The organism is Micromonospora sp. CNZ286 (assembly GCF_014207755.1).
On record NZ_JACHIZ010000001.1, the window covers coordinates 2,463,677 to 2,577,441 of the forward strand.

Annotated in this window: 101 protein-coding genes and 1 pseudogene (2 of these 102 running past the window's edge); 36 read left to right on the forward strand and 66 right to left on the reverse strand. The window is 73.6% G+C overall.

Translation table 11 applies throughout. From position 1 onward, the window contains the following. From FHX31_RS11090 to FHX31_RS11100, 3 genes are all read right to left on the reverse strand, one after another. Window positions 1-1,604: the 5' portion of a BREX system ATP-binding domain-containing protein gene (locus FHX31_RS11090; protein ID WP_184975990.1), read on the reverse strand. Its footprint begins 448 nt before the window's first position; 1,604 of the gene's 2,052 nt are visible here — the first part of the coding sequence; it begins with the start codon at window positions 1,602-1,604; its stop codon lies beyond the left edge, outside the window. Beyond that, entirely contained in the window at window positions 1,601-3,793 is a 2,193-nt protein-coding gene (locus FHX31_RS11095; RefSeq protein WP_184975993.1) for a BTAD domain-containing putative transcriptional regulator, read from the reverse strand. The genes FHX31_RS11090 and FHX31_RS11095 overlap by 4 nt, the downstream gene beginning before the upstream one ends. Window positions 3,794-4,082: 289 nt before the next feature. After that, window positions 4,083-5,267 (reverse strand): cellulose binding domain-containing protein, encoded by a 1,185-nt coding sequence (locus tag FHX31_RS11100; RefSeq protein ID WP_184975996.1) that lies wholly within the window; start codon window positions 5,265-5,267, stop codon window positions 4,083-4,085. A 295-nt stretch (window positions 5,268-5,562) separates the two neighbouring features. Between FHX31_RS11100 and FHX31_RS11105 the strand changes: the two genes are divergently transcribed. From FHX31_RS11105 to FHX31_RS11130, 6 genes are all read left to right on the forward strand, one after another. Continuing rightward, window positions 5,563-5,907 carry a hypothetical protein gene (locus FHX31_RS11105; RefSeq protein ID WP_013286972.1) on the forward strand — a complete coding sequence of 115 codons (345 nt, stop codon included), beginning with the start codon at window positions 5,563-5,565 and terminating at the stop codon, window positions 5,905-5,907. 64 nt (window positions 5,908-5,971) lie between these two features. Next, window positions 5,972-6,691, forward strand: a complete 720-nt coding sequence (locus tag FHX31_RS11110) for a hypothetical protein (protein WP_184975999.1) — start codon at window positions 5,972-5,974, stop codon at window positions 6,689-6,691. A 321-nt stretch (window positions 6,692-7,012) separates the two neighbouring features. After that, on the forward strand, window positions 7,013-8,308 hold the full coding sequence (locus FHX31_RS11115) for an ABC transporter substrate-binding protein (RefSeq protein WP_184976002.1): 1,296 nt from the start codon (window positions 7,013-7,015) through the stop codon (window positions 8,306-8,308). 27 nt (window positions 8,309-8,335) lie between these two features. Continuing rightward, on the forward strand, window positions 8,336-9,253 hold the full coding sequence (locus FHX31_RS11120) for a carbohydrate ABC transporter permease (RefSeq protein ID WP_030268306.1): 918 nt from the start codon (window positions 8,336-8,338) through the stop codon (window positions 9,251-9,253). A 3-nt stretch (window positions 9,254-9,256) separates the two neighbouring features. Next, window positions 9,257-10,174 carry a carbohydrate ABC transporter permease gene (locus FHX31_RS11125; RefSeq protein WP_030268308.1) on the forward strand — a complete coding sequence of 306 codons (918 nt, stop codon included), beginning with the start codon at window positions 9,257-9,259 and terminating at the stop codon, window positions 10,172-10,174. After that, on the forward strand, window positions 10,171-12,093 hold the full coding sequence (locus tag FHX31_RS11130; protein WP_486481665.1) for a glycoside hydrolase family 127 protein: 1,923 nt from the start codon (window positions 10,171-10,173) through the stop codon (window positions 12,091-12,093). Before FHX31_RS11125 ends, FHX31_RS11130 begins: the two co-directional genes overlap by 4 nt. Before the next feature lies 1 nt (window position 12,094). Here the strand turns inward: FHX31_RS11130 and FHX31_RS11135 are convergent, their stop codons facing one another. The 3 genes from FHX31_RS11135 to FHX31_RS11145 form a co-directional block, all read right to left on the reverse strand. Next, window positions 12,095-13,135 carry a LacI family DNA-binding transcriptional regulator gene (locus FHX31_RS11135; protein WP_013286966.1) on the reverse strand — a complete coding sequence of 347 codons (1,041 nt, stop codon included), beginning with the start codon at window positions 13,133-13,135 and terminating at the stop codon, window positions 12,095-12,097. A gap of 16 nt (window positions 13,136-13,151) precedes the next feature. Next, window positions 13,152-14,675 (reverse strand): family 43 glycosylhydrolase, encoded by a 1,524-nt coding sequence (locus FHX31_RS11140; RefSeq protein ID WP_184976005.1) that lies wholly within the window; start codon window positions 14,673-14,675, stop codon window positions 13,152-13,154. 72 nt (window positions 14,676-14,747) lie between these two features. Beyond that, a complete protein-coding gene (locus FHX31_RS11145) occupies window positions 14,748-18,077 on the reverse strand; it encodes a discoidin domain-containing protein (protein WP_184976008.1) in 3,330 nt (1,109 codons plus the stop codon). Between the two features lie 504 nt (window positions 18,078-18,581). Here FHX31_RS11145 and FHX31_RS11150 point away from each other — a divergent pair. Continuing rightward, complete coding sequence (locus FHX31_RS11150) at window positions 18,582-19,682, forward strand: LacI family DNA-binding transcriptional regulator (RefSeq protein ID WP_184976011.1); 1,101 nt, start codon at window positions 18,582-18,584, stop codon at window positions 19,680-19,682. Here FHX31_RS11150 and FHX31_RS11155 read toward each other — a convergent pair. The 3 genes from FHX31_RS11155 to FHX31_RS11165 all read right to left on the reverse strand — a co-directional run bounded on the left by FHX31_RS11155 (window position 19,624) and on the right by FHX31_RS11165 (window position 24,177). Further along, entirely contained in the window at window positions 19,624-20,703 is a 1,080-nt protein-coding gene (locus FHX31_RS11155) for a cellulose-binding domain-containing protein (protein WP_013286962.1), read from the reverse strand. The genes FHX31_RS11150 and FHX31_RS11155 overlap by 59 nt on opposite strands. Window positions 20,704-20,715: 12 nt before the next feature. Next, window positions 20,716-21,966 carry a cellulose-binding domain-containing protein gene (locus tag FHX31_RS11160; protein ID WP_184976014.1) on the reverse strand — a complete coding sequence of 417 codons (1,251 nt, stop codon included), beginning with the start codon at window positions 21,964-21,966 and terminating at the stop codon, window positions 20,716-20,718. A 219-nt stretch (window positions 21,967-22,185) separates the two neighbouring features. Next, window positions 22,186-24,177 (reverse strand): acyl-CoA dehydrogenase family protein, encoded by a 1,992-nt coding sequence (locus FHX31_RS11165; RefSeq protein ID WP_184976016.1) that lies wholly within the window; start codon window positions 24,175-24,177, stop codon window positions 22,186-22,188. Between the two features lie 170 nt (window positions 24,178-24,347). Between FHX31_RS11165 and FHX31_RS11170 the strand changes: the two genes are divergently transcribed. From FHX31_RS11170 to FHX31_RS11180, 3 genes are read left to right on the forward strand one after another with little or no spacing between them, the layout of a single operon-like run. Continuing rightward, window positions 24,348-26,069 carry an ABC transporter transmembrane domain-containing protein gene (locus FHX31_RS11170; protein WP_013476359.1) on the forward strand — a complete coding sequence of 574 codons (1,722 nt, stop codon included), beginning with the start codon at window positions 24,348-24,350 and terminating at the stop codon, window positions 26,067-26,069. Continuing rightward, entirely contained in the window at window positions 26,066-27,856 is a 1,791-nt protein-coding gene (locus FHX31_RS11175) for an ABC transporter ATP-binding protein (RefSeq protein ID WP_184976019.1), read from the forward strand. The genes FHX31_RS11170 and FHX31_RS11175 overlap by 4 nt, the downstream gene beginning before the upstream one ends. A gap of 34 nt (window positions 27,857-27,890) precedes the next feature. Next, window positions 27,891-29,414: a class I SAM-dependent methyltransferase gene (locus tag FHX31_RS11180; protein ID WP_184976022.1), complete on the forward strand. Its 1,524-nt coding sequence runs from the start codon at window positions 27,891-27,893 to the stop codon at window positions 29,412-29,414. Between the two features lie 59 nt (window positions 29,415-29,473). Here FHX31_RS11180 and FHX31_RS11185 read toward each other — a convergent pair whose 3' ends face one another. From FHX31_RS11185 to FHX31_RS11210, 6 genes are read right to left on the reverse strand one after another with little or no spacing between them, the layout of a single operon-like run. Beyond that, the gene (locus FHX31_RS11185; protein WP_184976025.1) at window positions 29,474-30,175 is read right to left on the reverse strand and encodes a LysE family translocator; all 702 of its coding nucleotides are present in this window, start codon (window positions 30,173-30,175) and stop codon (window positions 29,474-29,476) included. Then, a complete protein-coding gene (locus FHX31_RS11190) occupies window positions 30,168-30,557 on the reverse strand; it encodes an avidin-fold protein (protein ID WP_184976028.1) in 390 nt (129 codons plus the stop codon). The genes FHX31_RS11185 and FHX31_RS11190 overlap by 8 nt, the downstream gene beginning before the upstream one ends. Continuing rightward, entirely contained in the window at window positions 30,548-31,807 is a 1,260-nt protein-coding gene (locus FHX31_RS11195) for a lysine N(6)-hydroxylase/L-ornithine N(5)-oxygenase family protein (RefSeq protein WP_184976031.1), read from the reverse strand. The genes FHX31_RS11190 and FHX31_RS11195 overlap by 10 nt, the downstream gene beginning before the upstream one ends. After that, a complete protein-coding gene (locus tag FHX31_RS11200; RefSeq protein WP_184976033.1) occupies window positions 31,807-32,847 on the reverse strand; it encodes an NAD(P)/FAD-dependent oxidoreductase in 1,041 nt (346 codons plus the stop codon). Before FHX31_RS11200 ends, FHX31_RS11195 begins: the two co-directional genes overlap by 1 nt. Then, window positions 32,840-34,207, reverse strand: a complete 1,368-nt coding sequence (locus FHX31_RS11205; protein WP_184976036.1) for a class I tRNA ligase family protein — start codon at window positions 34,205-34,207, stop codon at window positions 32,840-32,842. Before FHX31_RS11205 ends, FHX31_RS11200 begins: the two co-directional genes overlap by 8 nt. Continuing rightward, the gene (locus FHX31_RS11210) at window positions 34,200-34,580 is read right to left on the reverse strand and encodes a cupin domain-containing protein (RefSeq protein ID WP_013286951.1); all 381 of its coding nucleotides are present in this window, start codon (window positions 34,578-34,580) and stop codon (window positions 34,200-34,202) included. The genes FHX31_RS11205 and FHX31_RS11210 overlap by 8 nt, the downstream gene beginning before the upstream one ends. A gap of 315 nt (window positions 34,581-34,895) precedes the next feature. On the opposite strand from FHX31_RS11210, the gene FHX31_RS11215 reads away from it, so the two are divergent. Then, complete coding sequence (locus FHX31_RS11215; protein ID WP_221488056.1) at window positions 34,896-35,804, forward strand: helix-turn-helix domain-containing protein; 909 nt, start codon at window positions 34,896-34,898, stop codon at window positions 35,802-35,804. Window positions 35,805-35,827: 23 nt separating this feature from the next. Here FHX31_RS11215 and FHX31_RS11220 read toward each other — a convergent pair whose 3' ends face one another. Both FHX31_RS11220 and pdxR read right to left on the reverse strand, forming a co-directional pair. After that, on the reverse strand, window positions 35,828-36,502 hold the full coding sequence (locus FHX31_RS11220) for a pyridoxamine 5'-phosphate oxidase family protein (protein WP_123109450.1): 675 nt from the start codon (window positions 36,500-36,502) through the stop codon (window positions 35,828-35,830). 29 nt (window positions 36,503-36,531) lie between these two features. Beyond that, window positions 36,532-38,004 (reverse strand): MocR-like pyridoxine biosynthesis transcription factor PdxR, encoded by a 1,473-nt coding sequence (pdxR, locus tag FHX31_RS11225; RefSeq protein ID WP_184976039.1) that lies wholly within the window; start codon window positions 38,002-38,004, stop codon window positions 36,532-36,534. A gap of 46 nt (window positions 38,005-38,050) precedes the next feature. On the opposite strand from pdxR, the gene FHX31_RS11230 reads away from it, so the two are divergent. After that, window positions 38,051-39,358, forward strand: coding sequence for an FAD-binding oxidoreductase (locus FHX31_RS11230; RefSeq protein ID WP_184976042.1), 1,308 nt, complete (start codon window positions 38,051-38,053; stop codon window positions 39,356-39,358). Between the two features lie 61 nt (window positions 39,359-39,419). Here the strand turns inward: FHX31_RS11230 and FHX31_RS11235 are convergent, their stop codons facing one another. From FHX31_RS11235 to FHX31_RS11265, 7 genes are all read right to left on the reverse strand, one after another. Continuing rightward, window positions 39,420-39,782, reverse strand: coding sequence for an ArsR/SmtB family transcription factor (locus tag FHX31_RS11235; RefSeq protein WP_184976045.1), 363 nt, complete (start codon window positions 39,780-39,782; stop codon window positions 39,420-39,422). A gap of 60 nt (window positions 39,783-39,842) precedes the next feature. Next, window positions 39,843-40,250 carry an arsenate reductase ArsC gene (locus FHX31_RS11240; RefSeq protein ID WP_013286945.1) on the reverse strand — a complete coding sequence of 136 codons (408 nt, stop codon included), beginning with the start codon at window positions 40,248-40,250 and terminating at the stop codon, window positions 39,843-39,845. A gap of 58 nt (window positions 40,251-40,308) precedes the next feature. After that, window positions 40,309-41,394 carry an ACR3 family arsenite efflux transporter gene (arsB, locus tag FHX31_RS11245; protein WP_184976048.1) on the reverse strand — a complete coding sequence of 362 codons (1,086 nt, stop codon included), beginning with the start codon at window positions 41,392-41,394 and terminating at the stop codon, window positions 40,309-40,311. Window positions 41,395-41,464: 70 nt separating this feature from the next. Then, window positions 41,465-42,151 (reverse strand): arsenate reductase/protein-tyrosine-phosphatase family protein, encoded by a 687-nt coding sequence (locus FHX31_RS11250; RefSeq protein WP_184976052.1) that lies wholly within the window; start codon window positions 42,149-42,151, stop codon window positions 41,465-41,467. Window positions 42,152-42,244: 93 nt separating this feature from the next. Further along, entirely contained in the window at window positions 42,245-42,628 is a 384-nt protein-coding gene (locus FHX31_RS11255; protein ID WP_184976055.1) for an ArsR/SmtB family transcription factor, read from the reverse strand. A 165-nt stretch (window positions 42,629-42,793) separates the two neighbouring features. Beyond that, window positions 42,794-43,585 (reverse strand): DUF2470 domain-containing protein, encoded by a 792-nt coding sequence (locus FHX31_RS11260; protein WP_047893020.1) that lies wholly within the window; start codon window positions 43,583-43,585, stop codon window positions 42,794-42,796. A gap of 153 nt (window positions 43,586-43,738) precedes the next feature. After that, window positions 43,739-44,035: a DUF1540 domain-containing protein gene (locus FHX31_RS11265; protein WP_013286940.1), complete on the reverse strand. Its 297-nt coding sequence runs from the start codon at window positions 44,033-44,035 to the stop codon at window positions 43,739-43,741. 597 nt (window positions 44,036-44,632) lie between these two features. On the opposite strand from FHX31_RS11265, the gene FHX31_RS11270 reads away from it, so the two are divergent. Then, window positions 44,633-45,232, forward strand: coding sequence for a VanZ family protein (locus tag FHX31_RS11270; protein WP_013286939.1), 600 nt, complete (start codon window positions 44,633-44,635; stop codon window positions 45,230-45,232). Between the two features lie 74 nt (window positions 45,233-45,306). Here the strand turns inward: FHX31_RS11270 and FHX31_RS11275 are convergent, their stop codons facing one another. Next, a complete protein-coding gene (locus FHX31_RS11275) occupies window positions 45,307-48,027 on the reverse strand; it encodes a sugar-binding protein (RefSeq protein WP_013286938.1) in 2,721 nt (906 codons plus the stop codon). Window positions 48,028-48,617: 590 nt separating this feature from the next. Here FHX31_RS11275 and FHX31_RS11280 point away from each other — a divergent pair. From FHX31_RS11280 to FHX31_RS11310, 7 genes are all read left to right on the forward strand, one after another. Continuing rightward, on the forward strand, window positions 48,618-49,700 hold the full coding sequence (locus tag FHX31_RS11280; RefSeq protein WP_486481666.1) for an ROK family transcriptional regulator: 1,083 nt from the start codon (window positions 48,618-48,620) through the stop codon (window positions 49,698-49,700). A gap of 266 nt (window positions 49,701-49,966) precedes the next feature. Beyond that, the gene (locus FHX31_RS11285; protein WP_013286936.1) at window positions 49,967-51,019 is read left to right on the forward strand and encodes an extracellular solute-binding protein; all 1,053 of its coding nucleotides are present in this window, start codon (window positions 49,967-49,969) and stop codon (window positions 51,017-51,019) included. A gap of 61 nt (window positions 51,020-51,080) precedes the next feature. Next, entirely contained in the window at window positions 51,081-52,154 is a 1,074-nt protein-coding gene (locus FHX31_RS11290; RefSeq protein WP_091327016.1) for an ABC transporter ATP-binding protein, read from the forward strand. Continuing rightward, complete coding sequence (locus FHX31_RS11295; RefSeq protein ID WP_184976061.1) at window positions 52,151-53,899, forward strand: ABC transporter permease; 1,749 nt, start codon at window positions 52,151-52,153, stop codon at window positions 53,897-53,899. Before FHX31_RS11290 ends, FHX31_RS11295 begins: the two co-directional genes overlap by 4 nt. After that, the gene (locus FHX31_RS11300; protein ID WP_013476377.1) at window positions 53,887-54,708 is read left to right on the forward strand and encodes a creatininase family protein; all 822 of its coding nucleotides are present in this window, start codon (window positions 53,887-53,889) and stop codon (window positions 54,706-54,708) included. The genes FHX31_RS11295 and FHX31_RS11300 overlap by 13 nt, the downstream gene beginning before the upstream one ends. Window positions 54,709-54,749: 41 nt before the next feature. After that, window positions 54,750-56,204, forward strand: coding sequence for an argininosuccinate lyase (locus FHX31_RS11305; protein WP_030268353.1), 1,455 nt, complete (start codon window positions 54,750-54,752; stop codon window positions 56,202-56,204). A gap of 95 nt (window positions 56,205-56,299) precedes the next feature. Next, window positions 56,300-57,199: an ROK family protein gene (locus FHX31_RS11310; protein ID WP_091327022.1), complete on the forward strand. Its 900-nt coding sequence runs from the start codon at window positions 56,300-56,302 to the stop codon at window positions 57,197-57,199. Between the two features lie 70 nt (window positions 57,200-57,269). Here FHX31_RS11310 and FHX31_RS11315 read toward each other — a convergent pair whose 3' ends face one another. The 9 genes and pseudogenes from FHX31_RS11315 to FHX31_RS11350 all read right to left on the reverse strand — a co-directional run bounded on the left by FHX31_RS11315 (window position 57,270) and on the right by FHX31_RS11350 (window position 66,369). Beyond that, the gene (locus FHX31_RS11315) at window positions 57,270-58,019 is read right to left on the reverse strand and encodes an enoyl-CoA hydratase (RefSeq protein ID WP_123109440.1); all 750 of its coding nucleotides are present in this window, start codon (window positions 58,017-58,019) and stop codon (window positions 57,270-57,272) included. Further along, complete coding sequence (locus FHX31_RS11320; protein WP_091327025.1) at window positions 58,016-60,130, reverse strand: acyl-CoA dehydrogenase family protein; 2,115 nt, start codon at window positions 60,128-60,130, stop codon at window positions 58,016-58,018. Before FHX31_RS11320 ends, FHX31_RS11315 begins: the two co-directional genes overlap by 4 nt. Beyond that, the gene (locus tag FHX31_RS11325) at window positions 60,127-60,855 is read right to left on the reverse strand and encodes a co-chaperone HscB (protein WP_123109439.1); all 729 of its coding nucleotides are present in this window, start codon (window positions 60,853-60,855) and stop codon (window positions 60,127-60,129) included. The genes FHX31_RS11320 and FHX31_RS11325 overlap by 4 nt, the downstream gene beginning before the upstream one ends. After that, the gene (locus FHX31_RS11330) at window positions 60,852-61,646 is read right to left on the reverse strand and encodes a CoA transferase subunit A (protein WP_184976064.1); all 795 of its coding nucleotides are present in this window, start codon (window positions 61,644-61,646) and stop codon (window positions 60,852-60,854) included. The genes FHX31_RS11325 and FHX31_RS11330 overlap by 4 nt, the downstream gene beginning before the upstream one ends. Further along, window positions 61,643-62,473, reverse strand: a complete 831-nt coding sequence (locus FHX31_RS11335; protein ID WP_184976066.1) for an SDR family oxidoreductase — start codon at window positions 62,471-62,473, stop codon at window positions 61,643-61,645. Before FHX31_RS11335 ends, FHX31_RS11330 begins: the two co-directional genes overlap by 4 nt. After that, window positions 62,470-63,147 (reverse strand): 3-hydroxyacyl-CoA dehydrogenase family protein, encoded by a 678-nt coding sequence (locus FHX31_RS32660; protein ID WP_392390785.1) that lies wholly within the window; start codon window positions 63,145-63,147, stop codon window positions 62,470-62,472. The genes FHX31_RS11335 and FHX31_RS32660 overlap by 4 nt, the downstream gene beginning before the upstream one ends. Next, window positions 63,145-63,842, reverse strand: a pseudogene (locus tag FHX31_RS32665) (3-hydroxyacyl-CoA dehydrogenase family protein); the annotation flags it as partial. The pseudogene FHX31_RS32665 and the gene FHX31_RS32660, both read right to left, overlap by 3 nt. 26 nt (window positions 63,843-63,868) lie before the next feature. Further along, a complete protein-coding gene (locus FHX31_RS11345) occupies window positions 63,869-65,035 on the reverse strand; it encodes a thiolase family protein (protein ID WP_091327041.1) in 1,167 nt (388 codons plus the stop codon). Next, entirely contained in the window at window positions 65,035-66,369 is a 1,335-nt protein-coding gene (locus FHX31_RS11350; RefSeq protein ID WP_184976069.1) for a phenylacetate--CoA ligase family protein, read from the reverse strand. Before FHX31_RS11350 ends, FHX31_RS11345 begins: the two co-directional genes overlap by 1 nt. Window positions 66,370-66,417: 48 nt before the next feature. Here FHX31_RS11350 and FHX31_RS11355 point away from each other — a divergent pair, with 48 nt between their 5' ends. From FHX31_RS11355 to FHX31_RS11370, 4 genes are read left to right on the forward strand one after another with little or no spacing between them, the layout of a single operon-like run. Then, on the forward strand, window positions 66,418-67,149 hold the full coding sequence (locus tag FHX31_RS11355) for a beta/alpha barrel domain-containing protein (protein ID WP_240638066.1): 732 nt from the start codon (window positions 66,418-66,420) through the stop codon (window positions 67,147-67,149). Further along, window positions 67,146-68,300, forward strand: a complete 1,155-nt coding sequence (locus tag FHX31_RS11360) for a CaiB/BaiF CoA transferase family protein (protein ID WP_184976071.1) — start codon at window positions 67,146-67,148, stop codon at window positions 68,298-68,300. The genes FHX31_RS11355 and FHX31_RS11360 overlap by 4 nt, the downstream gene beginning before the upstream one ends. Then, window positions 68,297-69,046 carry an SDR family NAD(P)-dependent oxidoreductase gene (locus FHX31_RS11365; protein WP_013286905.1) on the forward strand — a complete coding sequence of 250 codons (750 nt, stop codon included), beginning with the start codon at window positions 68,297-68,299 and terminating at the stop codon, window positions 69,044-69,046. Before FHX31_RS11360 ends, FHX31_RS11365 begins: the two co-directional genes overlap by 4 nt. Before the next feature lie 29 nt (window positions 69,047-69,075). Then, complete coding sequence (locus tag FHX31_RS11370) at window positions 69,076-69,711, forward strand: GntR family transcriptional regulator (RefSeq protein ID WP_013286904.1); 636 nt, start codon at window positions 69,076-69,078, stop codon at window positions 69,709-69,711. Between the two features lie 58 nt (window positions 69,712-69,769). On the opposite strand, the gene FHX31_RS11375 is transcribed toward FHX31_RS11370, so the two are convergent. The 25 genes from FHX31_RS11375 to FHX31_RS11495 form a co-directional block, all read right to left on the reverse strand. Then, entirely contained in the window at window positions 69,770-70,630 is an 861-nt protein-coding gene (locus FHX31_RS11375; protein ID WP_184976074.1) for an HpcH/HpaI aldolase/citrate lyase family protein, read from the reverse strand. A gap of 12 nt (window positions 70,631-70,642) precedes the next feature. After that, complete coding sequence (locus FHX31_RS11380; RefSeq protein WP_013286902.1) at window positions 70,643-72,106, reverse strand: dihydroorotase; 1,464 nt, start codon at window positions 72,104-72,106, stop codon at window positions 70,643-70,645. A 22-nt stretch (window positions 72,107-72,128) separates the two neighbouring features. Then, complete coding sequence (locus FHX31_RS11385; RefSeq protein WP_013476392.1) at window positions 72,129-73,535, reverse strand: MmgE/PrpD family protein; 1,407 nt, start codon at window positions 73,533-73,535, stop codon at window positions 72,129-72,131. Then, a complete protein-coding gene (locus FHX31_RS11390; RefSeq protein WP_013286900.1) occupies window positions 73,528-74,367 on the reverse strand; it encodes a cyclase family protein in 840 nt (279 codons plus the stop codon). Before FHX31_RS11390 ends, FHX31_RS11385 begins: the two co-directional genes overlap by 8 nt. A gap of 31 nt (window positions 74,368-74,398) precedes the next feature. Beyond that, window positions 74,399-75,598, reverse strand: coding sequence for a CaiB/BaiF CoA transferase family protein (locus FHX31_RS11395; protein ID WP_013286899.1), 1,200 nt, complete (start codon window positions 75,596-75,598; stop codon window positions 74,399-74,401). Further along, window positions 75,591-76,448 carry an IclR family transcriptional regulator gene (locus FHX31_RS11400; protein WP_013286898.1) on the reverse strand — a complete coding sequence of 286 codons (858 nt, stop codon included), beginning with the start codon at window positions 76,446-76,448 and terminating at the stop codon, window positions 75,591-75,593. Before FHX31_RS11400 ends, FHX31_RS11395 begins: the two co-directional genes overlap by 8 nt. Before the next feature lie 45 nt (window positions 76,449-76,493). Then, the gene (locus FHX31_RS11405) at window positions 76,494-77,483 is read right to left on the reverse strand and encodes an EamA family transporter (protein ID WP_047892866.1); all 990 of its coding nucleotides are present in this window, start codon (window positions 77,481-77,483) and stop codon (window positions 76,494-76,496) included. Continuing rightward, window positions 77,470-77,934 (reverse strand): Ohr family peroxiredoxin, encoded by a 465-nt coding sequence (locus tag FHX31_RS11410; RefSeq protein WP_013286896.1) that lies wholly within the window; start codon window positions 77,932-77,934, stop codon window positions 77,470-77,472. The genes FHX31_RS11405 and FHX31_RS11410 overlap by 14 nt, the downstream gene beginning before the upstream one ends. Further along, window positions 77,931-78,758, reverse strand: a complete 828-nt coding sequence (locus tag FHX31_RS11415) for an alpha/beta fold hydrolase (protein WP_013476396.1) — start codon at window positions 78,756-78,758, stop codon at window positions 77,931-77,933. The genes FHX31_RS11410 and FHX31_RS11415 overlap by 4 nt, the downstream gene beginning before the upstream one ends. After that, window positions 78,755-80,119, reverse strand: coding sequence for a M20/M25/M40 family metallo-hydrolase (locus FHX31_RS11420; RefSeq protein ID WP_013476397.1), 1,365 nt, complete (start codon window positions 80,117-80,119; stop codon window positions 78,755-78,757). The genes FHX31_RS11415 and FHX31_RS11420 overlap by 4 nt, the downstream gene beginning before the upstream one ends. Window positions 80,120-80,154: 35 nt before the next feature. Beyond that, entirely contained in the window at window positions 80,155-80,901 is a 747-nt protein-coding gene (locus FHX31_RS11425) for an SDR family NAD(P)-dependent oxidoreductase (RefSeq protein ID WP_013286893.1), read from the reverse strand. A 100-nt stretch (window positions 80,902-81,001) separates the two neighbouring features. Further along, entirely contained in the window at window positions 81,002-81,862 is an 861-nt protein-coding gene (locus tag FHX31_RS11430) for an ABC transporter permease (protein ID WP_030268404.1), read from the reverse strand. A gap of 12 nt (window positions 81,863-81,874) precedes the next feature. Then, complete coding sequence (locus FHX31_RS11435) at window positions 81,875-82,705, reverse strand: ABC transporter ATP-binding protein (RefSeq protein WP_013286891.1); 831 nt, start codon at window positions 82,703-82,705, stop codon at window positions 81,875-81,877. Window positions 82,706-82,730: 25 nt separating this feature from the next. Then, complete coding sequence (locus tag FHX31_RS11440; RefSeq protein ID WP_013286890.1) at window positions 82,731-83,843, reverse strand: ABC transporter substrate-binding protein; 1,113 nt, start codon at window positions 83,841-83,843, stop codon at window positions 82,731-82,733. Window positions 83,844-83,942: 99 nt separating this feature from the next. Continuing rightward, window positions 83,943-84,329, reverse strand: coding sequence for a nuclear transport factor 2 family protein (locus tag FHX31_RS11445; RefSeq protein ID WP_013286889.1), 387 nt, complete (start codon window positions 84,327-84,329; stop codon window positions 83,943-83,945). Continuing rightward, window positions 84,329-84,640 carry a hypothetical protein gene (locus FHX31_RS11450; protein ID WP_013286888.1) on the reverse strand — a complete coding sequence of 104 codons (312 nt, stop codon included), beginning with the start codon at window positions 84,638-84,640 and terminating at the stop codon, window positions 84,329-84,331. Before FHX31_RS11450 ends, FHX31_RS11445 begins: the two co-directional genes overlap by 1 nt. Continuing rightward, a complete protein-coding gene (locus FHX31_RS11455; protein ID WP_013476399.1) occupies window positions 84,640-85,716 on the reverse strand; it encodes a class I SAM-dependent methyltransferase in 1,077 nt (358 codons plus the stop codon). Before FHX31_RS11455 ends, FHX31_RS11450 begins: the two co-directional genes overlap by 1 nt. Before the next feature lie 64 nt (window positions 85,717-85,780). Next, window positions 85,781-87,808, reverse strand: coding sequence for an oxidoreductase (locus FHX31_RS11460; protein WP_013476400.1), 2,028 nt, complete (start codon window positions 87,806-87,808; stop codon window positions 85,781-85,783). A 478-nt stretch (window positions 87,809-88,286) separates the two neighbouring features. After that, entirely contained in the window at window positions 88,287-88,871 is a 585-nt protein-coding gene (locus FHX31_RS11465; protein WP_013286885.1) for a TetR/AcrR family transcriptional regulator, read from the reverse strand. Between the two features lie 62 nt (window positions 88,872-88,933). Continuing rightward, window positions 88,934-89,659: an ABC transporter ATP-binding protein gene (locus FHX31_RS11470; protein WP_013476401.1), complete on the reverse strand. Its 726-nt coding sequence runs from the start codon at window positions 89,657-89,659 to the stop codon at window positions 88,934-88,936. Continuing rightward, a complete protein-coding gene (locus FHX31_RS11475; protein WP_013476402.1) occupies window positions 89,656-90,786 on the reverse strand; it encodes an ABC transporter permease in 1,131 nt (376 codons plus the stop codon). The genes FHX31_RS11470 and FHX31_RS11475 overlap by 4 nt, the downstream gene beginning before the upstream one ends. 144 nt (window positions 90,787-90,930) lie before the next feature. Next, window positions 90,931-91,356, reverse strand: a complete 426-nt coding sequence (locus FHX31_RS11480) for a DUF6069 family protein (RefSeq protein ID WP_184976077.1) — start codon at window positions 91,354-91,356, stop codon at window positions 90,931-90,933. After that, complete coding sequence (locus FHX31_RS11485) at window positions 91,349-91,816, reverse strand: SRPBCC family protein (RefSeq protein ID WP_013476404.1); 468 nt, start codon at window positions 91,814-91,816, stop codon at window positions 91,349-91,351. The genes FHX31_RS11480 and FHX31_RS11485 overlap by 8 nt, the downstream gene beginning before the upstream one ends. Then, window positions 91,770-92,150, reverse strand: a complete 381-nt coding sequence (locus FHX31_RS11490) for an ArsR/SmtB family transcription factor (protein ID WP_174361719.1) — start codon at window positions 92,148-92,150, stop codon at window positions 91,770-91,772. The genes FHX31_RS11485 and FHX31_RS11490 overlap by 47 nt, the downstream gene beginning before the upstream one ends. A gap of 145 nt (window positions 92,151-92,295) precedes the next feature. Further along, complete coding sequence (locus FHX31_RS11495) at window positions 92,296-93,663, reverse strand: extracellular catalytic domain type 1 short-chain-length polyhydroxyalkanoate depolymerase (RefSeq protein ID WP_176739668.1); 1,368 nt, start codon at window positions 93,661-93,663, stop codon at window positions 92,296-92,298. Between the two features lie 237 nt (window positions 93,664-93,900). Between FHX31_RS11495 and FHX31_RS11500 the strand changes: the two genes are divergently transcribed. From FHX31_RS11500 to FHX31_RS11515, 4 genes are all read left to right on the forward strand, one after another. Then, window positions 93,901-94,863, forward strand: coding sequence for a PaaX family transcriptional regulator (locus FHX31_RS11500; RefSeq protein ID WP_123109421.1), 963 nt, complete (start codon window positions 93,901-93,903; stop codon window positions 94,861-94,863). Then, a complete protein-coding gene (locus tag FHX31_RS11505) occupies window positions 94,854-96,107 on the forward strand; it encodes a cytochrome P450 (RefSeq protein ID WP_123109420.1) in 1,254 nt (417 codons plus the stop codon). Before FHX31_RS11500 ends, FHX31_RS11505 begins: the two co-directional genes overlap by 10 nt. Window positions 96,108-96,203: 96 nt before the next feature. Beyond that, window positions 96,204-96,464 (forward strand): acyl carrier protein, encoded by a 261-nt coding sequence (locus tag FHX31_RS11510; RefSeq protein ID WP_013286876.1) that lies wholly within the window; start codon window positions 96,204-96,206, stop codon window positions 96,462-96,464. Window positions 96,465-96,529: 65 nt separating this feature from the next. Beyond that, window positions 96,530-97,768: a beta-ketoacyl-[acyl-carrier-protein] synthase family protein gene (locus FHX31_RS11515; protein ID WP_184976080.1), complete on the forward strand. Its 1,239-nt coding sequence runs from the start codon at window positions 96,530-96,532 to the stop codon at window positions 97,766-97,768. A 30-nt stretch (window positions 97,769-97,798) separates the two neighbouring features. Here the strand turns inward: FHX31_RS11515 and FHX31_RS11520 are convergent, their stop codons facing one another. From FHX31_RS11520 to FHX31_RS11530, 3 genes are all read right to left on the reverse strand, one after another. Further along, window positions 97,799-99,112, reverse strand: coding sequence for a glycosyltransferase family 2 protein (locus tag FHX31_RS11520; RefSeq protein ID WP_013476409.1), 1,314 nt, complete (start codon window positions 99,110-99,112; stop codon window positions 97,799-97,801). Window positions 99,113-99,124: 12 nt separating this feature from the next. Further along, window positions 99,125-99,406, reverse strand: a complete 282-nt coding sequence (locus tag FHX31_RS11525; RefSeq protein WP_013286873.1) for a phosphopantetheine-binding protein — start codon at window positions 99,404-99,406, stop codon at window positions 99,125-99,127. An 86-nt stretch (window positions 99,407-99,492) separates the two neighbouring features. Next, entirely contained in the window at window positions 99,493-100,173 is a 681-nt protein-coding gene (locus tag FHX31_RS11530; protein WP_013476410.1) for a 4'-phosphopantetheinyl transferase family protein, read from the reverse strand. Between the two features lie 65 nt (window positions 100,174-100,238). On the opposite strand from FHX31_RS11530, the gene FHX31_RS11535 reads away from it, so the two are divergent. After that, a complete protein-coding gene (locus tag FHX31_RS11535; protein WP_013476411.1) occupies window positions 100,239-101,648 on the forward strand; it encodes a condensation domain-containing protein in 1,410 nt (469 codons plus the stop codon). A gap of 4 nt (window positions 101,649-101,652) precedes the next feature. On the opposite strand, the gene FHX31_RS11540 is transcribed toward FHX31_RS11535, so the two are convergent. Together FHX31_RS11540 and FHX31_RS11545 are read right to left on the reverse strand one after the other, a co-directional pair. Further along, window positions 101,653-102,855 carry a cytochrome P450 gene (locus FHX31_RS11540; protein ID WP_013286870.1) on the reverse strand — a complete coding sequence of 401 codons (1,203 nt, stop codon included), beginning with the start codon at window positions 102,853-102,855 and terminating at the stop codon, window positions 101,653-101,655. Between the two features lie 10 nt (window positions 102,856-102,865). After that, entirely contained in the window at window positions 102,866-104,029 is a 1,164-nt protein-coding gene (locus tag FHX31_RS11545; RefSeq protein ID WP_013476412.1) for a nucleotide disphospho-sugar-binding domain-containing protein, read from the reverse strand. Between the two features lie 157 nt (window positions 104,030-104,186). On the opposite strand from FHX31_RS11545, the gene FHX31_RS11550 reads away from it, so the two are divergent. Then, on the forward strand, window positions 104,187-105,398 hold the full coding sequence (locus tag FHX31_RS11550; protein WP_013286868.1) for a cytochrome P450: 1,212 nt from the start codon (window positions 104,187-104,189) through the stop codon (window positions 105,396-105,398). Window positions 105,399-105,405: 7 nt separating this feature from the next. Here FHX31_RS11550 and FHX31_RS11555 read toward each other — a convergent pair whose 3' ends face one another. Continuing rightward, window positions 105,406-106,269: a TauD/TfdA dioxygenase family protein gene (locus FHX31_RS11555; RefSeq protein WP_013476413.1), complete on the reverse strand. Its 864-nt coding sequence runs from the start codon at window positions 106,267-106,269 to the stop codon at window positions 105,406-105,408. Window positions 106,270-106,430: 161 nt separating this feature from the next. On the opposite strand from FHX31_RS11555, the gene FHX31_RS11560 reads away from it, so the two are divergent. The 6 genes from FHX31_RS11560 (at window position 106,431) to FHX31_RS11585 (ending at window position 113,752) form a co-directional block, all read left to right on the forward strand. After that, window positions 106,431-107,456: a methyltransferase gene (locus FHX31_RS11560; RefSeq protein ID WP_013476414.1), complete on the forward strand. Its 1,026-nt coding sequence runs from the start codon at window positions 106,431-106,433 to the stop codon at window positions 107,454-107,456. 252 nt (window positions 107,457-107,708) lie between these two features. Then, a complete protein-coding gene (locus FHX31_RS11565) occupies window positions 107,709-108,728 on the forward strand; it encodes a polyprenyl synthetase family protein (RefSeq protein ID WP_184976083.1) in 1,020 nt (339 codons plus the stop codon). Further along, complete coding sequence (locus FHX31_RS11570; RefSeq protein ID WP_123109412.1) at window positions 108,725-109,759, forward strand: UbiA family prenyltransferase; 1,035 nt, start codon at window positions 108,725-108,727, stop codon at window positions 109,757-109,759. Before FHX31_RS11565 ends, FHX31_RS11570 begins: the two co-directional genes overlap by 4 nt. Then, entirely contained in the window at window positions 109,756-111,456 is a 1,701-nt protein-coding gene (locus FHX31_RS11575) for a prenyltransferase/squalene oxidase repeat-containing protein (RefSeq protein WP_184976086.1), read from the forward strand. The genes FHX31_RS11570 and FHX31_RS11575 overlap by 4 nt, the downstream gene beginning before the upstream one ends. Beyond that, entirely contained in the window at window positions 111,453-112,727 is a 1,275-nt protein-coding gene (locus FHX31_RS11580) for an FAD-dependent oxidoreductase (RefSeq protein ID WP_184976089.1), read from the forward strand. The genes FHX31_RS11575 and FHX31_RS11580 overlap by 4 nt, the downstream gene beginning before the upstream one ends. Next, window positions 112,727-113,752, forward strand: coding sequence for an aminotransferase class I/II-fold pyridoxal phosphate-dependent enzyme (locus FHX31_RS11585; RefSeq protein WP_486481667.1), 1,026 nt, complete (start codon window positions 112,727-112,729; stop codon window positions 113,750-113,752). Before FHX31_RS11580 ends, FHX31_RS11585 begins: the two co-directional genes overlap by 1 nt. On the opposite strand, the gene FHX31_RS11590 is transcribed toward FHX31_RS11585, so the two are convergent. Then, window positions 113,657-113,765: the final stretch of a 2-hydroxy-acid oxidase gene (locus FHX31_RS11590; RefSeq protein ID WP_402883848.1), read on the reverse strand. 860 nt of this gene lie beyond the right edge of the window; the window shows 109 of its 969 coding nt (coding positions 861-969); the start codon falls outside the window, past its right edge; the stop codon is at window positions 113,657-113,659. The two genes, FHX31_RS11585 and FHX31_RS11590, sit on opposite strands and share 96 nt — an antisense overlap.

Here is a 113,765-nt window from a genome sequence, read left to right on the forward strand (position 1 = left end):
GCGTAGCGCAGCGCCTCCCGGGCGCCGGGGGAGAGGTGGTCGAGGCTGGCCCGCACGGTGTCCAGAAGCGAGCGCGGCATGTCGTCGGCCCGCGCGTCGACCTCGGCGAGCCCGTCGACCACCCGTACGCCGTCCTCCGCCACGAGGCCGGTGACCAGTTCCCGGGCATACAGCGGGTTGCCGGCGGCCAGCGGCGCCAGCGACCGCAGCGTGGCGCCGGGCGGCACGCCGACGGTCCGGCTGAAGATCTGCTCGATGTCCGACGGGGGCAGGGGAGTGAGCCGGATCAGGTGCCCGGCGCGGGTGCTCACGCCGCGCCGCAGCCGGGCCAGGTCGCGGCGGCCGGGCTCGGGCCGGGCGGTCGCGACGAGCAGCAGCGGCAGCCACCGGGTCAGCGCGGCCAGCCGCTCCCAGGCGAGCAGGCTCACCTCGTCGGCCCACTGGAGATGGTCGACGGCCAGGACCAGCGGGCCCTCGGCGGTCAGCCGGCGGACGTGGTCGAGCACCCGGTCGACAGCCGCCGCCGGGTCGTCGTGCGGCGCGTCCTCCAGGCGCAGCGCCCGGCGCATCACGTGCAGAGGGATGCGGCTGCTGAGTTCCTCGGCGCTGCCGCGCGCGACCCGGTGGCCCCGCGCACGCGCCTCGTGCAGCGCCGCGTCGAGCAGCGCGGACTTGCCGATGCCCGGCTCACCCTCGATCCACACGATCGCGCTGCGGCCCTCGCCCACCGCGTCCAGCAGGTCGCGCAGCAGCGCCAGCTCGGCGTCGCGTCCGACCAGCCGGCCCCGCCGCGGTACGGGCGGCGCGGCCACCGCTGCCGGCACCTCCGCTACCGGCGTCACCGGTACGGCCGGAGGGGCCGCCGCCGGCTCGGCGAGGATCCGGCTCTGCAACTCGCGCAGCGCCGGGCCGGGCTCGACCCCGAGTTCGTCCACCAGCACCCGGCGCGCCGCGTGGAAGACGTCGAGCGCCTCGGTGCCCCGGCCGGCCCGGTGCAGCGCACACATCAGCAGCTCGTGGAACGGCTCGTGCAGCGGGTGGTCGCGGACCAGTGCGGTCAGGTCGGCGATGAGCGCGTCGTCGCCGCCGCCCGTCAGGACCAGCCGGGCCCGCCGCTCGGCCGCGGCGATCCGCATCTCGGTCAGGCGGTGCCGGTCGAGGTCGGCGAAGAGTCCGGTGACGTTCGCGTACGGCTCGCCCTGCCACAGCGCGAGCGCCTCGTCGAGCAGCGCGACGGCCGGTGCGGGCCGCCCGGCCGCGGCCGGTGCCACTGCGGCCTCGCACAGCGCCTCGAACCGGTCGGCGTCCAGCGCGCCCGGGTCGAGGCGCAACGTGTACCCGGCGCGGCCGGAGCGCAGCATCCCCCCGGCCGGGCCCAGGCTGCGCCGCAGGCCGGAGACGTAGGTGTAGATGTTGCCCGCCGCGGCGCTCGGCGCCGAGTCGCCCCACAGCGCCCGGATCAGCTCGGCGCGGGTGACCGGGCGGTTGGCGTTCGCGGCCAGCATCGCGAACAGGGCCCGCCGCCGGGCCGGTCCGAGGTCGATCTCGACCTCGCCGTTCCAGGCGCGTACCGGCCCCAGAACGGTGACGCGCAGTCTCCTCACCGGTGCCCGACGACCGCCGGTCCGACGCTCGGGGACGGCCCGCCCGGGCCGGCGATCCGGCTCATCTCGGCGCGCGTCGCGGCGTCCCCGGTGTGCGCCGACACCCAGCTCGCCTCGGCGCCCGCGGGCAGCCCGCAGCGGTGCAGCACCCGGGCCAGTTCCGCGGTGAGCAGCTCGCGGGACGGCGCGGAGAGGCCGGGCGAGGCAACGGCGTGCCGCAGCACCGCGATCGCGGGCGCGGGGGCGACGGCGCCCAGTTGCGCGGCGTGCGTGGTCAGCCAGTCCTGCACCCAGGCGTCGACCGGCACCGGGCCGGCCAGCAACTGGCCCGCGACCCGGCCGAGGTCGCCACCTGCTTCGGCGAGCCGCTGGGCGAACTGCCTGTGCATCAGCACCCGCAGCGCAGTCGGGATCGCGCCGCGCAGGACCCGGCGCAGGACCGGATGCCGGAACCGCAGGCGACGCCCGTCCTCGACGAGGACCCCGGCGGCCAGCGCCTCCTCCACCGCGGGCACGAGTTCCGGCGCCGACTTGCCGGTGACCGCGGCCAGGTCGGCGACCAGGTAGTTGTTGCCGAGGAACGCGATCGCCCGCAGCAACTGGCGGGTGTCGTCGGCGAGCGGTTGCAGGTGCCGGGAGACCGCGTCGGTCAGCTCGGGTCCGGGCGTGTCGGCGGTCCGGCCGTCGCGGTCGGCGAGGACGAGATGACGAAGGTAGTACGGGTTCCCGGCGGCCGCCGCGACGAACGAGCGGGTGGTGCCGGGGTCCGGGCCGGGCGGACGAAACCAGTCGCGTACGAGCGCGGTCGCGGTGTCGTCGTCGAGCGGACCGAGTTCGACGAGCGTGGTGCCGTCGCGGGGCAGCACCCGGCGCAGGAGCCGCACCTCGTATCCGGCCGGAACCGGGCGGGCGGCCGAGACGAGCAGCAGCGGCAGCCGCGTGGTGAGCTTGTGCAGCGCGTGCCAGACCAGCAGCGACATGTCGTCGGCCCACTGGAGGTCGTCCAGGACCAGCAGCAGCGGCCGTTCGGCGCACCGCGCCACCACGAACCGCTGCACCGTGTCGATCACGGTCATGGTCGGCGGTTCCCCGGCCGTGCAGGCGTGCAGCGAGGCGGGCAGGCCGTCCGCGTCGTTGCCCAGGGAGAGGCACTCCAGCACGATGCTCAACGGCATCCGGTACGCCAGCTCGTCGCCGACGGCCCAGCCGACCTGGACGCCGAGCGGGGCCGCGCCGCTCAGCCCCTCGGCCAGCAGCGCCGACTTCCCGATGCCCGCCTCGCCGCTGATCCAGACGCTGCCGCCGCGTCCGCCGGCCAGGCCGGTGACCGCCGACCGCAGCCGGGCCAGCGCGGCGGAGCGGCCCCGGAAGCCGGGGTGCCGCCGCGGGGCCGGGCCGGGGCCGCGTGCCGGGGTCGCGGTGCCGGCCGACAGTTGTTCGTGGATCTGCCGGACGGCGGCGGCGGGTTCGGTGCCCGACTCCTCGACCAGCCGGTCCCGTAGCGTGGCGTAGAGCGCGAGCGCCTCGGCGGTACGCCCCTGCGCGGCGAGCGCGCGCATCGCCACCGCGTACAGGCTCTCCCTGGCCGGGTGGCGGCCGACGAGCGCGAGCAGGCGGTCGACGACCTCGGCGCCGCGTCCGAGGCCCAGCATCAGCTCGGCCTGCCGTTCCACAGTGGTCAGGTACAGCTCGCCCAGCCGGATCCGGTGGCCGGCGGCCCGTGGTCCCGGTACGCCGACGAGCGCCTCGTCGCCCTGCCACTGCGCGAGCGCGGCGTCCAGGGCGGCCAGTTCCCCCGCCGTGTCCCCGGTGGCGCGGGGCGCGCGGCTGCGTTCGCGGAGCCGCTCGAAGCGGTGCACGTCGACGGCGTCGGCGTCGAGGTGCAGCCGGTAGCTGCCGCCCTCGGAGGTGAGCACCCGGCTGGAGGACCACCTGTCACGGTCCGGTTCGAGCATCCGGCGCAGGGCGGATACGTACGTGTAGAGGTTGCCGGTCGCACTCGCCGGCGGGTGGTCACCCCAGACGGCGGTGATCAGCTCGTCCCGGGACAGGCCCCGCTCCGGGGTGAGCGCCAGCGCGCTGAAGACGGCCCGGCGCTGAGCCGAGCGCAGTGGCAGTTCCCGCCCGGCGTACGTGATCCGGAGATTGCCCAGCAAGCGGATGTCGAAGCCACTGCACTGTGCCGTCATGCCGTCCTCGTGGTGACCGGATACCTGCCTCGGTGACAACCGTTCGGCGGAACCCTAGCCCAACCATCTACCATGTCAACTTCGTGTGGATGGCGGAAAGGCTTACGGCGCAGGGCTCTCCGGTGCACGTCGCGTTCATCTCCGGCTGCCGCCGGTAGCGCTAGCAGGCGGTCTTCCCGAGGGTGGGCCCGAACCGTCCACGACGGACCGGCGGGCGGCCGGGCGTCCGGCGAGACGATACTCACCTCGGGCGGGGCCGGGGTCCGGCGCCGGCCCTGCCCAGGGTGGTTCAGCTACCGGCGCAGGTGGCGGTGGCGCCGCCGCCGGTCCCGGTGCCCTGGAATCCGAAGGTGGTGCTCTGGCCCGCGCTCAGCCGTCCGTTGTAGCTCTGGTTGGCCACGGTGACGGTGCCGCTGGTGCCGCTGGGCACGCCGTTCCACAACGAGCTGATCGCGGCGCCGCCCGGCAGGGTGAGTGTCACGCGCCAGCCGGTCAGCGCGGTGCTCCCGGCGGTCACGGTCACGTTGGCGACGAAGCCACCGTTCCACTGGTCCTGGACGGCGTAGACGGCGGTGCAGGAGGCCCCACCCGGCGGCGGAGTGGTGGGCGGCGGCGTGGTGGGCGGCGGGCCGTCCAGCGTCAGGTTCTTCTGCTGGACGCTCCACTGGCTGCGGCACAGACCGCAGTCCGGGCCGACGAAGTTCGCGCCGGCGCCGACGTCGCCCTTCAGGCGCCACTTGAGGTAGAGCACCGCGACCCGGCCGAACTCGCCGCCGTTGGGCTGGTCGTACGTGCCGCCGTGCCCGACGTTCAGGTTGCCCATGAAGGCGGGCAGCCCGGCCGGCAGCTTGCCCCAGTCGTCCATCGCGTTCGGGTACGCGATGTCGCTCGGCCCGCCGACGAAGTACGCGATCGGCTTGGTCAGTCGCCGCAGCTGGTAGTCGTCGGCGTCGTTGAGCAGGCCGCTGCTGAAGATGCCGGTGGTGGTGACGCGCGGGTCGTTCGAGACCGCGTACGCCTCCAGGCCACCGCAGGAGAACCCGGCCACGGCGATCTTCGTGGTGTCGATCCGGTTGTAGTACCTGCTGCCCGGCCGGGAGTTCTCCGCCACGACCCAGTCGATGGACTGGGTGAGCATCTGGGAGTTCGTGGAGCCGGAGCCGTTCGGTGCGCCGTTGGCGATGGCGAGGAAGCCGTGGGAGGCGATCTCGCGCAGGAAGTTGCCCTGCGACAGGCCGTTGGCCGAGCAGCCGCCGTTGCCCCAGACCAGGACGGGAAGGCGCTCGGACGGGAGCGTCTGGGGCCGGAAGATGGTGTGGTTGGGCAGGCTCGACGAGGTCTCGTAGTCGGCGGGGTAGGGCCCCGAGCCGCCGATCGCGGCACCCGCGGGTGTCGCGCCGAGCGCCACGACCACGGAGGCGAGCGGGACGAGGGCGGCCGCCAGCCCCGCGTAGATCTTCGATCGTCTTCTCATGCGCCCTCCAGGGGACACGTCGTGACGGCGCTCCCTGGATGGTGGTGGTGGCGGTGGGGCGGCCACGTCGGTGTGGCGCCGCCGCGACGCGTCCCCGCGGAGGGACCGGCGGGAGCTTTTGCAGTTACTATCACCGCCGTAACAAAATGTGTCAATACACGTTGGTCGATGCCTGACACCGATTTGGTTGACAACTCAACCTTCCTGCGGCACCGTTGGCATCGATGCGCATCGCTCCTGACGGGGTGGGAAACCGCCGCCCCCTCTTGGCCGCCCACCGTCCCTGGAGGACAGAATGCGCACGTCCACGATGCGAATCGCCGCCGGTCTCGCCGCCGCGGCCCTGACCGTCCCGCTGTTCGCCGCGCCTGCCGCCGCCGAGCCGGCCACGATCCCGAACCCCGACACGGGCCTGGTCTTCTACTCCAGCGATCCGCTCGCCGTGGTCGCCCGGCAGGCCGCGCCGGACGACCTGTGCCGCCCGTTCCCGGCTGACGCCGACTGGCTGCTCGGCTGGAGCGGCGGCTTCCAGAACGTCATCGGCTACCAGTCCGCCGACTGCAGCGGGCACGGGTACGGGCTCGGCCTGTTCCGGGGCTGGACGACGCGCGGCACCTTCGGCTCGTACAAGACGCTCTGACCGACCCCCGCGACGCCGGTCCGCGGTACGCCGAGCGCGGCGTGCCGCGGACCCCTCGCGCCACATGTCTTGCGCGCACATCGCCGACGCGCTGGACAGCGGACGCGACACCGCCGAGATCCTCGCCGGTCTCGGCGCACCGAGCGCGGTGGCGGGCCAGGCGCGGGAGGAACTGGGCCTGCCGGTCCGGGACGGCGCGGAGCGGGCCGCCCGGACGCTGTCAGTGGTCGCGGTGGCCGCCGGTGTGCTGATCGCCGTGTGCGTGAGCTTCCTGCTGCCGTCCGCGGTGCCGGTGGACCCGCTCGGCGCGGACTCCGGCGAACAGGGCGTCGTCCGGCGGTTCGGCCCCGGCATCGCGTTGCTCACGCTGCTGCCGGCGCTCCTCGTGGCCGCGCCGCTCGTGCTGCGGGGCCGGGCCCGCGGCGCGGCACGGTTCGCCGGCGCGGCGGCGCTTGCGCTGTTCGCCTGCGCGTCCGGCGAGATCGGCCTGTACTACGTCCCGCTCGCGCTGGTGGCCGGGGTGGCGGCGCTCGTGCCGTGGGCGATGCGGCCAGGCGCCGGTGGACGGTGGTGGCGCTACCTGACCGGCGGCTTCGTGGCGATGCCCGGCGTGCTCGTGACCGTTGCGACCGTCGGTGGCTCGGTCGGCATCGGCTGGGCGGGTGCGGCGCTGTGGATCGCCGGACCCCTCGTGGTCGGCGCGCTGTGCGCGTACGGGATCCGGGCGGGGTACGCGGTGACCGCCCTGGCCGGCGTACGCCGCGTCGCTCGCCGCCCACGGTGACCCGCCGCAACGCCCGGCCCGTCGCCGCGACCCGCGCCGGCCCCCCGGAGCCTGACCGGGGCCGTGATCGTCGGCGGCGCCGGGCGCGGGTGAGCTGACCCGGTGGCCGGCCGGGGGTGCCGGTGCGGCGAGGCGCTCCACGCCGCCCTCCGGATCGAGGTATTGACACTTGCCTAAGTGGACGCCGAGAATTCTCCGAAAAGGTTTTCGGAGAATTCTCGGCCCACCTCGCCGGGCTGAGCCCGAGGGCCGGCATCGGCAACCGCTTACCGCTTCAGCCGTGGAGCCGGCTCCGGCTCCCTCAGAGAACGGGAGGCCGACATGACGATCACACCGAGCCGACGCGGACGGCGGTGGCTGGCCGGGCTCACGGCGGCCGTGCTGGTTCTCGGCGCGGCGGCCTGCGGCGACGACGGCGGCGACGACGGGGCACTGGCCCAGGCCGGCCCGAACGGGCTCGACGACGGCAGCAAGCTGACGCTGTGGACCCGGGCGCCGCTCGAGAAGCAGGCGAAGCTGCTGGTCGAGGCGTACAACGCCAGCCACCGGAACAAGGTCGCGCTGACCGTCGTCCCCAACGACGACTACGTCGCGAAGGTGGGCGCGGCGGCCGGCTCCGGCAGCCTGCCGGACCTGTTCGCCGCGGACATCGTGTACGTGCCGAACTGGGTGAGCCAGGGACTGTTCCAGGACCTCGGCGCCAACATCGACGGCCTCGACTTCAAGGACTCGGTCAACAAGGGCCACCTCGCCGCCGGTACGCGTGACGGCCGGAAGCACGTGCTGCCGTTCGTGCTCGACCTGTCGATGCTGTTCTGGAACAAGAAGCTGTTCCGGGAGGCCGGGCTCGACCCGGACCGGGCGCCGGCGACCCTCGCCGAGTACGCCACGGCCGCCAAGGCCGTCCAGGCCATCGGGAGGGACGGTGTCTACGGCACCGCCACCGGCCTCAACTGCGGCGGCTGCCTGGCCTTCACCTGGTTCCCGTCGATCTGGGCGGCGGGCGGCGAGGTGCTCGGCCCGGACGGCACCACCTCCGAACTCGCCGGAGACACCGCGGAGAAGGTCTACCGCACCTGGGCGGACCTGTGGCGCTCCGGCGCGGTCCTGCCGTCCTCGGCGGGGGAGACCGGTCCGACCTGGACCGCGGCCTTCACCGAGGGCAAGGTGGGCCTGATGTTCTATCCGGCGACGCTGCTCTCCTCGACGCCGTTCGACGTCGGGGTGGCCGGCATCCCCGGCCCCGACGGCGGTGCGTCGACATTCGTCGGAGGCGACGGCATCGGCGTGTCGAAGGACTCCCGGAAGTCCGGGCAGGCCTGGAACTTCCTCAACTGGTTGATGTCGGAGCAGGCCCAGGTGGAGGTGCTGGCGAAGAACAAGGACGTGGTGTCGCGCTCCGACCTGGCGGACAACAGGTACGCCGCGCGTGATCCCCGCCTGGTCACCGTCAACGAGGTGGCCGGCAAGGGCGACACCCCGGTCGCCCTGAACTTCCAGCAGGCCTTCAACGCCCCGGGCAGCCCCTGGCTCGCCCTGGTCCGCGGCCAGGTCGTCCAGGGCGGCGGCGACATCCAGAAGCAGAACGACCAGATCACCGCCGTCCTGAAGCAGTAGGCCGCGGCGGGGGAGCGAGGAGCTGCCATGGAGGTCACCGCACCACCGGATCCGCGCCGCGCGACGACCCGCCGCCGCTTCCGTTCCGGACGCCGGCAGGCGCTGCTCGGCTGGCTGTTCGCCGCACCCACAGCGGCCTTCGTCGCAGCGCTGTTCGCCGTTCCCCTGCTGCTGGTGCTCAAGATGGCAGCGTCGAGGTGGCCGCTGCTGGCCGGCGACCAGGGACTGAACGCGCCCGACAACGTCACCCGGGCGGTGAGCCACCGCTTCTTCAGCGACTCGGTCGTCTTCACCGTCAAGTACACGGTGCTCGCGACGGTGCTGCTGATCGCGCTCGGGCTGGGACTGGCACTGCTCGTACAGGAGTCGAGCCGGTGGAACAACCTGCTGCGCGCGTCGTTCCTCGTCCCCGGCGCCCTCGGGCTGGCCTCGGCGTCCCTGCTGTTCTACGTGATCTACTCGCCGTACGCCAGCCCGTTCGCGCCGGTGATGCGCCGGCTGGACGTCACGTTCCTCGGCTCACCGAACGCGGCGCTCCTGTCGACCGTCTTCCTCGTCGTCTGGCGCTACGCCGGCTTCTACATGGTGCTCATGCTCGTCGGCCTCCAGAGCATCCCGGCGGACGTCTTCGAGGCCGCGCGCGCGGACGGCGCGAGCCGCTGGCAGACGTTCCGGCGGGTGACCCTGCCGCTGCTGCGCCCGACGCTGGCGCTGACGACGGTGCTCTGCGTGACCGGTTCCCTCCTCGCGTTCGAACAGTTCTACATCCTCACGAAGGGCGGCCCGGACAACAGCACCGTCACCGTCGTGCAGCTGATCTACATGATCGCGTTCCAGGGCCAGAACGACCTCGGCGTCGCCGCCGCGCTGTCGGTCGTCGTCCTGGTGGCCCTGGTCCTGCTCAACGCGCTGCAACTGCGCGCCTTCCGGCCCGAGGAGCGCTGAACCATGGCCGTCGACTCCCGTTCCGCCCGGACCCCTGTGGACGGAACGCCCCGGCGTCCTGCCCCGGCGCCGGCCGCCGCGCGCAAGCCGGACGGTCTCACCGTCGCCGGCGTGGCGCTGCGCACGCCGTACTGGGTGTTCACCGGAGGGATGGCGCTGATCTTCCTCTTTCCGCTGGTCTGGACGGCTGTCGCGTCGGTGTCCCCGCAAGCCGGGACCGGCCAGACGCAGGGCTGGGGGTTCGGCAACTACGCGACCCTGGCCGGATATCAGGCGGGCGTGGGGCGCTATCTCGCCAACTCGGCGCTGGTGTCGCTCCTGACGGTCGTGCTCACCCTGTCCGTCTCCCTCCTGGGCGGCTACGCGTTCGCACGGTTCCGCTTCCCCGGGCGCAACGCGCTGTTCCTGCTCACCCTCGCCATCCTGATGGTGCCGTACGCGACCCTGCTAATCCCGCTCTACGTCCTGCTCAACCGGGTCGGGTTGCAGAACTCGCTCGTCGGCGTCGCCCTGGTGCTCACCATGTTCCAGCTCCCGTTCTCCACGTTCCTGATGCGGATCTCCTTCGAGGCGGTGCCGCGTGAACTCGACGAGGCGGCGATGGTCGACGGGTGCTCGTCGTTCGGCGCGCTGCGCCGGGTGCTCATCCCGGCCGTCAAGCCCGGCCTGATCACCGTCGGACTGTTCGCGTTCCTCGCCTCGTGGAACGACTTCATGGCGCCGCTGATCCTCATCAACGACTCCGAGCGGATGACCCTGCCGCTCGCGGTGGCCAACCTTCGCGGCCAGACCCAGGGCGTCGTCGACTACGGCGCGACCGAAGCGGGTGTCGTCGTGCTCGCCCTGCCGTGCGTCGTGCTGTTCCTGCTGCTCCAACGACACTACGTGCGCGGCTTCATGTCCGGCGCGGTGAAGGGATGACCATGGCTCGTAGCGTGCCCGCCGCCGCACCCGTCCTGCCGACGCGCGGCCGGTTCCGGCCGCTCGGGCTCGGTGAGGTACGCATCACCGGCGGATTCTGGGCGGACCGGCAGTCCGTCAACGCGGACGCGAGCCTGGGGCACATCGGGCACTGGCTGGAGCGGGAGGGCTGGATCCGCAACTTCGACCTGGTCGCCTCCGGCGGGCCGGCCGGCGGGCGCCGGGGGCGCGAGTTCTCCGACTCGGAGGTCTACAAGTACCTCGAGGCGATGGCGTGGGAGATCGGGCGCAGCGGCGACCCGCGGCTGGAGTCGGTCTTCGGCCGCGTCGTCAGCCGGGTGGCGCGGGCGCAGGACGGCGACGGCTACCTCAACACGCGGTTCGGGCACCGGGGGCAACCACCGCGCTGGTCCGACCTCGGGCACGGGCACGAGCTCTACTGCGCCGGCCACCTGCTCCAGGCGGCCGTCGCCCGGGCCCGGACCCGTCCGCACGCCGACGACGGACTGGTGGCGGTCGCCCGGTGGGTCGCCGACAACATCTGCGACACGTTCGGGCCGGACGGGCTCGACGGGCTGTGCGGGCACCCGGAGATCGAGACCGCGCTCGTCGAGTTCGCCCGCACGACCGGCGACGACCGCTACCTGGCTCAGGCGGCGCTCTTCCTCGACCGGCGCGGCCACGGCCGGCTGGGGGACGTGGAGTGGGGACGCGAGTACTTCCAGGACGAGACGCCGGTACGCGAGGCGACGGTGCTACGGGGACACGCGGTCCGCGCGAACTACCTGGCCTGCGGGGCGGTCGACGTCGCCGTCGAGCGGGACGACCCGGGGCTGATGAAGGCGGTACGCCACCAGTGGCGTACCGCTGTGGCCCGGCGGACCTACCTCACCGGCGGGCAGGGTTCCCGGCACCAGGACGAGGCGTTCGGCGCCGACTGGGTGCTGCCGCCCGACCGCGCCTACTCCGAGACGTGCGCGGCGGTGGGCTCGGTGATGCTGGCGTGGCGGCTGCTGCTCGCCTCCGGCGACCCCGGCTGTGCCGATCTCATCGAGCGGACCCTGTTCAACGTGGTCGCGGCGTCCCCGGCGGCCGACGGCCGGGCGTTCTTCTACACCAACACGCTGCACCGCCGGGAACTCGGCACCCGTCCCGACGACGACCGGCCGAGCATCCGCGCCGAGGCGGCCCAGCGGGCGCCCTGGTTCGAGGTGTCGTGCTGCCCGACGAACGTCGCGCGCACCCTGGCCGGCCTCGGCGCGTACGTGGCGACCACCGACGACGAGGGCCTCCAGATCCACCAGTACGTGCCGGCGACCGTCGCCCACCGCACCCCGGACGGGGGCGAGCGGCACCTGACGGTCACCACGGGCTATCCGGACGACGGCATCATCCGGGTACGGATCGACAGCGACGACGAGCGGCCCTGGACCCTGTCGTTGCGGGTGCCGGACTGGGCGGGGCGGGGTGCGACGCTGACCGTCGGCGGCCGGACCCGCACCGCGCATCCGGGCTACGTCACCGAGCGCCGGACGTGGCGGAGCGGGGACGAGGTCGTGCTGAGCCTGCCGGTGCAGCCCCGGTTCACGTACCCGGACCCCCGCATCGACGCGGTCCGTGGATGCGTGGCGGTGGAACGCGGGCCGCTGGTGCTCGCGGTCGAGTCGGTGGACGTGCCGCCGGGCGCGGACCTGCAAGGGCTGCACGTCGACACGACCCGGCCGCCCCGGAGCGCCGGCCACCGGGTGTCGGTGCGCTGCCGGCGGCTCGACTGGCCCGACCACGACTGGCCCTACGGTGGTACGGCCGCACCGCCGGCCGAGGCGGTGACGGAACCGGTCGAGGTCCCGCTCGTGGCGTACCACTCCTGGGCCAACCGGGGGCCGTCCACCATGCGGGTCTGGCTGCCGGCCGGCTGACTCAGCGCGCCGCCGGGGGCGCCGCCGTGCTGTCCCGCACGACGAGTTCGGGCGTCAGGAGCACGCGTCCGGGCGCCGATCGGTCCCCGCCCGCGTCGAGCTGGGCCAGCAGCAGGTCCAGGCTGCGCCGGCCGAGTTCGGCGAAGTCCTGCCGCACGGTGGTCAGCGGGGGCAGGAAGTAGCCCGCGTCGGGCATGTCGTCGAAGCCCACCACGCTGACCTCGTCCGGCACCCGCCGGCCCGCCTCGTGCAGAGCGCGGAGCACCCCCAGGGCGATCTGGTCGCTGGCGCAGAAGACCGCCGTCACCGACGGATCCCGGGCCAGTCGCCGGCCCTGCGTGTAGCCGGCCCGGGCGGTCCAGGCACCCGGCACGGCGTACGGCGACGGCCGGCCGGTGGCGTGCAGGCCGGCTCGCCACCCGTCGGTCCGCTCGGTCGCCTCCGGCCAGTCGGCCGGGCCGGCCACGTGATGCACCGTGGCATGTCCGAGGTCGAGCAGGTGCCGGGTGGCCAGCCGGGCGCCCGCGGCGTTGTCGATCTGGACGTTCGGCACCGCCTCGTCGTGCCCGCCGCCCACGCCGACGACCGCCAGGCCGTCGGACACCTGGGCCAGCGCGGCGGCCACCACCGGCTTCGGGGCGATCGCGATGATGCCCTCGACCGACTGCGCGCGCAGCCAGTCCACCGCGTCCAGCACCGACCGGCGGTCCAGGTCGCGCAGTCCCGCCACGCTCAGGAAGTAGCCGGCGGACCGGGCCGCGCCCTCGATCGCGTACAGCATGGAGGTCGGGCCGTACAGGGCGCTCTCGTACGCGATGATGCCGAGCGTCCCGGAGCGGCGGGTGACCAGCGCGCGGGCCGCCGGGTTGCGGCGGTAGTCCAGCGCCCGCACCGCCGCCAGCACCCGGCGGCGGGTGTCGTCCCGGACGTGCGGGTGCGCGTTGAGCACCCGGGAGACCGTCTGGTTCGACACCCCCGCCAGCCGCGCGACGTCGCGCATGATCGAGTGCCTCGGCACGGGTGTGTCCTCCGGCGTCCTCATCGACTCGGGCGAGGTGTCAGCCGGCCGGCTCGCCGGAGGGGGCGGGGAGCCGCACCCCGGTGGCTACCGGAGTGCCGAAGTTCGGTGTGCCGTCGGCGTTCCAGGTGAACTTCTGCGCCCGGGTGCTGCGGTTCATGTCGCAGCCGCCGGATGCCGAGCTGTTCGCGTGGTAGACGATCCAGTCCTCGGTGCCGTCCGGCGACGTGAAGAAGCCGTTGTGGCCGGGGCCGAAGACGCGGTTGGCGTCGCTGCGCTGGAAGACCGGCTGCGGGGACTTGACCCACGACGACGAGTTGAGCGGATCGCCGCCGTTCCAGGTCAGCATCCCGAGCTTGTAGTCCGGTGTGCTGCAGTGGCTGGCCGAGAAGATGATGAACGTCCGGCCGTTGCGTTGCAGGACCTCGGCGCCCTCGTTCACGGCGCCCCCGGACGTCTCCCAGCCGTAGGTGGGGGTGGACAGCAGGCGCCGCGTGCCGGCGGCGGTCCACGGGTTGCTCAGCTCGCGGATGAAGTTGGGCTGTGCGCCGTTGTAGTACGTGCCCAGCAGGTACAGCTTGCCGTTGAGCTGCATGATGCTGGGGTCCAGCTCCCAGGTGTTGTCGGCGGTGGGATCCAGCAGGTCGGCCTTGAACGTGTACGGCCCCATCGGGTCGGTGCCGGCGCTCTCCAGCACGTGGATGCGCTGGCTGCCCAGGTCGAACGGCTGGCGGCCGGCGACGTAGTACAGGTACCAGCGCCTGCCGTTCGGGCCGTCGAGCAGGTGGAACTCGGGGGCCCACATGGTGCCCGCGCCGTTGGGGCGGGTGAGGGTGAACAGCACGGTGTCGGCCGCGCCGGCCAGCCCGTCCAGCGTCCGGGACCGCCGCATCGTGACGGTGTTGTTCCAGGTCGTGGTCGCCAGGTAGTAGTAGCCGTCGTGGTACTTCAACCACGGGTCGGGTCCGTTCACCTTGATCGGGTTGGCGTACGTGTTGGGGCCGGGGTTCGGCCCGCCGCCCGGGTAGCCGGTGAGCCGCCACGTCCGGCTGGCGGCGCTGGTGCAGGGCAACTGGACCAGAGCGGTGCCGGCCGCGCCGCCGTCGTTGACCGGAGCGACGCACTTCCCGCTGGAGACGGCGGTCAGGTTCACGGTGCCGGCGGCGCCGTTGGCCACCAGGCGGAACTGCTGGTTGGTGCCGCCGTGGCAGGTGTACTGGATGACGGCGGCGTTGTCGGCGGTGGACGCGCCGTAGATGTCGAGACAGCTGCCGGGGGTGAGTGTGGTGATCGTGTAGCGGTCGGTCGTGCCGGCCACCGGCGTGACGGTGAAGGTCTGCCGGGCGCCCGCGCCGCAGCCGGCCTGGACGAGCTGCAGCGCGTTCGTGGCGGCGCCGCCGGGCACCTCGACACAGTTTCCGTTCGCCTGGTTGACGACTGTGGTGCCGAAGGCGCTGACGGCCTGGGCGGGGCTGCCGGGGAGCAGGGGCAGGAGCGCGGCCAGCAGCAGGATCGCGACGGCGGCCCCACCGGTGCGCCGGCGGGGGTGCCGGGACGGGTCCATGGGGAGGTCCTTTCGGTGTGGTGACGGGGCGGACGCGCGGCGGTGGGTGGCGGGGCCTACCACCGCCGCGGCTCAGCTGACCTGGATGCGGTCGAGGTCCGGCGCCCAGCCCGCGGTGTTGCCGAAGGTGAGGGTGTTCGTGCCCGCGTTGAGCGGGAGCGTGACGCTGACCGTGCCGACGGTGTCCCAGCCGCCGGTGCCCGGGGTGGCGACAGTGACCGGGGCGCCTCCGTTGACGCTGATCTGTGTCGACCTGGCCTCGGCCGAGGCGTAGGAGACGGTGACGGTGCGCGGTCCGGCGGCGTTCGCCGTGACGTTCGTGAACCGCAGCGTGTTCGCGGTGCCGTTGCCGACGTAGCCGACGAGCGCGCCGCCGGAGGCGCCGGCCGAGGAGCGCACCGCGGCCTGCCCGGTCAGGGTGTTGCCGCTCGCCTCCGCCTCGTACGAGGTGGAGGCCGGTGGCGTGGACCCGCCGCGGTGGTAGGCCTGCACCTCGGTCAGGCCGGACCGCGCGCCGCCGGCGTGCGTCAGCACCACCCGGATCCGCTGGGCGGCCACCGCGGCGAAGCGGACGTTGTTGTAGTTGCCCTGGGGTGCCGCCGGCGTGCCGACCTGTGCGCCGACGTTCACCCAGGCGCTGCCGTCGTGGTACTGGACCTGGTACGACGCCGGCGGCCGGTAGGTGGCGCCGGCCGGGCGGCTGTCCTTGACGTACAGGCGCAGCTCGTCGACGGTCTTCGGCGAACCGAAGTCGATCTCGTACCAGTCCTGGGCGGCGGACCCGCCGGCGCCCCAGAACGGCTCGTTCGTCGGGTAGCCGTCGATCGCGGCGCCGGCGCTGGTGCCGCTCGCGGTGGTCGAGGCCGTTACTCTCGCGCCGTCGGCGAGGTCGGGCAGGTTCGCGCTCAGATCCACCCCCGCCTTGGCGAGCAGGTCCACCGTGCCGGCGTCACTGTGGACCACCTGGTTGGGGGCCCGCATGCCGGGCACCGGCGTGCTGAAGGTGACACCGGCGGTGGCGCCGGGGAAGCTGACCGATCCGCTGGACGGGTCGAAGACCAGCGGCACGAGCTTGTCGACGGTGACGGCCCGGTTCCCGTTGACGTAGATCGAGTACCCCTCGGGGACGCCCGGGTACCGGGTCACACCGTCGCCCGGGTCGTCCCAGACGATCGTCAGGTCGCTGTTGCGGTAGCGGATGTTGTTGACTGTGAAGTTCGGCCAGCCGATGGCGATCGGCGACAACTCGACCCGGTTGTCGTTGCGCGGCCGCAGACCGGCCACGTCCTCGACGACCGTCCAGTTGCTGCTGCCGAGGATGTTGTGGTGGATCCAGGAGCGGTAGTCGATGCGCTTGCCGCCCGGGTTCCAGTCGGCCCAGAACTCGTTGGCGTCGGGCCAGCGGGTGTCGCCGTTGACGTACTGGGCCCAGACGTTCCAGTAGAGCAGCTTCTTGTAGTCCTCCGGGCCGACCCACTGGTTGGGGTAGGTGCGCAGGACCGAGGAGAGCAGCCGGAACTGCACTGTGGAGTTGATGGTGGAGAAGTTGTTGCTGCCGGGCGAGCCGGCGGCCGCCGCGGCGGCCTTGTCCCGCTGGTTGGCGGTGTAGAACGGGAAGATCGGGTACTCCGCCGGGTCGGCGAGGAGGCGCAGCGCCTGCTTGTACTGATCGGTGGCGGGCATCAGGCCGACCGCGTACGGGTAGTAGTTGTTGATCTCCTTCCACGGCACGTGGGCGTTCGTCGCCACATGCCGGTGTTCCAGCAGGTTGTCGGCCGGGTTCCAGAGCACCGTGACGATCGCGTTGCGGATCCGGGCGGCCAGGGCCCGCATCTCGGCGGCCTTGGCCGAGTTGCCGACCGCCTCGTACGCCTGCGCGGCGGCCAGCGCGCCGCTGTACTGGTACGCGCCCTCGGCCCGGTCCAGGTTGCCGGGGCGCCAGTGGAACGAGACGGCGTCGGCGTCGTTGCCGGTCAGCGCGCCCCAGTCGTACTCGATGATGCCGTTGCCGTCGCGGTCGTAGTGGGCGAGCTGGCCCTTGACGTCGCCTTCGGCGTAGCGGGCGAGGCTCGCCGCGATGCCGGGCTGGCCGCCGTGGAGCTGGTAGCTGCGCCAGGCCGCCTCGGCGATGTACTGGGTGTAGCTGTTGGACCAGTTCTCCGGGTCGCCGGGGTTGTCCAGGAAGCGTCCGCCCTTGGACACCTGACCGACCGAGAGCCAGTCGCCGTAGGCGTACTTCGGGTCGCGCAGGTACTTCAGGTCGTCGATGTGCATCGGCTGGGTCAACGCGATGGCGTTGTTGTAGCCCAGCGCGCCCTCCACCGACGTCGGGAACTGGAAGGTCTGCCCGGGGATGTCGGCGTCGAGGTGGTTGAAGCGCATCAGCCACCAGCGGTAGTAGATGTTCTTCTTGATCGCCGGTTCCGGCACGTCGATGTAGGGGACGTTCTCGGCCCACCACCTGTGGTAGGCACGGACGTGGGTGGCGAACGCGGCGTCCGGGGTGGCGTCGCGGTAGCTCAGGTAGTCGGTCGACGACTGCGGGATCTCCCGGGCGGTGAACCCCATGACCACCTTGGTCTGCAGCGTGGCGCCGGCGGCGACGGTGACCGTCCGGGTCAGCGCGCCGCCGGAGGCGGTGAAGCCGTCACCGGCCAGCCTGGTGGCGAGCGTGGTGAGGCCGTTCTTCACCCCGGTCGACCCGGTCAGCTCGTTGCCGCTGCCGGACGACGCGTACGGCGAGGTGGCCCGCAGGGTGAGTGTGACAGGTGCGCCGCCGCTGTTCCTGATCGACAGGTTGGTGACCGCGACGTTGTTGTCGGTGATGAACTTGGTGACTGTGGCCTGCACCGAGCCCCCGGCGTACACGCTCCTCCAGTGGCTGGGCGCCTGCCAGCGCTGGCTGCTCTGCTCGGTGAACGTCCCCGGGCCCAGCGCGATCGAGTACGCGGCGGCGTCGCTGATGCTCTCCCAGTACGCCACCCGGCCGCCGAAGCCGATCACCGCCGGATTGTGCTGTTTCATGAACAGGGCCCGCCCGCGGGTCATCAGGATCCCGCCGTCGGCGTCGGACGGATCGCCGCCGCCGGAGCGCGACAGCAGCCGGTCGATCCAGAAGTCGGTGCCCGCCTTCTCCGCGTCGTAGATCGACTGCATCATGTTGCCGGTGGTGTACCCGACCGGCGGCTGCGGGACCGCCGGGCCGCCGAAGGTGGGATAGCCGATGGTCTGAGCGGCCTGTGCGGGGCTCGCGGCCACCGGGGTGAGCGCGCCGACGACCACCAGGGCGAGCGCCGCTCCGGTGACCCGCCGGAACCGGCGGACGGCCGGGGGTGGCGACGTGCGCACCTCCGGCCCGGCCCGATCGAGGTGTGGACTTCCGGGAGGATCCCATGTGTTCATGGGTGCTCACCGAGACCTTTCGTTGTCGGGATGAGAACTGCACCGCGACAGGCCGGACCGCCGGTACCGCGGCGGGGCGGCGGTCGGGGTGACACCTCGTACCGGTTTCGGGCGGCCGTCGTGACCCGCGTGCGCGGCGGGTGGAACGGCCCCCGGTCGTCGACGCCCGGTCGTCGGCGACTGCCTCGCCCGGCCGGCCGGCTGCCCCGCCGACCTGAGCCGAAAACCTTTTCAGCAACATACCACCGCATCGGAGGCTGTCAATCCTCTGCGCAGCCCGGGGGCCGTTCGGTGTGCGGCAGACGGGGTGCCGGCCGTGCGCCGATCGTCCGAAAAGCTTTCGGGCGAGAGGTGTCGGCGGGCGGGCCGGCGGTACGCGCCGGTGGTGGCCGGCACAGGCGCGGTGCTCGAAATCCTTTTCAGAAATCGGCCGCGGGGTCGGGTATAGTCGGTACGCCTCGGTGGCTGCCTCGGTGATCCAGCCCCGGCCCGAAGGGGATCTCGGTGCGTAGACGACGTTCGCAGTCGGTGACTCTGATGGATGTGGCGAAGCTGGCCGGCGTGTCGGTGGCCACCGCGTCCAAGGCGCTCAACGCCCGTGAGGAGGTGGCACCGGCCACCCGCCGGCGGGTGCAGCAGGCCGCCGAGCAGCTCTCCTTCCAGCCGAACGGGCTGGCCCGGGGGCTGATCTCCGGACGCTCCCACACCATCGGGCTGCTGACCGAGACGCTCGGCGAGCGGTTCGCCTTCCCCGTCCTCAGGGGAGTGGAGAACGCCCTGGGCAACGAGCGGATGTGCGTGCTGCTGTGCGACGCCCGCGGCGACGTCATCCGCCGCCAGCACCACATCCGGACGCTGCTGTCACGTCAGGTCGACGGTTTCGTCATCCTCGGCGACTCCAACGACATCCGGCCGTCGCTGAGCCGCGACCTGCCCGTCCCGGCGGTCTACGTCTACGGCGAGTCGGACGACCCGGACGACCTGTCCGTCCTCGCCGACGACGAGGGCGGCGGGCGGCTCGCGGCCGAGCACCTGGTGTCGCTGGGCCGCCGCCGCATCGCCCACATCACCGGCCCGCAGACCTACCGGGCCGCCCGCGACCGGGTGGTCGGCCTGGAGGCGGTGCTGCGCGAGGCGGGTCTGCCGCTGGTCGGCGGCGGTCCCCGCTACGGCGACTGGTCGCAGCGCTGGGGCCGGCAGGCGGCGGCCATGGTGATCAACGCCTCGCCGGACACGGACGCCGTCTTCTGCGGCAACGACCAGATCGCCACCGGGGTGGTCGAGGCGCTGCGCGACCTCGGCCGCCGTACGCCGCAGGACGTGGCGGTGGTCGGGTACGACAACTGGGAGGTCTTCGCCACCGACTGCCGTCCACCGCTGACCACAGTGGACCTGAACCTGGAACAACTCGGCGCCACGGCGGTCAAGTACCTGTTCGCGGCGCTGGACGGGAACCCGTCGCGCGGCGTCATCCGGCACCCCGGCCGCCTGGTGGTCCGGGACTCCACCGGCCCGCCCCCGCACGGGGACGGGCCGGCGGAGGGCGTCAGGACAGGAAGGCGCCGTACGGGCCGGCGAGGATCTGGTTCTTCTGTGCCTGGCTGAAGTGCGTGTTCGGATAGTCGTAGAACGAGGCCGACATCGGGGTGCCGTCCGTCGACGTCGAGTCCGGCAACCCGAGCGCGTGGCCGAGTTCGTGCACCATGCCGCCGTACCAGCGGTTCATCGGGCCGTTCACGCCCGCCGCGCCGTCGGCGTCGTGCTGGCAGAGGATCACCCAGCCGCCACCGCCGCCACCCCCGGCGCCCGGACCCTCGGCGCTGATCTCACCCACGTTGATCCAGCGGTTGTCCGGTGCGCGCAGGCTCAGCTTGCGCATCAGCTCCTGCTGCATGTTGAACACCGACCACCAGTACCGGTCGGAGCCGTTCGGGGTGTTCTCGTACCAGGACTTGACGTGGTCGCCGTCGACCACCTCCACCACCGGGTTGTTCAGTGTGAACGTCCGGCCCAGCTCCTGCCGGTAGTACCGCTGGGCCTCGCGCATCACGGCGGCGATGCCGTCCGGCCACCGCTGGTCGTACGCGACGTCGGAGGGCTTGAGCCAGTAGACGCGCACGGTGCCCGGCGGCGGTGTGCCGCCGGGCGGCGGCGCGGTCCCGGTCGGTGCCGGCGTGGCGGTCGGGGCCGGCGGTACCGACGTCGGCGGCGTACCGCCGGTGCAGGCGACGCCGTTGAGGGTGAACGCGCTCGGGGCCGGGTTGGCGGAGCCGTTCCAGGACCCGTTGAAGCCGAACGACGCGGACGCCCCGGTGCCGAGGCCGCCGTTGTAGCTGACGTTCGTCGCGGTGACAGCGGCGCCGCTCTGCGCCACCGTCGCGTTCCATGCCTGGGTGACTGTCTGCCCGGCCGTGAACGACCAGCGCAGCGTCCAGCCGCTGATCGGGTCGCCCAGGTTGGTGACCTGCACGTTCGCGCCGAAGCCGCCCGGCCACTGGGAGCTGACCGCGTACGCGATCCGGCAGCCCGCGGCGGCCGCGTGGCCGGCGCCGCCGGTCGCCACGACGGCGCCGGCCAGGATCACGGCGAGCGTCGCCGCCGCGAGACGGAACGGGTTTGCACGCATCGGGCACCCCCGTCAGTAGCCGTAGCGGCTCTTGAGGTGCCGCCACCAGTCGCGCAGCATCCAGGCGTCGAAATCGGTGATCGAGGCGGCGCTGCCGGCCTTCATGACGAAGCCCTGACCCGGCAGCGGGTCCCAGTCGTAGAAGTCGTCGAGGCCGTAGGTGTGCCCGATCTCGTGCAGCAGGATGTGGATGTTGTCGCTGCCGAGGTTGGACATGAAGTACTCCCGGCCGATCCGTTGCCCCCAGTCGCCGCCCGCGCCGCCGCCGAACCCGTCGGTCAGCCAGAGCGAGTGGTCGTAGTGGCGGCCGGCGCCACCCGGGCAGTTCGGGTACTGGCCGTTCTGGTTGAAGAACCGGCCGCACGGCTCGCTGCACTGCGGCGCGTTCTCCCGGATGTCGTTGACGTAGATGTCGACCGAGTTGTCGGACCACTGCAACTGGTTGCGGTCCCGCACCGCCCAGCCGACCACCTTCACCGGTACGTCGGTGTAGGGGAAGCCGTTGTGGCCGGCCAGGACGTTCATCCACTTCTTGTACTGGCGGGCCAGCGCGGCCTGGATCTGGTCACGTTGCGCCGCCGTCACGGTGGCCGACGAGTCCCACCGGACGCAGTAGTTGATGTAGCCCCGGTTCGCGAACAACTGGTCCCAGCCGTAGTTGCGGAAGCCGTACAGGTTGCCGTTGTTGTAGGTCTGCTCCACGTGCTGCCAGACCTGGTTGAGCGGTCCGGCCAGGTTCGACGGCGGGTTCCAGCCGGAGCCGGGGGGCGGCGTGGTGGGGCCGGAGGTGGGGGTGGGCGCCGGTGTGGTCGGCGCGGGCGTCGTGGGAGCGGGTGTGGTCGGCGCCCCGGTGCAGGCCGTTCCGTTCAGGGTGAACGACGTGGGCGCCGGGTTGGTGCCGGCGAACGCGCCGTTGAAGCCGAACGAGGCCGCGGCGCCGGTGCCCAGGGAGCCGTTGTAGGAGGCGTTCGTCGCGGTGACCCGGGTGCCGCTCTGGCTGACGCTCGCGTTCCACGCCTGCGTCACCGTCTGTCCGGCCGCGTACGACCAGGCCAGCGTCCAGCCGGTGACCGGGTCGCCGAGGTTGGTGATCGTCACGTCGGCGCCGAATCCGCCCGGCCACTGGCTGGTCACCCGGTAGTCGACCCGGCATCCGGGCGCCGCCGCCTGCGCCCCGGTGACCACGAGCGCCGCGCCGGCCACAGTGGTCAGGGTGGCGGCCAGGACGACCGCCAGCCGCGCGCCACCTCTCGCTGATGTCACGGACCTCTCCTCTCCTCTCGGTCGGGGCGGCGGCCCGGGAACAGCCGTCGCGCCGTCCTAGGTGAAATCGATTAGCATCTATTGCTTTCTCGACCACCATGGAGCCCGAAAAGGTTTTCGTCAAGGACCGGCCCACGTGGCAGGCGGACAGCGCGCAACCGCCGGACGGCCCCGGCAGGGGCACATCCGGCGGTACGGCGGATCAGCGCCGCGGGGCGGTCAGGCCGGCGCGGACCGCGGGTCGGTGGCGGCGTCGTGGGCGGCCATCGTCTCCTGCCGTGCGGGCTCCTCCCGCAGGATCGCGGCGTGCAGCCACGCGTCCGGGATGGCGAAACCGTCCACCAGCGTGCGCATGTACGGGCGCAGCTCCTTGAGCAGCCCGTTCACCACGCCGGTGATCGCCTTGGACCGGGCCGGGGTGAGCCGGCCGTGCTCCAGCAGCCAGCCCTTGTTCGCCTCGATGACGCTCAGCGCGTACAGGTCGCAGACCCGGGACAGCAGCTCCTTGACCGCCGGGTCGGCTGTCGCGTCGATACCGGCGACGAACGCCTCCAGGGTCACCCGGTCGACGTGCGCGGCGGCGACGGCGAGGACGTGGTCCTGCACGTCGTTGAAGATGTCGAACGGACGGTCCTTCTTGGTGGAGGCGCCACCGCGCAGGCGGCGGACCGCGCTGTCGAGCAGGTGCTCCTCGCGGTCCTCGAACACCTTGAGCTGCCAGCCCCGGTCGGTGACGGCGACCTCGTCGTCCCGGCCCGGCACGGCGCCGACCAGCCGCGCGATGAGCGCCCGCGCGGCGGTGCGTTCCAGCACCATCTCGCGTACCTGCTCGGCGACGAACGAGGCGCGCCCCCAGCCGTCCAACGAGCCGAACTCGTCCCGGTAGCCGGTCAGCAGCCCCTTGGCGACCAGCTGGAGCAGGACCGTGTTGTCGCCCTCGAACGTGGTGAACACGTCGGTGTCGGCCTTGAGGCTGGGCAGCCGGTTCTCGGACAGGTAGCCGGCGCCGCCGCACGCCTCCCGGCACGCCTGGATGGTGCGTGTGGCGTGCCAGGTCTGCGCCGCCTTGAGCCCGGCGGCACGGGACTCCAGCTCCCGCTGCCGGTGCTCGTCGACCGGCCCGTCGCCGCCCTGGATCTCGTCGAGCGCGGCGACCAGCTCGGTCTGGGCGAAGTGCAGTGCGTACGTGGTGGCCAGCGCGGGCAGCAGCTTGCGCTGGTGGGCCAGGTAGTCGTTGAGCAGCACCTCGCGGTCACCCTCGGCGTCACTGAACTGACGGCGGATGTCGCCGTAGCGCACCGCGATCGCCAGCGCCGCCTTGGTGGCCGCCGACGCGGCGCCGCCCACGCTGACCCGGCCCCGCACCAGCGTGCCGAGCATGGTGAAGAACCGGCGGGAGTCGTTCTCGATCGCGCTGGAGTACGTCCCGTCCTCGGCCACCTGCGCGTACCGGTCCAGCAGCATGTCCCGCGGCACCCGTACGTGGTCGAAGCTGAGCCGCCCGTTGTCGACGCCGAGCAGACCGGCCTTGGGCCCGGCGTCGCCGATGGTCACGCCGGGCATCGGGTTGCCGTGCTCGTCGCGGATCGGCACCAGCCACGCGTGCACCCCGTGCCGGCGCCCACCGCTGATCAGCTGGGCGAAGACCACAGCCATCCGCCCGTCCCGGGCCGCGTTGCCGATGTAGTCCTTGCGTGCCGCCTCGTGCGGCGTGTGCAGGTCGAAGGTCTGCGTCTGCGGGTCGTACACACAGGTGGTGCGCAGCTGCTGCACGTCCGAGCCGTGGCCGGTCTCGGTCATCGCGAAGCAGCCGAAGATCCGGCCCTCGACGATGTCCCGCAGGTAGGCGTCGTGGTGCCGCTTCGTGCCGAGCGCCGCGACCGCGCCGCCGAACAGGCCCCACTGCACGCCGGCCTTCACCATGAGTGACAGGTCGACCTGCGCCAGCATCTCGGTGGCGACGATCGAGGCGCCCACGTCGGACCGGCCGCCGTACTCGGCCGGGAAGCCCGCGGCGATGCCCAGCTCGACCGGGAGTTCGCCGAGCAGCCGCGTGATCCGCTCGCGCGCCTGGTCGCCGGACTCGCCGTAGACCGGGAGGAAGCGTTCGTCGAGGTGTTTGCGGTGGGCCTGGCGAACCTCGGCCCACGGTCCGTCGAGCGTCTCCTGAAGGCGGGCGATGTCGATTCGGCCGGACGCGTGATCGAGCATGGTCGCTCCTCGGGGCAGCGGACATATGGGTGCACTCTCGGCCTGATCAACATTACCGGCGGTCACCGTGCCCCGCTGGCGGAGGCCGTGGTGAGCCGTGCCACCCGCCTCGGCCACCCCGGAGGCTGAGGTTAGGCTGGCCTCACTTCGAGCACTGGAGGCAACCCCTCGTGTCCCCGCATCCCGCCGGCGGCGCCGTCACGGCCCGGTACGTGCTGCGTCAGGCGTTGCGCCGCCAGCGACGGCCGGTGCTGATCGGCGTCACGCTGCTCGGCCTGCACCAGGTCGCCGAGGCGCTCGTGCCGGTGGCGATCGGCGTCATCATCGACCGCGCCGTGGTGACCGGCGACCCGTGGGCGCTCGCGTACTCGGTCGCCGGCCTCGCGGCCCTGTTCGCCGTGCTCGCGTTCGCCTACCGCAACGGCGCCCGCCAGGCGTTCGCGGCGGTGGAGCGGGAGGCGCACCTGCTGCGGGTGGAGATCGCCGAGCGCGCGCTCGACCCGCGCGGACACCGTTCCGGCCTGCGCGACGGCGAACTGCTCTCGGTCGCCGCCTCCGACGCCGAACTCTCCGCGCTCGTGGTGCGGGTCGCCGGATTCGGTGTCGCCGCGGTGACCGCGCTGACCGTCGCGGCGACCGCGCTGCTGGTCATCGACATCCCCCTCGGGCTCGGCGTGCTCGTCGGCGTACCGGTGCTGGTCCTCGTGCTGCAACGGATGGCGCCGCTGCTGTCCCGGCGCAGCACCTCCCAGCAGGAGGCCCTCGCGGAGACCACGGCGCTCGCCGTGGACCTCGTCTCCGGCCTGCGCGTGCTGCGCGGCATCGGCGCCCAGCACCACGCCGCCGGCCGGTACGCCGCCGCCAGCCGCAACGCGCTCGCGGTGACGCTGCGCGCCGCCAACACCAAGGGACTGCATCTCGGGCTCACCACCGCCGCCAACGGCCTGTTCCTCGCGGCGGTCGCCGGAGTGGCCGGCTGGCTCGCCCTGCGCGGCCGGCTCACCATCGGCGAGCTGGTCACAGTGGTCGGACTCGCGCAGTTCGTGGCCGAGCCGGTGCAGACCATGGGCTGGTGCGTGCAACTGTTCGCGATGGCCCGCGCCTCCGCCGCCCGGGTGGCGCGCGTGCTCGGCGCCGAGCCGCTGACCCGGCCCGGCGACGCGTCGGCGCCGGCCCACCCGGACGGGCCGCGGCTGGCCCTCGACGACGTCGGGCACGCCGGACTGGACGGGGTGAACCTGCGCGTCGGCCCCGGCGAGGTGGTGGGCGTGCTCGCGTACGACCCGGCCGACGCCGAAGCGCTGGTGGCGCTGCTGTCCGGGCGGGTGTCGCCGGACGCGTGCCGGGGCACCGTGCGTGTCGACGGCGTGCCCGCCGACGACCTGCACGTCGACGCGCTGCGCGGCACCGTGCTCGTCGAGCCGCACGACGTGACGCTCTTCGAGGGCACGGTGGCGGCCAACCTCGCCGCCGGCGCCCCGGCCGACCAGGCGCGGCTGCACGCCGCCGTCCGGGCGGCCGCGGCCCAGGACGTCGTGGACGCACACCCCGGCGGCCTCGACCACCGGCTCGTCGAGCGGGGCGCGAACCTCTCCGGCGGCCAGCGCCAGCGGCTCGGGCTGGCCCGGGCGCTGCACGCCGACCCGCCCGTGCTGGTGCTGCACGATCCCACCACCGCTGTCGACGCCGCCACCGAGGCGCAGCTCGCCGACGGACTGGCCGAAACGCGCCGGGTGGGGCCCCGGGGCACCCTGCTGATCACCAGCAGCCCGGCCCTGCTGCGGATCACCGACCGGGTGGTGGTGATCGCCGACGGCCGGGTGGCCGCCGAGGGACCGCACGAGCACCTGCTGGCCTCCGACGCCCGCTACCGCGAGGAGACACTGCGGTGACCGCTGACCCGCGTACCCCCGGCCGGACGTTGCTGCCTGTCGCGTCCGCCCGGCAGACCTGGACGACGCTCGGCGCCCAGTTCCGCGCCCGGCCCGGCCTCAGCGCCGCCGCGGCGACCGTGCTCGTCGTCGCCGCCGCGGGTGGCCTGGTCGCGCCCTGGGTGCTCGGCCGCCTGGTCGACGACGTCATCGCCGACGCCCCGGTCTCCCGGATCGCCGGCCGGGTGGCGGTGATCGCCGGCGCCGCCGTGTTCACCGGCCTGCTCACGGCGCTCGGCGCCGCGCTCGCGTCCCGGCTCGGCGAGACGGTGCTGGCCCGGCTGCGCGAGCGCGTCCTCGACCGCGCGTTGCACCTGCCGTCCGCGACGCTGGAGCGGGCCGGCACCGGCGACCTGCTGGCCCGCGTCGGCGACGACGTGGCGGTGGTGACGAACGTGATCGCGGTGAGCGGCCCGGCGTTCGTCGGCGCGCTGCTGTCGGTGGTGCTCACCGTGTTCGGGCTGGTCGCGCTGGACTGGCGGCTCGGCCTCGCCGGGCTGCTAGCAGCGCCCGCGTACGCGCTGGCGCTGCGCTGGTACCTGCGGCGCTCCGCGCCCTACTACGCCCGCGAGCGGGTCGCCACCGGCGAGCGGACGCAGGCGATGGCCGGCGCGCTGCGCGGCGCGGCGACGGTGCGCGCGTACCGGACCGAGGACGCGCACGTGGCGGCCATCGCCGAGCGGTCCGGCGTGGCGCGCGACCTGTCGCTGGAGATCTTCAACCTGCACACCCGCTTCGGGCTGCGGATCAACAGGTCGGAGTTCCTCGGCCTGGCCGCTGTGCTCGTGGCCGGGTTCTTCCTGGTCCGCGACGACCTGGTAACCGTCGGCGCGGCGACCACCGCCGCGCTCTACTTCCACCGCCTGTTCAACCCGATCGGCCTGCTGCTGCTGGAGTCCGACTCGGTGCTGCAGGCCGGCGCGAGCCTCGCCCGGCTGGTCGGCGTGGCAGACCTGCCCGACACCGCACCGCCCGCCACAACCGCCCCGACCACAGCGCCGGGCCACCCGCGCGGCCCGGCCGCGCTGGACGTCACGGTGCGCCGGCACCACTACGACGACGGGCCGCTGGTGCTCGCCGACGTCGAACTGCGCCTGGCACCGGGGGAGCGGGTCGCGCTGGTCGGCGCCAGCGGCGCCGGCAAGAGCACGCTCGCCGGCATCGCCGCCGGGATCATCGCGCCCACCGACGGATCGGTACGCCTCGACGGCGCGCCGCTGACCGGGACGGGCGAGGCCACGTCCCGGCGCGACGTGGCACTGGTCAGCCAGGAGGTGCACGTCTTCGCCGGGCCGCTCGCCGAGGACCTGCGCCTGGCCGCACCGGACGCGACCGACGCCGAGCTGCTCGACGCGCTGGAACGGGTCGGCGCCACCACCTGGCTGCGTGCCCTGCCCGACGGGCTGGCGACGCCGGTGGGCGAGGGCGGCCACCGGCTCACCGCCGCGCAGGCCCAGCAGGTGGCCCTGGCCCGGCTGGTGCTCACCGCGCCGGCCGTCGCCGTGCTGGACGAGGCGACAGCCGAGGCCGGCAGCGCCGGAGCCCGCGACCTGGACCGGGCGGCCCTCGCGGCCACGCAGGGGCGGACCACGCTGATCGTGGCGCACCGGCTCAGCCAGGCGGTGAGCGCGGACCGAATCGTCGTGCTCGACCACGGCCGGGTCGTGGAGCAGGGCACGCACGAGGAGCTGCTGGCCGCCGACGGCCGGTACGGCCATCTCTGGCGTTCCTGGCGCGTCCCGGTATGATCACCGACCGCTGTACCGCCCAGGCGAGGTGACCATGACCGACCTGCCGACCCGCTTCGTGCTGTTCCCGGGGCGGCACCACCTGCTGACCCGGTTCCAGGCCGACTACCTGCGCCGGCTCGCCGGCGACGAGGCCACAGTGGTCTGGGCGGTGACGTCGGCCAACCACGAGAACACCAGGCGCAACCCCGTCGCGTACCACAGGCGGGAGGCCGCGATCGAGCGGTTCAGCGTGCTCAGCGGGCTGCGCTCGCTGGCCGTGCCGATCTTCGACACCGCGTACACCGACGCGTTCGCCGAGGTCACGCTCAAGAGCATCGCGGTGGCCACCGGGCTCGAACTCACGCCCGCCGACACGGTGGTGGCCTGCTCCACCCCGGAGGTCGCCAAGCTGTACGAGCGCCTCGGCTTCGCGATCGCGCTGGTCGAGGCCGATCCGGACCTGCCCGGGACGCCGGAACGGCCGTGGGACGTGCTGCTGCGCCTGGCCGCCGGTGACGAGAGCTGGCGGACGCTCACCCACCCGGCGACGATCGACGTGTTCGAGCGCTACCGCCTGGTCGAGGCGATCCGGTCGGTGGTGAACGACCCGCTCGTCGGCGACGAGGGCGGCCTCACCGTGACCCGCGACTACCGCACCTACGTGGAGGCGTTCGCCTCGGCCGCCCAACGCAAGTGGGACTCGGTGCGCCGGCACGTGCAGCCCGGACGCATCGTGGACATCGGCTGCGGCGCGGGCGCCGTCCTGGAACTGGCCGACCGGGAGGCCGCGCTGCGCGAGAGCGACCTGATCGGTGTGGAGGTGGCCCGCCACCTCTACCAGGAGTGCCTGCACAAGAAGGCGCAGGGCGTGTTCCGCAACGCCAACGTGTACTTCTTCCACCGCAACGTCCTCGGCGGCGCGGTGTTCAAGGACCGCTCGGTCGACACCACGCTCACCTTCGCGCTGACCCACGAGATCTGGTCGTACGGGCGGCAGCGGGAGTCGCTGCTCCAGTTCGCCCGCCGCATCCACGACCACACGGTGCCCGGCGGTGTCTGGATCAACAGCGACGTGTGCGGGCCGGACGAGCCGGACCGGCCGGTGATCCTGCGGCTGACCACCGACGACGGGGACAACCCGGCCTCGCCGCGCCGGGATCTCGCCGGCCTGACCTCGGCCGAGGTCCGGCGGTACGTCTCCGGACTGTCGACGCGGGCCCGGCTGGACCAGTTCGCGGTGGACTTCGCGTTCGGCTTCGCGTACGAGCCGCTGGCCGACGGCGCGGTACGTCTCGGCCTGGGCGCGGCGATGGACTACCTGACCCGCAAGGACTACACCGACAACTGGCTGTCGGAGACCAGGGAGCAGTTCTGCGGCCTGAGCTTCGCCGACTGGACGGCGCTGCTCACCGAGGCGGGCTTCGAGATCGGCCCCGCCTCGGCGCCGGTCCGCAACGACTGGGTGATCGACAACCGGATCGCACCCGTCGCGTCCCTGACCGACCTGGACGGCCGGCCGCTGGACTGGCCGACCACCCACGTCCTCACCGTCGCCCACCGCCCGCGCAACGCCTGACACCACGAGCGCCCGCCGGACCGGCTGGACGGCCGGGCCGGCGGGCGCCGTGCTGCGGTTCAGTGGCTCAGCGCGATCCGTACCGCCAGGACGATCAGGATCAGCCCGGTCAGCCGTTCGATCACCAGCAGCACCGACGGCCGGGTCAGCCAGGGCTGCAACCGGTCGATGAGCAGGATGTAGCAGGCCCACCAGAGCACGGCGAGGCCGATGAACGTGGCGGCCAGCACCGCCGTACGGGCCGCCGCGCCGTCGCCGGGCTTGACGAACTGCGGCACGAACGAGACGTAGAAGACGACCACCTTGACGTTCAGCAGCTGGCTGGTGACGCCCATGACGAACGAGCGCCGGGCCACGTGCGGCTCGTCGGCGGCCACCGTCTCCGGCGCGGCGACCGGGCCGGTGTCCGCGTCCGGCCCGGGGCCGCCCGCGCCCACTGTGACCGGCTGCGCGGCCGGGGCCGCCGCCCGTCGTGGCCGGGTGGCCCAGAGGATGGTGCCGCCCAGGTAGACCAGGTACAGCGCGCCGGCGACCCGCAGCACCGTGTAGAGCGCCGGTGAGGACACCAGCAGGGCGGACAGGCCGGCGGTGGCGAGCGAGGCGTGCACCAGGGCGGCGGCGAACAGCCCGGCCAGCACCACGAACCCGGCCCGCCGCCCGTACCGCACGGTCTGCCGGGTGACCAGGGCGAAGTCGACGCCCGGCACGATGATGATGAGCAGGCTCGCCGCGACGAAGCTGACGATCTGGATGTCAGACACGCTGCTCCTCCCTCGCCTCGATGCGGGCCGGGGCGGCCTCCTCGATGACGGAGACGCCGCTGTCGCGGCGCGGCCCGTGCCGGCGCCACCGCTCGCGCAGCCGGATCCGGCCGTCCGGCAGCCGCTCGGGCCGCGACTCGCACTCGCCGACCACGATGCTGCCGTCGGTGAGCACCTCCACGTACGCGAAACGCACCACGCCCTGCGCGTCGCAGGTGCCGGCGAGCCGGCCGTGCCGTACCGGGCCGCCGGAGATCTCCGCCCAGACCAGATCGCCGCGCTGGTGGTAGTGCCCCCGCAACGGGTCGGCGTCACCGGCGTGGTCGACGGAGACGAAGATCCGGTCGTCGTAGTCGAACGACGTCATCGCGCTCACGCCCATCGGGTGCTCAGGTAGTCGTCGCGGAACCGGCAGACCGTGCGGCCGGCGATCGAGTTGAGGATCATCGCGCTGCGGATCGGCAGGATGCTCAGGTTGGAGTCGACGAGCCCCTGGACGTACCGCCCCCGGTTCAGCACGAAGATCTTGTGGTCGTCGGCGTGCTTCCACCGGATCGAGTAGTCCGACTCGATGACCGGCTCACCGCGCTCGTCCAGATCGATCAGCGCGGTCAGCTCCGGGTCGAAGGGCAGCGGCGCCTGCCGGCGTCCCGCCGCGACGACGAGGTTCACCGCCCGGTGCCGTTCCTCGCCGCTGCCGGCCGTCAGGCACTCCAGCTCGACCTCCCCGTCGAGCTGCCGGGCGCCGGTCACGGTACGGCTCGGCATGATCGTCACCGGGAACCGGCCGGTGCGCAGCCGCTCCTCGTAGTTGTGCTGGTAGACGCCGCGCAACGTGCCCGGGGAGATGCCGTCGCTGGTCAGGATCTGGCCGGAGACGAGCCGTTCCCGCACGTCCCGGGACAGGGTGAGGAACGACTCCTGGTAGGCGGGCCGGTACAGGTCGTTCGCCGACGGGGAGTCCTCCAGCGGGGCGAACCACGACCGCCGCCCGATCCACCTGATGTCGCGGCACCCGCGGGCGAGCAGCGCCGCGACGCACTCGGCGCTGGTCTGTCCGCTGCCGATCACGATCCACGGCAGGTCCGGCTCGTCCGGCACCGTGGCGAGGCGCTGGTGCAGCTCGTCGGCGACGAACAGGTGCCGGGGGTCGAGGGCGTCCAGGAACTCCGGTACGAAGGGGACGGTCCCGCTGCCGAGCACCAGGTGCCGGGAGCGGGCGACCTCCGCACCGCCGCTGCGGCTGACCAGCGCGCCGTCGAACTCGACCCGGTCGACGCGGGTGCCGTACGTGATGCGCGGCAGCCGGCCCGCCGCCCACACCAGGTACTGCTGGTACTCGATCCGGGGGATGGTGTCGAACCCGGCGCCCAGCAGGGCGTACACCCGGCCGGTGGTGACCAGGTAGTTGAGGAACGACAGCGGGTGGGTCGGGTCGTAGAGCGAGACCAGGTCCTTGACCCAGCCGGTCTGCATGCGGACGCCGCTGTGCAGCATCCCGTCGTGCCAGCCCGGCCGGTCGCGGGCCTCGAACAGCGCGATGTCGTGCGGCGCGAGGGTGTCGTACATCGCCGCGAGGCTCAGGTTCGCCGGCCCGGCGCCGATTCCCACTGTGTGAAAGGTCTGCGTCATCAGTCTGCCTCTGTCTGGCCGTGGGGGACAGGGATCGCGGTTCGGGTGTTCAGCAGGGCGGTGGCGGCGAGCCGGCTGGCGGCCAGGACGGTCTTGGCGGCGCCGCCGCTGCCGCCGGTGAAGGTGTGCACCGCGCCGGCCACGTGGCGCAGGGCCAGCCCGGCGGGTTCGCTGTAGCAGTCGGTGGCGCTCACCGGCGGCCCGGCCGGTCGCGGGTCCAGGCCGGGCAGCCGCCGCGCGGCCACGGTCAGGACCCGTGCCGCCAGTGCGGCGTCCGGCTCGGGGGACGGCGGGTCGACGTCCCACCTGTCGCTGGGCAGCCCGAGCAGCATCCGCCCCGGACCGGCCGGCCGGCCGTAGAGGCCGCTGGTCTCGTCCACGAAGCACGGCAGCTCGGCGCGGCCGGTGACGTGGTGGGCGTACTGGATGTGCTTGGTGCGCAGCGAGGTCGGCAGCCCGGCGGCGCCCAGCAGGCGCGGGGTCCAGGCCCCGGCGGCCACGACGACGAGGTCGCCGGTGAGCCGGCGGCCGTCGCGCAGCTCGACCACGCGGTCGTCGAGGCGGGCCACCGGTGTGGTCTCGGTCCGGCCGAGGCCACGCAGGACGGTCCGGCGCAGCCGGTCCGGGTCCAGGTAGCCGGCCCGGTCCTCCCAGATCCCCACCGTGCCGTCCGGGAGCCCGGCGAAGCCGAACCGGTCGGCGTCGGCCCGGGTCAGCACCTCGGCGCCGTCCACGCCGGCCGCCGCCCGGGCGTCGAGCAGGTAGAGCGAGCCGGTCCGCCGCCACCCGGCCGCTGTCGCGAGGGACGGATCGGCCAGCAGTTCGGCGAGGCTCGCGGCGGCGAGGGACCGGGCGGCCGGATCGGGCTCGAAGGCCCGCATCAGTCCGCCGGACGCGGCCGTCGCGTCGGCGGGCCGCCCGGCCGCGCCGCCGCCGTGCGGGCCGATCAGGACCGCGTCGGCGCCCGCGTCCCGCAGCCGCCGGGCGAGCAGGACGCCGCTGATGCCCGCGCCGACGACGAGCACGCGCGGCTCACCCATCCGAACCCGCCGGTTCCGCGCCGCCGACGACGCCGAGCAGGCGGGCCGCCCGCTCCGGCGCACCGGGGTACGCGGCCAGCGCCGCCCGGACCGCGGTGGCGGGGTCGAAGTGCTCCGGCCGCAGCGCCTGCTCGCCGCGCGTCAGTTCGGTGTCGGCCAGGACGCCGTCCAGGCCGGCGGTGGTGCCGGCCAGGGTCGCGGCGTACCGGGCGGCGAACGCCTCGTACGCCTCCGGGCGGAAGTCCGACTCGTAGCTGTCCGGCCGGTCCCAGCTCAGGAACGCCCGGACCACAGCCGGGTCCTCGGTGGCCAGGAACTCGTGCGCCCAGATCGCGTGCTCGCGGCTGGTGGAGAACTTCGCGCCGGTGAGCCGGTAGAACTCGTTCACGACCAGCCCGGTCGGCCGGTCGGGCAGCCCGGCGGCCAGGTGCAGGGCCGGGATGAGCAGCGCGTAGTAGAAGGCGTTGTCGACCCCGAGGAAGATCCACTGCTCGTCCACGTCCCGCCACGCGTCCAGGTACCCGGCCAGCGTGTCCGCGTCCGGCCGCAGGTGGCGGGCGGGCAGCACCAGGTTGGCCAGGGCCATCTCCGCCCAGACGTCGATGCGCAGGCCGTCGTCCCACTCGATGCCCCAGTCCGTCGGGTACGCCAGCGGCACCTCCGGCAGCCCGCCGTCCAGGTACGACGCGACGAGGCGCCGTAACCGGGGCGGCAGCACCGCACGGGACCAGAACTCGGCGAGCCGCTCCCGGTGCTCGTCGAGCCGCAGCACCGGGACCGTGCGGGTGACCGGCTCGGGTGCGGCGTCGCAGCAGGTCGACCGCGCGCCGGCCAGGTTCGCGGCGGTGCAGAACCCGCCGCAGCCCTCGCAGGTGCCGCCGTTCGCGCCGGCGCCGCAGGCCGGGCAGCGCCCGGCGACCCGGACGTGGTGCAGGGTCCGCCCGCAGGCCGCGCACGCGCGCAGCGACACCGGGGCGACCTCCACCACCTTCGCCTCCACCAGTTCGGTGAGCAGGCGTGCGACCACCCGGCGGTAGCCCTCGTCGGCCAGCGGGTCGGCCATGACGTCGTACCGGATGCGGGCGGCGCGCAGCGCGGCGTGGATCGACGACCCGTACCGGGCGGCGGTGTCCGCCGGGGTCTCGCCCAGCGCCTCCGCCCGGGCGGGCACGTAGTTCTGGTGCGCGTCCAGCCCGCACTGGGTCACCACCCGCCGGCCGGCGGCACGCAGCGCGCGGGCCGCGACGTCCCCGGCGACGTACGGGCCGCTGAGGTGTCCGAGGTGCAGCGGCCCGTTCGGCGTCGGTGGCGGCGTCACCACCAGCACCACGCCGGGGGAGGTGGCCGCCCCGTCAGTCACGGCCGGCTCCGTCGTCCGCGCCGGCCTGCGCCGCGTCGTCGGGCCGGGGCATCCAGTAGATGCTGAGGATGGTGAGCGGCTGCTCCGGCGAGGGGTTGTGGATGACGTGGCTCTGCTCGGGTTCGAGCAGGATCACGCCACCGGTCGGCACCTCGACCTTCTCGCCGCCCGCCTCGTAGATGGCCGTGCCGCGGGTCACCACGGCGAACTCGACCTCGGGGTGGACGTCCTCGCTGCTGCTGCCACCGGGCGGGATCACGCACCACATGGCGTCGAACGGCAACGGGCCGAGATCGCGGTACTGCGTCCAGCGGCCGATCCGGATGCCGTACTCGTCGGTGAGTTCGGCGGTGTCGCTGACGTACCTTCGCATGTTCGTCCTCCTGGTCGGCGCGCTGCCCGCCGGGCCCGCGCCGGACGGGTCTGAGGTTTGCGGAGAGTGACCGGAAGTGCTGCTTCTGCGACGCTGCACCGATGCCGGGAAGGGCCCGTCTCGTCGACCGTCGATTCGACTCCGGTCGATAGCGTCGGACCCACTGTGGACTTAACCTCGTCTGGCCAACAGGAGCTTCACCGGCAGATCACCGGCAATGTCGCTGCTGACTGCCCGCTCAGCGGCCTCGGCTTCGGTGGTCCACCGGCATGAATCCACCAGAACCGGTACGGAGACGACGCTGTGATCGGCTACATGGATACGTTGGGTCATGAAATCGCTACCGCCCGGCGACTGGCCAACCTGACACAGGAGGAGTTGGCCGCCCGCACCGGACTGAGCGTCCGGAGCATCCGCAACCTGGAGTCGTCGCGGGTGACCCGTCCGCGGCCCGCGACCGTCCGGCTGCTCCGTGAGGTCCTCGGCCTGCCCGCCCACCCGGCGTCCGCGGCCCGGATCCGCCCCATGCAACTACCGCTGGAGATTCCCGGCTTCACCGGCCGTTCCGCACAACTGCGGCAACTCGACCGGCTGCTCGACGGGGGACCGCGGCGGATGTCGAGCGTCGTCGTGTGCGTCCTGTCCGGCCGGTCCGGCATCGGCAAGACGGCGCTGGCGCTGCGCTGGGCGCACCGGTCGGCCGCCCGGTTCGCCGACGGGGTGCTGCACGTCCAGCTCGGCGGCAGCGACCCGGGAAGGGCGGCGGTGGCGCCGGCCGAGGCGCTCGGCGGTCTGATCGAGGCGCTCGACGTACCCGGCGGCGTGCCGTGCGGGCCGGCGGCGCGCACCGGGCTCTACCGCAGCGCGCTCGCCGGACGCCGGATGCTCATCGTGCTCGACGACGCCCGCGACGCCGACCAGGTACGGCCGCTGCTGCCCGGCGTACCCGGCTGCATGGTGGTCGTGACCAGCCGGGACCGCCTCACCGGCCTGGTCGTCGGCGAGGCCGCGTGCCCGGTCGTGGTCGACGAGCTGGCCGCCGGCGAGGCGTGGGACCTGCTGGCCGCCCGCCTCGGCGAGCGTCGCCTCACCGCCGAGCGCGCGGCGGTGCGGGAGATCATCGCGCACTGCGCCGGCGTACCCCGGGCGCTGGCTGTGGTGGCCGCCCGCGCGGCCGTCCAGCCCCGGCTGCCGCTGGCGGAGGTGGCCCGCCAGCTCCGGTAGACGGACCGGGGCCGCCCGGCCGGTCAGCCCTGGTCGGCGCGGGTGCCGTCGCGCGCGGCGACGTGCGCCGGCACCGGCGTCGCCGGCGGCAGCGCCGGGTCGGTCACCGGCTGCTGCCAGCGCGCGACCAGCGGAAGCTCGCCGGCCCAGAGCCCGAGGGCGGCGTCCGGGCCGTCGCTGTCGTCCGGCGGCCCGCTGCGCGTCTTGACCGACGCCTCGGCCAGCGGAAGCGCCAGCAGCGCGGTGGCCGCCAGCTCCCGCCGGTTCGGGCGGCGGGCGTGGTCCCACTGGCCGGGGGCCACGTGCTCGGTCAGCAGCCGCAGGCCGTACACCTTCTCCTCGGCGTCGGTCACCCACCGGGGCCGGCCGTAGACCATCGCGCTGCGGTAGTTGATCCCGTGCTCGAACACCGAGCGCGCCAGGACCAGCCCGTCGACCACTGTGACCGTGACGCAGACCTCGGCGTCGGTGGTGAGGCTCCGGCTGGCCACCGAGCCGTGCAGGTAGAGATGCCGGTCGTCGAAGCCGTAGACGGTCGGCACCACCATCGGGCCGCCGTCGACCAGCACGCCCAGATGGCAGACGAAGGCGGCCCGGAGCACGTCGAACAGGGCGGCGCGGTCGCGGTGCCCCTTCTCCTTCATCCGGCGCAGCGTCGTACGCGGCGTCGCGGACAACCGCCCGTCGGTATCGGTCATGGCTGATTCTCCTGTCGGCCCCGCCGTTTCTACCGGGTCGGGCCGCGGTCCTCAAGGGCCGGCCCGCCGGACCGGTGTGGGAGCGGGTCCGGGGGAAGGATCCGGCACAGCGCCTCCAGCGCGGCGGCGTACGCGTGCTCGGGCGGCGTGGCGTAGCCGACCACGAGGCCGTCGAGGGCGGGCATGGTGGCGTCCGGGTGGCGGAAACCGGCCAGCCCGTCGAGCGCGATCGACTGAGCGGCGGCGGCCTCGACCACCTGGTGCTCGGTGCCCGCGGGCAGGCGCAGCACGGCGTGCAGCCCGGCGGCGACGCCGGTCGGCGTGACGTGCGGGGCGTGGGCGGCGAGCGCGGCGACGAGACGGTCGCGGCGGGCGCGGTACCGCTGCCGCATCCGGCGCACGTGCCGGTCGTACCGGCCGGAGTCGAGGAAGTCGGCGAGGGTGAGCTGGTCCGTCACGCCCGCCCACGCCTCCCGCTCACCCTTGGCGTCCAGCACCGGGCCGACGAGCCGTTCGGGCAGCACCATCCAGCCCAGACGCAGCGCGGGGGAGAGGCTCTTGCTCACCGAGCCCAGGTAGACCACGCGCTCCGGGGCCAGGCCCTGCACCGCGCCGACCGGATCCCGGTCGTACCGGAACTCGCCGTCGTAGTCGTCCTCCAGCACCAGTCCGTCCCGGCCCTCCGCCCACCCCAGCGCGGCGAGGCGCCGCCGGGGATGCAGCGGCCCGCCGGTGGGGAACTGGTGCGCGGGCGTGAGCAGCGCCGCCCGTACCCCGGCGAGGTCGGTCAGCTCCCCGGTGCGGGCGCCGTCCGCGTCGAGCGTGAGCGGGACGGTGCGGACGCCTGCCGCCGCCAGGACCGCGCGGTGGAACGCGAGGCCGTAGGACTCCACCGCCAGCGGTCCGCGCAGAACCCGGCCACCGAAGAGCAGGCGCAGCGCGTGCGCGACACCGGAACACACCACGATCCGGTCCGGGGTGGTGCGGACACCCCGCGCCCGCGCCAGGTACCCGGCCAGTGCCCGGCGCAGCTCCGGGCGGCCCCGCGGGTCGCCCGGCCCGAACGCCTCGTTCGGCGCGGCGGTCAGGGCGCGGCGCGTGGACGCCAGCCACGCGGCGCGCGGGAAGGAGGCGGCATCCGGCTGCCCCTGCCGCAGGTGGTGCACGGCCGGGGCCGGACGCGCGGGCGGCTGCCTCGGGACGCGGGCGACCCGGGCGGGCTCGGTGCGCGGCGCCACCCGCGTCCCGGAGCCCTGCCGGGCGACCAGCCATCCCTCGGCCACCAGCTCGGCGTACGCGGCGGCGACGGTGTTGCGGGCCAGGCCGAGGTCGGCGGCGAGGGACCGGTACGGCGGCAGGAGGGTGCCGGCGGCCAGTCTCCCGTCCCGGACGGCGTCGCGCAGCGCGCGGATGAGCGCGGACCGGCGGCCGCCGGCGCCGGACAGTTCCAGATGCAGGTCGCTGCCGAGCCGTCGCGCCGGATTGGCCCACGAATCCGTCATGCGAATGCACCCTAGTCCGGGTCTTTTCCGACCCTAGTGTGGGCTCATGGACACGATCACGAACGCCCCGCACCCGCTGCGCTCCACCGTCCGGGGCCGGGTCCTGCTGCCGGGGGACGAAGGGTTCGAGGTGGCCGGCCGGGCCTGGAACCTGGCCGTCGCGCAGTCACCGGCGGCGGTGGTCGAGGCCGCCGACGCGGACGACGTCGCCGCGCTCGTCCGGTACGCCCGCCCGGCCGGACTGAGCATCGCCGTGCAGCCCAACGGGCACGGTGCCACCGGCCGCGCCGACGGCGCGATCCTGCTGCGGACCGGACGCCTGGACACCGTGGAGATCGACCCGGCCGCCCGCCGGGCCCGGGTCGGCGCGGGTGTGCCGTCCGGCCGGCTCCAGGCCGCCGCCGCGCCGTACGGGCTCACCGGGCTGCCCGGCAGCTCCCCCGTGGTCAGCGTGACCGGGGTGGCGCTCGGTGGCAGGCTGAGCTGGTTCGGCCGCGCGTACGGCTGGGTGTCCGACGCGGTCACCGCGTTCGACGTCGTGGACGCCGAGGCGCGGCACCGGCGCGTCACCGCCGAGACCGACCCCGACCTGTTCTGGGCGCTGCGCGGCGGCGGCGGAGACTTCGCGATCGTCACCGCGCTCGAACTCGCGCTGCACCCCGCGCCGGAGCTGTACGGCGGACGCATGATGTGGGCGGCGGCGCACGCGCCGGACGTGCTGCGGGCGTTCCGGCGGATCACCGCCACCGCGCCCGAGGAGCTGACCGTCTGGATGGACCTGCTGCACCTCCCCGGCGCCGACCCGATGGTGGCCCTCGACGTCACCTATCTCGGCGACGGGACCGGGGCGCGGGACCTGCTCGCACCGCTGGATCGGTTGCCCGCGCCGATCTCCGACAGCAGGCGGATCATGCCGGTCACCGAGCTCGGCGGCATCACGGCTGAACCCACCGCCCCCAGCCCCGGCATCTCCCGCGCCGAACTGCTGACCCGCCTCGACGACGACGCGGCCGGGGCGCTGCTGGCCGACCCGATCGCCCCGCTGCTCAGCGTCCAGCTCCGGCACCTGGGCGGCGCCCTCGCCCGGTACTCCGACAGCCCGCACGGCCCGCTCACCGAGCCGTACGCGCTCTACCTGTTCGGCGTCGCCACCGACCCGGCGGCGGTCACGGCGCGGCAGCGGGCCCTGGCCGCCGCCCTGCCGGTCAGCGGGCGCAAGCCGGTGACCTTCCTCAACCCGGACGAGACGGTGGCCGACGCGTTCACCCCCGCCGTCCTGACCCGGCTCCGGGCGGTCAAGCGCCGCCACGACCCGGACGGCCTCGTCCGGTCCAACTTCCCGGTGGCCGGCTGACGCCCCGGGGCGCGACCCGGTCAGGCCGGCGGGTGCGCGCGGCAGCCCGGCAGTCCCCTGCTCAGCGGACCCTCTTCGTCGGCCGTTTACGAGGCGGGGTCAACGACTCGGCGATCGCCGAGATCGCGGACGGCACCAGGCGGTAGTACGCCCACACACCCCGCTTCTCCCGCTCGAGCAGGCCGGCCTCGGTGAGGATCCGGAGGTGATGGCTGACGGTCGGCTGGGAGAGACCGAGCGGCGCGGTGAGGTCGCTGACTGACGCCTCGCCCTCCGGAGCGGACTGGATCAGGCTGAGCAGGCGCAGCCGGGCCGGGTCGGCGAACGCCTTCAGGACTCCCGCGAGCCGCTCGGCATCGGCACGCTTGATCGGCTCGCCGACAAGTGGCGAGATGGCAGGGGTGGCAGTTTTCGCAGTTCCCACGCTTGCATCGTTGCACCAATGGCGGCCACCTGCCCGGGCAACCAGGACCGGATCATCCGGTCAGGCGGTGGGGTGCAGTTCGGCGAGCAGTCGTTCCACCCGGGTGCGGATCTCGTCCCGGATGGGGCGTACCGCGTCGAGGCCCTTGCCTGCGGGGTCTTCGAGCTTCCAGTCCTCGTACCGCTTGCCGGGGAAGACGGGGCAGGCGTCACCGCAGCCCATGGTGACGATGACGTCCGAGGACTCCGCCGTCTCGTACCGGAGGAGCCTGGGGGTCTGGTCGGTGATGTCGATGCCGACCTCGGCCATGGCCTGTACGGCGGCGGGGTTGACGGTCTCGGCGGGTGCGCTGCCGGCGGAGCGGACCTCGACGGTGTCGCCGGCGAGGTGGCGCAGCCAGCCGGCGGCCATCTGGGAACGGCCGGCGTTGTGCACGCAGACGAACAGGACGCTGGGCTTGTCGCTCATCGGGTCTCCATGATTCCGGTGGTCGCCGCGCGGCGTGCCGCGGCGCAGTCGAGGCATCTCATGGCCGGGCTCCCGGCGTGGGGAACAGGCGGGCGCGGGCCCACAGCGACACGTAGACCAGGCCGACGAGGACCGGGACCTCGATCAACGGGCCGACGACGCCGGCCAGGGCCTGGCCGGAGGCGATCCCGAAGGTGCCGATCGCGACCGCGATGGCCAGTTCGAAGTTGTTGCCCGCCGCGGTGAACGCCAGGGTGGTGGTGCGTTCGTAGTTCAGGCCGATGGCCCGGCCGAGCAGGTAGGAGCCGGCCCACATGAGGGCGAAGTAGGCCAGCAGCGGCAGAGCGATGCGGGCCACGTCGACCGGCCGGCCGGTGATGGCCTCGCCCTGCAGGGCGAACAGCACGACGATGGTGAACAGCAGTCCGTACAGGGCGACGGGTCCGACCCTGGGCAGGAACCGCTGCTCGTACCAGTCGCGACCCTTGGCGCGTTCGCCGACGCGGCGGGAGAGGTAGCCGGCGAGCAGTGGGATGCCGAGGAAGACGAGCACGTTGCCGGCGATGTCCCAGCCGGAGACCTCCAGCGCGGCGCCGTCCAGGCCCAGCCAGCCCGGCAGCACCGACAGGTAGAACCGGCCGAGCAGGCCGAAGGCGAGGACCTGGAACACCGAGTTGACGGCGACGAGGACCGCCGCCGCCTCCCGGTCGCCGCAGGCCAGGTCGTTCCAGATGATCACCATCGCGATGCAGCGGGCCAGGCCGACGATGATCAGACCGGTGCGGTACTCCGGCTGGTCGGCCAGGAAGACCCAGGCCAGGGCGAACATGACGGCGGGACCGACGATCCAGTTGAGGACCAGCGACGAGACCAGGAGACGCCGGTCACCGGTGACGGTGTCGAGGCGGTCGTAGCGGACCTTGGCCTGTACCGGATACATCATGATCAGCAGGCCGAGAGCGATGGGCAGGGAGATGCCACCGACCTCGACGGCGTCGAGAGCGTCGTCCAGGCCGGGAACGATCCGGCCGAGCAGCAGACCGGCGACCATGGCCAGGCCGATCCAGACCGGCAGGAACCGGTCGAGGCGCGACAGGCGTGCGACCACCGGTGGGGCGTGGTCGGCTCTGGTGGCGGTGCTCATGGGCACTCCCGTGGGTTGTCGGTGCCGACGCGTACCCCGATCTCCTGGTGGATGCGGGCGCTGGTGCCGGTCATCGGGTGTCTCCCGACGTGGCGGCGGGGGCGAGGCGGTCGACGCGGTCGGCGAGGTCGGCGTACGCCGCCTCGAACGCCTCGTCGGTGTCGACGCGGACCGGGTCCGGCACGGACCAGTGCAGGCGGGGGCGGATCGGCCCGGTCAGCTCCTCGTGGGCGTTGTCGCAGACGGCGACGATCAGGTCGTCGTCTCGGACGACGTCGTCGACGTGTGCGGTGCCGGTCGGGTCGAGGTCGAGGGCGTGGCGGTGGGCCACTGCGACCGCGCGGGGATGGACCCGCGGCGCCGGTCTGGTGCCGGCGGACGCGGCGTCGCCGTCGGTGCGTCGCTTCCACAGCGCCGCGGCCAGCTGCGAGCGGGCGGAGTTGTGGGTGCATACGAAGACGACCCGATGCACATCCGCCAGCGGTGGCGGCGCGAGAGCGGAGAGGGCGGCCGGCTGGAGTCGCAGGTAGGTGCGCCGCCGATCGCCCTCCGACCGGCCCCGGACGACGAGGCCCGCGTCGGTGAGGACCTTGACGTGGTGGGCGACCAGGTTCGTCGGCATGTCGAGGGCGTGGGCGATCTCCCCGGGGGAGGCGTCGCCCAGGGTGAGCGCGTCCACGATGGCCAGGCGGGCCGGATCGCCCAGCGCGGCGTGGATCCGCGCGCGCCCGGCCAGAGAAGTAAGCTCAGTTTCCATTGACTCAATTTTTGCTGAGTAACCTCGGAGCCGTCAAGCCGGCATCGGCCGGATCGCTGGGCGGAAGCACAGGGCGCCGTGCGGTACGGCGGCCTACCGCTGCGCCGCGGCGGTCGGCTCGATCGACAGCAGGCCGGCGAGCCGGCGCAGGATCTGCGGCCGCGCGCGGTAGTAGACCCAGGTGCCCCGCCGCTCGGCGTCCACCAGGCCCGCCTCGCGCAACGTCTTGAGATGGTGGGAGATCGTCGGCCCGGTCAGGTCGAACGCCGGCGTCAGATCGCACACGCACACCTCGCCGCCTTCGGCGGAGGCGATCATCGACATCAGCTGCAGCCGTACCGGATCGCCGAGGGCCTTGAACGCGGGCGCGAGCACCGCGGCCGTCTCGGCGGGAACCCGGCGCTGCGCCAGCGGGGGGCAGCACGGCGCGTCGGCGCTGAGGTCGACGAGTGGGACCGGTGCCTGCTGCTTCGACATGTCCCTAGGTTGACATCTGTCTAATCAGCGTGCAAGTCACCGATCAGGCAGATGCCAGGCCAGGGTGTCCGGAGGAAGTGAGGCTCGCCGGACGCGCATCCCTCCACCGGGCGGGCCCCGTCGTCGCCGCCGCTGTCGTCCGGCTTCCATGATCGGCGCGGCAGGCTAGGCGAGCAGCGTGCGCAGCGCCTCGGCCAGGCCGGAACCGGCGGTGACCGGGCGGGCGAAGGACAACCGGGTGTCGGCGTGACCGTCCGGCCGCTCCGCCCGCAGCACGATGCCCTCGGCGTCGAGCGCGACCGGGACGACGCGCGCCGAACCGGCTGTGACTGTGGGGTCGACGAGCGTGCCGAGCCGGTCGAGGACGTCGCGGTGGCAGCGCGTCAGGTGCGCGAGGTGGGCGGCCTCGTCGACGGCGATCGGATCCGGCCGGGCCGCGCGGTACGCGCCGAGGTCCACCGCGACGGGATCGGCGGCCCGGTCGAGGACGACCTCGTCCGGCTCGACGGCCCACAGCGCCACCGGGGGCAGGTCGAGCAGCGACATCACGGTGGCCGGGTCGCAGGCGTCGAGGACGGCCGGGTCGAACCGGCGGGCCGTGCCGAGGATCCGCAGCCGGGACCGCACCCGGGAGCGCACGGCGACCGGGGCGAGGTGGGTCACGTCGAGGCGTACCGCGCCGCTGTGGCCGCGCGCGGCGACCAGCATGCCGCCGGTGCGGCTCATCGCGTCGACCGCCAGGACGATCGTGCCGTCGGGGAGGACGGCGTGGGCGGAGAGGAGGTCGGCGGTGGTGTCGCCGAGCGTGAGCCGCAGCGAGGAGGCAGCGGTCAGCACGCACCGGGCGGCGACGGCGTCGCGGGGCGTGGAGGAGGTGCCCGTACCGCCCGCCGACGACCCTGCGACCGGGACGACGCCGGCCGGCGGGGCCGGACGCCCGGCGGGGTGCAACGCCATGTCTGTCTCCTCGGCCGGGAAGGGGTGAAGTCGGCCCAGGTCAGACGGTAGTAGGTAAGGCTTACCTCTGCAATGGCGGGTCGGGTGCCGCACATGCCGTACGGGTCACGACGGTGACCGTCGTGACCCGTACGAGCGTGGTGTCCGGTTTCGTCAGGCGGGCTGGTAGGTGAGGCAGTCGCTGACAGTGGCGCCCGGACCGACGGTGATCGACTCGGCGGTGCAGGCCAGGTTGGTGTTGAACACGCACTCGGCCCGCGCGCACGCGCCCACCGCGCCGGTGACCTCCGCGATCCCGCCGCTGAGCGACGACTCGACGAACGTCGCGCAGGAGGCCGCGTCGGCGGACGCCGCCACGGTGATCGCGGGAGCGTGGCAGCCGTTGTCGTTGAAGCTGCACGCGGTGGCGGCGCATTCACGTACCGGCGGAGACTGCAACAGGGTCTTCATGGTGCCTCCAAGTCATGCGGGCCGGCGGAAGCGAACGGCCGGCCTCGTGGTGCTCGAATGCCATCTGGTATTTGCCGTGCGGCCGGTCCTCAAACCCGTCGGCCGTCAGTGAGGATCATGCTCACCTTAACAACGGAATGCGGGGTTGGCGGCCGGAAGGAGCCGTTTCCACGCCGAATACCGAACGACGAAGATAAGGCTAACCTTGGTTAGGCGAGTCTTTCTTCACCCACCGGTACGGCGAATGCCGGCGTGCAATTTCCGCCCGTCCGACCAGGGTTCATCTGCGGGAACGCCACTGTCGCCCCGGACGGAGGCTGCGCCTCGGTGGTGGAATGGGCGAGCGCGGAACGCCGGTGAGGACGGAACGGCCGCGCCCTTCGGGTCGCGCCGAAATATCGGCTAAGAAATCAGCGGATCGGCGGGGATTCGGGACCGGCCGGGCGGCGGAATGCGAATCCGGTGGCAGGAAGCGCGGGCTCCGCATACGCGATGTCCGGGCCGGGGTCACCTGTCGGCGCGGGCGTGGCACCCTGAGCGGACCGCACGGGCCCGGTGCGGGCGCGGCGGATCCGGGGCGGGACGGGTGGAGGCGGCGTGATCGAGGGATGGCACGGCTGGTTCGGCACGATCAACGGGGTCGTGCTCCTCACCGTGGCCGCGTTGCCGGCGGCTGCGCTCGCGGTGTGGGTCCTGGCCCGACGGCGCGGCGGGGCGGGGCCGGCGTGGCGGAGGTCGCTGGCCGAGGTGGGCATCGTCTACGGGACCGTGCCGTGGGTCTGGATGATCATGCTGCCGGGGGACGGGGCCGGCGTGGTTCCCGGCCGGGTGAGCCTGGTGCCGCTTCGGGACCTGCTCACCGTCCTCGCGAGCGGGCCGCTGACGGTGACGGTCCAGATCGTCGGCAACCTGCTGGTGTTCGCGGCGCTCGGGTTCCTCGGCCCGCTGCGGTTCGCGGCGCTGGCGTCGGTGCCGCGGATCCTGGCGCTCGCGGCCGGCTGCTCGGTCCTGGTCGAGGTCGCGCAGTACGTCCTGCGGCTGGACCGCGTCTCCTCCGTGGACGACGTCCTGCTCAACACCGCCGGCGCCGGGCTGGCCGCGCTGGCGTCGCGCCGCTGGTGGCGCCGGCCGGCTGAGGTGTCACCCGCCACCACCGGTCCCGGCACCGGCCCGCTGAGCGGGGCACGACCCGGGTGACGCGGACGGCACGATGGGCCGGGCCTGCCGGCCCGGCCCATCGTGTGCGTCAAGTCGACGCGATCAACGTCCGCTCAGCAGATCTTCTTCGCCAGAGCGGTGGTGGCGCCGCCGTGCTCGTACGAGACGAGCAGCGACGTGCCGGCCGGGAGCGACCCGCTCAGCGGCAGGACGAGCGTGCCGTCCTTGCGCAGAGCGGCGGTGGTCTCCGCCACGACCCGGGTGCCGTCCCAGAGGAAGGCGCGGGCGGTGCCCGCCTTCTTCACCTGGAGCTGGACGGACACCTTGCTCGCGGTGCGAGTGACCTTCTTGATCTTCACGGTGCCGTCCGGCAGCTTGGCGTAACCGCCCGGCGCCACCCCGTCCGAGACGGACTGCAGGAGGGTCTGCGGCGAGTCCACGCTCTGCGCCGCGGTGTCCGGCATGATCGGAGCCTTCGGCGCCGACGGCTTCGCCGCCAGGGCCGGCAGCGTCGCGTTGCCCCAGCGCCACGGGTCGGCCCGTACGCCGCTCCAGGTCGACCAGCCGACCCGGGTCTGCGCGGACAGGTCCTGCGTGTCCGAGTCGTTGACCAGGATGTTCAGGCCCATGCGGTTCGGGTCGACGGCGTCCGGCAGCACGCTGAACGGGATCTTGACCTCGATCCGGTAACCCGTGTAGGGGCTGCTGGTCACCACGGAGGCGATCTCCACGCCAGGCGCGGTCTCCGGGCCGCCCTGGTGGTTGTCCCGCTCCCGGGCGAAGCACGGCGGGTTCCCGTTGGCCGGGTCCTTCGTGGCCGGGAAGAGCGCCATGTTGAACACCGTGGAGGTGTTCGCCGAGTTGCCGCGCGGGTCGATGCCGAACTCGATGTTGTCGTTACGCCGCGGACGCTTGCAGTCCTCCGGCGGCAGGACGGTGCCGAGCACGTCGTCGGTGATGGTGAAGACGGCGTACAGGGCGTCGTCGGTGTGGGTCAGCTGGGCGGTGCCGGAGATGTCCGACGCCGGGGCGGCGGTGCCCTCCCAGCGGGTGGAGATGTCGATGACCTCGCCGGTGTACTCGTTGTCGTGGGCGTGTCCGTCGACGGTCGGCGCGCTGGCGGCCTTCGGGATCGTGGTGACCGGGACCAGGTTGAACGCACCGGGCTCGTTCGCGCTGCCGCCGGTGTAGCTGGTCTCGATCTGCACCCGGTAGGCGCCGTTGTCCGGCGCCCGGTTGGCCGTCGGCAGCGACGTGTCGGTGTTGGTGACTGTGAACGTCACCGAGGTGCTGGCGCCCGGCCGGAGCCCGCTGTACGGCACCTGCTGCTCGGCCACCGAGAAACCGGCGGGGACGTTCAGCTTGACCGCGCCGGACTCGACCCGGGTGCCGTGGTTGGTCAGGTTGACCTTGACGCTGCGGGTGCCGCCGCTGGGGATGTTCAGCAGGGACTCGATGAGCGCGTCGAGCTGCTGGGTCTTGTTCCGCACGGTCCACGCGCGGAAGTCGGCGATCTCCTCCAGCGGCTCCAGGGTGCCGCGCACCGGCGCGGTGCCCTGAACCCGGGCGCTGCTGGTGCCGCTGCCGTCCTTCTTGCTGGTCAGCGTGGCGTCGATCTTGAAGCGGGTGCCCACCTCGACCTGCGCGGGCGGGGTGACCGTGAAGGTCTTCACGACCTCCTTGCGCGGGGTCAGCGTGCCCACGTTGCCGTTGCCGGTGACCGTCCAGCCGGCCGGCACGTTCAGGGTGACCTTGGCCCCCGGGACGGCCTTCTCGGCGTACAGGACGGTGTCCACCTTGATGGGCTGGCCCGCGACGGCCTCCCAGGTGCGCGGACGCACGTGGACCTCGGTGCCCAGCGGCAGGCCGCCCTGGGCGCGCAGGGTGGCGCCCTGGAGCGCACCGGTGCCGGCGCCCACGTTCGGGTCCGGGTACGGGGTGCGGGTGTCGATCAGCGTCAGCCGGTTGCAGCCGATGGCGTCGGGGTCGGTCGTCGGGAAGGAGCTGTTGCCCCAGCCCTGCGACACGTACTCCCGGCGGGCCCAGGTCTGGACCGTGTTCCACCGGTTGCCGTCGTGGCGCGCCGACTCGTAGCCCTGCCAGGTGCCGAAGACGACGTTGCTGGCCTCGGCCGGCGTGAAGGTGGTCTCGCAGGCGGGGCCGTTGGTGCCGGTGGTGCCGCTGCCGCCGGTCTGGAAGATGCGGGAGGCCCGCCAGGGCTGGAGGCCCTCCTTCTTGATCTGCTCCGGGAACGCCTTCGGGTCGGCAGCCGCGTAGAAGGCCTCCACGGCCAGCATGGCCGCCTTCTGGTGGTTGCCGTGGTTGCCCTGCGTGGCCGAGGGGTTCATCGTGAGGATGACCTCGGGCTTGGTGGTCCGCAGGACCCGCACGATCCGGGACAGCGTCTCCTGGTGGCCCCAGACCTCCTCGGTCAGGGGAGCGCTGGCGGTGTACCAGAAGTCCAGCGCGTCCAGGTTGTAGATGTGCTCGACGCCGGCCCAGCCGACGGCCTTGCGCTCCTCGGCCTCCCGCAGGATGCCGAGCTCCGGGCCCTCCTCGAGACCGGTGGCGTTGCCGCCGCCCTCGCCGCGGGTGGTGGTGATGACGCCGGCCTTCATGCCGTGATACTCGTTCCAGTATCCGAGCATGCCGAGCTGGCCGGCCTCGTCGTCCGGGTGGGCGCCGATGAACATGATGTCCAGGTCGACCGGCTTGTCGGACTTCTTGGCCTGGGGCTTCGGTGATGCTTGCTGGGGGTTGGCCTGGGCCGGAGTGGCCAGGCCCAACGACAGCAGACCGCACATGGCGATCGCCGCGCTGGTGCGCCATCTCATGGGCATACCTCTTCGTCTCGAAGCGAGAGTGCTGCGGCTGGGGACGGTCGGCCCGGCACGGGCCGGCTGACACGGTGGCTCGTGCCGGGCCGTGTTGCAGACAGCTGTCCACAGAGGACCGTGAGGTCCTCGGGGGTCGTGGTGCTCGACAACGGGATGGTGGTGCTCGCGCACCGTCACGGCGTGAGCGGTACGCACGGTGGCGACGTCGGTCCACCGGAAGGCCTTCGGGCCGTAACCTAGGGATCTTGCGAAGGCGTCGTCAATAGCTCCGGACGACTTTCTTCCTTATCCGAATAAACGATCGCCCCTGCTCAGGGCGATCACCCGGGGGCCGGCCGTGACGTGCGGGCAGTCTTTGTCCAGGTTTGGCACCCCAATGTGGACCACAGGGCTCGGTTTTGCGCGACATGTCGGGCTGGCCCTGGCGCGACCGGCTTGTCGGCCGAAGAATTTTCCCTGGTCGGCGGACCGAGATCATCTCGTTACTTGACGCCAGAATTTTTTCTCACTAGGAAGAAAGTGTGTCTGACAAAGCCCCGACCAGTCCGGTCAGCCGTGAGCGGTCCCGTGAGATCAAGCGTCTCTCGGTGATCTTGGCCGCCCGGCAGGCCCGGCGGCTGTCCCGCGTGGACCTGGCCGAGATGACCGGCCTCTCGGCGGCGACTGTGACCGCGCTCGTGCGGGAACTCGTCGCCGAGGGTTACCTCATCGAACGCGGTCCCGGCGCGCCCACCACCGGCCGGCCCCGGGAGATGCTCGAGTTCAACCCCCGCGCCGAGCTCGTCGCGGCGGTGTCGCTGGAGCCGCCCCGGATCAGCTGCGAGATCGCCGACAGTGAGGGCGCGGTCATCGCGCACCGCGTCGCACGGCTCGGCGCGAACGTGGTGGAGACCGTCTGCGAGTTCGTCCTCGACCTGGTCGGCGACAACCTGCCCTCGCTCCGCGGCGTCGCCATCGCGGTGCCCGGCGTGTCCAGCAACGGCGCGGTACGCCTCGCGCCGTCGGTCGGACTGGTCGAGGCGTGGCCGATCGGCGAATCCGTGCAACGGCGGCTCGGCGTACCCGTGGTCGTCGACAACGACGTCAACCTCATGGCCGCCGGTGAGTGCGTGGCCGGCGCCGGCGCGGACGTGGCGAACCTGCTGCTGATCCACGTGGCCGACGGCATCGGCGCCGGCCTCGTGCTCGACGGCAAGGTCCGCCGCGGCGCCAGCGGAGCCGCCGGCGAGGTCGGCTTCCTGCCGCTGGGCGGCGCGGCCGAGCGCCGCTACAGCGGCGTCGGCGAGTTCGAAGCCCGGTGGTCGGTCAACGCCATCGCGGAGCGGGTCGTCGCGCTCAACCCGGGCCGCCGGCCCGAGTCACCGGTACGGGAGCTGAGCGGGCTCGCCGCGACCTCGGCGCCCGCCCGCGAGTACCTCGACGAGGTCCTCGGCGCCTGGGCCGGGCTCATCCTCTCCTGCGCCTGCGTCGTCGATCCGGGGCTGGTGCTGCTCAGCGGCGCCGCGGCGGAACTCGACGACGCGGCCCTCGACCAGCTGCAGACCCTCGTCTCCGCCCGGACGCCGGCTCCCACCGAGGTACGCCGGGCCACCCTCGGCGACCAGGCCGTGCTGCACGGAGCCATCAGCTACGCGCTCTCGGCCGCGGTGCCCCGACCCTCGCTCCCCTGACCACCACCTGACCCCGGCCCCCGACGACCCCGACGCCCCCGACCCCGACACCCACCCCACCGTCACCGTCACCGTCACCGTCGCGGCGACCGCGTCCGTATCCCGGACGACCGGTCGCGGCGCGATGCGGCGCGCCCCGGTCCGGGCGCGATCCGCGGACCTTCGACCCCGTCCCGGGGAACCGGCGAACCCGCCGGCGCCCCGGGACGGGATCGCACACCGTCTTTCCCCGCTCCCGATAGTTCCCCCGCAAAATGGAGGTACCAATGAAACGTCGTTTGGCCCTGGCCGTCGCGTTCAGCGCGCTGCTGGCCGTCAGCGCGTGCGGCAGCAGCGACGACGACAAGGACACCGGCTCCTCCGGCTCCGCGTCGGCCGAGAAGGTCGTCATCTACAGTGCCCGCGACAAGTCGGTCACCGACTACGTCGTCGAGCAGTTCACGACCAAGAACCCCGAGTACAAGGGCAAGGTCGAGGTGCTCAACATGGGCGCCCAGGAGGTGCTGGAGCGGGTCCGCGCCGAGAAGGCCAACCCGCAGGCGTCGGTCTGGTGGGGCGGCACCCAGCAGGGCCTCGCCGCCGGCGCGTCCGAGGGCCTGCTGGAGTCCTGGCAGCCGTCGTTCGCCTCGAAGATCGACGCGCGGTACAAGGACGCCGAGGGCCGCTGGTTCGGCGAGATCCTGCTGCCCGAGGTCATCATGTACAACAACAAGGCGCTGACCCCGGAGACCGCGCCGAAGGACTGGGACGACCTGGTCGACCCGAAGTGGAAAGACAAGATCATCATCCGGGACGTGGCCGCCTCCGGCACCATGCGCTCGATCTACGCCTCGATGATCCAGCGCTTCACGGCCGACGGGTCCAACCCGCAGCCCGGCTACGACTGGCTGCGCAAGCTCGACGCCAACACCGTCGAGTACGCGGCCAACCCCAGCGACCTCTACCTGAAGATGTCGCGTGAGCAGGGCGTGGTGAGCGCCTGGAACCTCCAGGACATCCTGCTCCAAGCCAACGAGAAGATGCCGTTCGGCTACGTCATGCCGGCCTCCGGCGCGCCGGTGCTCGTCGACGGCGTGGCCGCGGTCAAGGGCGGCAACAGCGAGGGCGCGAAGAAGTTCCTCGAGTTCCTGTTCGACGACTCGCTGCGGGCCAGCCTGGCCAAGGACTACTTCCAGATCCCCGCTGTCGACATCGCCGAGAAGCCCGAGTGGCTGACCAAGCTCGACCTCAAGCCGATGAACGTCGACTGGAACGTGATCGGCAAGAACGAGACCGCCTGGATCACCCACTGGAACGCCCAGATCAAGGGCAAGGGCTAAGACGCTCGGAACCGGGCCGTGCTCCGGCACGGCCCGGCTTCGTCCTGGAAGGACCCACGAAATGATCGATGTCCGACTGACGGCGGTCAGTAAGCGCTTCGCCAAGTCGAGCGACTCCGCGGCGGTCGATGACGTCACCGTCACCATCGGAGCCGGCGAGTTCTTCACGCTGCTCGGGCCGAGCGGCTGCGGCAAGACGACGACGCTGCGCATGGTGGCCGGCTTCTACTTCCCGACGTCCGGTCACATCCACTTCGGCGACGACGACGTCACCCACTGGACGCCGAACAAGCGGGACACCGGCATGGTGTTCCAGAACTACGCGCTGTTCCCGCACATGACGGTGGCGCAGAACGTCGCGTACGGGCTCAAGGTCCGCCGGGTCTCCCGCGCCGAGCAGGCCCGCCGGGTCACCGAGGCGCTCGAACAGGTGCACCTCGCCGGCTACGGCGACCGGCGCATCGACGCGCTCTCCGGCGGCCAGCAGCAGCGCGTCGCGCTGGCGCGGGCACTGGTGATCCGTCCCCGCACCATGCTGCTCGACGAACCGCTGTCGAACCTCGACGCGAAGCTGCGCGAGGAGACGCGTGCCGAGATCCGGCGCATCCAGCGGGAGAGCGGCACCACCTCGATCTACGTCACGCACGACCAGGCCGAGGCGATGGCGATGTCGGACCGGATCGCCGTCATGGAGTCCGGCCGGGTCCAGCAGGTCGGCACCCCGCACGAGGTCTACTACCAGCCCGCGAACGCGTTCGTGGCCCGGTTCATCGGACGCAGCAACGTGCTGAGCCTGCCGGTGACCGGCGCGGCGGAGCAGCGCGTCCAGGTACGCCTGCCCGGCGGCGCCACGATCGAGGTAGGCGCTCCCGCCGGACACGGGCTCACCGAGGGCGACACCGCACTGGTCTCCGCCCGCCCCGAGCACATCGCGCTCGGCGGCGACGACGACACCGCGGCCATGCGCGGCCGGGTCAGCCACGTCGAGTTCACCGGCATGGCCACCCACGTCACAGTCGACGTCGACGGTGACGAGGTGATGGCCGCACTGGTCGACGCGCCCGCCGGCATCCAGCTCGGCGACGTCGTGGGCCTGCGGCTCGCACCCGAGCGGCTCTGGGTGGTCAAGCCGTGACCGCTGCGACCCCGACCGCCCCCGGCTGGGCGGCGGCCCTCGGCCGGCGCCTGGCCGGCGGGGCGAACTCCCGATGGTTCCCCTATCTGCTGGTGCTGCCGCTGGTCCTGGTGCTGTGGGGCTTCGTCGTCCAGCCGATGTTCGCCACCTTCCGGGAGAGCGTCAGCGCCAACGGCACCGACAACTACCTCCAGTTCCTCTCCTCCTCCGGGGTGGCCCGCGAGTCGCTGTTCACCTCGCTGTTCATCTCGGCCGCGAGCGTGCTGCTCTGCGGCGTCGTCGGCGTGGCGATGGCGTTCCTGCTCAAGCGGTTCCACTTCCGCGGCCGGCGGCTCATCGAGGCGTTCATCCTGGTGCCGGCGGCCCTGCCGCCGCTGATCGGCGCCGTGTCCTTCCAGCTGCTCTACAGCAACATCGGCATCGTGCCGCGCGGCCTTCAGGCGCTGCTCGGCACCGAGAAGCCGGTCCTGGCCTTCGACGGGATCGCCGGTGTGCTGGTGGTGCACACGTTCACCATGTACCCGTTCTTCTTCCTGGCCGCCTCCGCGGCGCTGGCCGGGATGGACCCGTCGGTCGAGGAGGCGGCGTACAACCTCGGCGCGGGCCGGGTACGCGTGTGGCGCACCGTCCTGCTGCCGATGCTCACCCCGGCGCTGATCTCGGCGTCGCTGCTGGTCTTCATGACGTCGCTGGCGTCCTACACCGCGCCACTGCTGTTCAACGTCAGTCAGACCATGACGATGCAGATCTACATCAACCGCACCAACGGCGACCTGCCGATGGCCTCGGCGTACGCATCCGTGCTCGGCATCGTCTCGATCATCTTCCTGCTGGGCATGCGCTGGTACGAGGGGCGGCGCAACTACCAGTCGCAGTCCAAGGGCGTCTCGGCGGTCCGGCGGGAGATCACCAACCCGGTCGGCCGCTGGCTCGCGCCGCTCGCCTCGGTGCTGGCCACGCTGGTCCTGCTCGCCCCGGTCGGCGCGATCGCGCTCGTCGCGTTCTCCGAGGACCGGTCCTGGACCACCGAGGTGCTGCCGCCGACGTACACGTTCGAGAACTTCGTCAGCATCTTCACCGACCCCAAGGCGTTCCAGCCGATCCTCAACTCGGTGCAGATGAGCCTCATCGCGGTCGTGGGCTGTGTGGTGATCGGCGTGCTGATCGCGTACGCGGTGCGGCGGCTGAAGTTCGTCGGGCGCGGCCTGCTCGACGTGGCCGTGATGATCGCCTGGGCACTGCCCGGCACGGTCGTGGCGATCAACCTGATCTCGGCGTTCAGCACCGGCAACGCGTTCAGCTTCGGGCAGGTGCTGGTCGGCACGTTCTGGATCCTGCCGCTGGCCTACTTCGTGCGGTTCCTGCCGATCGTGTTCCGGTCCAGCTCCGCGACGCTGGCCCTGATCGACCCGTCGCTGGAGGACGCCGCGCGTAACCTGGGCGCCTCCTGGCTGCGCGCGTTCTACACGATCACCGTGCGGCTGATGCTGCCCGGTGTGCTGGCCGGCGCGCTGCTGGCGTTCGTGCACGGCGTCGGCGAGTTCGTCGCCTCGGTGCTCATCTACACCTCGTCGACGGTCCCGATCTCGGTCGCCATCAACAACCGCATGTACAGCTTCGAGCTGGGCACCGCGGCCGCCTACGGCATGCTCCAGGTGCTGCTCATCTTCGTGGTGATGTGGTTCTCCGGACGGCTGGAGAGCAGCCGCACCGCGACCCGGAGGGCCGAGCAGTGGACGAACTGATCGAGCGGTGGCGGACCGGGGGAGGGCTGCTTCCGGTCACCCGGGTACCCGGGCACGCGTTCGCCGCCGTGACCGAGGCGGCCGACCTGGCGGTGCTGCCGGTCGGCGCGGTCGAGTGGCACGGTCCGCACCTGCCGATCGGTACCGACCTGATCCTGGCCGAGGGCTTCGCCGGGGAACTGGCCACCGGGTCCGCCCGGGCGGTGCTGTTCCCGGCCACGCCGTACGCCGCCTGCCCGGGCCAGACCCGGCCGTGGCCGGGCACTGTGGCGCTGCGGCCGGAGATCGCCGTCGGCTACCTCGCCGACGTGCTCGCCGGCATCGTCGAGGCGGGCTTCACCCGGGTGCTCGTGGTCAACGGGCACGACGCCAACATGTCCACCGTCCGCGCGGCGATGGAGTGGGTGTCCGGGCGGCACCGGGCCAGCATGATGCTGGTGAACTGGTTCCAGCTGGTCGGCCCGGACGAGACCACCGAGATGTTCGGTGAGCTGCCGGCCCGGGGGCACGGCGGCGCGTACGAGAGTTCCGCCGTGCTCGGCTTCGACCCGGCCGCGGTACGCCTGGACGCGGCGCCGGACCTGCCGCCCAAGCCGAAGCTGCCCACCCCGTACCCGTACGTGCTGGTGGAGTCGCGCCCCGACCCCTGGCAGGGCTGGTCGGGCCACGTCTCGCTGGCAGGCGAGGAGGCCGGCGGCCGGATCCGCGCCACCGCCGGCACCCGCCTGCGCGAGCTGGTCGGGGCGTGGCTCGCCGCGCCGCTGCCGGGACCGCCCGGCGCCGACCGGCCGGACCAGCCGGCCGGATGACAGTTACGCCCCAGGACCACGCACCACCTCGGGAGGCCTCCATGAGCCCGTCACTGACCGTCTACCAACAGCACCACCTCCGCGTCGTGTTCGACCACCACGTCGCCCACCTCTACCCGGCGATGGTCACGGCCAGCAAGGCCCACGTCGTCATGCTCGCCGAGCAGGGGCTGATCTCCGACGACGCCGCCGCGACGATGCTGCGCGGCCTGGTCGCCCTCGCCGCGGACCGGCCGGAGGAACTGGAGTACGACGGCAGCGTCGAGGACGTCTACTACACGCTGGAGAAGCGCCTCGCCGCCGCGGCCGGCATCGAGGTGTCGCAGCTGAGCGTGCAGCTCGCGCGCAGCCGCAACGACCTCGACGCCGGCGTCTTCCGGATGGTGCTGCGCGACCAGCTGCTCCAGGTGCTCGACGCGCTGCTGGCGACCGGCCGTACCGTGCTGGACCGCGCGGACCGGCACGCCGACGTGGTGATCACTGGCTACACGCACCGCCGCCCGGCCCAGCCGACCAGCATCGGGCACGTCTTCGCCGGCTACGCCGAGGCGCTCGCCGGCGAGGCCGCCGCGTACGCCGGCCTGCTGGACGAGATGAACCGCTCGCCGCTGGGCTCCTGCGCCTTCGCCGGCACCGACCTGGACATCTCGCCCCGCCGCCTGGCCGACCTGCTCGGCTTCGACCAGCTCATCGTCAACTCGTACGAGGCGGTGGCCGGCGCCGACCACCTGGTCCGGGTCGCCACGCTCAACGCGCAGGCGCTCGCCACCGGCGCCCGGCTGGCCCGCACCCTGATGGACTGGCTGAGCTGGGGCTGGGTGGTCACGCCCGGCGAGTTCACCCAGGGCAGCAGCATCATGCCGCAGAAGCGCAACCCGGTGGTGCTGGAACACCTCGTCTCGATGGCCGGCGCCGCCGCTGCCGACGCGGCGAGCGTGCTCAACAACGTCGGCGCCGCCTGGTGGGAGGACTCGAACAACGCCACCACCGACGTGCAGTCCCGGCTCTGGGACGGCGACGACCGGGCGTACCGGTTCTTCTCGCTGCTCGGTGGCCTGATCGAGAAGCTGGACCCGCAGCGCCCGCCGTCCGGCGAGGAGATCGTCGCCTCCGGCGCCACCACCACCGCGGCAGCCGACGCGCTGGCCCGCCACGGCGTGCCGTTCCGCGGCGCCCACTCGCTGCTCGGCCGGCTGGTCCGCGGCGGCGCCCCGGCGACCTGGACCGAGGATCTGGTCCGGTCCACCGCCGCCGACCTCGGTCTGGCGCTCGACGACGCCGCGGTACGGGACCTGCTGGCCGCCGCGGTCCGCCCGGAACTCGTGCTGCGCCGCGCCCAGGCCGACGGTCCCGGCGAGGCGGCCGTCCGGGACCAGGTCGGACGACTGTCTACAATGCTCGACGCGGTGCAGGAGCGGGCGCAGGCGTTGCGCGAGCGGCTGACCCGTGCCGACGCGGCTCTCGCCGAGGCGGTCGCGGCGAGGGTAGGCCTGTGACGGGGCGGCAGCCGCAGCTGGCCGTGGTCGCGGACGTCGTGTCGCGGCGACCACGTGATCTGGACCGACGGCCCGAAGGGCGATCTGACATCACCATGGAACGACCGGCAAATCCGCGCCTGCTCGGCATCGACTTCGGCGGCACCAAGATGGCGATCGGCGTGGGCGACACCGACGGCAGGCTGCTCGTCTCCGAGCGCCTGCCCACGATCGCCGAGCGGGGCGCGCAGCAGGCCCTCACCCGGGCGCTGGACCGGGCGTGCGAACTCGCCGAGCAGACCGGCGGCACGATCGTCGCGGCCGGCATCGCCTCGCCCGGCGTCGTCCACGACGACGGCATCGAACTGGCGCCGAACGTCCCCGGCTGGGAACAGTTGCGGCTGGCCGAGGCGGTCCGCGCCCACCTGAACCTCGCGCACGTGCGGGTGACGAACGACCTGAAGGCGGCGGCCTACGCCGAGCTGCGGCTCGGTGCGCTGCGCGACGCCGATCCGGGGCTCGTTGTCGGGCTCGGGACCGGGGTGGCCGCCGCGGTGACGGTCAACGGCGAGGTGCTGCCGGGCCGCCACGGCGCGGCCGGCGAGATCGCCTACGGACTGACCGACCTCAGCTGGCCGCCCCGCCTGGAACCGATGCTGGAGGCGACGTTCTCCGGCCGGGCCCTGGACGAGCTGGCGCAGCGCCTCGGCGTGGACGGCCGGGCCGCCGGCCTGTGCGCGGCGGCGGAGCAGCCCGGCCAGGTACGGGAGCAGCTCCGCCTGCGCGTCGACGAACTGGCCCGCCAGCTGGTCACGTGCTGCCTGCTGCTCGACCCGCAGCGGATCGTGCTGGTCGGCAGCGTCGCCGGCAACGACCTGGTGCGGGAGCTGCTGACCGAGCGGCTCACCCACACGCTGCCGTACCCGCCGGAGATCGTGCTGTCGGACTTCGCGCAGGACGCCGCGCTGCTCGGCGCGCTCGTCATGGCCACCGAGGCACAGCCCGCCGTGGTCTGACCGGAGCGGCGGCGTGACGCCGCCGGGCGGGGCGCACAGCGGCGCCCCGCCCGGTCCCGCGGCGGACGGGTCACCTGCGGAACGCGGCCACCGCCTCCTGGATCGCCGGCCCGGTCGCCGAGGACGCCTGGGCCCACGACTCGAACTCCAGCGCGGCGGCGAAACCGGCCGTCTCCGCGGTGCGTACCGATGTCTTGATGTCCCGGGCCAGCGCCGGGTCCAGCGCCGCCCACCGTTCGGCCCGATCGTGCGCGGCCGCCAGCGGGTCGTCGGCGAGCGTCGCGGCGAGCCCGACGCGTACCGCCTCGGGGCCGTCCACGCTCCCGCCGTCGAGCAGCAGTTGCAGGGCGCGTTCCGGGCCGAGCGCGCGGGTGAGGAACCAGGTGCAGCCCCCGCCGGGGTGCAGGCCGAGCTTCGTGAACGAGGCGATCAGCTTCGCCTTCGGCCCGACGATCCGGGTGTCGCACGCGAGCGCCAGGTTCAGCCCGGCGCCCACCGCCGGTCCCTGCACCGCGGCGATCGTCGGGATCGGCAGCGCCCGTACCCGCAGGAAGCTGTCGTAGACGCGGTGCAGGTCGGCGCGGATCTCCGCGACGCCGCGGCCTGGTTCGCCGAACATGGCGGGCAGGTCGGCGCCGGCGCAGAACGCCGTGCCCGCGCCGGTGACCACGAGCGTGCGGGCGTGCCGGTCGGCCGCCACTTCGGCGATCGCGTCGCCGAGCGCGTCGCGCATCTCCGCGTCGATGGCGTTGCGCCGGTCCGGGTCGTTCAGCGTGAGCGTCCAGCGCCCGTCCGCGTTGTGCAGTTCCACTTTGCTCATGACTCAGCCTCCTGATCGGTCAGCCAGGACCAGACGCCCGCGCTGCCGCGCGGCACCAGCGCCGCGCCGAGCGTGGCGGCCCAGAACTGCTGGGTGCCGTTCTCGTCCCGCCAGGACCAGAGCCTGCGGGTGGACAGGTGCAGCGGGTGCTCGCGGGTGACGCCCATCGCCCCGTGCAGCTGGTGCGCGCCGCGGGCCACGATCGTCGCGGCCCGGCCGGTGAGCACCCGGGCGGCGGCGACCCGCAGCGGGTCCGGCCCGGCCAGCGCGGCGTCCAGCGCGGTGCCGGCGAGCAGCGTGTGCGCGGTCATCCGGGCCAGGGTCTGCCCGACCGCCTGGAACGCCAGCAGCGGCCGGCCGAACTGCTCCCGCGTCGTCACGTGCTGCCGGGTGTGCTCCACAGCCGTCTCCAGCGCGCCGGTGAGCGCGGCGGCGGTCAGCAACGCCGCCTCGGCGCGTACCGCCCCGGCGGGCGCGACGCCGGTGAGCCGCATGTCGCCGGTGACCGGCACGTCGAACACGACGTCGTCGCGCGGCTCGGCGGCCAGGTTGCGGCCGGGCGTGACCCGCACGCCGGGGTGGTCGGCGGGCACCACGAACGCCTCGTCGCCCGCGTACACCAGCAGTGTCCGCGCGGCGGCGGCCCACGGCACGCGGGCAGCCGTGCCGCGCAGCCGCCCGCCGGCCACCGCGAGCCCGTCGTCGGCGACCACGGTGGCGACGCCCTCGGGCAGGCCGCGACCGGCGGCGGCGAGCTGCCGGGCGGCCAGCACGGTCCCGGCCAGCGGCAGGGAGACACCGTGGCGACCCAGCCCGCGCACGAGCGCGGCCAGGTCGGCGAGCGTGCCGCCCGAGCCGCCCGCGTCCTCCGGCACCGACACCCCGGTCCAGCCCAGCCCGTGCACCGTGGACCAGAGCGTGGGCAGGCCGTCCGGGTCGCCGCCGTGACCGCCGAGCACGTCGTCGGTCAGCTCCCGCAGCTCGTCGCCGCCGCGCCGGGGCGCGCGGGCGGCGCCCTTGGCGATGATGGTGCGCAGCACCTCGGTGGTGCCGCCGCGGATCGAGAAACCCGGCGCGGCCAGCAGCCCCTGGGCGAGCAGCCCGGCCGGTCCGTCGCCGTCGGGGTCAGGCTCGACGTCGAGCACGGTACGCGCGATCTCGTTGACGTCGGCCTCGAACTCGGTGCCCAGGTCCTTCAGCACCGCCGCGGCGTGCACCGGGGCCTGCCCGGCGTCCAGCTCACCGGCGATGCGCCAGGCCAGGCCGCGCAGCCCGGCCAGCCGGGCCAGCGCCTCGCCCAGCGGGGCGTCCGCGTCCCGCCGCGCGGCGCACGCGTCGACGGTGGCGGCCAGCAGCGGGTACGTGCTGAGCACCCGCTCCATCCCGCCGCGCTCGAAGGACAACTGCTCGGTGACCTGCGTCCAGCCGTTGCCGGCGGTGCCCAGAACGTGGTCGCCGGGCACCCGCACGTCGTCGAAGACGACCTCGTTGAAGTGGTGCTCGCCGCGCAGGTCGACGATCGGCCGGACGGTGACGCCGGGCGCGGACATGTCCACGATCAGCTCGGTCAGGCCCTCGTGCCGGTCGCCGCCGGTGCCGGTGCGGCACAGCACGTACGCGTGCGTGGACCGGTGGGCGTGACTGGTCCAGATCTTGCCGCCGGTGAGCCGCCAGCCGTCGCCGTCCGGGCGGGCGGTGGTGCGCACCGAGGCGAGGTCGCTGCCGGACTCGGTCTCGCTCATGCCGAGGCAGAACGTCACCTCCCCGGCGGCGATCGCCGGCAGGTACCGCTCGCGCAGCGCGGGGGAGCCGTACCGCAGGACGGCCGGGCCGATCTGCCGGTCCGCGATCCAGTGCGCGGCCACCGGCGCCCCGGCGCGCAGCAGCTCCTCGGTGACCACCAGCCGGGCCCGGTTCGAGCGGGCCTGCCCGCCGTACTCGCGCGGCCAGGTCAGGCCGATCCAGCCCCGGTCCGCCAGCGCGCGGCTGAACTCCGTGTCGTACGAGCGCAGCCACGCGTCGCACACCGGCCGGAACCGGTCGCCGTCGCGCCACTCGCCGACCAGGTCCCGTACCTGCCGGCGCAGCTCACCGAGATCGTCGTCAGTCATCCTCTGTCCGTTCCCTTCGCCACTGAGTAGCCCCGTACGGCGGCGCGCCGCAGCACGCCGACGGCCGCGGCGCGTTCGGCCGCGGTGACCGGCGGCCGGGGCGCCGCGCCGTCGACGGGTACGCCGAGCGCGGCCAGGTGGGCACGCAGCACCTCGCCGTCCGCGGTGACCTCCTCCAGCCGCGGATCGGCGCCGAGCCGCACCACGCCCCACCGGGTGTGCAGCCGCACCAGCGCGTCCGGGGCGGGCGCGGCGGTCACGTGCTCGACCGCGCACACGATCCGGCGTGGATCCCGTGCGCCGTGCAGCAGCACCAGTTCCCGTGCCGCCGCCGCGATGTCGGCGGCGCCCCCGCCGCCGGGCAGCCGCACCGTGGGCCGCTCCCGGGGGCCCAGGTACGACGAGTTGATCCGGCCGCGCAGGTCGACGTTGCCGGCGTCGAGCACCACCCGGTCGAACCGGTGGCCCATCGCCAGGAGCACGTCGGCGGTGCCGCCCAGCCAGCCGAACCCGCCGGCGTACGCCGGGTAGTCGGTGGTGCTGGTCGGCACGTCGGCGCCGGGCCGGTGCGCGCTGGCGCCGGCCTCGAAGACCTGGCTGAACGGTTCGCCGGGCAGCGCGTACGCGCACTGGCCGGCGAGCACCGGCCAGTGGAAGCCGGTGAACACCCAGCCGCCGCGCCGGAACTCCCGCGCCGCCCGGACCAGGAAGTCCGCTGTGGTCACAGCACCTCCTCGGCCAGCCACCGCCGGAAGCCGTCGGCGGTGGCCGAGCGGCGGGCATACCGCTGGTACGCCTCGACGTCACGCGGGTACCGGCCGACCGCGCCGTCGGGGTGCACCGCGCCGGGGGACTCGACCACCGCGTCGACGAGCAGCCCGGGAACGCTGATCCCGGCGGCGCGTACCGTCTCGGCGTCGGTGACCTGCTCGGCGACGAGCACGGTGCGCCGGGCCGCCTGGGCGGCCACGAGCACCTCACCGAGCGGGCCGCGGATCACCCCGTTGCCGTCGGCGTCGGCCAGGTCCACGTGGACGAACGCCACGTCGGGCCGCTCGGCGCGGACCACCCGGGCCGGCCCGAACGCCGAGTCGACCGAGGACAGCCGCCCCCGGCTCCAGTCCTCGTCCAGGTAGCCGGTGCCGGGCAGGTCCGGCACCGGCATGAACGGCACCCGCCAGGCGCCCGCGGTGAGCGCTGCGGTGAGCAGCCCGAGGCTCAGCTCGTGCAGCGCGACCTGGGTGTCGCCGTCCTGAGCGGCGCGCCGGAAGTTCCAGGCGGGCGCCGGGCCGACCGGGCTCCAGCAGTGGCCGTACGTGGCCGAGCGCAGCACCCCGGCGCCGAGCAACTGGTCCATCAGCAGCCCGCCGGAGGCGATCACCACGTCCACGTCCCGGATTCGCTGCCGGATCATCTCGTGGCCCACGGCGAACAGTTGCGCGCCGAAGTTGCCCAGGTAGACCCGTCGGCCGGGGCGTACGTGCTCGGCCACGACGTCGGCGAGGGCGCGGCTCACCGGTACGCCTCCGCCAGCATGTGCAGCCCCGGTCCCAGGTGTGCGCCGCCGTCGAGCTGGATGAGCTGGCCGGTCATCATGGCGGCGGCCGGGCCGGCCAGGAACGCCACCAGCTCGGCGACCTCCTCGGCGCGGGTCGGGCGGCGCAGCGGCGTGGCCCGGTCCACCAGGTTGTCCCGGACGTGCCGGTCGGCCTCGGCGTCGAGCGCGGCGGTGAGCACCGTGCCCGGTCCGAGGCAGTTGAGCCGGATGCCGTCGGCGGCCCACTCCAGGGCCAGCGTGCGGGTCAGCCCGAGCACGCCGGCGCGGGCCGCGACGGCGTGCGCCATGCCCTGCCCGCCGCGTTCCACCCCTGACAGCGACATGTTCACCACCGCGCCGCGGGTGCGCCGCAGGTACGGGTACGCGGCGGTGGTGAGGTGGAAGACGCTTGTGAGGTTCAGGTCGACGACTGCGGCCCAGCCGCCCGCAGAGATCCGCGTGGCCGGGGCGAAGAACTGCCCGCCGGCGTTGTTCACCAGCAGGTCGATGCCGTGCGCCTCGCCTGCCTCGGCGATGGTGGCTGCGGCGCGGTCGTGGTCGCGGACGTCGCAGACCGCGTACGTGTAGCGGCCGCCCCCGGTGGCCGCCTCGCCGGTGATCGCCTCGCCGGTGGCGGCGAGCGTGTCGGCGTGCCGGCCCAGCCCGGTGACGTGGGCGCCCAGCTCGGCCAGGCGTATCGCGACCGCCCGGCCGATGCCGCTGCCGGCGCCGGTGACCACCGCGTGCCGCCCGGCGAGCACACCCGCGCGCAGCACGGCCACGCCGGTGTCGTCCCCCCGCGTCACCGGGCGGCCCTCGCCTCACCGATCGCCTGCCGCCGCAGCAGTTGCGCCGGCCGGTAGCGGGGGTCGCCGAACGCGTCGGCCATCGACCGCAGGGCCTCGTACACGGTCCCCGCCCCGGCGGCCCGCAGCGTCTCGAACGGGCCGCGCGGATGGTTCATCGCCAGGCGCAACGCCACGTCCACGTCGTCGGCGGTGGCGGTGCCCTCCTCGATCACAGTGGCCGCCTCGTTCACCAGGCAGTGGGCGAGCCGGTCGCCGACCAGGCCGGGCAGCGCCGGCACCCGCACCGACGACGCGCCGAGGTGGTCCAGCAGCCGGTCGACGAAGCCGGGGACGGCGACGCCCGCGACCGGGTCCTCGACCACCTCGGCGAACACGGCGTCGTCGGCGCGCCGGTGCAGCCGGATCCAGCCGACGTCGGCGGGCAGCACCTCGGCCCAGCCGGCGTCGGAGCTGTCCAGCACCACGTTCTGCCGGGCCGCCAGCCGGGCCAGCTCCGCCTCCCGCTGCGGGGTCGGCGCGCCGAGGCTCACCACGCGGGCCGCCGGACCGTTCGGCGCCCCGGGCCGCCGGACCACCCGGGCGTTGGCGTCGCGCGGCGGCTCGACGGCGTAGTCGTAGAAGCCGCGGCCGGCGGCCTTGCCGGTCAGGCCGGCCCGGACCAGGCCACGCACCTGGGGGATGGGCCGGTAGCGGGGGTCGCCGAACTCGCGCAGCGCGGTCTCCGACGAGGCCAGGTGCGTGTGCAGCCCGGTGAGTCGAGCAGTTGCAGCGGACCCATCGGGTGCCCGAGCGCGCCCCGGGCGACCGCGTCCACCACCGCCGCCTCGACGCCCTGCGCGAGGAGGAGCTGCGCCTCGTAGTACAGCGGCCGGCAGACCCGGTTGACGATGAAGTTCGGCGAGTCCCGGCACACCACAGCGGTCTTGCCGAGCGACTCCACGAGCGCCAGCGCCCGCCGCACCGTCGCCTCGCCGGTGGCCGCGCCGACGATCACCTCCACCAGGCGCATCCGGGTGGGCGGGTTGAAGAAGTGCAGCCCGAGCAGGCGTTCCGGGGCGCCGAACGCGCGGCCCATCTCGTTGACGCTCAGCGACGAGGTGTTGGAGGCGACGAGCAGGTCCGGCCCGCCGGCGGCGGCGACCCGGGCGAGCAGGTCGCGCTTGGCGGCCATGTCCTCCACGATCGCCTCGATCAGCACGTCCGCGCCGGCGAGCGCGGTCTCGACGTCGGCGGCGGCGCCGAGTTCGCCGGTGGCACCGTCGGCGCGGATCCGCTCCAGGCCGGCGCGGCCCAGTTCGGCGGTGGCGTCGACGACCCGGACGGTGTGCCCCGCCCCGGCGAGGACCTGCGCGATGCCCCGGCCCATCGGCCCGAGGCCGACCACGACGGCGATCACCGGGTCACCCGCTCGATCACGGCGGCGATGCCCTGTCCGCCGCCGACGCACAGGCTCGCCACGCCGTACCGGCCGTCGCGGCGGGCCAGCTCGTGCAGCAGCGAGACGATCAGCCGGGCGCCGCTCTGTCCGGTCGGGTGGCCGAGGGCGATCCCGCCGCCGTTGACGTTCACCCGCTCCTCGTCCAGGCCCAGCGCGCGCACGTTCTGCACGATCTGCGCGCCGAACGCCTCGTTGATCTCGAACAGGTCCACGTCGGCGACGGTCAGCCCGGCCCGGTGCAGGGCCAGCGGAATGGCCTCGGCCGGTCCGACGCCCATCATCGTCGGGTCCACGCCGACGGCCGCGAACCCGACGATCCGGCCCAGCGGGGTCAGCCCGTACCGCCGTACCGCCTCGCCGCCGGCCACCACGACCGCGGCGGCGCCGTCGGCCATCTGGCTGGCGTTGCCCGCGGTGACCGTGCCGCCGTCGGTGAACGACGGGCGCAGCCGGGCGAGCCGTTCCGGTGTGGTGTCGGGGCGTACCGTCTCGTCGCGGTCCAGCTCGTCCAGCGGCAGGACCTCCTGCGCCATCGCGCCGGACTCCCAGGCCCGGGCCAGCCGCTGGTGGCTGCGCGCCGACCAGGCGTCCTGGTCGGCGCGGGACACGCCGAACTCGCGGGCGACCTTCTCCGCGGTCTCGCCCATGCTCATGCCGCAGATCGGGTCGGTGCCGCCGTCGCGCCAGCCGTCCTGGAGCAGGACGTCGCCGCGGCGCACGCCGTCCCAGCGCAGCGTGTACGGCGCCAGGTACGGCATCGTGCTCATGCTCTCCGCGGCCACCGCCAGTGCCACGTCGGCCTCGCCGGACCGCACCGACCGGTGCGCGAGCTGCACCGCCTTGAGGCCGGAGGCGCAGGCCATGTTGATGGTCTGCGCGGGCGTCGGCACCGGCACGCCCGCCGCCAGCGAGATCTGCCGTCCCGGGTTCGGGCCGTTGCCCGCCTGACGGCAGTTGGCGACCACCGTCTCGTCCACCGCCTCGGCGGGCACCCCGGCCCGCTCCAGCGCGGCGGCACCGGCCAGCCCGCCCAGGCGCACCACCCGCACGTCGCGCAGCGCGCCGCCGTACCGGCCGTGCGGGGTACGCACGGCGCCGACCAGGAACGCTTGCCTGTCCATCACGGAACCTTCCGGTCGGCGCGTACGACGCGCTTGCTCTTGTGGGTGCTGCGCGGCAGCGTGCCCTCGGGGACGGTCTCCACCACCGCGCGCACCGTCAGCTCGGCGCGCACGGCGTGCGCCAGCTCGCGGGCCACCCGCCGGTCGTCGCCGGTCACCTCGACGCGCAGCTTGATGCCGGTGAGGTAGCCGGTCGCCGGGTCGGTGACGTCCTCGTCGAGGACGATGAGGTATTCGCCGCAGGTGCCGGGCGTGGCCCGGACGACCTGCTCGACGGCGGACGGGAACAGGTTCACCCCGCGTACCACGAGCATGTCGTCGGCCCGGCCGACGACGCCGCCCGGCAGCCGGGCGAGCGTGCGCCCGCACGGGCAGGCGGTGCTGTCGCGGACCACCACGTCGCCGGTGGCCCACCGCACCAGCGGGCTCGCCCGCTTGTCCAGGTGGGTGAGCACCAGCAGGCCGGGTGCGCCGTCGGGCACCGGCTCGTGGGTGTACGGGTCGAGCACCTCGGCGTACGCGAAGTCCTCGGCCATGTGGCCGCCGGCCTGTTCCTCGCACTCCCAGGCGATCGGCTGGAACTCCAGGCTGCCGTACCCGTCGAAGCACTTGGCGCCCCAGCGCTGCTCGATGTGCGCGCGGGTGGCCGGCACCCCGGCGCCGGGTTCGCCGCCGACCTGGATCCGCCGCACCGGCGAGTCGCGCAGCGGCGTGCCGGCGCGTTCCGCGGTCTCGGCCAGGTGCAGCATGAACGACGGCGTCCCGCCGACGGCTGTGGTGCCGTACCGGAAGATCGTGTCGATCTGTCGCTGGGTGTCGCCGGACCCGGCGGGCAGCAGCGTCACGCCGATGCGCTGGTAGCCGGCTGTCGCGCCGAGCCCGCCGACGAACCAGGCGTAGCTGAACAGGCACTGGTACACGTCGGTGTCCCGCACCCCCTGGCTGTACGCGGCCCGCGCGTACAGGTCGGCCCAGCGGTCCAGGTCGTGCGCGGTCCACAGCACCGGGGTCGGGTTCGAGGTGGTGCCGGAGGAGAAGTGCACGCGGCGGCGGTCCGCGACCGGCGCGGCGACGGCGCTGCCCCACGGCGGGTGGGCGGCCAGGTCGGCCACGTAGTCGGCCTTGCCGACCAGCGGCAGGCGGCGCAGGTCGGCCAGTTCCCGGACGTCGCCCGGGTGGAAGCCGAGCGCGTCCCACCGGGTGCGGTAGAAGTCGCTGGCGGCGTACACGTAGGACAGTTGCGCCTTCAGGCGGGTGAGCTGGTACGCGGCCAGCCGCTCGCGCGGCCACGTCTCGGCCTCGTGCCAGTGGCGCTCGGAGAACGGCCCGGTCATCGCGGGCTCCGGCGCAGCCCGCCGACGAGCTTCGTCAACCCGGCGAGGGTGCCGAAGCTCGCCGACGCCGACGCGCTGGCGGCACTGGTCCGCGACGAGCCGGGCCTGGCCTCGATCGGCCTGGTGATGAACGGCCGCGGCCTGGACCGGGCGGTCGCCGCCGGCGTCACCGAGGTCAACTTCGTGGTCGTCGCCACCGACACGTTCTGCCGGCGCAACCAGGGCACGACCACCGCCGAGGCGGTGGCGCAGGTGCGGCGGCTGCTGCCCCGCGCCCGCGAGCTGGGGCTGCGCGCGTCGGTCACGGTCGGTGCCGCGTTCGGCTGCCCGTTCGAGGGGGAGACGCCGCCGGAGCGCGTGCTGCGCGTCGTCGACGATCTGGCGCCGGTGGCGCCGGACGAGGTGGCGCTCGCCGACACCATCGGCGTGGCCGTGCCGTCCCAGGTGGAGCGGCTGTTCACCGCCGTACGCGAGCGCACCGGGGCGAGCCTGCGCGGGCACTTCCACAACACCCGCAACCTGGGCCTGGCGAACGTCCTGGCCGCCGTCGGGGCCGGGGCGCGGGCGATCGACGCCAGCGTCGGCGGCATCGGCGGCTGCCCGTTCGCGCCGGCCGCCACCGGCAACGTGGCCACCGAGGACGTGGTGTACGCGCTGGAACGCTCCGGGACAGCCACCGGCGTGTCGCAGGAGGCGGCCATCGGCAACGCCAGGTGGCTGGGCGAGCTGTTCGGCGCCGAGCTGCCGGGCATGCTGAGCCGGGCCGGTGGCTTCCCGTGACCGGGCCGCTGACCGGACTCCGGGTGCTGGACCTGACCAGCACGTTCTCCGGCCCGTACTGCACGCTGATGCTGGCCGACCTGGGCGCCGAGGTGATCAAGGTGGAGCCGCCGGGCGGCGACATCGCCCGCCAGCTCGGCGCCGCCCGCACCCCCGGCATGGCGGCGGTGTTCCTCAACATGAACCGGGGCAAGAAGAGCGTCCTGCTGGACCTCAAGGCGCCCGCCGACCGGGCCGCGTTCGACCGGCTGGTGCCGACGGTGGACGTGCTGGTGCACAACATGCGCCCGGCCGCCGCGGCCCGGCTCGCGCTCACCTACGACGACGTACGCACGCTGCACCCGGCGATCGTCTACTGCGCGATCCCGGGCTTCCGTGGCACCGGCCGGCACGCCGACCGGCCCGCCTACGACGACGTGATCCAGGGCGCCTCCGGCATCGCCCGGCTCCAGAGCGTCAACCAGGACCAGCCCGGGTACGTCGTCACACCGCTCGCCGACAAGATCACCGGGCTCACCGCGTCCACCGCCGTGCTCGCCGCGCTGCGGCACCGCGACGCCACCGGCGAGGGGCAGCGCGTCGAGGTGCCGATGTACGACACGATGGTCGCCTTCGGCCTGCTCGAACAGCTCGACGGCTGGACGTTCGACCCGCCCACCGGGCCGCCGCTCTACCCGCGTACCGCCGCGCCGAACCGCCGTCCGTACGCCACCGCCGACGGGCACCTGTGCGTGCTGATCTACACCGGCCGGCAGTGGGAGCGGTTCCTCACCCTGGTCGGGCGCGCCGACCTGCTGCGCCACCCCGACTACGACACCGTCGGCAAGCGGATCGCCAACGCCGACGGGCTCTACCGGGTGGTCGCCGAGGTGCTGCTCGGGCGTACCACGGCCGAGTGGCTGGCGGAGCTGTCCGCGATCGACGTGCCGTGCGCGCCGCTGGCCGGCTACGAGGAGATCCTCCGCGAGGAGGAAGAGGCCGGGTCCGGCCTGGTGTCGATCGTCGAGCATCCGGTGGCCGGGCGGCTGCGCAGCGTCGCCTCGCCGATCGTCATGTCGGGCTCGCCGTTGCCGGCCGGCCGGCTCGCACCGACGCTCGGCGAGCACACCGACGAGGTGCTCGCCGGCGGCACCGAGGGGAGAAGCGGATGAGGGGCAGGGTCGCCGTCGTCACCGGCGCCGGATCGGGGATCGGGCTCGCCGTGGCCCGCCGGCTGGCCGACGAGGGCGCCGAGGTGGTCTCCGCAGACCTGGACGTCTCCGCGTGCGTGGGCGTCCCGGTCACCGCCGACCTGGGCACCCCGGCCGGCGTCGCCGCCGTCGTGCGGGAGGTGACCAGCCGGTACGGCGGCGCGGACGTGCTCGTCAACAACGTGGCGCTCGCGCCGTACCGGGACGCGTTCACCGACATCGACGACGCCGCCTGGCAGCGCACCTGGGACGTGAACGTGATGTCCTGCGTGCGCCTGTGCCGCGCGCTCGTGCCGCTCATGGTCGAGCGGGGCGGCGGCAGCGTGGTCACCATCGGCTCCGAGGCGGCGCGGCACCCCAAGCCGCACATGCTCGACTACGCGGTCAGCAAGGCCGCGCTGCTCAGCCTCGCCAAGGGCCTGGCCCTGGAGTACGGCTCCCGGGGCGTACGGGTGAACACCGTCGCGCCCGGCCCGACCCGGACCGCGACCATGGACGCCTACCTGGAGTCGGTCGCGCTCCGGCTCGGCATCGACGTCTCCGCCGCCGCCGACCACGTCGTGCACGAGCTGCGCCGGCTGCCGCTGGGCCGGATGAACGAGCCGGAGGACGTCGCCGAGGTGGTGCTCTTCCTGGCCGGGGACCGGTCCCGGCAGGTGACCGGCTCGGAGTACGCCGTCAACGGCGGTTCCACCGCGTCGATGTAGGTTCACCATCGGTGAACAGAGGGGGACGCATGGGCCGGGCCACGCAGTCGGCGTACGAGTCGATCAAGACGCGCATCCTCGGTGGGGCGTACGAGCCGGGGAAGAAGCTCTCCGAGGAGGATCTCGCCGCCGCGGTGGGGGTGAGCCGCACCCCGGTACGGGAGGCGCTGCGCCGGCTGCACGCCGAGGGCCTGGTGGACTGGGAGGCCAACCGGGGCGCCACCGTCCCGGCCTGGCGCGAGCAGGACCTGGAGGAGATCTTCGAGCTGCGCGCCCTGCTGGAGGGGTACGGCGCCGAGCTGGCCGCGACCCGGATCACGCCGGAGGAGATCGCCCGGCTGCGCGAGCTGTGCGCCGAGATGGAGGGCTACGCGGCCGGTCAGCGGCGGGACCGGGCGGACCGGATCGCGGTCTGCAACGCGCAGTTCCACGAGATCATCCTGGGCGCCGGGCGGAACCGCCGGTTGAGCGCGCTGCTCGGGGCGGTGGTGCAGACGCCGCTGGTGAACCGCACGTTCCGCCGGTACGACGAGGCGGCGATGGCGCGCAGCATGTCGCACCACCGGGAGCTGATCGATGCGTTCGAGGCGCGCGACCGGGCCTGGGCCGGCTCGGTGATGCGGGCGCACATCCTGGCCGCCCGCGCCACGCTCGGCACGCCCTGACCCACGCCGGGCCGGGCCACGTCGTACCCGTCGACGGTCCCCGGCCCGGCGTCACGTGTCACCCCGCGGACGCCTCGGCGCGGCGTACCACCTCGGCGGCGGCCCGTACCACCGCCCGGTCCAGCAGCCGCCCGCCGGCGTCGGTGGCCACCCCGGAGCCGCCGCGTTCGGCCCGCTCCAGCGCCTCCAGCACGGCCCGCGCCGAGGCCACCTCGGCCTCGGTGGGGGTGAACACCTCGTTGACCGTCGCGATCTGCCCGGGGTGGATGGCGCTGCGCGCCCGGAAGCCCTGCCGCAGCAGCGCCCGGGTGGTCTGCTCCAGCCGCTCCGGGTCGCGCAGCGTCGTCTCCACCGGTCCCACCGGCGGGGTGATGCCGGCCGCTGCCGACGCGACCACGACCTGGGAGCGGATCGGCGCGAACTCCGCCCGCTCCGGCCCGGGCTGCAACCCCAGCTCACCGGCGAGGTCCGCCTCGCCGAGGCCGAGCCGCAGCACCCGCGCTGCGGCGGCCACCTGCGGCGCGGTGAGCACGCCCCGGGCGGTCTCGATCAGCGCCACCACCCGGAACGCCGGGGCGTCCGGGCCGAGCCGCCGCTGCACCCGGGTCAGCGCCGCGTCGACCTCGGCGAGCAGGTCCGGCTCGGCCTTCGGTACCCAGACCCCGGCCGCGGCGGGGGAGAGCACCTCGACGTCCGCCTCGACCTGGTCGCTGTTGATCCGCACCCACAGCTCGGGGCCGGCCGCCGCGGCGGCGCCCAGGTACCCGGCGACCGTCTCCCGGGCCTGCGCCTTGCGGGCCGGCGTGACCGCGTCCTCCAGGTCGAGCACGAGCGCGTCCGCGCCGCGCCCGGCCGCCTTGTCCAGCAGGTCCGCCCGGTCGCCCGGCACGTACAGGTAACTGCGCGCCACCGCCGCCATCAGTCGTTCCCCTTACCGCTGCGGGCGGGCGAGGTAGCGGCCGGCCGGCTCGCCGGTCACCTTGCCGTCGACGAGCACGTGCTGCCCGCGGACGAAGGTGTCGGTGACCCGTGCGGTCAGCTCGAAGCCCTCGAACGGCGTGTACTCCTGCGTCGACTCGGAGTCCTCGGCGTGCACCGTCCAGGTCGAGTCCGGGTCGACGAGGCAGATGTCGGCGTCGTACCCCTGCAGCAGCGCGCCCTTGTTGCGCAGGCCGAAGCGCTGGGCCGGGTTCCACGAGGTCAGCTCCGCCACCCGCTGGTACGACAGGCCGCGCCGGTTGCCCTCGGTGACCAGGCCGGGCAGCAGGTACTCGGCGCCGCCGAAGCCGGACTTGGCGACGAAGATGTCGTCGCGCGGCTCACCGAACTTGACCTCGTCCTTGCAGCAGGCGTGGTCGCTGACCACCCAGTCGATCTTGCCGTCCAGGACGTACCCCCAGAGCGCCTCGACGTCGGCGCGCGGGCGCAGCGGCGGGTTGACCTTGCCGCCCAGGCCGTGCGCGGTGTCGATGTCGGCGACCAGGTGGCCGATGGTCACCTCGCGGCGGAAGTCGATGTGCGGGAACGCCCGCGCCATCCGCAGCGCCGCGTCGACAGCCTTCTCCGAGGTCAGGTGCAGCAGGTTGATCTTCGGCAGGCCGGTCTCGTGCGCCAGGTACGACGCGATCGACACGGCCAGTCCCTCGGAGTGCGGCGGCCGCGAGGCGTGGTACGCCTCCAGCCCGCGCAGCGTGCCGTCCTGCTCGACCTGCTTGGTGTACGCGCTCATGATCTCGGCGGTCTCGCAGTGCAGCGACAGCGAGATCTCGTCGGCCAGCTCGGGGAAACGCTCCCGGGCCGCCTGGACGCCCCGCATCACGAACTCGAAGTGGGCGTAGTCGTACCGCTCGCCCTCCGGGATCATCAGGAACGAGTTCTGGTCGGCGGACCGGCCGTGCAGGCCGTGGCTGCCGTAGAACATGAAGATCTTGAACGAGGTGACGCCGTGCTCCTCGACCAGGGACGGCACCTCGCCGATGTGCTCCCGCGACATCGGCGCCAGGTGGAAGCCGTAGTCGATGTAGGAGCGGCCCTCGGTCGCGGACAGCACCTCGGGGAAGAAGTCGGCGTACCGGCCGCCCCGGTTGAGGTAGTACTGCCCGGTGCGCATGTAGTTCAGCGCCGTGGTGACGCCGCCCTGCACCGAGGCGCGGCTCTCCGAGACGGCGTCCTCGCTCAGCGGGTTGTAGATGCCCCAGTGCTGGTGCGCGTCCACCACGCCGGGGAAGGCGAGCCGGCCGCCGCCGTCGACGACCTGGGCGGCCTCCGCCCGGTCGATCTGCGGGGCGACGCGGCTGATCCGTCCGTCGGTGACGCCGATGTCCATCAGCTCGGGTTCGGGCCGGTCGTGCCGGACCACGCGGACGTTCGTCAGCAGCAGGTCGTAGGTGCTCATGGTGTTGCTCCTCGTGCTCGGTTCAGCGGCGGTTGATCAGGCCCATCAGGCCGTGGACGTCGGGGGCCCGGTCCAGCCGGTGGACCTCCTCGGTGATGCGGTCGGCGGTCGCCTCCGGCAGGGCGGCGGCGTTGGTGCGGAACTTGACCGCCAGTTCGGCGTCGCTGAGCGGACGCTGCGGCCCGCCCCGGTTGGCGAGCACCTCCTGCACCCACTCCCGCCCGTCGCGGGTGACCACCCGCAGCACGGCCGGGAACTGGTGCGGGAAGATCGCGTCGCACCGCTCGTCGCCCACCACGTCGACCAGCGCCATCAGCGCCCGCCGCTGCGGGTCGTGCGCCAGGGCGTCGGTGAAGTCGGCGAGGTCCACGCCGAGACCGCCGCCGCCGATCAGGCCGGCGACCACCGCGTACGGGCCGCTGAACTGCGCCTCGTAGCCGGTCTGCGGCGCCCGCTTGCGCTCGATGGGCTGGCCGATGGTGCGCACCGTCGGCGTCGGAACGCCGAGCGTGATCGACTCGATCTCGTCCAGCGGCAACCCGCGCTCGCGCAACGCGATCGCCGCGTCGATGGCGGCGTGGGTGAAGTGGTTCGCCGGGTACGGCTTGAAGAAGATGCCCGGTACCGCCCAGTCGGTGCCGAGCCCGCGGACGATCTCGTCGCCGTCGAACTCGCCGCGCAGGAACGCCTGGAAGAAGCCGAAGCGTCCCTCCAGCACCGTCGGCGGGCCGGTCACGCCGTGCCGGGCCAGCTGCGCGGCGCTCACCGCCGCGTGCGCCGCCCAGCCGCAGTGGATCCGCTTGACGGTGCCGCCGTTGCGGTTGGACTCGATCAGACCGGCGGCCATCGAGGCGGACACGCCGAGCGCGTCGAGCGCGCCGTCGGCGTCCAGCTTCAGCAGCCGGGCCGCCGCCACCGCGCCGCCGAGCGTGCCGCAGATCGAGGTGGCGTGCTGCCCGTGCTCGAAGAAGACGGAGTTGCCGGCGGCCGGGTCGTAACCGGCCATGCCGAGCCGGACGCACACCTCCAGGCCGACGGCGATGGCCGCGACCGTCTCCCGCCCGGACGCCCCGGACGCCTCGGCGGCGGCCAGCGCGGCCGGCACCACCGACGCGCTCGGGTGCAGCACCGACGGCAGGTGCGTGTCGTCGTAGTCGAGCGAGTGCGCCAGCACGCCGTTGGCGAACGCGGCCAGCGCGGCCGGCGCCTTCTCGTCCAGGCCGACGACAGTGGCCTGGCCGCGGCCGCCCTGCTCCTCGACGTAGGCGAGGGCCGCCTGGCTGGTCGGCAGCGGCCGGGCCGCCACGCAGAGGCCGAGCACGTCCAGGACACGGGCCCGGACGCTCGCGACGACCTCGTCGGGCAGCGTCTCGGCGGCGGTGTCGGCGGCGAAGGTGGCCAGGTGGCGGCCCAGGGTCGGCTCAGCCACGGCTGATCACCGCCAGCGGGCGCACCGGGGAGCCGGTGGCGCCGTACAGCGGCAGCGGCGCCATGACGAATGTGAACTCGTGCACCTCGTCGCGGGCCAGCTCCTCCAGCGCCATCGTCTCGATCAGGTAGACGCCGTGCTCGACCAGCAGGATCCGGTGGGCCGGCAGCGAGCTGTGGCCCTTGCCCGGCGGCAGGCACTCGAAGGCGATGGTGTCCGCGCCGGCGGCGTGCACCTGCCGCTGCGCCAGCCACGTCGCGCCGTCCGCGCCGACCCCCGGCACGCCGGAGTCCTTGCCGACGTACACGCCGCGGTCCTCGTGGTCGAACAGCCGGCCCCACCCGCTGCGGATGAGCACGACGTCGCCCGGGCCCACCGGCGTGCCCTGCCGGGACACCGTGGCGTCCAGGTCGGCGGGGGTGATCTCGTAGCCGGGCTCGCAGGCCTCCACGCCCAGCGCGGCGGGCACGTCCAGCAGCACGCCCCGGCGGACCATCGGCGCGACGGTGTGCACGCCCAGCTCGTCGAACCGGCCGCCGACCTGCGCGTCGGCGGCGTCGGCGCCGCCGTGCAGCCGGCCGTCCTGGGAGACGTGCGCGAGCGCGTCGACGTGCGTGCCGACGTGCGTGCCCATCACCAGCAGGTCGTTGGCGGCGGAGCCGCCGTCGGCGCGCACCATGTCGCCGTGGCGGCGCGGCAGGGTGAGCCCGAACGCCGGGTGGTTCGGTGACTGCGGCATGCCGACGGTCAGCCGCCGGCCCAGGTCGTAGATCGTGACACCGGCCTGCACGGCGTCGAGCAGGCGGTCGGCGGTTCTGGCTGTGGTGCCCACGGGGTTCCTCGCGTTTCGGCTGTCGGCGTCGTCAGGCGACGACGCCACGGGCTTTCAGGTCGGCGATCTCGGCCGGGTCGCAGCCGAGTTCCTCGACGAGCAGGGCGTCGGTGTCGGCGCCGGGGGAGCGTCCGGTGAACCGGATCCGGCCCGGCGTCTCCGACATCCGCCACATGACGTTGTGCATCCGCATCGGGCCGAGGTCGGGATCGTCGACCGTGGTGATCATCTCGGTGGCCCGGACGTGCGGGTCCTCGACGATGTCCTTGGCGCTGTAGACCGGGGCGACAGCGGCACCGGCCTCGGCGAAAGCCGCGGCCACCTCGTCGCGGGTCCGCTCGGCGATCCACGACCCCACGTACTCGTCGAGCAGGTCCGCGTGCGCCACCCGCCCGACGCCGGTACGGAACCACGGCTCGTCGATCACCTCGGGGTGGCCCACCAGCCGCAGCACCCGCTCGGCGATGGCCTGGGCGCTGGTGGAGATGGCCACCCACGACCCGTCCTTGGTCTGGTACGTGTTGCGCGGCGCGTTGTTCGTCGAGCGGTTGCCCTGCCGCTGCTCCACCACGCCGAGCTGGTCGTAGACGGTGGGGCCGGGACCGACAGCGGTCATGATCGGCTCCAGCAGGCTCATGTCGACGACCTGGCCCCGGCCGCCGGAGCGCTCCCGGTGCCACAGCGCCATCATCACCGCCGACGAGGTGGCGATGCCGCAGATGCTGTCGGCCAGCCCGAACGCGGGCAGCGTGGGCGGGCCGTCGGCGGTGCCGGTCAGGTGGGCGAACCCGCTCATCGCCTCGGCCAGCGTGCCGAACCCGGCGCGGGAGGCGTACGGGCCGGTCTGCCCGAAGCCGGTGATCCGGGCGATCACCAGACCGGGGTTGACCCGGTGCAGCTCCTCCGGGCCGACACCCCAGCGCTCCAGCGTGCCCGGCCGGAAGTTCTCCACCAGCACGTCGGCCCGCTCGGCCAGCCGCAGCAGCAGCGCCGCGCCCTCCGGCGCGGACAGGTTCAGCCCGACCAGCCGCTTGTTGCGGGAGATCTCCTTCCACCACAGGGGATGGCCGTCCTTGGCCTTGCCGTGGCCGCGCATGCTGTCACCCATGGTCGGGTGCTCGATCTTGATCACGTCGGCGCCGTAGTCGCCGAGGATCTGACAGCACAGCGGCCCGGCGAGGATCGTCGAGACGTCAAGCACCCGCAGGCCCGTCAGCGGTCCGTCACTCACCTGTTCCACCTCCCCAGTTCTGTTCCTGACCCGTCCGCCCGGCGACACGCTGCGCCGGCGGCCGGAAACCCAGTTCGGCGGAGATCTCCGCCGCCGCCGCGGCGACCAGCGCCCCGTGCGCGGCGCACACCTCCGGGGTGAACCGGTTCTGCGGCCCGCACAGCGAGATCGAGCCGAACACCTGCCCGGTCGCGTAGCGCACCGCCGCGGCCACACTTCCCGCGCCGTTCTGCCGCTCGCCCATGCTCACCGCGTACCCCTGACGCCGGATCCGGGCCAGGTCGGCCCGCAGCTTGGCGGTGGAGGTGATGGTGGCCGGGGTGACCGCGTCCAGCGGGTGGTGGCCGAGGTAGTCGTCGACCTCCGCGTCCGGCAGCGCCGCCAGGATCGCCTTCGACGACGACCCGGAGTGCAGCGCGTGGCTGGTGCCCAGGGAAACCGACATCCGGACCTCGTGCGGCGACAGCACCTGGTCGATGTAGACGCGTGACCAGCCCTGCCGCACCGACAGCGTGGCGGTCTCGCCGGTGTCGCGCACCAGCCGGACCAGGTAGCGGCGCGCGATGTCCGGCACGTCCAGCGCGCGCAGCGCGGCCAGGCCCACCGCGAGCGCGCCGGTGCCGAGCCGGTACCGCTTGGTCTCCTCGTTGAAGGTGAGGAAGTTGTCGGCCACCAGCTCCTTGAGGATGCGGTGCGCGACCGCCTTCGGCAGACCCAGTTCCCGCGCGATCGTCGACACGCCGAGGGTCTCCGGTGCCCGTTCGGCGATGATGTTGACGATGTCGAGGGCGCGGCCCAGACCGGAACGGGTCCGGCCGGCGGTGCTCTCGACGACCGCTGTCGTGATCATCTCTGTTCCTCCACTGTCGACGTACGTGCGTGGGGTCGCCGGGCGTCAGGCGGGTGCGACGGGGGTCTTCCCGGGCGGGAGGCCGTCGGCCTGCCGGGGTCGCTCCCGCGCGATGACGAGCGCCACCGAGGCGAGCACCACGGCACCGGCGAGCACCTGTCGTCCGGACAACGATTCATCCAGCACCATCATGCCGAGCAGGACCGCCACCACCGGGTTGACGTACGCGTAGGTGGACGCGAGCTGGATCGGCGCGTTGCGCAGCAACCACGTGTAGACGCTGAAGCCGACCACTGTGCACACCAGCATCAGGTAGGTCCACGCCAGCCAGGACCGGCCGGTCACGCCGGCGAGGTCGAACCGTCCCAGCTCACCGCTGACCACGCTCGCCACCGCCACCGCGACGCCGCCGACGAGCATCTGCCAGCCGGTGCCGACCAGATGGTCGGCCGGCATGTGCAGCCGCTGCGACAGCGTCGAGCCCAGCGCCCAGACCATCGTGGAGACCACCAGCAGCAGCATCCCGCCGAGGTGCCATCCCTTCGTCGGCACCGAGAACAGCAGCGCCAGCCCGGCCACCCCGCCCAGTACGCCCACCGCCGCGAGCGCCGACGGCCGCGGACCGACCACCAGCCGCAACACCAGCACCCACAGCGGCATGCCGGCCACCACCAGCGACGTCAGCCCGGTCGGCACGTACTGCTGGCCCAGGGCGAGCAGCGCGCTGCCCGCACCGACCATCAGCAGCCCGCTGGCGCCCACCCCGCCCCACTGCCGCCGGGGCAGCAGCAGCCCGGCCGGTCCCCGGCGCAGCGCCGCCACCGCGAACAGCAGCAGCGCGGCGGCCAGGAACCGGGCCGAGGTGGCGACCAGCGGCGGGATGCTGTCCAGGGCCACCCGGTTGCCCAGGTAGGTCGAGCCCCAGATCAGGTAGACCGCGCCGAGCCCGACGGCCAGGGCCATCGGGCCGGCGGGCCGCTGCGGATCCGCCGGGTGGCGGACCGCTGCGGGCCGGGTCAGGTCAGCGGTGGCCATCGACCCGGATCGCCACCGCGGTGTTGCCCCGCAGGGCGTTCGAGTAGGGACACATCCGGTCGGCCAGCTCCACTGCGCGCTCCAGGTCGGCCTGCGGGCACTGCGGCGCGGACACGTCCAGCACCACGGCGATCGCGTACCGGCCGTCGTCGGTCTGCCCGAGGGAGACCGAGGCGGTGACGGTCGTCGGACCGGGCCGCACGCCGGCCTGCCGGGCGGCGACCGCGAGCGCGCTGTCGAAGCAGGCCGCGTAGCCGGCCGCGAACAGCTCCTCCGGGTCGGTGCCGGGCGCGTCCGGACCCCGCTGGGCGGGGCGGGTCAGGTCGACCCGCAGCGACCCGGTCAGCGACCGGGCGCTGCCGCCGCGGCCGCCGGAGACCTCGACTGTGGCGGTGTAGACAGTGTTCGCCGGTACGACCTTCGCCTCGGTCACCGGGGTGCCGGCGCTCATGCCGCCACCTCCCGTCCGAGGTCGGCGTGCACCCGCGCGGCGACCGCGTCGGCGAACGCCTCCGGCTGCTCGTCGGCCACGAAGTCGGTGCCGCCGGGGATGGTGACCAGCTCGGCGCCGGGCAGCGCGGCCCGCACCTGCGGCGTCATCCGGTCCAGCAGGTCGTCGGCGCCGTGCAGCAGCACGATGGGCAGCGCGTCCAGGGCGGCGGTGTCGACGTGGTGGTCGAACACCGCCCGGTACGCGGTCGCGTAGTCCGGTCCGGTCAGCAGGTACTCGGTGACCTGCCGGTCCGCCTCCTCCGGGGTCAGGCGCGGGTACAGGCCGTACACCCGGTCCCAGATCACCTTCAGGTGCCCGCCGTCGCGGTCGGGCACGTAGCCGGGCGCGTACGACCGCTTCTTCTCCGCCCGCTCCTGCTCGTCGTAGAGCGGGATGCCCTGGAGAATCAGCCGGTGCACCCGCTCCGGCGCCGACATCAGCGCCTCCGCGCCGACGATCGCGCCGGTGTGCTGCCCGAGCAGGTGTACCCGGGACAGCCCGAGGGCGTCGGCGAACTGCCACACCCCGGCCGCGTACTCCGGGATGGACCACGGGCGCGGCGGCGCGTCGGACATGCCGAAGCCCGGCGTGTCCGGGGCGATCACCCGCAGGCCGCGGCGGGCCAGCGGCTCGATCACCGCGTCGTAGGTGGCCGAGGAGAGCGGGGACTGGTGCAGGATCAGCAGCACCGGGGCGTCGGCGTCGCCGCCGTGCCGGTAGTGCACCTGACCCCACGGCACGTCGACGTAGGCGCGGCGGGCCACGCCGCGGGCCCGGGTCACTCGGCCACCGCCAGCGCCGCCATGACCTCGATGACGTGCTTGATGCCGGCCTTGTAGTCGTCCAGCCGGATGTTCTCGTTCGGGCCGTCCACACCGGAGTCGGCGCGGGACACGCCGACGCCGACGATCGGCCGGTCGGCGATCACGCCCTGGTTGCCGATCCACTGCGTGTACGGCTCGATCACCGGCTCGGTCCCGTACACCCGGCGGGCCGCGTCGGCGACCAGCGCGACGAACGGGTCGCGGTGGTCGGTGAGGTTGGGCCGGCTGGTCGCCATCACCTCGATGCGCAGGTCACCGAAGCCGGTCGCGGCCAGGTGGTCGCGGATGCAGCCGAGCACCCGGTCCGGGTCCTGGCCCGGCACCAGCCGGATCTCCAGCTTCGCCGAGGCGGTCGACGGGATGCCGAGCGTCACGTCGTCGCGCATGTCGCCGCCGGCGAAACCGGCGACGGTGAGCGTCGGCACGGTACGGATGGCGACCGCGGCGCCCTGGTCGTCCAGGTCACCGGTGAACCGGTCGACCTGGGCCCGCTTGCGCAGGAAGTCCCCGTCGAACGCCACCTTCTCCAGCAGCGCCCGCTCCTCGTCGGTCGGCGGCCGGGCGTCGTCGGCGAAACCGGGGATCGTCACGGTGCCGTCGGGCCGCTGCAACTGCGCCAGGGCGGCGGCCAGCCGGGCCGTGGCAGCCGGCAGCAGCGCGGTGTTCTGGCTGGTGAGGTCGCGCGGCAGGGTCTGCGCGGTGAGGCGCAGGTAGAGCACGCCCTTCTCGGCGAGCTTGAGCAGCAGCCGGTCCTCGCCGTCGAGCCAGGAGTTCTCCCACAGCGCGGCGTCGCTGGCGAGCCGGTCGGCGTGCGCCTCGACGAACGAGCCCAGACCCGGGCTGTGCAGCCACTTCTTGCCCTCGAAGATGATCCGGTTGGTCACCGGCGGGGTCAGCCCGGCCAGCTTCCAGGCCGCCGCCGCGTGGATGCGGGACATGACGACGCCCTTGTCGTCGGCCACGCCCCGGGCGTACAGCCGGCCGTCGTGGATCTCCGCCGCGTACGGCGGGCTGATCCAGTCGGCGTCGTCACCGGCCGGCTCGACCTCCACGTCGTAGTGGGTGAAGTGCAGCAGCGCCTTGTCGCCCTCGCCCGGCACCTCGGCCAGCACGTACGGGTACGACTGCTCCCACGGGATGATCTCGGCTTCGCCGCCCCAGCGGCGGACCGACCCGGCGATGAACTCGGCGGTGGCCTCCATCTGCTCCGGCTCCTGGCGGCGGCTGCGGATGCGGCACAGCTGCTGGAGCTCCTCGACGAACTCGTCGAAGTGCGCGTCGACGGCCGCAAGCGCGGCCGCGGTATCCGGTTTGGGCATGGTGGTCCTCACAGAAGGGGTCGGGGAGGGGGAAGTCAGTGGATGGTGACGCCGCCGTCGACGAAGATCGTCTGCCCGGTGGTCATGGCGGCGGCGTCACTGAGCAGGTAGGCGACCGCGTTGGCGACGTCCTGCGGCTGCGCCATCCGGCCCAGCGGGATCGACGCCATCTTGTCGGCCAGGTACGCCTCGTCGCCGCGGACGTCGGAGGTCATGTCGGTGGGCACGATGGTGGGTCCGACGGCGTTGACCCGGATCCGGTCCGGCGCCCACTCCAGCGCCAGCACGCGTGCCATGTGCATCACGCCGGCCTTGCTGACGCAGTACCCGAGCGTGTTCAGCACCGCGACGTGCCCGTTCGTGGAGCCGATGTTCACCACCGCGCCGCCGCTGCGCCGCAGCGCCGGGTACGCGGCCTGGCTCATCCGGAACGTGCCGGTCAGGTTGACGTCCAGGACGGTGGTGAAGTCCTCCTCGGACATCGTGGCCGCCGGTCCGCGCCGGACGATCCCGGCGTTGTTGACGAGCAGGTCCAGGCGGCCGTGGGCGTCCAGGACCTCGGCCACCAGCTGCGTGCAGGAGGCGGCCGACCGGACGTCCACCCGGTGCCGGGTGTGCGCGCCGCCGGTCAGCTCGGCCTCCGCCCAGTCGTCGAGCAGGTCGGCCTGCGCCACCGTCGCGCCGCGCTGTGCCAGCGTCGTGGCGATCCGGGCGCCGATGCCGCGGGCCGCCCCGGTCACCACTGCCACCCGTCCGTCGAACCGGTTCGGGTCGGTGTTCATGTCTCGTGTCCTGCCTTTCCGGTCCGGCCACCGGCCGGGCGGGCGTGAACCACGCCCGGCCGGTGCTCCGCACGCGTGACGACGGTCCCGTCAGCTGTCGTCACGCGCCGATCACCTTCGTGTCCTCGGCCCAGAAGGCCAGCCGCTTCTGCAGCAGCCGGATCACGAAGTGCGCCACCAGACCCATCACCGACAGCACCACCAGGACGGCGAACATGCCGGCGATGTCGAAGTTGTAGTTGGTCTGCAGCAGCAGGTAGCCCAGGCCCTCCTTGGCGCCGATGAACTCGCCGACGACCGCGCCGAGGATGGCGAAGACGATGCCGATGTCCAGGCCGGCGAAGATGAACGGCAGCGCGCTGGGCAGCCGGACCATCCGGAAGATCTGGGTCTTGCTCGCGCCGAACACCGTCAGCATCTGGATCTTGTCGGCGTCGGCCGCCCGCAGGCCCTCGATGACGTTGACGAGCATCGGGAAGAACGAGATCACCGCGGCCATGACCACCTTGCTGGTCAGGCCGAAACCGAACCAGACCACGAACAGCGGGGCCAGGGCGACCTTCGGGACGGTCTGGAAGGCCACGATGTACGGCATCAGGGTGGCTTCGACGATCTTGATCTGGGAGATGAACGTGCCGAGCAGCAGCGCGGCCCCGACACCGATCACGAACCCGAGCAGCGCCTCCTGGGTGGTCACCCAGAAGTGACCCCAGAACTGGTCGTCACCGAGCTGCTGCCACAGCGACTCGACCACGCTCGACGGCAGCGGCAGGACGTACTCGTCGACGCCGATGAGCTGGACGCCGTACTCCCAGGCCAGCACGACCACGACGAAGACCGTCGGGACCAGCCAGAGCTGGGGCTTCTCGCGGAGGTCGAACTTGCGCCGGGCGGGCTTGGCGGGCCGGGCGGACGGCGCCGGTGGCTGGGCCGGCTCGCGGACCAGGTTGCTTGTTGCCATGGCTGTCCCTCGTCAGTCGATAACGCCGGCGGCGTTGAAGTGTCGGCGGATCCGCTCCACGTAGACCCCGGCCCGGTCGGACGACATGACGCCGAGGTCACGCGGCCGCTCCAGGTCGATGTCCATGACCTCCGCGATGCGGCCCGGCCGGGGGCTGAGCACGACCACCCGGTCGGAGAGGAAGACCGCCTCCGGGATGGAGTGGGTGACCAGCACGATCGTCTGGTTGCTCTCCTGCCAGATGCGCAGCAGCTCCACGTTCATGTACTCGCGGGTCATCGCGTCGAGCGCGCCGAACGGCTCGTCCATCAGCAGTACCGCCGGGTCGTGCACCAGCGCCCGGCAGATGCCGGCCCGCTGCTGCATGCCGCCGCTGAGCTCGTGCGGGTACTTCTGCTCGAAGCCGTTGAGACCGACCATCTCGAGCAACTGCTGGGCGCGTTCCCGGTGCCGGCGGGGATCCAGTCGCTGGATCTCCGCCGGCACCATCACGTTGTCGAAGATGGTGCGCCACGGCAGCAGCGTCGGTGCCTGGAACACCATCCCGACCTCGGGAAGGGGCTTCGTCACGTCCCGCCCGGCGATCCGTACCGCGCCGCCGGTCTTCGGGCTGAGCCCGGCGAGGATCTTCAGCAAAGTGGTCTTGCCGCACCCGGACGGTCCCACGACCGAGATGAACTCGCCGCGACGTACCGTCAGGTTGATGTCGCTCAACGCCTGGGTCGGTGCCGACTTCCGGGGCCGGTACTCCTTGTCCAGCCCGTCGATCTCGATCCAGGAGTCTTCCGACACCGATGCCGGAGCCTGCGTCTGCGCCCGGCGGGCCGTCGCCTTGATGGCCATCGAAATCCCTTCCGCTGTCCGCTGCCTAGGCGGTGTAGTTCGCGGCCTTGCTCAGCACCGCGGCCTTGTCGAAGTTGTTGGCGCCGGAGAGCAGGCTCGGATCCCACAGCTTCTTGAGGTCGACCTCGCCGGTGATCTGCCCGGCCTCCTTGGTGTACGCCTGGGTCTTCGCCCACTCCTCGTCGCTGATCGCGCCCCAGTCGCCGAACTGCTCCGGGTCGCCGCTGGCCGGGGTGGCCGTCTTCAGCCAGGCGGTCAGGCTCTCGGTGTCCGCCTTGAGGCGCTCGTCGGCGGACTTGCCGGCGAGGATCTGCGGGAAGACCTTGTAGCCGATCTTCATGGCGGCCTCGGGGTTCTTCGCCGAGAAGAGCATCGCCTTGTACGCCGCGCGCAGGAACCGCTCGTACGAGTCCTTCTTGGCGTCGAAGTCACGGGCGCCGACGCTGAAGGTCAGCGACCGGATGCCGGAGAACACGTCCGGGTTGGTCAGGTACTTCAGCTCGGTACCGGCGTTCTCGATGACCGCGTACGCCTGGGTGTAGAGCGCCAGCATGTCGACCTTGCCGTCGTTGAGCGCGGCGGCGGCCTGCGCGCCGACGCCCACCGGCAGAAGCTCGACGTCCTTGGTCGGGTCCAGGCCGGCGGCCTTGACGTAGGCGCGGGCGTACGGGGCCGAGCCGGAGGCCAGGCTGATCACGCCGATCTTCTTGCCGCGCAGGTCGGCGCCGCCGGTGAGCGGGGAGTCCGGCTTCACAGCCATCACCCACGGCCAGTTCTGCACCAGGCCGCCGATCGCCTTGATCGGCACGTTCTTCTCCGCGGCGCCGAGCGCCGAGCCGGCGTCGGCGGGGGTGATGTCGCCGCTGCCGGACGCGACCGCCTGGAGGGCGGCGACCGAGCCGTCGGCGTTGATCGTCTCGACGGTCAGCTTCTCCTCGGCGAAGTAGCCGAGTTCCTTGGCGACCGCGTAGACGGCCACCTCCTCCTTCGGGCCGATCACGGCCGAGGCGATGGCCATGGTCAGCTTCGCCTCCTTGCCCTCGCCGCCGGCGCCGTCGTCGTCGGAGCCGCCGCCGCACGCGGACAGGACCAGCGCGGCGGCCAGCGCCGCCGGGAGCAGAGCCCACTTTCGTTTCATATGCACACACCTCGTCATGAGTCGGGGGAGACCACCTCCGCCGCCGGAGCGGCGGAGGTGGGGGAATCAGGCGTCGCGCTGCTGCGCGACCGTTGTCCGTCAGGCGTCGCGCTGCTGCGCGACCAGTGCCAGATCGTTGTAGACGTGCTGCTCGACGATCAGTCCGCCGTCGAGCACGAAGACGTCCGCGTAGCGGATGTCCTCAAACGGAGTGCCGTCGAGCCATTCCCCGTACAGCCGCCCGAGCGAGGTCACGGTGACCCGCCCGTCGGCCTCACCCACCAGGTAGCGGTCCCGGTGCTTGCGCACCCACCGGTAGGTTCCGGTCGACGCGGCCGCCATCTCCCGCAGCGACGAGTACTCCCGGCCGCCCGGGAAGACCAACCGCGCCCGCTCCGCGAGAAAGCGCCCCGCTTCGTCGAGTTCGCGGTCCTCGCACAGCTGCAGGTAGCTGTCGATCAGGCCGGGCGCGTCCGGTGTGCTCATCAGCCGGTCTTCTCGCTCAGCGCCGCCTCCCACTGGTCCCGCAGCGGGTGCTCCGCGGGGCCGTGCTCGGTGAGGATGCGCATGAGGCGGGCCAGCAGCTCGTCCCGCTCGCGGTCGAGGACCTTCTGCTCCTCCTCGGTGGAGACGAAGCCGTCGACGGCGCCCGCGGTGAGCGCGCCGGAGCGGGTCAGCAGCGCCTCGACGACGCGTACCCGCTGGCGGGTCACGTGCAGCTCGGTGGAGAGCTGCAGCACCAGGTCGAGCAGCTTGCCGACCTTGGGGTCCCCGAAGTAGTCGAACTCGGTGCTCATCACGCCTCCGGCTTGGTCGCGGCCAGTACGGCCCAGGGGAAGTGCCACTCGGGACGGTCGCCCCAGCCCTGCGGCTGGACGCCGTTGCGGCGCTCGTCGAACGGGGTCCACGACACGTCGGTCAGACCGGCCTCGGTGCAGACCTCGATCAGGTCCGAGCCGAACAGGTCGTGGAAGAACGGCTCGTTGTTGCGCTCGGCGTGCTCGTAGACGGTGGCGTCGCGCAGCGGGTCGCCGGTGAGCATGAACTCCAGGAAGCGCAGCGATCCGCCCGGCTTGAGCAGGCGCGCGGCCTCCACGATCGTCTCCCGGATCGCGGTGGCGGGCATCTCGTGCAGCACCATCGTGCCGGTGACCACGTCGCAGCTGTCCGCCTCGATGCCGGTGGCCCGGCCGTCGGCCTGCCGGTAGTCGATCGCGACTCCGGTCGCCTCGGCCTCGGCGTGGGCCAGGCGCAGACCGGGCGCGGCCAGGTCCACGCCGATCACCTGCGCGGTCGGGTACTTGGCGGGCAGCGGGCGGGTGCTCTTGCCGAAACCGCACCCGATGTCGACGATCCGGGTCGCCGCGGGCAGCTCGGGCAGCGCGGTCTGGGCGAACAGCGTGTGGAACTTGTAGCCGTCGTTGTCGCGCAGCATGACGATGCGCGCGCCGAACTCGTACACGTAGGCCGACATGTCGTCGGAGAAGAAGCTGCCGGGCTGGATGTGGATGTCGTAGTCGGTGTACCAGTCGGGCAGTTCCAGGTCGGGGTTCAGCTCCAGCGAGCCCTTCGGCTGCTCGGGCAGCGAGGTGAGCTGGCCGGTCAGCTCCTCGCGGCGGCTGAGCACCGCGTCGCCGGCGGCCTTCCACAGCATCTTCTGCTGCACCCGCTCCAGGTGGCTGAACCACGGGTAGAGCGGGAGACCGCGCAGCACCTGACCGGCGTCGGCGACGGTGGTGGCCGACGCCCCGGTGGCGCCGTACTCCTCGCGCAGCGCCGGGTAGACGGTGTCCGCCCAGCGCTTGCGCAGGCCGAGGACGAAGTCCACGGCGGAACGCTCATCCAGGGTGAGGCGCTCCTCGACATCGAACATGCCTTGTCTCCTCTACAGGTGGGGGAGGTCCGGCCCGCGGTGCACCGCGACCGGGGTGGACGGGTCAGTGGGCGTACCGCACGCGTTCGGCGGCCGCGGTGTCGAAGGCGCCGAGGAACGCGCCGGCCATGCGTCCCTCGTAGACGGCCTCGAAGGCGGTGCGGGGAGCGTTCGCGTCGCCGACGACGTGGACGCGGGGGCCGTCGGGCAGCGCGTCGAGCTGCCGGTACAACTCGTCCGCGGCCTGCGCCGAGCCGCCGTCGACGACTGTGGTGACGCCTTCGACGATCGTCTCGCCGCCGGCGAGCGGGCCGCCGAGCGCCACCGCGCCGGCGCCCGCCGCACGGGCGGTCCGCATCGGGTGGACCGCGATCCCCAGGTCCGCGAAGCGCTTGAGCAGCGCCAGCCGGGAGTACGTGGTGATCTTGGCGCTCACCGTGGCGGTGGGGGAGACGAGGTGGACGCGGGCGCCCCGCCGGGCGAACGCCTCCGCCACCGACGCCGCCGACCAGGTGCCCTCGTCGTCGAGCACGACGACGGCGCCGTCCGGCCGGTAGCCGGGGTCGGCCAGGTGGTCGACGGCCTGCCAGATGTCGACCACCGGCGGGCCGCCGGGCAGGTCGCGGCGGGCGGGCCGGGAGCCGGTGGCGAGGACGACGTCCTGGTAGCCGCCGGACAGCACGTCCTCGACGCCGGCGCGGTGGCCGAGCCGGACCGGGATGCCGGCGGCAGCCACGTCGCGGGCCAGGTCGCGGGTGAGCAGACCGAGCCGCTCCCGGCCGGGTACGCGCGCGGCCACCTCGACCTGCCCGCCGAGCCGGTCGCGTGCCTCGACAACTGTCACCCGGTGCCCGGCCCGGTGCGCGGAGAGCGCCGCCTCCAGGCCGGCCGGACCGCCGCCGACGACCAGGACGTCCCGCGCGCCGGACGGTCCGGGCAGCTCCGGCCAGGCGTCGGCCCACTCCCGCTCGGCGCCGACCTCCGGGTTCACCACGCAGGAGATGGGCAGGCTGGTCTCCAGCCGGCCGATGCAGCCCTGGTTGCAGGCCAGGCAGGCGCGTACCTCGTGCTGGCGGCCCTGCTCGGCCTTGCGGACCAGGTGCGGGTCGGCGATGTGCGGGCGGGCCAGGCCGACCAGGTCGGCCTCGCCGGCGGCGACGAGTTCGGCCGCCTCCGGCAGGCTGTCCAGCCGGCACACCGCGAGCACCGGCAGGTCCGGGAACTCCTGCTTGAACAGCGCCGCGTGGTGCCGGAACGGGGCGTGACCGAAGCTCATGTCCGCCATCTGCGTCGCGAGCGACCAGCTGCCGTGGTAGGCGGAGTGGCTCACGTGCACGTAGGCGAGGGGGAACTCGGCGCGCAGCTTCCCGACGATCTCCAGCACCGCGGCCGGGTCGAGGCCGCCGGGCAGGAACTCGTCGGCGCTGACCCGCAGCCCGACGGGCAGCTCGGGTGCGGCGGCGAGAACCGCGGTCAGCACCTCGCGGGTCAGGCGCATCCGGTTGTCGAGGCTGCCGCCGTATGCGTCGTCGCGGGTGTTCGTGTGCGGCGAGAGGAACTGCTGGAGCAGGTGGCCGTGGCCGGCGTGCACCTCCAGGCCGTCGAAGCCGGCCTCGCGCATCCGTCGCGCGGCGGCGGCGAACGCCTCGACGACGACCGCGATGTCCCGGCGTCCCATCGCGTGCGGCACGTGCGAGCCGGCCGCCCACGGCACCGGCGACGAGGACCAGGCGGCGGTACGCGTCGCGTCGCCGTTGGCCTGCCGTCCGGCGTGCATGATCTGGGCGAACATGCGGGCCCCGTGCTCGTGCACGGCCTCGGTCACCGCCGCGTACGCCGGGATCGACGAGTCGTCGAAGCTGCCGAGGCTGATGCTGCGGCCCGCGCTCGTGGGGTGCACACGGATCGCCTCGGTGATGATCAGGCCGGCGCCGCCGCGCGCCCGCTCCGCGTGGTACGCGACGTGGCGGCGGGTGGGCACATTGTTCAGTCCGAAGTTGGTGGTGTGGCCGGGGACGAAGACCCGGTTCCGCAGTGTGAGACGCCCGAGCCGGGTGGGGGAGAGAAGAGCGAGAAGCTTGTCGTCAGGCATGCCTCGGACTTCCTGTTTCGGGCCGCACTCGGCGAGGCCGAGAGCGTTCGGATGAACCGTACGCCGTTCGATTGAGTGGAACGGTAGGGCCGGGTTCACATGCCGTCAACGGGCTACTGATCAGTAACTTAGTTCCCCGTACCGCCTCTGAGCTGCTGTTCCACTAGGCGGAACGCTGACCGATGACGACCGTCGATGCGGCGGTCGATCGTTCGGTTCCTCCTGCTCGGACGACGGTGCCGGCCGCCCATCGCCGGTCGGAGGCCCGTGCCGATCGTTCGGACGGCCGCTCCGGCCCGCGTCGGCGGACGCCCGCCGGCAGCGCCGGCGCGTCCCCGGGTGCCGGGTCCGGACATGCGTCGGCCCGGGTCGTCGCCCGTGCGCGCACGCGTGGTGCGGCTGCCGGCGACGACCCGGGCCGTCGTTGTTCAGCAGGTGTGGTGGTGCCCGGACGCCGCCGGATCTCAGGGGCGGGTGGTCAGCCGGCGTCCGGGCGCAGGTACGGCGTGAGCAGCTCGCGGGCGAGGCCCCTGGCCGCCGGAAGGCCGAGACCGTTCTCGATCATGCGGCTCAGGGCGTAGACGACCGACTGGACGAGCTCCGCCATCCGGTCCGGATCGCTCGCCCCGTGTTCGGTGAGCGCGGCGCGCAACGGCGCCTCGAGGCTGTCGTGCAGCAGCCGGCTGGAGGTCGCCAGCACCTCGCTGTTGCCCGCCGACGCCAGTGCCCGGGCCAGCGCGTGGTCGCCCCGGGCAACCAGTTGCAGGTTGGCCTCGACGTACGCCAGGATCCTCGCCCCCGGCGTGCGGGCCTCGGCCATCTGCTTCTCGACGAAGGCCGACCACCGGGGGAACGTGTCGGCGACCAGCACGTCGAACATGTCGGTGCGGGACTTGAAGTACGAGTACGCGCTGGAGCGGGCCAGCCCGGCGTGCCGGGCCACGTCGGCCAGGCTCGGGATCTGCTCCGGGTGCTCGGAGAGCAGGGCGCGGGCGGCGTCGAGCAACGCCGCCCGCTGCGCGGCCCGGTGTTCCGCGACGGTAGAGGCTTGGATCTTCGGCACAGCGACCTCCCCGTGTCTCCCGCCGCCCGTGTCCGGTCCGCGTCGCTCCCTGCTCGTCGCGGTCAGCTGCTCGTGGCGAGCTTGCCGTCGATCATCTCGTAGATGGTGTCACAGTATTGCAGCACGTCGTGATCGTGAGTGACCATCACGACGGCCACCGAGCGCTCCCGCGCCTCCTGGGCGAGCAGCTGGACGATGTCGTGGCTGCGGGCCCGGTCCAGCGCCGCCGTCGGCTCGTCCACCAGCAGCACCGACGGCTCGGTCATCAGCGCCCGGGCGATGCCGACGCGCTGGCGCTCGCCGCCGGAGAGCTGGTGCGGCCGGCGGTCGGCCTTACCGGCCAGGCCGACGTGCGCGAGCATCTCCAGCGGGTCGCGTCCGGACCGTTCCCGTCGCCCGCCCAGCCGCAGCGGCAGGCGCAGCTGGTCGGCGGCGGTCAGCGCGGGCAGCAGGTTGCCCGACTGGAACACGAACCCCACGTGCCGGCGGCGCAGCTCGGTGCGCGCCCGGCGGCTGGACACGGTCATGTCGTGCCCGGCCACCGTGACGGTGCCCTGATCGGGGCGGGCCAGCCCGCCGGCCACGGCGAGCAGGCTGGATTTGCCCGCGCCGGACGGTCCGACGATCGCGGCCAGCTCACCGGGCGCGACGGTCAGGTCGACGTCGTCCAGCGCGTGCACGGTCTCCGCGCCGTCGCCGTGCCGCAGGTGGACGCCGCGCATGACCAGGCCGAGGCCGGCTCCAGCGGTGCCCGGCGTCGAGGGGGACGGTGTGGTCCGGCTGCTCATCGGTTGCCTCCCAGGGCGGTCGCCGGGTCGATGGAGGTGAGGCGTACGACGGCGGCTGCCGCGCCGACCAGGCCGAGCACGAGCAGGCCGGCCGCGGCGGCGGCGATGCTCTGCGGATGCAGCGCGAACGGAACGTTGCCGCCGGAGATCAGCGCGCCGAGGCCGAGGCCGATCCCCATGCCGACGGCGATGGCGAGGGCCAGCAGGATCAGTGCCTGGGTGAGCGCGTCGCGCAGCACCCAGCCGGTCGAGGCGCCCAGCGCCCGCAGCACGGCGACCTCCTGCTTGCGCTGGATCGCCCAGACCGCGAAGAACGCGCCGGCCACGAGCGCCGAGATGGCGTAGAGGAAGCCCTGGATCAACTGGAGCGTGGTCGTCTCGGCGGTGTAGCCGGGCGAGGCGCCGTACGACTCGTCGAGCGTCAGGCTCTCCGTGCCCGCGGCCTTGTCGCCCGCGGCCAGGTCCACCGAGCCGCCGCCGGTCGCGCGGACCGCGACGGCGGTGATCTCCTGGGTCGCCTGCGCCGGCACCTGCGCGCCGGCCGGGGTGCCGGACTTGACCGCCTGCCACGTCGCCAGCGGCACGTACGCCACGTCGACGTGGCCGAAGGTGTCCTGCTGCTCGGTGACGCCGACGACGCGCAGCCGCGTGCCCAGCCGGTCCACAGTCACGGTGTCGCCGACGCGCAGGCCCGCGTCGATGGCGGTGGGGCTCACCACGATCCCGTCCGCCGGGCCGAGCCGGTCGCCCTCGCTGACGGCGGGGGACAGGAACGAGCCGGTCTCGACGCCGAACAGCGCGAGGTCGACCTCGGTGCCACCGTCGGTCCGCCCGTTGACGAGCGTGTTGCCGAACGGGGTCGCCTCGGCCACGCCCGGCTGGTCGCGCCAGGTGTCCACCGCCGAGGCGTCCACCACGCTGCGCGAGAACGCCGAGTCGTGCTGCACGCCGTGGGCGAAGGCGAACGAGGTGACCGGCAGGTTCTGCAGGCCGGAGACGCCGTCCCGGACCAGCCCGACGGACAGGCCGGACAGCATCACCATCAGCACCGAGATCAGCGCGATCACGGCCCCCATCAGGGCGAATCGCAGCCGCGCGAACCCCAGCTCACGAATGGCCAGGAACATCAGCCGCCACCTCTCAAACTTGTCGACACCATGTCGTCATGTTAACAACACGGTGTCGGCAAAAAGGGCCGGCGGCGGCTGTCTACCCGACCACACTCCGTGACGGCGCGGGCCGGTCCGGCGGGCGGCGCCCCGTGCCCGGCGTCAGGCGGCGACCGGGCCCGCGGTGGCGCGGCGCGCGCGCCGGCCGAGGGCGGTCACCGCGACGACGATGATCGGGGCGAGCGTGAGGTGGCACGCCGCGAGCGTGATCTTGCTGGTGGTGTCCAGGTCCGCGGGCAGCGTCATGGTGGCGATCGTGAGTACCGCGAGCGCCGGGCCGATGATCAGCGCCGCCCGGACCACCCAGGCGAACCGGGACGCCAGCAGGGCGACGGCGGTGAGCCCGAGCGTCAGCGGCAGCGCGCTGAAGCCCGCGACGGTCACCGCGTCGACCTCGACCCGCCGGCCGTCGGCGGTGAACAGGAAGCTGCCGCCGGCCGCCCGGCCGATCGCGTACACGATCAGGTTGACGACCACCGCGACGGCGGTGGCGAGCGCGACGACGGCGGTGCGGGACAGGTCAGCCACGGGAGGTCTCCTCTGCGTGCTCTCGGATCAGGTACGCCTCGATGCGGGCGAACGCCCCGGTCCAGACCTCGCCGACGAAGAAGTCGCGCAGCTGCGGGGTCGGGAAGCCGCTCTGCACCACGGTCATCAGCGTGCCGCCGTCCTTCGCCTCGAAGGTGACCTCGATGCGCGTGGTCATGGTCGTGCCGTCCGGGCCGGTACCAGTCGACTCGGTGACCAGCCGGTGCGGGCGGTCGATCTCCAGGAACGTCTGCGTCTCGCGGAACAGCATGTCGGGGGAGGGGCCCCAGACGGCGGTCTGCTTCCCGCCGACCCGCAGGTCGACGTCGATCTCCACGATGCCGGGCTGCTCGTCGAGGATGCCGAACCAGATCTTCTGTTTGCCGGCGTCAGTGTAGGCGTCGAACACCTCGTCAGGGGTGCCCGGAAGGTGTCGTGTCACTCGCATGTGGAGCGTCATGGTCGCGGTCCTCCGTGGTGAGTGTGAGGTAGGCGTCGAGGCCGTCGAGGCGACGGGCCCAGAGACGTCGGTAGAAGGCGATCCAGGCCATGGCCGAGTCCAGCGGCGCCTCGCTGAGCCGGCACTGCCGGGACCGGCCGACCTTGCGCGTCACCACGAGGCCCGCGTCCTCCAGCGCCCGGACGTGCTTGCGCATGCCGGTGAGGCTCATCCCGGTGGGCTCGGTGAGCTCGCTGATGGTGGCCGGGCCCGCGCCGAGCCGGATCAGGATGTCGCGTCGGGTGGGGTCGGCCAGGCTGGCGAAAACCCGGTCGAGCGTCTCTTGCTGAACCACGAGGTTCACCGTACGACACTGAACCATTTGGTTCAACGTTATGCCGAGGTGGGCGTGGCGTACGCGTGAAACGGCCCCGCGACCTCTCGGGTCGCGGGGCCGTCCCCGGCGCCGTGGGAAGAAACGCCGGAGTGTGCGGTGCCGGTCAGGCGAGCGTGCAGGGTGCGCCGTTGAGGCTGAACGAGCCGGGCCGGGCGGTGTTGCCGGTGTGCGTGGCCTGGAAGCCGATGGTGGTCGAGCCGCGAGCCGGGATGACCGCGTTGTACGCGAGGTTGCGCGCGGTCACCTGACCCGAGGCGGGGGAGTAGGAGGCGTTCCAGCCCGAGGTGATGGTCTGGCCGCCGGGCAGCGTGAACGTCAGCGACCAGCCGTTCACCGCGGCCGAACCGGTGTTGCTGATGGTGATGTTCTCGGTCAGCCCGTTGTTCCAGGCGTTCAGCTCGATGCTCACCGAGCAGGCGCCGGTGCCGGGCGGGGGCGTGGTCGGGCCGGGCGGAGGCGTGGTCGGGCCCGGCGGAGGTGTGGTCGGGCCGGGCGGAGGCGTGGTCGGGCCCGGCGGGGGCGTGGTCGGGCCCGGCGTGGTGGTCAGGCCGAAGAACGCCACCGCGGCCGCGGCCATGCCGGCCGAGGGCAGGCTGTGCCCGGCGCCCTGGATGCTGTACGCCTCGACCTGCACGGTGCCGGTGCCGTCGGCGTAGCGCCGCCGGTTCCAGCCGGACTGCGGCGTGTCGGTGGACGTGGGCGTCTGGCTGAGGCCGAACACGTTCGTCCACTGCTCGATCGTCTCCTGGAGCAGCGAGTACGGCACCAGCGTGTCGTTGGTGCCGTGCCACAACTGCACCCGGGGACGGGGACCGGTGTAGCCGGGGTACGCCTGGCGGACCGCGTCACCCCACTGCTGCGGGGTGCGGTTCATGTTCCCGCCGGTGCACTGGCTGGATCCGGGCGGATAGTCGGCGGCGCCGGCGAAGCAGTTGAACGGCACGCCCATGAACGCCGCGCCGGCCTTGAAGACGTCCGGGTAGAGCGCCAGCATGTGGTTGGTCATCATGCCGCCGGACGAGCTGCCGGTGGCGTAGACCCGGTCCGGGTCTGCGCCGTACTGCTGCTGGACGTAGCGGACCATCGAGATGAGTGACACCGGGTCGCTGCCGCCGCCGCGCCGCTTGGCCGCGTCGGACCAGGTGTCGAAGCAGTTGCCGAAGCCGGCCTGCTGGGTCGCGCTGGGGTAGATGACGATGAAGCCGTACCGGTCGGCCAGGCCGGCGAACTCGCTGCCGGAGTAGAAGCCGGGGCCGGAACCGCCGCAGCCGTGCATGGCCACCACAGTGGCCGGCCGGGCCGGGCGGGCGTCCGGGACGTAGACGTGCATGCGCATCCGGCCGGGGTTGTCGCCGAAGCTGGTCACCTCGGTCAGCGACGCCGCGTACGCGGGTTGGACGGCGGGGATCACCAGGCCGGCCGCCGCCAGCGACGCGGCCAGGGCCACCACCATCTTGGCTCTGATTCTCACGGAGACTCCTTCGATCGCCCTGTGCGGGCGGGGTCGGGCGGATGCGCCCCGCGCCGGCGACCCGGGCCGCCGCGGTGTCGCGCCTCACCCACTGACGTGGCTCGCCCGGCCCGGCTCCGTCGTGTGGCACATAGTGTTCCGGCCGGACGGCAAAGTGTCAATCGACATGCTTCGATGAGCTGCGGCGGCGTTCGTCTACAGTCGGTGCACCGTCCCTGAGCCGAGCCCGGAGCGCGTGTGGCAAGCCCGTTCGACATCGAGGAGATCTACCCGGACGAGGGACCGGCGCCGCGGCTGCCCCGGCGGCAGGCCGGCACCTCGCCGCAGAGCGTCGCGGTGACGCTCCTGACCGACTACACGCTGCGTAGCCGCGCCGCGCTGCCGTCCGCGGCGATCGTCGCGCTGCTCGGCGAGGCCGGCGTGACCAGCGCCGGCGCGCGTACCGCGATCAGCCGGCTGGCCCGCCGCGGTGTGCTGGAGGGCAGCCGGCAGGGCCGCAACAGCTTCTACCGGCTCAGCCGCGCCGCCGCCGCCGACCTGTCCGCCGGCGGGAACTGGATCACCGCCTCCACCGCCGAGACGCAGGCGTGGGACGGATGCTGGACGATCGTCGCCTTCTCGCTGCCGCAGGACCACGGCACGCAGCGCCGGGCGCTGCGCGGCCAGCTGCGCTGGCTGGGCTTCGCGCCGCTCTACGACGGGCTGTGGATCTCGCCGTACGAGCTGGCCGGACCCGCGTGCGCCCGGCTGGCCCAGCTCGCCCTCGGTGCGGTCACGGTGTTCCGGGGACGGCAGGACGCGCTGGACGCGATCGGCCAGCGCGCCCCCGTGGACGCCTGGGACGTCGACGCGATCAGCGGGCACTATGAGGCGTTCCTGCGGCGGTGGACGCCGCTGGTGTCGCGGCTCGGCTCCGTCGACGGCGCCGCCGCCGTGCGGGCGCGTACCGAGGTGATGGACACGTACCGGCGGTTTCCCACGCTCGACCCGCGGCTGCCACTGGAACTGCTGCCCGCCGGATGGCCGCGCCGGGCGGCCCGGGACCTGTTCGCGGCCGTCTACGACGGCCTGGCCGGGGCCGCCGAAGCCCACGTCCGGGCGGTCGTCGCCCGGTTCGCCGACCCGGTGCCGCCCGGCATCCGGGCGCACACCACCGCCGACATGCTCGCCGGCGTCGGCGAGGAGCGGCCATGCGCGTGACCATCTCCCTCGACGAGCTGCTCGGCGACGAGGTACGGCGCGACCCGTACCCGTTCTACGCCCGGCTGCACGAGGCGGGAGAGGCGGTCGCGCTGCGGCCCGCCGACCCGCACGCGCTCGTCGTGCACGGATATGACGCGGTCAACAAGGTGCTGCGCGACCCCGTCTTCCGGGTGCTCGGCGCCGACTACCTGGACCGGGCCGGGGTGCGCTGGCGCGAGCACCAGGTCATCCGGATCCTCCAGTCGTCGATGCTCAACGCCGCCGAGGGCGACCACCTGCGGGTCCGGCACCTGTTCTCCCAGGCCCTCACCCCGCGCCGGGTCGCCGCGCTGGAGCCGGCCATCGGGCGCATCGCCGACGGCCTGCTCGACGGGCTCGCCGCCGAGGGCGCGGACGGCCGGCCGGTCGACTTCATGGCCCGCTTCGCGCTCCGGCTGCCCAGTGACGTCATCGGCGAGCTGCTGGGCGTGCCGGAGGCGGACCGGGAGTGGTTCCCGTCCCGGGTCCGCGCGTTCGACGCGGTGCTGGAGATCGGCCGCCGGTCCATGCGCGAGGTCCGGGCAGCCAACGTGGCGGCGGCGGAGCTGACCGCGTACTTCACCGACCTGGTCGCCGCGCGCCGGGCGGCGCCGCGCGACGACTTCGTCTCGGCGCTGCTGCGCGGCCTGGACGACGAGCCCGGCCGGCTGAGCGCCGACGAGCTGCTGGCCAACCTGATCATCATGTACAACGCCGGGTTCCGGACCACCGCGAACCTGCTCGGCAACGGGCTGGTGCTGCTCACCGAGCGGCCGGACGCGCGGGACGCGCTGCGCGCCGATCCGTCGCTGGCCGCGTCGTACGTCGAGGAGATCCTGCGGTACGAGCCGCCTGTGCACTTCGCGGTCCGGTACGCCGCCGAGGACACCGAGGTCGCCGGCCTGCCGGTGGCGGCGGGCCGGACGGTGGTGGTGCTGACCGGTGCCGCGAACCGGGATCCGCGCCGCTTCCCCGACCCGGACCGGTTCGACCCGTCCCGCACGGACAACCGGCACCTGGCGTTCAGCGCCGGGCCGCACTACTGCTTCGGGGCGACGCTGGCCCGGACCGAGGGACGGCTGGTCCTGCCCCGCCTGCTGGACCGCTTCCCGGCGCTGGCCGCCGAACCCGGGCCGCGCCGCGCGCTGATGCTGCGCGGCTACGACCGGCTTCCGGTACGGCTGACCGACCGGGTATCTTGCCAAACCAATCCGATCGAGTAAGGTCGATGCAACGCGGAGTGTCCGCTCCGCGCCTCACAGGTTCCGTCGAGCAGGTCGAGTGCGCCGCCAGGACACCGTGGAAGGGAAACACCGGGCATGACCGACGAGATCCGCGCGTTCCTCCTCGCCGCACTCACCGAGATGAAGTACGACGTCTCCGACGTCGACGACGACACCGTCTTCGGCCCCGCCGGGCTCGACGTGGACTCCCTCGGCCTGGCCGAGCTGGCGGTACGCGTGGAGGACCGGTTCGGGGTCGCCTTCGACGACGACGAGGCGGAGGACCTCGCCATGATGACCGTCGGCGAGTTCAGCCGGACGGTGGCGGCGCGCATCGCACCGGCCTCGGCGCACTGACCGATGTCGGGGCACGGCACCCGGCCGCGCGGCGTCCCGGCGCCCACGTCGGCGCAGCGGTTCCGGTGAGCGTGCGCGAACCGGTCGCCGTCACCGGCATCGGACTGGTCAGCCCGGTCGGCGCGACCGCCGCCGAGGTGTTCGACGCGGTCTGCGACGGCCGCTCCGGGCTCACCCGGCCCCCGGCCGGCCATCCGCTGCACGGCGTCGTCGACGTCGCCGCGTTCGCCCCGGCGATCGACCCGGCGAGCGTGCTGCCCGGCCCGGAGTCACGCGTCGTGGACCGGTCGATCGTGATGGTGCTGCGCGCCGCCGAGGACGCGCTCGCCGACGCCGGACTGCGGATCGGCCAGGACGTCGATCCGTACCGGGTGGCGGTCGTCGTCTCCGGCGTCGGCGGTCTGTCCACGCTGGAGGAACAGGTGCTCGCCCGCGCCGGGCGGGGCCGGTTCGGGGTCAGCCCGTACATGCTGCCCGGGACGCTGCCGAACATGGGCGCGGCCCGCATCGCGATCAAGTTCGGCATCCACGGCTACACCTCGTCGATCGGCACGGCGTGTGCGGCCGGGGCGCAGTCGATCGGGGAGGCGCTGCGCATCCTGCGCGCCGGCGAGGCGGACGTGGTGCTCGCCGGATGCGCCGAGGCGCCGCTGTTCCCGACGTTCGCCGACGCGTTCGGCAACGCCCGCGCGCTGGCCCGCGGCTGGGCCGACCCGGCCGCCGCGAGCCGCCCCTTCGACCGCCGCCGCAACGGGCTCGTCCTCGGCGAGGGCGCCGGGGTGTTCGTCCTGGAACGCGCCGCGCACGCCGCCGCGCGCGGCGCCCACCGGCACGCCGACGTGCTCGGCTGGGGCGCCACGAACGACGCCCACCACCCGACCACGCCGCGCCCCGACGGCGCGGGCGCGGCCCGGTGCATGCGGATGGCCGTCCGCGACTCAGGGCTGGTGCCCGGCGACATCGGGTACGTCAACGCGCACGGCACCAGCACCCGGGCCGGGGACGCCGCCGAGCTGGCCGCGCTCGCCGAGGTGTACGGCGCCGCCCCGCCGCCGCTGAGTTCGACCAAGGGCGTGACCGGGCACATGCTCGGCGTCTCCGGCGTGATCGAGGCGGCCGTCGCGGTCGAGGCGCTGCGTCGCGGCCTGCTGCCGCCCACGCACAATCTGGACGACCCGGAGCGCGACGGCGAGGTCGACCACATCCGCGGGCGGGCACGCGCCACGGCGGTGGACGCGGTGCTGTCCAACTCGTTCGGCTTCGGCGGGCACAACGTCAGCCTCGTCCTGGCCCGGCCCGCCTGAGCGGCGCGGCCCCTTGCCCGGCCGGGTACCTCAGCGGAGCGTGATCACCGTGGCGGTGTCGTACGCGGCGACGGCGACGGTGAAGTGCGGGCGCAGCATGTCGGCCACGTAGTCGAGGTCGGCGACCAGCGGCACCGGAAGCAGGGCGCGCTGGTCCGGGCCGGTCCGGGTGGCGACCAGTTCGATCCGGTCGGCCTTGAGCAGCCCCCGGGTGAGGAACGCGGGCAGGTCCTCGGGCAGCAGGCACCGCCACATGTCGACGTTGACGATCAGGTCCAGCGCGCCGGCCTTGAACTGCTGGAGCACGGTGCCGAGCAGGTGGGAGTTCGTCTCGCCGACCGGCGCGTCGTGGTCGAACGTGTGCGACCCGGCGCCCAGGTCCAGCGTGGACACGCCGTTGCCGACGATCAGCGCCGCGCTCGCCGTCAGCTCCTCGCGCAGCGACGCGGGCAGGACGTCCGGCCGGCCCAGCCCACCGGCCCGATACGCCTCGATGGCCTGGCCGTAGAGCCGGATCCGGCCCAGGTGCCGGCCGAACGTGTTGAGCCCGTACAGCACCTCGACGTCGTAGCGCAGGTGCTTGCGCAGCAGGTACTTCATGTTGTCCATCGAGGCGAGCCCGTTCGACGTCTTGCGGAAGTGCGGCAGGTGGTAGGAGAGCGCGTCGACGTCCAGCCGGAACAGCTCCGGCGGCGCGCCGTGCAGGTGGAACACCCGGTAGAAGAAGTCGAGGTCCTCGAAGCCCCACTTGACCATCGCCTCGTCGAAGCCGCCGACCCGCCGGAACGACTCGTGGTCCACCGAGGCGTTGTGGGTCAGGCCCAGCACCCAGGGCGCGCTCGGGAAGTCGTCCGTCCGCTGCGGGAGGGCGATGTCCTCCAGCCGCGGGTCGCCACGCTCGGCGTCGAGCATCGCCGGGGCGACCGGTTCGCCCCGGCGCAGCGCGTCCGCGCCGGCCCAGTCCAGGTCGTACCGCTGCCCGAGCAGCACCCCGGGCCGGCCGGCACGACCGGCGTGGAAGTCGCGGTGCCGCTCCAGCAGCCCGGGATGCGCCACCGTGTCGGCGTCGAGGAACATCAGCGTGTCCGCGCGGGCCCGGGCCGCCGCCGCGTTGCGGTTGGCGCTGCGGCCGCGGTTCCGCTCGCTGCGGACGTAGTCGATCCGCAGCCGGTCCCGGTAGGCGTCCACCACCGGGCCGAGCGCCACGGCCGAGCCGTCGTCGCCGACGATCACCTCGAAGTCGCCGGGCGGCAGCGTCTGCCGGGTCAGCGACCGCAGCGTCGCGTCGAGTGCGGAGCCGTTCTCGTGCGCGGGCACCACCACGCTCAGGCCGGGCCGGTCCACGTCTCGGCCTGCTCAGCGCGGGGTGGAGTTGGCGGTGATGTAGTCGGCCAGGTCGCCGAGCGTGGCCATCCGATCCTCGTCGAGTTCCTCGACGTCGATCTGGATCTCCAGCTCGTCCTCCAGCGACAGCAGCAGCTCCAGGCCGAGCGAGGAGCTGAGGCCGAGGTCGTCCATCAGCTGGGTCTGCTCGGTGACCGGCGTGTCCGGCCGGAGCATGCGGGTCAGCAGGACGGTCAGGCGGTCGACGACCTGGTCACGGGGCGGCGCGTCGGCCGGCGCGTCGTGTTCTAGCACCGGGCGTCCCGCGAGTCGATCATGCGCGTCGGCATGGAGTCATCAGAGCAGGGGACATCGGCGGGTGTCAACGGGTACGGCGATCGTCACCGATCGTGACCGAGGCCGGTGTGGCACTCGACGGCGTACCGCCGGTCGCCGGCGAGCGCGACCGCCACCGCGTACCCGGCGGGTGTGCGCAGGTCGGCGAGCCGGTGCGGGCCGGCCGGCTCGACGCACTCGACCACGTCGGCCCGGTGCACCGGCACGGCGAGGTTGGGCCACAGCCGGCCCCCGGCCGCCTTGACCGCCGCCTCCTTGCGCGCCCACAGCCGGGTGAACCGCAGCGCCCGGCCGGCCGGGTCCGGTCCGGCGGCGACGTGCCGAGCCTCCCGCGGGTCGAAGAAGCGCGCGGACGCCGAAACCGGGTCACCGCCCGGCGCGACGTGCTGGATGTCCACCCCGACCGGGCGGCCCTCGCTGAGCGCGACCGCCACCAGGTCGCCGGAGTACGACAGGCTCGTGTGCAGGCCGCTCCACGGGCCGGTCAGCGCCGGTTTGCCGTACCGGCCGCGGCGCCAGGTCAGGGCCGCCGGTGGCGCGCAGGCAGCCCGCCCGGCCAGGACGCGCAGCGCGCCGTGCGCCACTGTGAACCGGTCCCGCAGCGCCCCGGCGCCGAGCCGCGCGGCCCGGTCCCGCTCGTCCGCGTCGAGCACCGCCCGGTACCGGGCCAGCTCGTCCGCCGGCACCGCCACCGGGACGATCCAGACCCGGACGGCGTCCCGCATGGACGGCAGCGTAACCGTGCGCCGTCACGTTGACACACACCGATGTGCGTTGCTCTGATGAGCGGGTGTTCGCGCAGACGGTCCAGGCCCAGGTTCCCGTGGCGTTCGCCGGGCCGGGCGCCGGCACCGCGCCCCTGACCTGGGGGCAGAAGGCCATCATGCAGGACATGCGGGAGACCGGCTGGACGCACAACGTCAGCGGCGCCCACCCGATGCCCGCGGGTGTCACGATCGAGCAGGTGGCGGCCGAGTTCGCCGCGCTGATGGCCCGGCACCCGGCGCTGCGGATGCGGCTCGGCGCCGGCGACGACGGCGGTCCGTGCCAGGTCGTGTCGGCGAGCGGCGAGACGGTCCTGGACGTGGTGGACGTACCCGACGACGCGGACCCGGCCGACGTGGCCGCGTTCGCCTACGACCTGGGCCACGCCCGCCTGCTGAGCCACTACGACCTCTACCGGGACTGGTCGGTGAGGATGGCGGTGATCCGGCACCGCGGCGCGCTGGTGCACCGGGTGCTGACGATCGACCACCTCGTGGTGGACGGCACCGCCACGTCCCTGATCCTGGCCGACCTCGGCCTGGCCGGCCGGCCGGTCCGCCGGGTCGCCGACCCGCGTACCGTGCAGATCCTCGACCTGGGGCGGCGGGAGGAGACGCCGCCGCTGCGCCGGCTCAGTGACCGGGCCGTGCGCCACTGGGCCGAGCATCTGCGGGACGTCCCGCCGCTGACGTTCGGTGAGCCGAAGGCCGGTGGGCGCCGGGGCCACCGGTACTGGCACGGCCGGTTCAGCTCGCCTGCCGCGTACCTGGCGGTGCGGGCCATCGCGGCGCGGACCCGCACGGACACCTCGCGTGTGCTGCTCGCGGTCATCGCGGTCGCGATCGGCCGGGCCACCGGCGTCAGCCCGCTCACCGCGAAGCTCATCGTCGGCAACCGGTTCCGGCCGGGCTTCGCCGAGGCCATCGCTCCGCTCAGCCAGAACGGCGTGCTGCGCGTCGACACCGCGGACACCACTGTGGACGAGGTGGTGGCGCGCGCCCGCCGGGCCGCGGTCTCCGCCGGGAAGTACGCCTACTACGACCCGGCGCAGCTCGCCGAGGTCTCGGACCGGCTGGATGCCGAACGCGGGTACCCGGCCCGGATCAGCTGCCGGATCAACGACCGGCGGGTGACCACCCGGCAGGCGGCCGACGGCGGGCTGCACGACGACCCGGTGACCGCCGAGCGGATCCGCCGCCGGGCCGACGAGACGTTCCTGGTCTGGGACGGCCCGCTGGACCACCTGCCCGAGCAGGTCTTCATCACCGTCGAGGACCAGCCGGAGACGGTTCACCTCCAGGTCATCTTCGACTTCGGCTGCTTCACCGAGGAGCAGGCGGAACGGCTGCTGCGCGGCGTGGAGGAGGTGGCGGTGGAGGCGGCGCTCGATCCCGCCGCGCCGACCCGGGTCGTCCCCGGGTCGGCGGGCGGCTGACCGGTCACCGGTCCCAGGTCACCGGCAGCGACTCCAGGCTGCGCACCACCAGCCCGGGCCGGAACCGCAGCTCCGCCTCGTCGACAGCGAGCCGCAGCCCTGGCAGCCGCCGCAGCAGCGCGCCCAGCGCCTCCTGCAACTCCATCCGCGCCAGCGCCGCGCCCAGGCAGTGGTGCGGACCGGCGCCGAACGCCAGGTGCGGATTGTGCACGCGGGTCAGGTCGAGCGTGTCCGCGCCCGGGAACACAGTGGCGTCCCGGTTGGCCGACGCGATCGCCGGCAGCACCGCGGCGCCGGCCGGCAGGCGTACGCCGCCCAGCTCCACCTCCTCGGTCGTGACCCGGGGCAGCAACACCCCGTTGTCGCCGAGCTGGATGAAGCGGGACAGCTCCTCGACCGCCCGGGCCACCGCCACCGGATCGTCGCCGCGCAGCCCGGCCAGCTGCTCCGGATGGCGGGCCAGGACCAGCAGGAACAGGTTGAGCTGGTTGGTGGTGGTCTCGTGCCCGCCCACGAAGATCCCGGCGGTGACCGACACCAGCTCCCGTTCGGTCAGGTCGTCATGGTCGTCCCAGACCGAGATGAGCGCACTCATCAGGTCGTCGCCGGGCTCGCGGCGCCGCTCGTCGATCAGCTCGCGGAACGCCTCCAGCGCGGCCCGGGGCGCGTCCGGATCGGCGTCCCAGTCGCCGACGAGAGCGTCCGACCACTGGCGTACCCGCTCCCGGTCCCGCTCCGGGATGCCGAACAGCGTGCTGATCACGGAGATCGGCAGGGGACCGGAGAGGTGCGTGATCAGGTCGGCCGGCGGACCCGCGGCCTCCAGCTCGTCGATCATCCGGTCGACGAGCGCCGCGACCCGCGGGCGCAGCTCCTCCACCCGGCGGACGGTGAACGCGTGCGAGACGGCCCGGCGCATCGTGGTGTGCCGGGGCGGATCCATCCCGATCAGCGAGTCCTCGGCGAGTGAGCCGAGTTCCCGGGTCGGGCGGTTCGGGCCGGCCGCGGCGGCCCGGCTGAACCGCTGGTCGGTGAAGACCCGGCGCACGTCGGCGTGCCGGGTGGCCAGGTACGCGCACGCCCCGTCGGGCAGCTCGACCCGGGCCACCGGGCACGTCTCCCGCATCCGGGTGTAGTCCGGCGACGGGTGGTAGATCGTCGGAGCCGGCGCGAGCGGGTACGGGATGGCCGGTGGCTCCTGCGTCATCTGCGACTCCTCAGATCGGGCCGCCCCGGGCCAGGGCGGCAAGCGCCGGCACCAGATCCGCGGGGGCGGGCATGGCGTGGACCCGGTCACGCATCGACGTCGCGGCCCGTCGCCGGGGCCCGTCACCGACCAGTTCGCCGACGAGTTCCCGGACCGCGTCGGCGGTGGCCTGCTCACCCGTCAGCGAGGTGCCGGCGCCGGTGGCGGCCAGCCGTTCCGCGTTGAAGTGCTGGTCACTGACCTGCGGCAGGACGAGCTGCGGCACGCCGTAGGCGAGCGCGGTCATGGTGGTGCCGGCCCCGCCCTGCTGCACGAGCGCGGCGCAGGTCGGCAGCACCAGCCGTACGGCCAGCGGCCCGTCGACCAGGCGGACCCGGGCCGGCAGCGGGCCCAGCCCCTCGTGCTGACGCGGTTCGACCACCACGACGACCTCCACGTCGAGCCCGGCCACCGCCCGGATCACCCCGCCCAGGTCGAACCGGTCGTGCAACCCGGCGGCGGCCATCATGGTGCCCGCCGTGACGCACACCCGGGGCCGGCCCGCCGGGCGGCGCAGCCAGTCCGGCACCACGGCCGGACCGTTGTACGGCACGAACCGCACCGGACGGCCGGGGCGCGCCGTCGGCACCTGCATGGGCGGCGGCACCGGATCGAGCGTCAGGACGCCGTCCAGCGGCACGTCGGCGGCGCGCAACCCGAACCGGGCGGCCAGCGGCCCGACCACCTGATCCGGGTCCAGGCGCAGTGTGGTCGAGGAGTCCGGCCCCCACAGGTTCAGCACGCCCGGCACGCCCAGCGCGGCGGCGGCCACCGGCGCGGCCAGGTTGAACGGCTCCCAGAGGACCAGGTCCGGCCGCCAGGACCGGCCGAAGGAGACCAGGTCGTCGAGGACGGCGTCGGCGAACCGGACCACCCCGCCGTCGGCGGTGATCGCCGGCACGACCGCGCCGGCCGGCGCGGAACCGGCGAGCGGGGCCACCGTGCCGATCCGGCCGGCGAACGCCTCGGCGAAGTCGACGTCCGCGCCCAGCGGTACGGCGGCGAGCCCGGCCGCGCTGATCGTGGCGGCCAGCGACGGGTGACTCGCCACCCGCACCTCGTGACCGGCGGCCTGCAACGCCCAGCCGAGCGGGACCAGGCTGTAGAAATGCGACCGCCAGCCCCACGTCGACATCAGAATTCGCAGCGGCGCAGTCAAATCCCACCAATCCGCGCGGCGAAACGGCAGCCCTGGAGAACCGATGCTAGGGGATCGGCACCGGTACGCGGAAGGCCGCGGACGCATGCGACGGATATTGACGCCGGACTAACCGATGCTGGACTCTTAGCCGATGTCGGACGTGGACCGCGATCAGCTGCCCGGTGGCCCGGTGACAGTCAATTCCGGGCTGCGTTCCTATCCGTTCGAACCGTTCACCGGAGACCTTCCCGCCGAGCTGCTGGAGATGGTCGTCGCCGAGCCGGTCAGCCGGGTGCGGCTGCCCGACGGGCGGGCGGCCTGGCTGGTGCTCGGCTACGAGGACTGCTGCACCGTCCTGGCCGATCCCCGCTTCTCCCGGCTGCCGCTGGGCGCGACGGCGACACCGGACGGCGGCGGCCCCCGTGAGTTGAACATGGACGGTCCGGCGCACGCCGTGGTGCGGCGGGTGGCCGGCCGCGCGTTCACCGCCCGGCGCATCGGGACGTTCCGGCCCCGGGTGCAGCGGCTGGTGGACGAGCTGGTCGACGCCATGCTGGCCGGTCCGCGCCCGGCCGACGTGGTGGCCGGACTGGTGGCGCCGCTGCCGGTGCTCGTGGTGTGCGACGTGCTCGGCGTCCCGGCCGCCGACCGGCCCCGGTTCTACGCCTGGATCGAGGGGCTGAACTCGGTCACCGCGTACGGCTCGGCCGCCGCCGTGACCGCGCAGGCCGAGCTGCGTGACTACCTGGCCGGGCAGCTGGCGCGCAAGCGGGCCGAGCCCGGCGACGACCTGCTCTCGGCCTGGGTCCGCGGCGGCGGCGCGCACGAGCTGGTCGACGCCGAACTGGTCGAGCTGGCCATGGGGGTGCTGCTCGGCGGGCTGGAGATCAATTCGACGAGCGCGGGCCTGCGCGCGTTGTTCCAGCACCCGGAGCAGCTGGCGAAGCTGCGGGCCGCGCCGGGCAAGCTCGCCGCGGCCACCGACGAGATCCTGCGCTACACGTCGGTGAGCGCCATGTTCCGGGTACAGGTGGTCCGCGAGGACCTGGTCCTCGGCGGGGTCGGGATGAGGGCCGGCGACTGCGTGATGGCGATCCCGTGGGCCGGCAACCGCGACCCCCGGTTCTTCCCCGAGCCGAACGTCTTCGACATCGACCGCCGGCCCGGTGTGCCGCATCTGACCTTCGGCTTCGGGCCGCACTTCTGCCTCGGCACGGCGCTGGGCCGGATGCAGGTGGAGCTGTCGCTCGGGGCGCTGCTGACCCGGATGCCGGCGCTGTCTCCGGCCGTGCCGCTGGCGGAGATCCCGTGGCGGCACGACCGGATGAACGGCGGCATCGCCTCCTTCCCGGTCACCTGGTGACCGGCGGTCAGTAGCTCTCCACCGCGTTGACCCGGCCCGGCCAGTAGCGTTCGCCGGGTGCCGGGACGTAGTGCTCCCACCGGGGCTCGTTCCCGGTCGGGTGGTCGCCGAGCACGGTGATCCGCTGCCCGCGCCGCAGCCCGTCGTAGTCGTTCACGGCGTAGTGCTGGGTGACCCGGTTGTCCCACACCGCGACGTCCCCGGTCCGCCACCGGTAGCGGCAGGTGAACTGGGGACTCTCGGAGAAGGTGAACAGGTGCTCCAGCAGCGCGTCGCTCTCGTTGCGGGTCAGCTGCGGGATGTGCGAGGTGAACAGCCGGTTGACGTACAGCGAGCGGCGCCCGGTCTCCGGGTGCACCCGGACCACCGGGTGTTCGGCGCGGCTGGTGAACTCGGTGCCGATCCGGATGACGTGGATGGCGGTCAGCCCGTCGAGCAGGTCCCGCATCGGCGCGGAGAGCGCCTCGTAGACCCGGTACTGGTTGGTCCACATGGTGTCGCCGCCGACCTCGGGCAACTGGATCAGGTGCAGGACCGAGGCGATCGGCGGGCTCTGGTGGAACGTCATGTCGGTGTGCCAGACGTCGACCTTGCCGCCGTCGGCGGAGTCGATGACGACGATCTCCGGGTGCCCGTCCAGCCGGGGCAGGTACGGGTGCAGCTCCACCTCGCCGAAGCGACGGCCGAACGCGACGTGCGCCTGCGGCGTCAGCCCGGTCTGACCGGCGAGGAAGACCACCTGGTGCTTGAGCAGCAGGTCGTGGATCAGCGCGAAACCCTCGTCGGTGAGCGTGTTCAGGTCGATGCCGTGGACCTCGGCGCCCAGCGCGCCGGAGACGAGCCGGACCTCGGCCGCGATGGATGTGGTCATCGATGATCCCTCCGGTCTGCGCGCCTCGGCTGGTCCGCGAATTGTTCCACGTCCATGAATGTCCTCACCAGCCGTCGTCGTTGACTCACCCGCCGTACGCCTGGAAGCATGCGCACCGGCGGGGGCGGCGGTGCCGGCCCGCGACGCGGGAGGAGGCGCCGGTGTCGATCGATGCCCAGATCGAGGGTGACGCGGGGGAGCGGCTCGACCGGCTCACCGACCTGGCCACCCCGTTCGCGGTCCGCACGGCGGTGACGCTGCGCGTGCCGGACCGGATCGCCGCGGGCGTCACCGGTCTGGGTGAGCTGGCCGACGCCTGCGGCGCGGACGCCGCCGCGCTGGGCCGCCTGCTGCGCTACCTCGTGCACCGGGGCGTGTTCGTCGAGGTGTCGCCGGACGTGTTCGGCCTCACCGACGTCGGCGAGCTGCTCTGCGACCGCGACGGCGGCGGCCACGGCGCCTACCTGGACCTCGGCGGGCTCGGCGCGCGGATGGACCTGGCCTGGACCGGCCTGCCGCACGCGATCCGCACCGGCGGGCCCGGCTACCGGGAGGTGCACGGGCGCGACTTCTGGGCCGACCTCGACGCCCACCCGGACCACCGGGCCTACTTCGACGCGCTGATGCTCAGCCAGCAGCGGTTCACCGCCCCGGAGGTCGCGGCGCTCTACCCCTGGCACGAGGCGAAGCACGTGGTCGACGTGGCCGGGGGTGCGGGCGGGCTGTTGCGGGAGGTGCTGGGCGCCCATCCGCACCTGCGGGGCACGCTCGTCGACCGCGACGAGCCGGTGGCCACCGCCGCCGCGACGTTCGCCGCATGCGGCCTCGCCGACCGGGCCGAGACCGTGGTGGGGGACTTCTTCGCCCCGCTGCCGCCCGGCGCCGACGTGTACGTGGTCTCCCGCGCGCTCACCGACTGGAGCGACGCCCACGCCACCGCGATCCTGCGGCGCTGCGCCGAGGCGGCCGGGACCACCGGCAGGGTGCTCGTCATCGAGGTGCTGCCGACGGTGCCGCACGTGCCGCACCTGTCCCCGTACGACCTGCGGATGCTGGTCCTCGTCGGCGGCCGGGAGCGCGGGTTGCCCGAGTTCGCCGCGCTCGCCGCCGCCGCGGGCCTGGCGCCCCGGCGCACCTACCACGGCACCGACGGGCTGACGCTCATGGAGTTCGCCGCCGGCGCCTGAGCGGGCCCGGGGGAGCCGAACCTGTCCGGTGCCGTCCCGTGCGCCCGAACATTGACGTATATGCATCGAGATGGCGGCCGTGGGTCAAACGGCGGATTTCTCTGCGCATCGGTCAATGTGCTGAAGAATGCTGTCGCGACATTTGCGGCCACCCATGTCCATGCGCGTTTATCAATGGTTGTTCCGGGGAGGACCTACCGGTAACGTCTCGCGTGGCGACTAGCCGATCCCTGGCGAAAGGGTCGACGCGTCATGACGGTTGCTGGCTCCACGCGATATCCGCCCTTCATCGACGACCTGGCCCGCAGCGAATCGGGGCGGCTGCTGCGCGCCGAACTCGGCCGGCGGTGGCCGGAGACGCCCGACCAGCTCGACGCGATCGTGCGCTACGCGCTGCTGCCGGCGGGCAAGATGCTCCGCCCGATGATGACGCTGCACGCCGCCGAGGCGGTGGGCGGATCACCACGGGACGTCCTCGCCGCCGCGCTCGGCACCGAATACCTGCACGTCGCGACGCTCGTGCACGACGACATCATCGACGCCGACACGCTGCGCCGTGGCCGCCCGGCGGTCCCGGTCGCGTACGGCATCCCCGGCGCCATCGTGGCCGGGGACCACCTCATCTTCCACGCCTTCCAGGCGATGGTGGAGAGCGGCCGGGCCGTCCCCGCGGCGTCGGTCGTCTCCGCCGTCACCGCGCTCGCCGAGGCGGGCCAGGACCTGTGCCGGGGCCAGGCGCTGGAGGCGCGGCTCGTCGGCGACCTGGACGCGGGCGCCCGCTGGTACCCGGAGATGATCCGGCTCAAGACCGGCTCGCTGTTCCGCGCCGTGTGCCACATCGGCGCGTTGCTCGGCGGCGCCGACCCGCTGGTGGCCTCCGCGCTGGCCCGCTACGGCGAGCACGTCGGCACCGCGTTCCAGATCCGCGACGACCTGCTGTCCTACCTGTCCACCCCGGAGCAGACCGGCAAGCCCGCGACGAGCGACCTCAACAACGGCCGCCCCACGCTGCCGTTGCTGCTGGCGTACGACGCGATCAGCGACGCGGCACGGGTGGAACTGCTGGCGGTGCTGCACCGCCGTGGCGCCGGTCCCGGCGACGTCGAGTGGGTCACCGCCCTGCTCCGCGAGGTGGGCGCTGTCGACGGCGCCCGGCGGCTGATGGTGGAGCACGCCGAGCGGGCCCGCGCCGAGCTGGCAGCGCTCACCCCGTCCGCGAGCGCGGACGTGCTCACCGGCATCGCGGCCTGGATGACGAGCGAGATGGCGTGAGCACGGCCGGCGCCGTGCGAGCACTGCGGGCCCACGTGGAGACCTGGCGGCCCTACACCCTCTGGTACGTCGGGCTCGTCGGCCTGGCCGGCGCCGCAGTGGCCGGTGGCCACGATCCGTGGCTGCTGCTGTCGGCCTGGGCCGCGCCCACCGCCGGCTGGCTGGGCGGCCACTATCTCGGCGACTACTTCGACCGGGACCTCGACGCCGGCAGCAAGCCGCACCGGCCGATCCCGTCCAGCCGGCTGCGCGCGGGCACGGCACTGTGGTGCGGCAGCGCCTGCTTCGCCGCACTCGGGGTCCTGGCCGTACTCGGTGGATGGGGCACCACAGTGGCGGCGCTGCTGGCCGCGTGCGGCATCGTCGCGTACAGCAGGTGGTTCAAGGCCCGGGGGATCGCCGGCAACCTGGTCCGCGGCGCGCTCGGCGCGGTCGCGCTCGGCTACGGCGCGCTCGCCGCCGGCCTCGCGCCGGACCGGGACTGGGCGGTGCCGGTGCTGCTCGCGCTCGCCGTCGCGTTCTGGTCGCACGACGCCATGTCCAACCTGGTCGGCGCGCTGCGCGACATCGACGGCGACCGTGCCGGCGGCTACCGCACGCTGCCGGTGGGGCGGGGCGTGCCGGCGGCCGTACGGACCGTGGTGGCGCTCTACGCCGTCACGATCGGCGCCGCCGTGACCGCCGGGCTGCTGGCCGAGCCGGGCACACGGATGGCGTACCTCGCCACTGTGCTCGTCGTCCTGGTCACCGGCGTCGCCGCGCTGGCTCCGCTGGTGGCGCGCCGCGACGGGATGCCCGTCCTGGTGGCGCTGCGCGCCCACTCGGTCCTGGTCGTCGAGCGGGTCGTGCTGGCCTCGGCGGCGGTCGGGCTCGGCCTCGGCGTCGCCGTGCAGCTCGCGCTCGCGCTGCCGATGGTGCTGCTGACCTGGCTGGCGCAGCGCGGCATGCGCGTCCGGCACGAACTCGGCCCGCCGGTCGCGGGCCTGACCCTCGCCACCCACAGTCGACTGCCTCTGGAGGACGCGCCGTGACCGCTGTGACCGCCGAGGCCGTCGGGAAGGCCCTCACCGCTGGTGCCGAGGCGCTGTTCCGTCGCCGCCGCCCCGACGGCGCCTTCAGCGACGACCCACCCGCCTCGGTGCTCGGCACCGCTGGCGCTGTCGCCGCGCTGCACGCCGCCGACCCGTCCGGCTGCGCCGACCTGGTCGACGCCGGAACCGCCTGGCTGCGCCGCGCGCAGCACGACGACGGCGGCTGGGGTGGCGTCGTGGGCGCCGGCACCGCCGTCGTACCCACCGCCGTGGCGGTCGCCGCGCTGGCGCTGAGCGCACCGGCTGACAGCGCCGACGCGATTGCGGCGGGCCGCGCCCGGCTGGCCGCGCTCGGCGGCGTCGACACCATCACCGATCCGGCGATCTCGCTGCTGTGCCGGCAACTGCTCACCATGGCCGGGATGACAGCCGAGGCCGGCCCGCTGCGCCGGCTGCCGCTGGAGATCGTCCTGTTCGACCGGGTACGCCGGCAGCGCCTGTCGTTCCGTACCGCGCCGTTCGTCGGGCTGGCCCTGATGCAGGCCGACATGCTGCCCGCGGGCCGGCTGCGCCGGGCCACGCTGCGCCGCGCCCGTCCGGCGGCGGTACGGCTGCTGCGGTCCATCCACGACCACGAGGGCCGCACCGGAGCGCTCAGCGAGGACCCGTGGCCGGCCGCGCTCGTCCTGCTCGGTCTGGCCCGCAGCGGCGAGGCGCCCGACATCGCCCGCGCCGTCGTCGGCTGGCTGCGCCGGGCGGTACGCCCCGACGGATCCTGGGACGCGGTCAGCAACCTGGACCTCACCCGGTCCGGGTACGCGGCGACCGGGCTGATCGCGGCCGGCTACGCCGACGATCCCCGGCTGCACGCCACCCGGGAGTTCCTCCACGCCGCCCGCAAGACGGAGGCGTTCGAGGTGCTGGACGTGCCGCCGGGCGGGTGGAGCTACTCGAACGCCCGGGGCTGGCCGGTCACGCTGGAGTCGGCCGAGATCCTCTCCGCGCTCGCCGGACTCCCCGGCGCCGGCACCGACCCGGTGCTGCGCCAGGGACTGGCGTGGCTCGTCGGCCGCCAGGACAGCCGCGGCTCGTGGAGCCTGTGGGTCCGCGACACCCGGCTCCCCAACGACGGACCCTGCCCGGCCATCACCAGTCAGGCGATCCTCGCGCTGCACGACGCCGGGCATTCGGACGACCATCCGGCGATCGCCCGCGCGGCGGCCTGGCTGCTCACCCGGGCCGCGCCCGACGGCACGTTCGAGAACCTCTGGTACCGCGACCACACCTCCGGCACCGCGGTGGTGGTCGCCGCGCTGTCCCGGGTCGGGCACGCCCGGCACGAGGTGGTGCGCCGCGCGGCCCGGTGGCTGCGCGACACCCAGCTGCCCGACGGCTCGTGGGGCCCGGGCGACGGCACCGGCGGCACTGTGGAGGAGACGTCCTGGGCGGTGCAGGGCCTGCTCGCGACCGGCGATCCGGACGCCGCCGCCGCGGTGGACCGGGGCGTCGCCTGGCTGGTGGCCGCCGCCGGACCGGACGGCGCCTGGCCCGCCGCCCGGGTGTGCAACTACATCCGCCACCACATGCGGTACCCGAACGCGGTGATCACCCAGGCGCTCGCGCTGCGGACGCTCGGCGAGTACCGCCGGGCCGCCGCCACGCGGTCCGGCGCCGCACCGGGCGCGGTGGCCCGATGACCGCCGACGTGGTGGTGGCCGGCGCCGGCGCGGGCGGGCTGGCCTGCGCGCACGCGCTCGGCGCGCTCGGCCTGCGGGTGCTCGTGCTCGACCGGCAGCGCGCTCCCGCGTCGATCGCCAAGGGCGAGATCCTCCAGCCCGAGACGGTCCGCATCCTCGACTCCTGGGGCGCGCTGGACGCCCTGCGGGCCACCGGGGCGCGCCCGGTCGGGCGGCTGGCCATCCGCGACGCGCACGGCGAGCCGCTGCTCTGCCTGGACTACGCGGGCCTGCCCGGGGCGTACCGGCAGATCCTCTGCGCCGACTACGGCGACCTGCGCGCGGTGCTGACCGACCGGCTGCCGACCGGCGTGGAGGTCCGGTGGGGCGTGCGGGTGACAGGCGTCCGGCGCGATCACGACGGGCGGATCGGCGCCGTCCGGGTCGTCGCGGACGGCGCCGAGCGGGACATCGCGGCGTCGCTGGTGGTCGCGGCCGACGGCATGTCCTCGCCGCTGCGCCGCGCGGCGGGGATCGGCGTGGAGCGCCGGGAGTACCCGCACGGCCTGGTCGCCTTCGACGTGGACGGCGCCGAGGTGGCCGACGAGGTGTCCGCCTACCGCACCGCCCGGGGACTCTGCCTGGTCTACCCGCTGCCGGGCGGGCGGTGCCGCCTCTATGTGCAGGTCACACCGGACGAGTTCCGGGGCCGCGTGGACCTGGACGCGTGGTGCGGACGGCTGCTCGCCGACGTGCCGGCGATCAGCCCGCTGGAACCGGCCGTGCGCGCGAGCCTGCACCGGCGCCAGTTGCTCGCGGTCTACCGGCTGCGCAGCGCGCGCCTGGCCGCACCGGGGCTCGCGCTCGCCGGTGAGGCCGCCCACGCGGTGCACCCGATGGCCGCGCAGGGCGTCAACAGCTCCCTCGGTGACGCCGAGACGCTCGCCGCCTGCCTGGCCGCCGAGGGCGGCGCGCCGGAACCGGCCGCCGTGGACCGGGCGCTGCGGGCCTTCGAGGCGGCCCGGCGGCCCCGGCTCGACCACGTCGCCACCGTCAGCCACAACGCCTCCCGCATGATCACCGCCGTGTCCGGGCTGCCGAAGCTGCTCGGCGCGCGGATGATGCGCCGTACCGCCGCCAACCCCCGGCTGCTCGGGCTCACCGCCGGCAACCTCTCCGGCACCGACGTGCGGCCGCTGTCAGCCGTCGACCGGCTCTACCAACTGGGGCTGCTGGCCGACCGGCACGCGCACACCCCGTCCCCACCGGTCCCGTCGGAAAGTGAGCGATGATGACGCCTGCCACCGCCGTCGGGACGCAATCCCCGGCCGACCTGTCCATGAACGAGACGCCCTACCCGCCGCTGCCGGGGATCCGGCGGGTGGTCGAGGGCGCCGCCGCGACGCTCCAGCGCTATCCGGACCGCACGTCGTCGGCGCTCGTCGCGGCGCTGTCGGCGCGGCTCGGCGTGGGCCCCGAGGCGATCCTCGTCGGCCCCGGCTCGGCCGGACTGTGCCAGCACCTCGTGCAGTCCCTCGGGCCGCGCCCGGACGTCGTCCACCCGGCCCTGTCGTTCGAGGGCTACCCGCTGATCATCGGCAACGCCGGCGCCCGCGCCGTGCCGGTCCCGATGCGCGGGTACGACCACGACCTGCCGGCCATGGCGGACGCGGTCACCGACCGGACCCGGTGCGTGCTGCTGTGCAACCCCAACAACCCGACCGGTACGGCGCTGCGCCGCGACGACGTCGAGGCGTTCCTGGAACGGATCCCGGCCGACGTGCCGGTGATCGTGGACGAGGCGTACCGCGAGTTCGTCACCGACCCGCGTTCGCCGGACGGGATGGACCTGTACCGCGCGTACGACAACGTCTGCGTGCTGCGCACGTTCTCCAAGGCGTACGGGCTCGCCGCGCTGCGCGTCGGGTACGCAGTGGTGCCGCCCCGGCTCACCCGGGCCGCCGCGCTCACCGGGGCGGTGTTCTTCCCCTCCGCGCTCGCCCAGGCGGCGGCGGTGGCGAGCCTGACGCCGGAGGTGGGTGCCGAACTGACCCGGCGGTGCACCGAGCTGGTGGCGGCGCGTACCGGTCTGATCGGCGCGCTGCGCGGCCTCGGGCTCACCGTGGCGCCCAGCGAGGCCAACTTCGTGTGGCTGCCGCTGGGGGAGCGGGCCGTGCCGTTCGCCGAGCGGGCCCGGGAGGCGGGCATCCTGGTGATGGCGCTACCAGGCGCCGGGGTCCGGATCACCGTCGGCGCCCCGGAGGCGAACGAGCGGCTGTGCGCGTTCGTCCGAGCCGCGCTCGCCGACGGGCTCTGACCGGCCCGCCGGC

Excerpts from the sequence above, each read along its gene's own strand:
- FHX31_RS11410 (WP_013286896.1), bottom strand. The coding sequence starts at position 77,934 with ATGAGCGCCGGCACCCCGGTGACCGAGGCGAAGGTCGTACCGGCGAAC.
- FHX31_RS11250 (WP_184976052.1), bottom strand. The coding sequence starts at position 42,151 with ATGGAAACTGAGCTTACTTCTCTGGCCGGGCGCGCGCGGATCCACGCC.
- FHX31_RS11405 (WP_047892866.1), bottom strand. The coding sequence starts at position 77,483 with ATGGCCACCGCTGACCTGACCCGGCCCGCAGCGGTCCGCCACCCGGCG.
- FHX31_RS11095 (WP_184975993.1), bottom strand. The coding sequence starts at position 3,793 with ATGACGGCACAGTGCAGTGGCTTCGACATCCGCTTGCTGGGCAATCTC.
- FHX31_RS11105 (WP_013286972.1), top strand. The coding sequence starts at position 5,563 with ATGCGCACGTCCACGATGCGAATCGCCGCCGGTCTCGCCGCCGCGGCC.
- FHX31_RS11450 (WP_013286888.1), bottom strand. The coding sequence starts at position 84,640 with ATGAGCACCGAGTTCGACTACTTCGGGGACCCCAAGGTCGGCAAGCTG.
- FHX31_RS11530 (WP_013476410.1), bottom strand. The coding sequence starts at position 100,173 with ATGCGGGACGCCGTCCGGGTCTGGATCGTCCCGGTGGCGGTGCCGGCG.
- FHX31_RS11440 (WP_013286890.1), bottom strand. The coding sequence starts at position 83,843 with ATGAAACGAAAGTGGGCTCTGCTCCCGGCGGCGCTGGCCGCCGCGCTG.
- pdxR (WP_184976039.1), bottom strand. The coding sequence starts at position 38,004 with ATGACGGATTCGTGGGCCAATCCGGCGCGACGGCTCGGCAGCGACCTG.
- FHX31_RS11210 (WP_013286951.1), bottom strand. The coding sequence starts at position 34,580 with ATGCGAAGGTACGTCAGCGACACCGCCGAACTCACCGACGAGTACGGC.
- FHX31_RS11425 (WP_013286893.1), bottom strand. The coding sequence starts at position 80,901 with ATGAACACCGACCCGAACCGGTTCGACGGACGGGTGGCAGTGGTGACC.
- FHX31_RS11585 (WP_486481667.1), top strand. The coding sequence starts at position 112,727 with ATGACGCCTGCCACCGCCGTCGGGACGCAATCCCCGGCCGACCTGTCC.
- FHX31_RS11290 (WP_091327016.1), top strand. The coding sequence starts at position 51,081 with ATGATCGATGTCCGACTGACGGCGGTCAGTAAGCGCTTCGCCAAGTCG.
- FHX31_RS11285 (WP_013286936.1), top strand. The coding sequence starts at position 49,967 with ATGAAACGTCGTTTGGCCCTGGCCGTCGCGTTCAGCGCGCTGCTGGCC.
- FHX31_RS11380 (WP_013286902.1), bottom strand. The coding sequence starts at position 72,106 with ATGAGCACCTACGACCTGCTGCTGACGAACGTCCGCGTGGTCCGGCAC.
- FHX31_RS11545 (WP_013476412.1), bottom strand. The coding sequence starts at position 104,029 with ATGTCGACGTGGGGCTGGCGGTCGCATTTCTACAGCCTGGTCCCGCTC.
- FHX31_RS11155 (WP_013286962.1), bottom strand. The coding sequence starts at position 20,703 with ATGCGTGCAAACCCGTTCCGTCTCGCGGCGGCGACGCTCGCCGTGATC.
- FHX31_RS11165 (WP_184976016.1), bottom strand. The coding sequence starts at position 24,177 with ATGCTCGATCACGCGTCCGGCCGAATCGACATCGCCCGCCTTCAGGAG.
- FHX31_RS11110 (WP_184975999.1), top strand. The coding sequence starts at position 5,972 with ATGTCTTGCGCGCACATCGCCGACGCGCTGGACAGCGGACGCGACACC.
- FHX31_RS11200 (WP_184976033.1), bottom strand. The coding sequence starts at position 32,847 with ATGGGTGAGCCGCGCGTGCTCGTCGTCGGCGCGGGCATCAGCGGCGTC.
- FHX31_RS11305 (WP_030268353.1), top strand. The coding sequence starts at position 54,750 with ATGAGCCCGTCACTGACCGTCTACCAACAGCACCACCTCCGCGTCGTG.
- FHX31_RS11550 (WP_013286868.1), top strand. The coding sequence starts at position 104,187 with ATGTCGGACGTGGACCGCGATCAGCTGCCCGGTGGCCCGGTGACAGTC.
- FHX31_RS11370 (WP_013286904.1), top strand. The coding sequence starts at position 69,076 with ATGGGCCGGGCCACGCAGTCGGCGTACGAGTCGATCAAGACGCGCATC.
- FHX31_RS11135 (WP_013286966.1), bottom strand. The coding sequence starts at position 13,135 with ATGAGGACGCCGGAGGACACACCCGTGCCGAGGCACTCGATCATGCGC.
- FHX31_RS11540 (WP_013286870.1), bottom strand. The coding sequence starts at position 102,855 with ATGACGCAGGAGCCACCGGCCATCCCGTACCCGCTCGCGCCGGCTCCG.
- FHX31_RS11460 (WP_013476400.1), bottom strand. The coding sequence starts at position 87,808 with ATGCCTGACGACAAGCTTCTCGCTCTTCTCTCCCCCACCCGGCTCGGG.
- FHX31_RS11345 (WP_091327041.1), bottom strand. The coding sequence starts at position 65,035 with ATGGACAGGCAAGCGTTCCTGGTCGGCGCCGTGCGTACCCCGCACGGC.
- FHX31_RS11430 (WP_030268404.1), bottom strand. The coding sequence starts at position 81,862 with ATGGCAACAAGCAACCTGGTCCGCGAGCCGGCCCAGCCACCGGCGCCG.
- FHX31_RS11445 (WP_013286889.1), bottom strand. The coding sequence starts at position 84,329 with ATGAGCACACCGGACGCGCCCGGCCTGATCGACAGCTACCTGCAGCTG.
- FHX31_RS11510 (WP_013286876.1), top strand. The coding sequence starts at position 96,204 with ATGACCGACGAGATCCGCGCGTTCCTCCTCGCCGCACTCACCGAGATG.
- FHX31_RS11220 (WP_123109450.1), bottom strand. The coding sequence starts at position 36,502 with ATGACCGATACCGACGGGCGGTTGTCCGCGACGCCGCGTACGACGCTG.
- FHX31_RS11265 (WP_013286940.1), bottom strand. The coding sequence starts at position 44,035 with ATGAAGACCCTGTTGCAGTCTCCGCCGGTACGTGAATGCGCCGCCACC.
- FHX31_RS11565 (WP_184976083.1), top strand. The coding sequence starts at position 107,709 with ATGACGGTTGCTGGCTCCACGCGATATCCGCCCTTCATCGACGACCTG.
- FHX31_RS11455 (WP_013476399.1), bottom strand. The coding sequence starts at position 85,716 with ATGTTCGATGTCGAGGAGCGCCTCACCCTGGATGAGCGTTCCGCCGTG.
- FHX31_RS11260 (WP_047893020.1), bottom strand. The coding sequence starts at position 43,585 with ATGGCGTTGCACCCCGCCGGGCGTCCGGCCCCGCCGGCCGGCGTCGTC.
- FHX31_RS11505 (WP_123109420.1), top strand. The coding sequence starts at position 94,854 with ATGCGCGTGACCATCTCCCTCGACGAGCTGCTCGGCGACGAGGTACGG.
- FHX31_RS11120 (WP_030268306.1), top strand. The coding sequence starts at position 8,336 with ATGGAGGTCACCGCACCACCGGATCCGCGCCGCGCGACGACCCGCCGC.
- FHX31_RS11400 (WP_013286898.1), bottom strand. The coding sequence starts at position 76,448 with ATGATCACGACAGCGGTCGTCGAGAGCACCGCCGGCCGGACCCGTTCC.
- FHX31_RS11315 (WP_123109440.1), bottom strand. The coding sequence starts at position 58,019 with ATGAGCAAAGTGGAACTGCACAACGCGGACGGGCGCTGGACGCTCACG.
- FHX31_RS11435 (WP_013286891.1), bottom strand. The coding sequence starts at position 82,705 with ATGGCCATCAAGGCGACGGCCCGCCGGGCGCAGACGCAGGCTCCGGCA.
- FHX31_RS11350 (WP_184976069.1), bottom strand. The coding sequence starts at position 66,369 with ATGACCGGGCCGTTCTCCGAGCGCCACTGGCACGAGGCCGAGACGTGG.
- FHX31_RS11365 (WP_013286905.1), top strand. The coding sequence starts at position 68,297 with ATGAGGGGCAGGGTCGCCGTCGTCACCGGCGCCGGATCGGGGATCGGG.
- FHX31_RS11555 (WP_013476413.1), bottom strand. The coding sequence starts at position 106,269 with ATGACCACATCCATCGCGGCCGAGGTCCGGCTCGTCTCCGGCGCGCTG.
- FHX31_RS11275 (WP_013286938.1), bottom strand. The coding sequence starts at position 48,027 with ATGAGATGGCGCACCAGCGCGGCGATCGCCATGTGCGGTCTGCTGTCG.
- FHX31_RS11255 (WP_184976055.1), bottom strand. The coding sequence starts at position 42,628 with ATGTCGAAGCAGCAGGCACCGGTCCCACTCGTCGACCTCAGCGCCGAC.
- FHX31_RS11195 (WP_184976031.1), bottom strand. The coding sequence starts at position 31,807 with ATGACGCAGACCTTTCACACAGTGGGAATCGGCGCCGGGCCGGCGAAC.
- FHX31_RS11130 (WP_486481665.1), top strand. The coding sequence starts at position 10,171 with ATGACCATGGCTCGTAGCGTGCCCGCCGCCGCACCCGTCCTGCCGACG.
- FHX31_RS11190 (WP_184976028.1), bottom strand. The coding sequence starts at position 30,557 with ATGGGCGTGAGCGCGATGACGTCGTTCGACTACGACGACCGGATCTTC.
- FHX31_RS11125 (WP_030268308.1), top strand. The coding sequence starts at position 9,257 with ATGGCCGTCGACTCCCGTTCCGCCCGGACCCCTGTGGACGGAACGCCC.
- FHX31_RS11240 (WP_013286945.1), bottom strand. The coding sequence starts at position 40,250 with ATGAGCGACAAGCCCAGCGTCCTGTTCGTCTGCGTGCACAACGCCGGC.
- FHX31_RS11310 (WP_091327022.1), top strand. The coding sequence starts at position 56,300 with ATGGAACGACCGGCAAATCCGCGCCTGCTCGGCATCGACTTCGGCGGC.
- FHX31_RS11375 (WP_184976074.1), bottom strand. The coding sequence starts at position 70,630 with ATGGCGGCGGTGGCGCGCAGTTACCTGTACGTGCCGGGCGACCGGGCG.
- arsB (WP_184976048.1), bottom strand. The coding sequence starts at position 41,394 with ATGAGCACCGCCACCAGAGCCGACCACGCCCCACCGGTGGTCGCACGC.
- FHX31_RS11485 (WP_013476404.1), bottom strand. The coding sequence starts at position 91,816 with ATGACGCTCCACATGCGAGTGACACGACACCTTCCGGGCACCCCTGAC.
- FHX31_RS11420 (WP_013476397.1), bottom strand. The coding sequence starts at position 80,119 with ATGCCCAAACCGGATACCGCGGCCGCGCTTGCGGCCGTCGACGCGCAC.
- FHX31_RS11470 (WP_013476401.1), bottom strand. The coding sequence starts at position 89,659 with ATGAGCAGCCGGACCACACCGTCCCCCTCGACGCCGGGCACCGCTGGA.
- FHX31_RS11215 (WP_221488056.1), top strand. The coding sequence starts at position 34,896 with ATGGATACGTTGGGTCATGAAATCGCTACCGCCCGGCGACTGGCCAAC.
- FHX31_RS11115 (WP_184976002.1), top strand. The coding sequence starts at position 7,013 with ATGACGATCACACCGAGCCGACGCGGACGGCGGTGGCTGGCCGGGCTC.
- FHX31_RS11320 (WP_091327025.1), bottom strand. The coding sequence starts at position 60,130 with ATGACTGACGACGATCTCGGTGAGCTGCGCCGGCAGGTACGGGACCTG.
- FHX31_RS11100 (WP_184975996.1), bottom strand. The coding sequence starts at position 5,267 with ATGAGAAGACGATCGAAGATCTACGCGGGGCTGGCGGCCGCCCTCGTC.
- FHX31_RS11140 (WP_184976005.1), bottom strand. The coding sequence starts at position 14,675 with ATGGACCCGTCCCGGCACCCCCGCCGGCGCACCGGTGGGGCCGCCGTC.
- FHX31_RS11475 (WP_013476402.1), bottom strand. The coding sequence starts at position 90,786 with ATGTTCCTGGCCATTCGTGAGCTGGGGTTCGCGCGGCTGCGATTCGCC.
- FHX31_RS11180 (WP_184976022.1), top strand. The coding sequence starts at position 27,891 with ATGACCGACCTGCCGACCCGCTTCGTGCTGTTCCCGGGGCGGCACCAC.
- FHX31_RS11580 (WP_184976089.1), top strand. The coding sequence starts at position 111,453 with ATGACCGCCGACGTGGTGGTGGCCGGCGCCGGCGCGGGCGGGCTGGCC.
- FHX31_RS11145 (WP_184976008.1), bottom strand. The coding sequence starts at position 18,077 with ATGAACACATGGGATCCTCCCGGAAGTCCACACCTCGATCGGGCCGGG.
- FHX31_RS11230 (WP_184976042.1), top strand. The coding sequence starts at position 38,051 with ATGGACACGATCACGAACGCCCCGCACCCGCTGCGCTCCACCGTCCGG.